Source organism: Sporolactobacillus sp. Y61 (assembly GCF_040529185.1).
Taxonomy (GTDB): Bacteria; Bacillota; Bacilli; order Bacillales; family Sporolactobacillaceae; genus Sporolactobacillus.
Window position 1 is genome coordinate 2306858 of record NZ_CP159510.1, and the last position, 115343, is coordinate 2422200.

Annotated in this window: 103 protein-coding genes, 7 pseudogenes and 2 riboswitches (2 of these 112 running past the window's edge); of the genes and pseudogenes, 40 read left to right on the top strand and 70 right to left on the bottom strand. The window is 45.1% G+C overall.

The features are described 5' to 3' along the window. A protein-coding gene (gene parE, locus ABNN70_RS10880; protein WP_353947792.1) for a DNA topoisomerase IV subunit B crosses the window boundary here: on the top strand, positions 1 to 1026 show its 3' portion. It extends 948 nt beyond the left edge of the window; only the last 1026 of its 1974 coding nucleotides appear in the window; the start codon falls outside the window, past its left edge; its stop codon occupies positions 1024 to 1026. Continuing rightward, on the top strand, positions 1026 to 3473 hold the full coding sequence (parC, locus tag ABNN70_RS10885) for a DNA topoisomerase IV subunit A (protein ID WP_353947793.1): 2448 nt from the start codon (positions 1026 to 1028) through the stop codon (positions 3471 to 3473). Before parE ends, parC begins: the two co-directional genes overlap by 1 nt. On the opposite strand, the gene ABNN70_RS10890 is transcribed toward parC, so the two are convergent. After that, on the bottom strand, positions 3424 to 3945 hold the full coding sequence (locus ABNN70_RS10890) for a hypothetical protein (protein WP_353947794.1): 522 nt from the start codon (positions 3943 to 3945) through the stop codon (positions 3424 to 3426). The two genes, parC and ABNN70_RS10890, sit on opposite strands and share 50 nt — an antisense overlap. A 736-nt stretch (positions 3946 to 4681) precedes the next feature. Between ABNN70_RS10890 and ABNN70_RS10895 the strand changes: the two genes are divergently transcribed. The 7 genes from ABNN70_RS10895 (at position 4682) to ABNN70_RS10925 (ending at position 11221) form a co-directional block, all read left to right on the top strand. Then, positions 4682 to 5692 carry an NAD(P)/FAD-dependent oxidoreductase gene (locus ABNN70_RS10895; RefSeq protein WP_353947795.1) on the top strand — a complete coding sequence of 337 codons (1011 nt, stop codon included), beginning with the start codon at positions 4682 to 4684 and terminating at the stop codon, positions 5690 to 5692. 190 nt (positions 5693 to 5882) lie between these two features. Continuing rightward, positions 5883 to 7112: a class I SAM-dependent methyltransferase gene (locus ABNN70_RS10900; RefSeq protein WP_353947796.1), complete on the top strand. Its 1230-nt coding sequence runs from the start codon at positions 5883 to 5885 to the stop codon at positions 7110 to 7112. Positions 7113 to 7390: 278 nt separating this feature from the next. After that, entirely contained in the window at positions 7391 to 7855 is a 465-nt protein-coding gene (locus ABNN70_RS10905; protein ID WP_353947797.1) for a MarR family transcriptional regulator, read from the top strand. Positions 7856 to 8449: 594 nt separating this feature from the next. Continuing rightward, entirely contained in the window at positions 8450 to 8812 is a 363-nt protein-coding gene (locus tag ABNN70_RS10910) for a helix-turn-helix domain-containing protein (protein WP_206184284.1), read from the top strand. 241 nt (positions 8813 to 9053) lie between these two features. Beyond that, positions 9054 to 9593 (top strand): EXLDI protein, encoded by a 540-nt coding sequence (locus tag ABNN70_RS10915; protein ID WP_129929061.1) that lies wholly within the window; start codon positions 9054 to 9056, stop codon positions 9591 to 9593. Positions 9594 to 9632: 39 nt separating this feature from the next. Further along, on the top strand, positions 9633 to 10583 hold the full coding sequence (corA, locus tag ABNN70_RS10920) for a magnesium/cobalt transporter CorA (RefSeq protein WP_129929060.1): 951 nt from the start codon (positions 9633 to 9635) through the stop codon (positions 10581 to 10583). A gap of 62 nt (positions 10584 to 10645) precedes the next feature. Continuing rightward, positions 10646 to 11221 carry a xanthine phosphoribosyltransferase gene (locus ABNN70_RS10925; protein WP_353947798.1) on the top strand — a complete coding sequence of 192 codons (576 nt, stop codon included), beginning with the start codon at positions 10646 to 10648 and terminating at the stop codon, positions 11219 to 11221. A gap of 47 nt (positions 11222 to 11268) precedes the next feature. On the opposite strand, the gene xerS is transcribed toward ABNN70_RS10925, so the two are convergent. Further along, a complete protein-coding gene (xerS, locus tag ABNN70_RS10930; RefSeq protein ID WP_129929058.1) occupies positions 11269 to 12357 on the bottom strand; it encodes a tyrosine recombinase XerS in 1089 nt (362 codons plus the stop codon). Between the two features lie 197 nt (positions 12358 to 12554). Then, positions 12555 to 12636: riboswitch (ZMP/ZTP riboswitch) on the top strand. A 63-nt stretch (positions 12637 to 12699) separates the two neighbouring features. Between xerS and ABNN70_RS10935 the strand changes: the two genes are divergently transcribed. Together ABNN70_RS10935 and ABNN70_RS10940 are read left to right on the top strand one after the other, a co-directional pair. Then, a complete protein-coding gene (locus tag ABNN70_RS10935; RefSeq protein ID WP_353947799.1) occupies positions 12700 to 13572 on the top strand; it encodes a bifunctional 5,10-methylenetetrahydrofolate dehydrogenase/5,10-methenyltetrahydrofolate cyclohydrolase in 873 nt (290 codons plus the stop codon). Further along, a complete protein-coding gene (locus tag ABNN70_RS10940) occupies positions 13559 to 14173 on the top strand; it encodes a cyclodeaminase/cyclohydrolase family protein (RefSeq protein ID WP_353947800.1) in 615 nt (204 codons plus the stop codon). The genes ABNN70_RS10935 and ABNN70_RS10940 overlap by 14 nt, the downstream gene beginning before the upstream one ends. An 879-nt stretch (positions 14174 to 15052) precedes the next feature. Here the strand turns inward: ABNN70_RS10940 and ABNN70_RS10945 are convergent. The 4 genes from ABNN70_RS10945 to ABNN70_RS10960 form a co-directional block, all read right to left on the bottom strand. Continuing rightward, the gene (locus ABNN70_RS10945) at positions 15053 to 16378 is read right to left on the bottom strand and encodes a TIGR00366 family protein (RefSeq protein WP_353947801.1); all 1326 of its coding nucleotides are present in this window, start codon (positions 16376 to 16378) and stop codon (positions 15053 to 15055) included. A gap of 82 nt (positions 16379 to 16460) precedes the next feature. Then, positions 16461 to 17114 (bottom strand): 3-oxoacid CoA-transferase subunit B, encoded by a 654-nt coding sequence (locus ABNN70_RS10950; protein WP_129929054.1) that lies wholly within the window; start codon positions 17112 to 17114, stop codon positions 16461 to 16463. Between the two features lie 14 nt (positions 17115 to 17128). Then, on the bottom strand, positions 17129 to 17824 hold the full coding sequence (locus ABNN70_RS10955) for a CoA transferase subunit A (protein WP_129929053.1): 696 nt from the start codon (positions 17822 to 17824) through the stop codon (positions 17129 to 17131). Positions 17825 to 17939: 115 nt separating this feature from the next. Then, positions 17940 to 18083: a hypothetical protein gene (locus ABNN70_RS10960; RefSeq protein ID WP_353947802.1), complete on the bottom strand. Its 144-nt coding sequence runs from the start codon at positions 18081 to 18083 to the stop codon at positions 17940 to 17942. A 762-nt stretch (positions 18084 to 18845) separates the two neighbouring features. Here ABNN70_RS10960 and ABNN70_RS10965 point away from each other — a divergent pair. Continuing rightward, complete coding sequence (locus ABNN70_RS10965; protein ID WP_353947803.1) at positions 18846 to 19928, top strand: stage II sporulation protein P; 1083 nt, start codon at positions 18846 to 18848, stop codon at positions 19926 to 19928. A 97-nt stretch (positions 19929 to 20025) separates the two neighbouring features. Further along, a pseudogene (locus ABNN70_RS10970) lies at positions 20026 to 21632 on the top strand (AMP-binding protein). A 76-nt stretch (positions 21633 to 21708) separates the two neighbouring features. Here the strand turns inward: ABNN70_RS10970 and ABNN70_RS10975 are convergent. Genes ABNN70_RS10975 through ABNN70_RS10985 form a run of 3 tightly spaced genes read right to left on the bottom strand, consistent with a single transcriptional unit; the run spans position 21709 to position 24542 of the window. Then, the gene (locus ABNN70_RS10975; protein WP_129929050.1) at positions 21709 to 22512 is read right to left on the bottom strand and encodes an energy-coupling factor transporter transmembrane component T; all 804 of its coding nucleotides are present in this window, start codon (positions 22510 to 22512) and stop codon (positions 21709 to 21711) included. Next, positions 22472 to 23962, bottom strand: coding sequence for an ABC transporter ATP-binding protein (locus tag ABNN70_RS10980; protein ID WP_353947804.1), 1491 nt, complete (start codon positions 23960 to 23962; stop codon positions 22472 to 22474). Before ABNN70_RS10980 ends, ABNN70_RS10975 begins: the two co-directional genes overlap by 41 nt. After that, complete coding sequence (locus ABNN70_RS10985; RefSeq protein WP_353947805.1) at positions 23946 to 24542, bottom strand: ECF transporter S component; 597 nt, start codon at positions 24540 to 24542, stop codon at positions 23946 to 23948. The genes ABNN70_RS10980 and ABNN70_RS10985 overlap by 17 nt, the downstream gene beginning before the upstream one ends. A gap of 88 nt (positions 24543 to 24630) precedes the next feature. Continuing rightward, a riboswitch (TPP riboswitch) is annotated at positions 24631 to 24728 on the bottom strand. Between the two features lie 109 nt (positions 24729 to 24837). Between ABNN70_RS10985 and ABNN70_RS10990 the strand changes: the two genes are divergently transcribed. Together ABNN70_RS10990 and ABNN70_RS10995 are read left to right on the top strand one after the other, a co-directional pair. Beyond that, complete coding sequence (locus ABNN70_RS10990) at positions 24838 to 25512, top strand: hypothetical protein (RefSeq protein WP_353947806.1); 675 nt, start codon at positions 24838 to 24840, stop codon at positions 25510 to 25512. Further along, positions 25484 to 25687, top strand: coding sequence for a hypothetical protein (locus ABNN70_RS10995; RefSeq protein WP_353947807.1), 204 nt, complete (start codon positions 25484 to 25486; stop codon positions 25685 to 25687). Before ABNN70_RS10990 ends, ABNN70_RS10995 begins: the two co-directional genes overlap by 29 nt. Positions 25688 to 25698: 11 nt before the next feature. On the opposite strand, the gene ABNN70_RS11000 is transcribed toward ABNN70_RS10995, so the two are convergent. Beyond that, positions 25699 to 26079 (bottom strand): YppE family protein, encoded by a 381-nt coding sequence (locus ABNN70_RS11000; protein ID WP_353947808.1) that lies wholly within the window; start codon positions 26077 to 26079, stop codon positions 25699 to 25701. Between the two features lie 44 nt (positions 26080 to 26123). Then, a complete protein-coding gene (locus ABNN70_RS11005) occupies positions 26124 to 26420 on the bottom strand; it encodes a hypothetical protein (protein WP_353947809.1) in 297 nt (98 codons plus the stop codon). Positions 26421 to 26660: 240 nt separating this feature from the next. On the opposite strand from ABNN70_RS11005, the gene recU reads away from it, so the two are divergent. Both recU and ABNN70_RS11015 read left to right on the top strand, forming a co-directional pair. Next, on the top strand, positions 26661 to 27269 hold the full coding sequence (gene recU, locus ABNN70_RS11010) for a Holliday junction resolvase RecU (RefSeq protein ID WP_353947810.1): 609 nt from the start codon (positions 26661 to 26663) through the stop codon (positions 27267 to 27269). A 77-nt stretch (positions 27270 to 27346) separates the two neighbouring features. Continuing rightward, positions 27347 to 29860: a PBP1A family penicillin-binding protein gene (locus ABNN70_RS11015; RefSeq protein ID WP_353947811.1), complete on the top strand. Its 2514-nt coding sequence runs from the start codon at positions 27347 to 27349 to the stop codon at positions 29858 to 29860. A gap of 82 nt (positions 29861 to 29942) precedes the next feature. On the opposite strand, the gene ABNN70_RS11020 is transcribed toward ABNN70_RS11015, so the two are convergent. The 12 genes and pseudogenes from ABNN70_RS11020 to ABNN70_RS11075 form a co-directional block, all read right to left on the bottom strand. Further along, positions 29943 to 30392: a YpoC family protein gene (locus ABNN70_RS11020; protein ID WP_353947812.1), complete on the bottom strand. Its 450-nt coding sequence runs from the start codon at positions 30390 to 30392 to the stop codon at positions 29943 to 29945. A gap of 123 nt (positions 30393 to 30515) precedes the next feature. Then, positions 30516 to 31150 (bottom strand): annotated as a pseudogene (nth, locus tag ABNN70_RS11025) (endonuclease III). Positions 31151 to 31165: 15 nt separating this feature from the next. Further along, complete coding sequence (locus ABNN70_RS11030) at positions 31166 to 31864, bottom strand: DnaD domain-containing protein (RefSeq protein WP_129929039.1); 699 nt, start codon at positions 31862 to 31864, stop codon at positions 31166 to 31168. Positions 31865 to 31989: 125 nt separating this feature from the next. Further along, positions 31990 to 33281: pseudogene (gene asnS, locus ABNN70_RS11035) on the bottom strand (asparagine--tRNA ligase). A 172-nt stretch (positions 33282 to 33453) separates the two neighbouring features. Next, complete coding sequence (locus ABNN70_RS11040) at positions 33454 to 34638, bottom strand: pyridoxal phosphate-dependent aminotransferase (protein ID WP_353947813.1); 1185 nt, start codon at positions 34636 to 34638, stop codon at positions 33454 to 33456. A 42-nt stretch (positions 34639 to 34680) separates the two neighbouring features. Next, positions 34681 to 35163 (bottom strand): DUF5590 domain-containing protein, encoded by a 483-nt coding sequence (locus ABNN70_RS11045; RefSeq protein ID WP_353947814.1) that lies wholly within the window; start codon positions 35161 to 35163, stop codon positions 34681 to 34683. Positions 35164 to 35339: 176 nt separating this feature from the next. Continuing rightward, entirely contained in the window at positions 35340 to 36227 is an 888-nt protein-coding gene (gene panC / locus ABNN70_RS11050; RefSeq protein WP_353947815.1) for a pantoate--beta-alanine ligase, read from the bottom strand. A gap of 250 nt (positions 36228 to 36477) precedes the next feature. Continuing rightward, positions 36478 to 37473: a biotin--[acetyl-CoA-carboxylase] ligase gene (locus tag ABNN70_RS11055; protein WP_353947816.1), complete on the bottom strand. Its 996-nt coding sequence runs from the start codon at positions 37471 to 37473 to the stop codon at positions 36478 to 36480. Beyond that, a complete protein-coding gene (locus ABNN70_RS11060; RefSeq protein ID WP_353947817.1) occupies positions 37431 to 38648 on the bottom strand; it encodes a CCA tRNA nucleotidyltransferase in 1218 nt (405 codons plus the stop codon). Before ABNN70_RS11060 ends, ABNN70_RS11055 begins: the two co-directional genes overlap by 43 nt. Before the next feature lie 42 nt (positions 38649 to 38690). After that, positions 38691 to 39110 (bottom strand): methylglyoxal synthase, encoded by a 420-nt coding sequence (locus tag ABNN70_RS11065; protein ID WP_129929032.1) that lies wholly within the window; start codon positions 39108 to 39110, stop codon positions 38691 to 38693. A gap of 40 nt (positions 39111 to 39150) precedes the next feature. After that, on the bottom strand, positions 39151 to 39960 hold the full coding sequence (dapB, locus tag ABNN70_RS11070; RefSeq protein ID WP_353947818.1) for a 4-hydroxy-tetrahydrodipicolinate reductase: 810 nt from the start codon (positions 39958 to 39960) through the stop codon (positions 39151 to 39153). 3 nt (positions 39961 to 39963) lie between these two features. Further along, positions 39964 to 40290, bottom strand: coding sequence for a nucleotide pyrophosphohydrolase (locus ABNN70_RS11075; protein WP_353949422.1), 327 nt, complete (start codon positions 40288 to 40290; stop codon positions 39964 to 39966). A gap of 209 nt (positions 40291 to 40499) precedes the next feature. Here ABNN70_RS11075 and ABNN70_RS11080 point away from each other — a divergent pair, with 209 nt between their 5' ends. Then, entirely contained in the window at positions 40500 to 41396 is an 897-nt protein-coding gene (locus ABNN70_RS11080) for a YitT family protein (protein WP_353947819.1), read from the top strand. Positions 41397 to 41414: 18 nt separating this feature from the next. Here the strand turns inward: ABNN70_RS11080 and coaW are convergent, their stop codons facing one another. The 4 genes from coaW to ABNN70_RS11100 all read right to left on the bottom strand — a co-directional run bounded on the left by coaW (position 41415) and on the right by ABNN70_RS11100 (position 45394). Beyond that, on the bottom strand, positions 41415 to 42260 hold the full coding sequence (gene coaW, locus ABNN70_RS11085) for a type II pantothenate kinase (protein WP_353947820.1): 846 nt from the start codon (positions 42258 to 42260) through the stop codon (positions 41415 to 41417). Positions 42261 to 42932: 672 nt separating this feature from the next. Then, positions 42933 to 43181 (bottom strand): ferritin-like domain-containing protein, encoded by a 249-nt coding sequence (locus ABNN70_RS11090; RefSeq protein ID WP_353947821.1) that lies wholly within the window; start codon positions 43179 to 43181, stop codon positions 42933 to 42935. A 104-nt stretch (positions 43182 to 43285) separates the two neighbouring features. After that, a complete protein-coding gene (locus ABNN70_RS11095; protein WP_353947822.1) occupies positions 43286 to 44833 on the bottom strand; it encodes an amidase family protein in 1548 nt (515 codons plus the stop codon). A gap of 186 nt (positions 44834 to 45019) precedes the next feature. After that, positions 45020 to 45394: a hypothetical protein gene (locus ABNN70_RS11100; protein ID WP_353947823.1), complete on the bottom strand. Its 375-nt coding sequence runs from the start codon at positions 45392 to 45394 to the stop codon at positions 45020 to 45022. A gap of 206 nt (positions 45395 to 45600) precedes the next feature. Here ABNN70_RS11100 and ABNN70_RS11105 point away from each other — a divergent pair, with 206 nt between their 5' ends. Beyond that, entirely contained in the window at positions 45601 to 45879 is a 279-nt protein-coding gene (locus ABNN70_RS11105; protein ID WP_353947824.1) for a GNAT family N-acetyltransferase, read from the top strand. A gap of 81 nt (positions 45880 to 45960) precedes the next feature. Here ABNN70_RS11105 and ABNN70_RS11110 read toward each other — a convergent pair whose 3' ends face one another. Both ABNN70_RS11110 and ABNN70_RS11115 read right to left on the bottom strand, forming a co-directional pair. Then, a complete protein-coding gene (locus tag ABNN70_RS11110; protein ID WP_353947825.1) occupies positions 45961 to 47232 on the bottom strand; it encodes an Nramp family divalent metal transporter in 1272 nt (423 codons plus the stop codon). 118 nt (positions 47233 to 47350) lie between these two features. Next, positions 47351 to 47911 carry a hypothetical protein gene (locus ABNN70_RS11115; protein WP_353947826.1) on the bottom strand — a complete coding sequence of 187 codons (561 nt, stop codon included), beginning with the start codon at positions 47909 to 47911 and terminating at the stop codon, positions 47351 to 47353. Positions 47912 to 48282: 371 nt separating this feature from the next. Between ABNN70_RS11115 and ABNN70_RS11120 the strand changes: the two genes are divergently transcribed. Beyond that, positions 48283 to 49119, top strand: a complete 837-nt coding sequence (locus tag ABNN70_RS11120) for an aldo/keto reductase (RefSeq protein ID WP_353947827.1) — start codon at positions 48283 to 48285, stop codon at positions 49117 to 49119. A gap of 342 nt (positions 49120 to 49461) precedes the next feature. Next, the gene (locus ABNN70_RS11125; protein ID WP_129929023.1) at positions 49462 to 49995 is read left to right on the top strand and encodes a phosphatase PAP2 family protein; all 534 of its coding nucleotides are present in this window, start codon (positions 49462 to 49464) and stop codon (positions 49993 to 49995) included. Positions 49996 to 50134: 139 nt separating this feature from the next. Here ABNN70_RS11125 and ABNN70_RS11130 read toward each other — a convergent pair whose 3' ends face one another. Beyond that, positions 50135 to 51220 carry an alpha/beta hydrolase gene (locus ABNN70_RS11130; RefSeq protein ID WP_240697265.1) on the bottom strand — a complete coding sequence of 362 codons (1086 nt, stop codon included), beginning with the start codon at positions 51218 to 51220 and terminating at the stop codon, positions 50135 to 50137. A 310-nt stretch (positions 51221 to 51530) separates the two neighbouring features. On the opposite strand from ABNN70_RS11130, the gene ABNN70_RS11135 reads away from it, so the two are divergent. After that, positions 51531 to 52373, top strand: coding sequence for an aldo/keto reductase (locus ABNN70_RS11135; protein WP_129929022.1), 843 nt, complete (start codon positions 51531 to 51533; stop codon positions 52371 to 52373). Positions 52374 to 52595: 222 nt separating this feature from the next. Here ABNN70_RS11135 and ABNN70_RS11140 read toward each other — a convergent pair whose 3' ends face one another. The 5 genes from ABNN70_RS11140 to ABNN70_RS11160 all read right to left on the bottom strand — a co-directional run bounded on the left by ABNN70_RS11140 (position 52596) and on the right by ABNN70_RS11160 (position 58466). After that, positions 52596 to 53513, bottom strand: coding sequence for an NlpC/P60 family protein (locus ABNN70_RS11140; RefSeq protein ID WP_353947828.1), 918 nt, complete (start codon positions 53511 to 53513; stop codon positions 52596 to 52598). Between the two features lie 143 nt (positions 53514 to 53656). Further along, positions 53657 to 54667, bottom strand: coding sequence for a zinc-dependent alcohol dehydrogenase family protein (locus ABNN70_RS11145; protein WP_129929020.1), 1011 nt, complete (start codon positions 54665 to 54667; stop codon positions 53657 to 53659). 29 nt (positions 54668 to 54696) lie between these two features. Continuing rightward, the gene (locus tag ABNN70_RS11150) at positions 54697 to 55617 is read right to left on the bottom strand and encodes a membrane protein (protein WP_353947829.1); all 921 of its coding nucleotides are present in this window, start codon (positions 55615 to 55617) and stop codon (positions 54697 to 54699) included. A gap of 390 nt (positions 55618 to 56007) precedes the next feature. Beyond that, entirely contained in the window at positions 56008 to 56565 is a 558-nt protein-coding gene (locus tag ABNN70_RS11155) for a hypothetical protein (RefSeq protein ID WP_129929018.1), read from the bottom strand. A 473-nt stretch (positions 56566 to 57038) separates the two neighbouring features. Then, positions 57039 to 58466 carry a sugar porter family MFS transporter gene (locus ABNN70_RS11160; protein ID WP_129929017.1) on the bottom strand — a complete coding sequence of 476 codons (1428 nt, stop codon included), beginning with the start codon at positions 58464 to 58466 and terminating at the stop codon, positions 57039 to 57041. A 662-nt stretch (positions 58467 to 59128) separates the two neighbouring features. On the opposite strand from ABNN70_RS11160, the gene ABNN70_RS11165 reads away from it, so the two are divergent. Continuing rightward, the gene (locus tag ABNN70_RS11165) at positions 59129 to 59740 is read left to right on the top strand and encodes a methyltransferase domain-containing protein (protein ID WP_129929016.1); all 612 of its coding nucleotides are present in this window, start codon (positions 59129 to 59131) and stop codon (positions 59738 to 59740) included. A gap of 28 nt (positions 59741 to 59768) precedes the next feature. Continuing rightward, positions 59769 to 60467 carry an SOS response-associated peptidase gene (locus ABNN70_RS11170; RefSeq protein WP_129929015.1) on the top strand — a complete coding sequence of 233 codons (699 nt, stop codon included), beginning with the start codon at positions 59769 to 59771 and terminating at the stop codon, positions 60465 to 60467. Between the two features lie 21 nt (positions 60468 to 60488). Here ABNN70_RS11170 and ABNN70_RS11175 read toward each other — a convergent pair whose 3' ends face one another. After that, positions 60489 to 61277: an AraC family transcriptional regulator gene (locus tag ABNN70_RS11175; protein WP_353947830.1), complete on the bottom strand. Its 789-nt coding sequence runs from the start codon at positions 61275 to 61277 to the stop codon at positions 60489 to 60491. A gap of 147 nt (positions 61278 to 61424) precedes the next feature. Between ABNN70_RS11175 and ABNN70_RS11180 the strand changes: the two genes are divergently transcribed. From ABNN70_RS11180 to ABNN70_RS11200, 5 genes and pseudogenes are all read left to right on the top strand, one after another. Beyond that, a complete protein-coding gene (locus ABNN70_RS11180) occupies positions 61425 to 62663 on the top strand; it encodes an extracellular solute-binding protein (protein ID WP_353947831.1) in 1239 nt (412 codons plus the stop codon). A gap of 101 nt (positions 62664 to 62764) precedes the next feature. Continuing rightward, a complete protein-coding gene (locus ABNN70_RS11185) occupies positions 62765 to 63979 on the top strand; it encodes a sugar ABC transporter permease (RefSeq protein WP_353947832.1) in 1215 nt (404 codons plus the stop codon). Between the two features lie 78 nt (positions 63980 to 64057). After that, positions 64058 to 64825, top strand: coding sequence for a carbohydrate ABC transporter permease (locus tag ABNN70_RS11190; RefSeq protein WP_206184294.1), 768 nt, complete (start codon positions 64058 to 64060; stop codon positions 64823 to 64825). 22 nt (positions 64826 to 64847) lie between these two features. Continuing rightward, a complete protein-coding gene (locus tag ABNN70_RS11195; protein ID WP_353947833.1) occupies positions 64848 to 67133 on the top strand; it encodes a glycosyl hydrolase family 65 protein in 2286 nt (761 codons plus the stop codon). 155 nt (positions 67134 to 67288) lie between these two features. Continuing rightward, a pseudogene (locus ABNN70_RS11200) lies at positions 67289 to 68063 on the top strand (IS3 family transposase); the annotation flags it as partial. A 73-nt stretch (positions 68064 to 68136) separates the two neighbouring features. On the opposite strand, the gene ABNN70_RS11205 reads toward ABNN70_RS11200, so the two are convergent. From ABNN70_RS11205 to ABNN70_RS11215, 3 genes are all read right to left on the bottom strand, one after another. Next, entirely contained in the window at positions 68137 to 68451 is a 315-nt protein-coding gene (locus ABNN70_RS11205; RefSeq protein ID WP_353947834.1) for a transposase, read from the bottom strand. Positions 68452 to 68831: 380 nt separating this feature from the next. Continuing rightward, positions 68832 to 69191: a hypothetical protein gene (locus tag ABNN70_RS11210; protein ID WP_240697264.1), complete on the bottom strand. Its 360-nt coding sequence runs from the start codon at positions 69189 to 69191 to the stop codon at positions 68832 to 68834. Positions 69192 to 69217: 26 nt separating this feature from the next. Continuing rightward, the gene (locus ABNN70_RS11215; protein WP_353947835.1) at positions 69218 to 70183 is read right to left on the bottom strand and encodes an EndoU domain-containing protein; all 966 of its coding nucleotides are present in this window, start codon (positions 70181 to 70183) and stop codon (positions 69218 to 69220) included. Positions 70184 to 70468: 285 nt separating this feature from the next. Between ABNN70_RS11215 and ABNN70_RS11220 the strand changes: the two genes are divergently transcribed. Continuing rightward, complete coding sequence (locus ABNN70_RS11220; protein WP_353947836.1) at positions 70469 to 70558, top strand: putative holin-like toxin; 90 nt, start codon at positions 70469 to 70471, stop codon at positions 70556 to 70558. A gap of 629 nt (positions 70559 to 71187) precedes the next feature. Here ABNN70_RS11220 and ABNN70_RS11225 read toward each other — a convergent pair. The 4 genes from ABNN70_RS11225 to ABNN70_RS11240 all read right to left on the bottom strand — a co-directional run bounded on the left by ABNN70_RS11225 (position 71188) and on the right by ABNN70_RS11240 (position 73188). Beyond that, a complete protein-coding gene (locus ABNN70_RS11225; RefSeq protein WP_353947837.1) occupies positions 71188 to 71865 on the bottom strand; it encodes an LXG domain-containing protein in 678 nt (225 codons plus the stop codon). Further along, a complete protein-coding gene (locus ABNN70_RS11230) occupies positions 71862 to 72116 on the bottom strand; it encodes a DUF5344 family protein (protein WP_353947838.1) in 255 nt (84 codons plus the stop codon). The genes ABNN70_RS11225 and ABNN70_RS11230 overlap by 4 nt, the downstream gene beginning before the upstream one ends. Further along, positions 72116 to 72544 carry a DUF5082 family protein gene (locus tag ABNN70_RS11235; RefSeq protein WP_353947839.1) on the bottom strand — a complete coding sequence of 143 codons (429 nt, stop codon included), beginning with the start codon at positions 72542 to 72544 and terminating at the stop codon, positions 72116 to 72118. Before ABNN70_RS11235 ends, ABNN70_RS11230 begins: the two co-directional genes overlap by 1 nt. 350 nt (positions 72545 to 72894) lie before the next feature. Then, a complete protein-coding gene (locus tag ABNN70_RS11240; protein ID WP_353947840.1) occupies positions 72895 to 73188 on the bottom strand; it encodes a hypothetical protein in 294 nt (97 codons plus the stop codon). 800 nt (positions 73189 to 73988) lie between these two features. Here ABNN70_RS11240 and ABNN70_RS11245 point away from each other — a divergent pair. Further along, positions 73989 to 76190, top strand: coding sequence for a bifunctional alpha,alpha-trehalose-phosphate synthase (UDP-forming)/trehalose-phosphatase (locus ABNN70_RS11245; RefSeq protein ID WP_353947841.1), 2202 nt, complete (start codon positions 73989 to 73991; stop codon positions 76188 to 76190). Positions 76191 to 76359: 169 nt separating this feature from the next. Here ABNN70_RS11245 and ABNN70_RS11250 read toward each other — a convergent pair whose 3' ends face one another. Next, positions 76360 to 76845, bottom strand: a complete 486-nt coding sequence (locus ABNN70_RS11250; RefSeq protein ID WP_353947842.1) for a hypothetical protein — start codon at positions 76843 to 76845, stop codon at positions 76360 to 76362. A 15-nt stretch (positions 76846 to 76860) separates the two neighbouring features. Further along, positions 76861 to 76995, bottom strand: a complete 135-nt coding sequence (locus tag ABNN70_RS11255) for a hypothetical protein (protein WP_353949469.1) — start codon at positions 76993 to 76995, stop codon at positions 76861 to 76863. Here ABNN70_RS11255 and ABNN70_RS11260 point away from each other — a divergent pair. Beyond that, complete coding sequence (locus ABNN70_RS11260) at positions 76976 to 77158, top strand: glycosyl hydrolase family 65 protein (protein ID WP_129928999.1); 183 nt, start codon at positions 76976 to 76978, stop codon at positions 77156 to 77158. The genes ABNN70_RS11255 and ABNN70_RS11260 overlap by 20 nt on opposite strands. A 104-nt stretch (positions 77159 to 77262) precedes the next feature. Here ABNN70_RS11260 and htpG read toward each other — a convergent pair whose 3' ends face one another. From htpG to ABNN70_RS11290, 6 genes and pseudogenes are all read right to left on the bottom strand, one after another. Continuing rightward, positions 77263 to 79146 carry a molecular chaperone HtpG gene (htpG, locus tag ABNN70_RS11265; protein ID WP_353947843.1) on the bottom strand — a complete coding sequence of 628 codons (1884 nt, stop codon included), beginning with the start codon at positions 79144 to 79146 and terminating at the stop codon, positions 77263 to 77265. A gap of 330 nt (positions 79147 to 79476) precedes the next feature. Then, a complete protein-coding gene (dhaM, locus tag ABNN70_RS11270) occupies positions 79477 to 79848 on the bottom strand; it encodes a dihydroxyacetone kinase phosphoryl donor subunit DhaM (RefSeq protein ID WP_165364247.1) in 372 nt (123 codons plus the stop codon). Further along, positions 79845 to 80428: pseudogene (gene dhaL / locus ABNN70_RS11275) on the bottom strand (dihydroxyacetone kinase subunit DhaL). Before dhaL ends, dhaM begins: the two are co-directional and overlap by 4 nt. A gap of 14 nt (positions 80429 to 80442) precedes the next feature. Beyond that, entirely contained in the window at positions 80443 to 81432 is a 990-nt protein-coding gene (gene dhaK / locus ABNN70_RS11280) for a dihydroxyacetone kinase subunit DhaK (protein WP_353947844.1), read from the bottom strand. A gap of 231 nt (positions 81433 to 81663) precedes the next feature. Continuing rightward, a complete protein-coding gene (locus tag ABNN70_RS11285) occupies positions 81664 to 82833 on the bottom strand; it encodes an aminotransferase (RefSeq protein ID WP_353947845.1) in 1170 nt (389 codons plus the stop codon). Further along, the gene (locus ABNN70_RS11290; RefSeq protein ID WP_129929084.1) at positions 82833 to 83333 is read right to left on the bottom strand and encodes an Lrp/AsnC family transcriptional regulator; all 501 of its coding nucleotides are present in this window, start codon (positions 83331 to 83333) and stop codon (positions 82833 to 82835) included. Before ABNN70_RS11290 ends, ABNN70_RS11285 begins: the two co-directional genes overlap by 1 nt. 201 nt (positions 83334 to 83534) lie before the next feature. Between ABNN70_RS11290 and ABNN70_RS11295 the strand changes: the two genes are divergently transcribed. Continuing rightward, positions 83535 to 84470, top strand: coding sequence for a glycosyltransferase family 4 protein (locus ABNN70_RS11295; protein ID WP_353947846.1), 936 nt, complete (start codon positions 83535 to 83537; stop codon positions 84468 to 84470). Beyond that, positions 84470 to 84709: a glycosyltransferase gene (locus ABNN70_RS11300; RefSeq protein ID WP_353947847.1), complete on the top strand. Its 240-nt coding sequence runs from the start codon at positions 84470 to 84472 to the stop codon at positions 84707 to 84709. The genes ABNN70_RS11295 and ABNN70_RS11300 overlap by 1 nt, the downstream gene beginning before the upstream one ends. Positions 84710 to 84929: 220 nt before the next feature. Here the strand turns inward: ABNN70_RS11300 and ABNN70_RS11305 are convergent, their stop codons facing one another. The 3 genes from ABNN70_RS11305 to ABNN70_RS11315 are packed head-to-tail and all read right to left on the bottom strand — an operon-like array spanning position 84930 to position 87606. Further along, positions 84930 to 85373 carry a hypothetical protein gene (locus ABNN70_RS11305; RefSeq protein WP_353947848.1) on the bottom strand — a complete coding sequence of 148 codons (444 nt, stop codon included), beginning with the start codon at positions 85371 to 85373 and terminating at the stop codon, positions 84930 to 84932. Continuing rightward, positions 85373 to 86443, bottom strand: a complete 1071-nt coding sequence (locus ABNN70_RS11310) for a CotS family spore coat protein (RefSeq protein WP_353947849.1) — start codon at positions 86441 to 86443, stop codon at positions 85373 to 85375. The genes ABNN70_RS11305 and ABNN70_RS11310 overlap by 1 nt, the downstream gene beginning before the upstream one ends. A gap of 32 nt (positions 86444 to 86475) precedes the next feature. Continuing rightward, positions 86476 to 87606, bottom strand: coding sequence for a glycosyltransferase family 4 protein (locus tag ABNN70_RS11315; protein ID WP_353947850.1), 1131 nt, complete (start codon positions 87604 to 87606; stop codon positions 86476 to 86478). Between the two features lie 395 nt (positions 87607 to 88001). Here ABNN70_RS11315 and ABNN70_RS11320 point away from each other — a divergent pair, with 395 nt between their 5' ends. From ABNN70_RS11320 to ABNN70_RS11330, 3 genes are all read left to right on the top strand, one after another. After that, complete coding sequence (locus ABNN70_RS11320; protein WP_353949423.1) at positions 88002 to 89000, top strand: CotS family spore coat protein; 999 nt, start codon at positions 88002 to 88004, stop codon at positions 88998 to 89000. A gap of 164 nt (positions 89001 to 89164) precedes the next feature. Further along, a complete protein-coding gene (gene gpmA / locus ABNN70_RS11325; protein ID WP_129928989.1) occupies positions 89165 to 89872 on the top strand; it encodes a 2,3-diphosphoglycerate-dependent phosphoglycerate mutase in 708 nt (235 codons plus the stop codon). A gap of 160 nt (positions 89873 to 90032) precedes the next feature. Further along, positions 90033 to 90332 carry a hypothetical protein gene (locus ABNN70_RS11330; protein WP_129928988.1) on the top strand — a complete coding sequence of 100 codons (300 nt, stop codon included), beginning with the start codon at positions 90033 to 90035 and terminating at the stop codon, positions 90330 to 90332. Positions 90333 to 90367: 35 nt separating this feature from the next. Here the strand turns inward: ABNN70_RS11330 and ABNN70_RS11335 are convergent, their stop codons facing one another. The 6 genes and pseudogenes from ABNN70_RS11335 to ABNN70_RS11360 form a co-directional block, all read right to left on the bottom strand. Further along, the gene (locus ABNN70_RS11335) at positions 90368 to 91645 is read right to left on the bottom strand and encodes a condensation domain-containing protein (RefSeq protein ID WP_353947851.1); all 1278 of its coding nucleotides are present in this window, start codon (positions 91643 to 91645) and stop codon (positions 90368 to 90370) included. Between the two features lie 372 nt (positions 91646 to 92017). After that, positions 92018 to 92743, bottom strand: a complete 726-nt coding sequence (locus ABNN70_RS11340; RefSeq protein WP_353947852.1) for an ABC transporter ATP-binding protein — start codon at positions 92741 to 92743, stop codon at positions 92018 to 92020. Next, complete coding sequence (locus tag ABNN70_RS11345; protein WP_353947853.1) at positions 92736 to 93512, bottom strand: ABC transporter ATP-binding protein; 777 nt, start codon at positions 93510 to 93512, stop codon at positions 92736 to 92738. Before ABNN70_RS11345 ends, ABNN70_RS11340 begins: the two co-directional genes overlap by 8 nt. Then, positions 93509 to 94825 carry a branched-chain amino acid ABC transporter permease gene (locus tag ABNN70_RS11350; protein ID WP_129928984.1) on the bottom strand — a complete coding sequence of 439 codons (1317 nt, stop codon included), beginning with the start codon at positions 94823 to 94825 and terminating at the stop codon, positions 93509 to 93511. Before ABNN70_RS11350 ends, ABNN70_RS11345 begins: the two co-directional genes overlap by 4 nt. A gap of 9 nt (positions 94826 to 94834) precedes the next feature. Then, positions 94835 to 95827 carry a branched-chain amino acid ABC transporter permease gene (locus tag ABNN70_RS11355; RefSeq protein WP_353947854.1) on the bottom strand — a complete coding sequence of 331 codons (993 nt, stop codon included), beginning with the start codon at positions 95825 to 95827 and terminating at the stop codon, positions 94835 to 94837. A gap of 146 nt (positions 95828 to 95973) precedes the next feature. After that, positions 95974 to 97154 (bottom strand): annotated as a pseudogene (locus ABNN70_RS11360) (branched-chain amino acid ABC transporter substrate-binding protein). 747 nt (positions 97155 to 97901) lie between these two features. Between ABNN70_RS11360 and metA the strand changes: the two are divergent. After that, positions 97902 to 98810 (top strand): homoserine O-succinyltransferase, encoded by a 909-nt coding sequence (gene metA / locus ABNN70_RS11365; protein WP_353947855.1) that lies wholly within the window; start codon positions 97902 to 97904, stop codon positions 98808 to 98810. Positions 98811 to 98870: 60 nt separating this feature from the next. Here metA and plsX read toward each other — a convergent pair whose 3' ends face one another. The 3 genes and pseudogenes from plsX to ABNN70_RS11380 all read right to left on the bottom strand — a co-directional run bounded on the left by plsX (position 98871) and on the right by ABNN70_RS11380 (position 102351). Continuing rightward, entirely contained in the window at positions 98871 to 99884 is a 1014-nt protein-coding gene (gene plsX / locus ABNN70_RS11370; protein WP_353947856.1) for a phosphate acyltransferase PlsX, read from the bottom strand. 332 nt (positions 99885 to 100216) lie between these two features. Then, positions 100217 to 101461 carry an ABC transporter permease gene (locus ABNN70_RS11375; protein ID WP_353947857.1) on the bottom strand — a complete coding sequence of 415 codons (1245 nt, stop codon included), beginning with the start codon at positions 101459 to 101461 and terminating at the stop codon, positions 100217 to 100219. Continuing rightward, positions 101454 to 102351: pseudogene (locus ABNN70_RS11380) on the bottom strand (ABC transporter ATP-binding protein). Before ABNN70_RS11380 ends, ABNN70_RS11375 begins: the two are co-directional and overlap by 8 nt. A gap of 201 nt (positions 102352 to 102552) precedes the next feature. Between ABNN70_RS11380 and ABNN70_RS11385 the strand changes: the two are divergent. Beyond that, entirely contained in the window at positions 102553 to 102960 is a 408-nt protein-coding gene (locus ABNN70_RS11385) for a DUF2871 domain-containing protein (protein ID WP_353947858.1), read from the top strand. Between the two features lie 160 nt (positions 102961 to 103120). On the opposite strand, the gene ABNN70_RS11390 is transcribed toward ABNN70_RS11385, so the two are convergent. The 7 genes from ABNN70_RS11390 to glgB all read right to left on the bottom strand — a co-directional run bounded on the left by ABNN70_RS11390 (position 103121) and on the right by glgB (position 114973). After that, positions 103121 to 104110, bottom strand: a complete 990-nt coding sequence (locus ABNN70_RS11390) for a branched-chain amino acid transaminase (RefSeq protein ID WP_353949424.1) — start codon at positions 104108 to 104110, stop codon at positions 103121 to 103123. A gap of 196 nt (positions 104111 to 104306) precedes the next feature. Beyond that, on the bottom strand, positions 104307 to 106181 hold the full coding sequence (locus ABNN70_RS11395; protein WP_353947859.1) for a glycoside hydrolase family 13 protein: 1875 nt from the start codon (positions 106179 to 106181) through the stop codon (positions 104307 to 104309). Positions 106182 to 106253: 72 nt separating this feature from the next. Next, on the bottom strand, positions 106254 to 108644 hold the full coding sequence (locus ABNN70_RS11400) for a glycogen/starch/alpha-glucan phosphorylase (RefSeq protein ID WP_353947860.1): 2391 nt from the start codon (positions 108642 to 108644) through the stop codon (positions 106254 to 106256). A 227-nt stretch (positions 108645 to 108871) separates the two neighbouring features. Next, entirely contained in the window at positions 108872 to 110089 is a 1218-nt protein-coding gene (gene glgD, locus ABNN70_RS11405) for a glucose-1-phosphate adenylyltransferase subunit GlgD (protein WP_353947861.1), read from the bottom strand. Then, positions 110076 to 111209, bottom strand: a complete 1134-nt coding sequence (locus ABNN70_RS11410; RefSeq protein ID WP_353947862.1) for a glucose-1-phosphate adenylyltransferase — start codon at positions 111207 to 111209, stop codon at positions 110076 to 110078. The genes glgD and ABNN70_RS11410 overlap by 14 nt, the downstream gene beginning before the upstream one ends. Positions 111210 to 111553: 344 nt before the next feature. Further along, a complete protein-coding gene (glgA, locus tag ABNN70_RS11415; RefSeq protein ID WP_353947863.1) occupies positions 111554 to 112987 on the bottom strand; it encodes a glycogen synthase GlgA in 1434 nt (477 codons plus the stop codon). A 39-nt stretch (positions 112988 to 113026) separates the two neighbouring features. Beyond that, entirely contained in the window at positions 113027 to 114973 is a 1947-nt protein-coding gene (gene glgB / locus ABNN70_RS11420; protein WP_353947864.1) for a 1,4-alpha-glucan branching protein GlgB, read from the bottom strand. 196 nt (positions 114974 to 115169) lie between these two features. Between glgB and ABNN70_RS11425 the strand changes: the two genes are divergently transcribed. Continuing rightward, positions 115170 to 115343: the 5' end (the start) of an IS1380 family transposase gene (locus ABNN70_RS11425; protein WP_353947865.1), read on the top strand. Its footprint extends 1155 nt past the window's final position; the window shows 174 of its 1329 coding nt (coding positions 1–174); the start codon lies at positions 115170 to 115172; its stop codon lies beyond the right edge, outside the window.

A 115343-nucleotide genomic window follows, 5' to 3' on the forward strand; every position in this document is an offset into this window, starting at 1 on the left:
CGTGAAGGATTTATGGGCATTGTTTCTGTACGGATCCCTGAGTATCTGCTGCAGTTTGAAGGACAGACCAAGGAAAAACTGGGCACTGCCGAGGCACGTTCGGCCGTTGACACCGTTGTCTCGGAACAACTTTCCTATTTTCTCGAAGAAAACCCACAGATTAGTGACAAGCTGATACGCAAAGCCGCGCGTGCACGTAAGGCAAGAGTTGCGGCGAGAAAAGCCCGTGAGGATGCTCGAAACGGAAAGAAGTCGCGTCGCAGGGAAACTGTTCTGAGCGGGAAGCTGACTCCTGCCGCTTCAAAAAATGCGGATCGCAATGAATTATATCTGGTCGAAGGGGATTCTGCCGGTGGCTCGGCAAAACAGGGGCGTGACCGTAAATTTCAGGCGGTGCTTCCTCTGCGCGGGAAAGTCATTAATACCCAAAAAGCGCGCCTCGAAGATATCCTGAAAAATGAGGAAATTAATACAATCATTTATACCGTCGGTGCAGGTGTTGGTGCAGATTTTTCATTGAAAGACAGTAATTATGACAAAATTGTTATTATGACGGATGCAGATAATGATGGAGCACATATTCAGGTTCTGCTGCTGACTTTCTTTTATCGTTACATGCGGCCGCTTATTGATGCCGGAAAGGTGTTTATCGCGCTTCCCCCGCTATATAAAGTCAGCAGGGGCACCGGTAAAAAAGAAGTGGTCGAATATGCCTGGGATGATAAAGATCTTAAGGATGCGATAAAACGGGTCGGTAAGGGCTACACCATTCAGCGCTACAAAGGTCTTGGTGAAATGAATCCCGATCAGCTCTGGGAAACGACCATGAATCCGGCTTCCCGTACGCTGATTCGAGTGAAAATTGATGATCAGGCCTATGCAGAAAGACGTGTCACCACCCTGATGGGAGATAAGGTCGAACCCAGGCGGAAATGGATCGAATCACATGTGGCTTTTGGTCTGGATGAGGAGACGAATATTCTTGAGAATGAGAACCTGACAGTTGTGAAAGGTGATGATCAATGATGCCGGAACGGGAAAAACTGCTTGATCTGCCGCTTGAAGAGATCATCGGCGATCGATTCGGTATATACAGCAAATATATTATTCAGGAACGGGCCCTTCCGGATGTGCGCGACGGTTTAAAACCTGTTCAGAGACGTATTTTATATGCTATGTTCCGTGAAGGTAACACCAGTGACAAACCCTTCCGTAAATCGGCGAAAACAGTCGGTAATGTGATCGGTAATTACCATCCGCACGGAGATTCTTCAGTTTACGAAGCCATGGTACGGATGAGTCAGGACTGGAAAGTCAGGATGCCGCTCATTGAGATGCATGGAAATAACGGAAGCGTTGACGGTGACCCTCCAGCAGCCATGCGTTATACTGAAGCACGCCTGTCAAAAATTTCAGCTGAACTGACTCGTGATCTTGATGCTAAGACTGTAGACTTTGTTCCAAACTTTGATGATTCACTCGAAGAGCCTATCGTTTTTCCAGCCAAATTTCCTAACCTGCTTGTCAACGGATCGACAGGTATTTCGGCAGGTTATGCGACGGAAATCCCGCCACATGCACTGGATGAAATTATTGATGCAACAATTATGCTGATGGAAAAACCATCCAGCACTGTCGAGGATCTGATGACGGTGGTGAAAGGACCAGATTTTCCTTCAGGAGGTATTGTACAGGGGATCGACGGTATCAAAAAAGCGTACCGCACCGGAAAAGGGAAAATCATGATTCGTGCCCGCACCCGGATAGAGACCCTCCGTACGGGGAGAAAGCAGATTATCATCACCGAACTGCCCTATGAAGTCAACAAAGCGTTACTAATTAAAAGAATGGATGAGCTTCGTCTGGATCATAAAGTGGAAGGTGTCGCAGAAGTCCGTGATGAGACCGATCGAACCGGCATGCGGATGGTTATTGAGCTGAAGAAGGAAGCCGACGCCCAAGGTGTTCTGAATTACTATTATAAAAACACGGATCTGCAGATCTCATATAATTTCAATATGGTGGCCATCGATCACAAGACCCCGCGTCTGCTTGGCCTCAAGGAAATTCTTGAAGCTTATATCGAACATCAAAAAGAAGTGATCACCAGACGAAGTCAGTATGAACTTCAGAAGAGCAGAAACCGCCAGCATATTGTTCAGGGGCTGATCAAGGCGGTTTCCATCCTCGACGAAGTGATTCGTGTGATCCGGGCGTCAAAGGACAAGAAAAACGCCAAAGAAAATCTGATTGAATCATTCGGATTTACGGAGCCTCAGTCAGAGGCCATCGTCAATCTGCAGCTCTACCGGCTGACCAACACAGATGTTCTGACACTCAGAAAAGAAGAAGAGGAACTGATGCGGACCATTAAGCGCCTGGAAGGGATCCTTTCATCAGAGAAGAAACTGATTGGTGTTATTCGCAGAGAATTAACAGAAATCAGGAAAAAATATTCGGATCACAGGCGAACCACTATTGAGGATAAAATTGAAGAAATTAAAATTGATCTGGAAGTCATGGTGGCATCAGAAGATGTGATGGTCTCATTAACCAAACATGGCTACATAAAGCGTTCAAGCCTCAGGTCGTACAACGCGAGCAGTGGCGATGATGTTGCAATGAAAGAAACAGATCATGTTTTATTTCAGCAGCGAATGAATACAACCGATACCTTACTGGTTTTCACTGATAAGGGGAGGTATTTGTATCTACCCGTTCATGAGATTCAGGATAAACGGTGGAAGGATCTGGGGCAGCACGTAGCCAGTCTTGTTCCGATTGATCCTGATGAAGAACTCATTGGCGCTGTCCCCGTTCATGATTTCGATCAGGAAGCACGTTTCCTCACCTTTATTACCCGGAAGGGCATGGTGAAAAGAACAGAACTTGCTGAATATCAGGCGCAGCGTCGATCCAAACCATTAAGTGCGCTCCGTTTAAAAAAGGAAGATGTCTGTCTGAAGGTCTTTCTCACAGGGGGAAAGACGGATATTCTGGTGGCGACCCGGGCCGGATACGGTCTCCGTTTCGCAGCAGAAGAGGCTGGATCAGTTGGTTTAAGAGCAACTGGTGTGAAAGCGATACAGCTGAAACCAGATGATGAGGTTGTTGGAGCAATCGCTGTGGATACCGATCGTTCACCGGATCTTTTCATCGCAACAGACAGAGGATCAGTGAAAAAAATGCGGATTGAACAGCAACTTGAACAAAGCACCCGTGCCAGACGTGGTCTTGTGATGCTTCGTGAGCTGAAGACAAAGCCGCATCGGATTGCCGGTATTGAGCAGGTCACAGACCAGGATATCATCTGGCTGTCTACAGATAAGGGAAAGGTCGTCTCTGTAAAGTCATCAGATATTCGTGAATCGGATCGGTACAATAATGGTTCCTTTATATTTGATCAGGATGAAGATGGGACAGTTACCGAAATCTGGAAGGATCTTGCAGCCCGGCAGGAGGACCAGGATTAACCTCGTCTGCTCTGCTTTGGATGAAGCAGTAATGATACAGCATCGTCAGACTGAGCACAAAAAGATAGACGACCAGTGAGTAATACATTTGATAACCGTTCCGGTAGTGATACACTTTTGCGTGCCAGGACAGGGCTTCAGCAAACAATGAGAAAACAGCCCATACCAGAATATAGATCATCGCGGTCCACCGTCTTTTTTTAATCAGTGAATAACCATAATTAAAGAAATAAGCAAAGGGTGCGTACATCACATGTGAGAGAAAATCCCAAGGTTCATGCTGGCCTGAATCATTAACGTCGTAGTAATTGAACGGCTCAATACAAAGCGTGTAATCAAACAGGGACACGAAATAAACACTAATAAGGAGCATCACCAGTGTCTGAGGTCGCGTAAAGCGTTTGGGCAGAAGAAAGAAAATGAGATAAGCGGTTATACCGGTGATTAATATAAACCACTCGTTCGAAGCCAACAGGTGTCCCTTCATTTTACTGACTTCTTCCCGGTATTTGTATGGGCTCCGGTCTCAGAGTCAGACAGAACTCTGAAACTTTTCAGTAAGAAATAAAGCAGCAATAAATATGCTGAGAAAAAAAGGACCAGAATGACGACAGGAACATCGCGAATGACCGTATGCTCTTTTTCCATGAGTGTATACACAGTGAAACCAGCGACAGAGACGGCGTACCAGATAATCCGTGAGCGGAAACGAATCAGCAATTGGCTGATATTCAATATTAAAAGTGTTGACAGTGGATAAATCATATTTCGATTCAAAAAAAACGGGAAAAATTCCTGAAGTGAAAATGGCTTTTGGCGGATATCAAGGTATCTGTCATTGGCCATGGGTATTATGATCGTCATCAGCAAAAGAGAGCTTGTCAGAAATATAAAAAGTATCTCCTCTCTGGTCATTTTTTTGGGGATAAAAATGAATACATTGATGAGAAGCCATAAGAAACACAGGTTTGTCGCCAGAATCATGGTTGGATCATTCCTTATCACTAGATATAGCCTTTTTTATCATGGTCTATTTTTGTGAAATTAATCATCGTACAGACGGGTATCTGGTTCACCGATATGTGATTGTTGTTGTTGCCTCTTTTGAATATAAGGCAGTACAGTGGTATCCACCTGTAAACTTGTTTAAAATGTAAATGAGATAAATTAAACGAAATGAAGGTTTCATTTCCAGTGGAGGGGTCATATTGTCAGAACGTGATGATCTTTTTGATATAACAATAATCGGAGGAGGACCAACCGGCCTGTTTGCCGCTTTTTATGCCGGGCTCAGACAGATGAAAGTCAAAATTATCGAAAGCCTCCCTCAGCTTGGCGGACAATTGGGCACACTCTATCCTGAAAAAGATATATTTGATGTTGCCGGCTTTCCAAAAATAAAAGCAAAGGAACTCGTGAAAAAGCTTGAAGTTCAGGCACGCCATTTTCATCCGGAAATTGTTCTGGATGAACGGGTAACTGATCTGAAACGTCAGGGTGACGGGACACTTGTTCTCGAAACAGAGTCGGGAACCCCTCATTTATCGCGTACGGTGCTGATAACGGCAGGTGTCGGCGCCTTTGAACCCAGACCGCTCAAAGTGAATGGGGTAGATAAATATGTTGATAAAAATCTCCATTATTATGTGAATAATATACAGATCTTTAAGGATAAGCGTGTGGTCATCCTTGGTGGTGGAGATTCAGCTGTAGATTGGGCGAATACACTCGAACCGGTTGCAAAGGAAATCACCATAGTTCACCGGAGAAACCAGTTTCGTGCGCATGAAACCAGTGTAAAGCAGCTGAAACAGTCTTCTGTTCAAATTGTGACTCCTTTTACTGCAAAGTCACTGGTTGGCAACGAGCATGCCATTGAAAAGCTGGTTGTTCAGGAAGTCAGAGGGGATCGTGAACTCGAATTGCCTCTGGATGACTTGATTGTCAATTATGGTTTTATTTCTAATATTGGCCCCATTAAAAACTGGGGAATGGAGTTGGAAAAGAATTCGATTGTGGTCAATACGAAGATGGAGACAAGCATTCCCGGTGTTTATGCTGCAGGTGATATCAGCTCTTATCCTGGAAAAATTAAATTAATTGCAACGGGATTTGGTGAAGCGCCAACAGCAGTAAATAATGCGAAACACTTCATTGACCCGGATGCCCGAACTCAGCCAATGCACAGTTCGAGTTCCGGAGAACTGTTTTCAAAATAACCGGTCATTGATTTTTGACCCGATATGGCCCGACATTTGTTAACAAAAAATGATGCCGGGCCATTTTTATTGAGAATATACATCATGCCGGGGGCTGGCATTGCTCTAATCATGGCACTTAAACATGAGCGGGGGTGATATGCCCTTGCTATCGGTCATCGGCTTATTTGAATGAGAAGGAGACTCACTAATGTGTAACCGGGAACAATTATATTCACAGACATGGGACAATGCGCTGCTGACCGTTGTTCATCTCATCGAACAAGAGAAAGTGGCTTATACTCTGATTGGTGAAAGTGCACTGGTTGTTCAGGGGATCTGTCCCGATCCGCCCTGTGGTAAGATTGAAGTTTCAGTACAGTGGGATGCTTTTGCAAGAATTCGTGAAGTTTTTACGGCTTATATGCCTGAAGCGACGGTAAAGCGAAAAAGAACAGCTTCTTTTACGTTCACAATCGACGCTGTTCAAATAGAGATCATCTGTCATTTTGGTACTGTGATCCGTACTGATCCTGACCGTATATGCGTATTACTGGGGGATCAGAAGATTTTTGTGAAATCACCGGATGTCTATCTTCGCAGGTTCAGCCCGGCACATCGTTTTTACAAGGCAACAAAAAAATATTTATGTAAACTTCAAAATTCTGATTCGGGATTAAATCGTCAGGCGTGGAACGAGGAAGCCTACCAGGCATGGATAGGCCGTTTTGGAACACCGGAAGAAGCAGCTGCCAGGATTCGCAGGGATCCGGAAGGACGTCTGCTGCGTCTTATCCCATATTTTGATGCAAAAAGGATCAAAGGTAAAAAGGTGATGAACCTGCTGGGTTCGCATGGAGAAAAGGCGCTGGCACTGACGCTTCTTGGAGCTGAAGTGACTGTGGCAGACATTTCTCAGGAAAACGCCACATATGCCAGACGGACTGCTGAAGCACTCGGCGTTACCATTCAGTATGTGGTTTCTGATGTATTACGTCTTCCGGAACAAATCAGACGTCCTGTATACGACATCGTACTTATGGAATTTGGGGTTCTTCATTATTTTGTTGATCTTGCCCCGCTTGCACAGCTCGTTTATGACCTGCTAAAGCCGGGAGGACGTCTGATTCTGCAGGAGTTCCATCCGATATCAACAAAACTTGTAACCACCAGGGGAAAGCGTCAGATTGTATTTGGTAATTATTTTGACAAGTCCTTCAGGGAGAGAGAAGTTGCCTATGGGAAACACCTGCCCTCGGACGATCAGGTGACCTTACGAAACAAAGTGACCCTGAGAGAATGGACACTGGGGGAAACAGTCACAGCATTTGCCTCGACCGGACTGCGTGTGGAGCGTCTGGATGAAGCACCAAATACGAAGATCAGTGATATTGGCCTCCCCAAAACATTTACTCTGCTTTGTTCAAAAAATGTTGAATAAAAAGTTCAGCTCACGGAACTATGAAAGTGCGTGATGCCTGCAGCAACAGCCGGTACATGGATACGAGAAAGTACAATCCTCAAAAACTTTGGTATGCTTAAGTCTTATAATTCTTGGTAAGCGCTGTCACCGCCTTAACTGGGCGGATTTGAATATAGAAAGCAAACGGTGAGAAACGTGTATCGGGTGCTCCTGGGATACGGCTATTTCAGAAAATTCATCATATCATTGATTAACTGACATTTTTACACGAAATGGATCATGAAGAAGGTGAAACTGTGAAGGAAAAGTCAGCGGATCATTATTCTGAAAAACGGAAAAAGACCGGACTGGAACTGTGGATGACGTTATCACAGGTCTACCATATTCAGGCAAATGCCTATAGCAGATTTCTTCAGAAATGGGAAATATCACTCCCTCAATACGAACTTCTGGTTCAGATTGAGAGGAAACGGCGCCTGTCCCAGAAAGAACTTGCCGCACAACTGTCTGTATCAAAAGGGAATATTACACAGCTACTTGGCCGACTGGAGAAATTGGGTTATGTTACGCGTGAAAAGGAATGGAAAACAAAATATGTTTCACTGACTGAAAAAGGCCATGCACTGTATGCATCAATTATTCCCGAACAACGGGTTTTCCTTGCTTCTCAATTTCATACCCTGTCAAGAAAAGATCAAAAAGCACTGATAAAATTATTGAAAAATATTAAAGGGGCCAGCGATGAGGATACAATAAAATAAGGGGAATATATGTATTAAATAAACGTATGTTTAATGTATAAGTTCTCCTTTTTTAACGGGATTCCTCTATGTTGCTGAAAATGGACTGGATTTATTTACAGATTTCCAAATGATGAACCAGGTTTTGTACCTGGTTTTTTGTGCTGTCCGGACTGGAATGGAGATGAATCTTTCTGGCTGGCAGTGGCAGGAAAGGTCAAATTTGTCTGTCAAATGATCACGGAATGAGATCTTATTTTGAGACAATGACTCATTTGACTGCTTTACGTTGCCCCCTTTTTCTGTTGATATTTTTCAGGCAGGCACCCACCAATGTAAGGGAATCATCGATTTAAAAAGTTTGTTCTACCGATTTTTTCAGTGATTCAGACAACTCGAACCCCGTTCATAAACTTCCCTTCAGGGTGGAGTGTGTTCACTCTATTACAGAAATCTGATCAGGTGACCGGCTTTTCCCCCGATCTATAAATCTCTTAAATATCCCCGGATTTAAAATCTAAGTGCAACACATCAAGATTACACAAATAGGCCATGGAGACCTAAACTTAAAGTGCCAAAACTCTAAAGACAGGAAATCTCCATGAGAAAATCTCCATGACCCAATCTAAGAATAGCACTGCCGAGCATTACCAACAACTCACACCAGAAGAAAGAGGCGTAATTGAAGCGTATTTGAACGCTGGTCAGTCAAAAGCCGAAATCAGCCGTCTGCTTCATCGCAGTCGCAGTAGCATCTCTCGCGAAATCAGACGGGGCAGGGTTCAACAGCGTAATTATGACTACCTCTTTGTTTATCGATACTACGCTGACACCAGCCAGCTCTTTCATGAACGGGCCCGTCAAAAGTGCCATTCTAAGGGCTTAGAAGAACGCTGCTGGTTGTTCTTCAAGATGTTCACAAAGGCGCTCGGCTATGCTAGCGCCGCCGAGCTTATTGTGACCGCGCTGGCGAGCTAGCTCACGGCCTGACTCCATGGTTGTTGCGTTTGATTTGGCATTCCGGGTCTCTTAAATCTCAATCATGATACGCATTTAAAGCTTAAGCCATATTATATATTCATAAAATGCTTATATATAATGAATAAATATATGTAGAACATACATGTATATTATTTTATTTATACGTAGAAATCGTGTATATTTATATGTATAAGTTGAATATAACATTCTCGTGATGATAGGGGAGGGGCGATTCTTTTTGCCAAATAAAACCATTTATGTACCCGATGTGGATTTACCTGTTTTTGATCAGGCACAGAATGTTTCTGGAAAGAATTTATCAGCAACAATTGTTCAGGCCCTTCGTTATTTTGTAAAAATTGAAGAGGGAAAAGGTTTTGTACAAGTAGAAGTGTCAGAAGGAGAAAATGGATTTTACACCCGAAAGCGTTTTATTGGCAGAGAGCTGGCATCATCCTGTGTCAGTGATCAGAATGCATTAATCACGACGAATTATGTCGTTTATGAAACGGTTCACGGTCGGTATGCCGTACTGATCACTACTGAAAAGAAACTGCCGCTTGAACAATCCATTGAAAGAGAACTGGAAAGAAGAATCATGGAGCGTCTTACAGGAAGAAATAAAGGAAATTTGCAGCTTTTGGCTGAAGAGGAGGATGTACCGACTACGAAAAGGCTTGAAATCTATGATTCAATTGACAGACTTTCCGGCCATATTCCCGGGGATCTGTTCCGTGCACTTCATGAAGTGCGTGACAGTGAATTTCTGGATATTTAATGTCCGGATCTGGTTTTGAAAAATGGAAGAAGGTATTTTATGATACGTATTTTAGCCAAAAAGAAGGACAGCATCACTGATCAGGTCACCCTGCCTGAATTAAGAAAAGAAGCAGCGTGGTATTGGCTGGATATCTGCGAACCGGATGATAAAGAACGTGAAACCATCAGCAGATATTATCCGTTTATGCATCAGCAATTAAAAGATGAACATCGTTATAGAAAACGTCCGCATATAAAAATCTATCAGGATTACTTTATTCTGTCGATGCAGGCTGTGAACCCCAGTACCCTAAAACCTCATGAACTGCACTTGTTTTGCGGGAAAAGTTTTCTGATTACCCGTCATTCAGATAATCTGAAATCGATTAATGATGTCTGGCATGACTGCCGGAAAGATGGAAATCTATCATCGTCGGATTCGCAAAGAGTTATTCTGCGTCGTCTGATCGAGCGGCTGATTGAACAATATTATATGGTTGGTAATCTGCTGGAGGATCAGGTTGACGCATTAAACGTAAAATCGAAACGGGTTTCTGTAAATAAATTAAACAGCCGCGTGTATCAGATTCGCAGTGAATTGCTTGGTTTCCGCCGTGCTGTCATGCCTCTTCAGGACATTTTCGAACGGATAATTAGTTCGACTTATATCAGGACAGACGATGAAGAAGAGATTTACCTGCATAATATCAATGAAAGCCTGGACAGATTGACACATATGATTGAATCTAATATGGAAATGACATCAGACATTCGTGACAGTTATCTTGCACTGACGACATATCGAACAAACAGCATTATGCAGACTCTGACCGTTATCACCACTATTTTTATGCCACTTAGCTTTATAGCAGGCATTTACGGAATGAATTTTCAGTATATGCCTGAACTGAAATGGCGGGGTGGCTATTTTCTTGTTCTCGGTTTAATGCTCGGTATTGCCATCATTATGACTTTCTGGTTCAGAAAAAAAGGGTGGTTTGAAAAATAAAAGTGTGGCAAGATGTTATTATAAACATGCTAAGCTGCTGACCAGGGAGTGGAGAAAAAGAAATGGAAGAGTTGAAAAACAGGATTCGAAAGGAAGGGAAGGTGATTGACGAAGAAATTCTAAAAGTCGATCACTTTCTTAATCACCAGATTGATCCCATATTGATGTGTAAGATAGGGGAACAATTTGCCCGTATTTTCAAAGAAACAGAGGTAACAAAAGTCATTACACTCGAATCTTCCGGAATTGCACCTGCCCTGATGACAGGATTCATTATGAAACTTCCGGTTATTTTTGCAAGAAAGAAAAAGCCGGTGACCGCAAATGAGGATATGCTGAGCACGGAGGTCTATTCTTTTACAAAAAAAGTAACGAATACGATCAGCCTTGAAAAAAGCCTGCTCAGTCCAGAAGATCAGGTGCTAATTATTGATGATTTTCTGGCCAATGGGGCTGCCTCGCTCGGCTTGACGAAACTGATAAAAACAGCTGGGGCTAAGGTAGCAGGTATTGGCATTGTTATTGAAAAGTCGTTCCAGGAAGGGCGCAGACGACTGGAAGAAGCCGGCTATTCTGTCTGCTCACTTGCACGTATCGCGTCACTGAAAGAAAATCATGTCTCATTTCTGGATGAATGAGAATAAAGTGTACATAACAAATATTATGTAAACATACATGTCATGCCTTATTCTTTGTTCTTTTCAAAATGATCATCCATATGGTCAACCGCCCGTTTTAATTCATCATTGGATAGATGGGTATAAATCATGGTTGTCTGAATAGAAGAATGACCAAGCTGTCGTCTCAGTTTAGGAATATCATTATTTTCCGCCTGATAACGGGTCGCAAATGAGTGCCTGAGTTTATGGACGGAGAGAGAGGGTTTTCCGAAGGCGACAGCATATTTTTTTACGAGATTCTCGACAGCCCGTGGACTCAGTCTTCTTGTCGTTCCTTTGGGTCCCATCGGTGCAGATACAAACAGGGCTTTAACAGAGGGCTCCAGACCATATCTCTTTACCCGAACATGGATATAATCTTCAAGATCCAGTCCTGCCTGTTCACTGAAAAAGACATATTGTTCTTTGTTGCCTTTACGAATGACACGAACCATTCGTTTTTTAAAATCAATATCACTCAGATCCAGCCCGACGACTTCGGAAAGACGCAGTCCGGAACCGAGAATCAGTGAAACAATTGCCGTATCCCGTTCAGCGTTCTGTTTATGGAAATTAAGCAGTTTCTTGTTATCTTTAACGGTCTGACAATAATCTTTGGCAACGAACTGTCGGAACTGTTCATATTCATCATTCCAGAGAATCTTACCTGACATTTTCTGAGCAATAGTCTCCTGATCCTCTTTGATCTTATTTAATGCAATTTTTGCCATCACATTGCGGATAAGATATGGTTTTAATTCATCGGTTTCAGCGACATTCGTCAAATAATGAAATAACGATTTCAGAGAAGAAAGCTTCCGGTTAATCGTGAATTTGTCATTACGCAGTCTGACCTGGAGATACGAAAGAAAATTTTCAATGGTCTGTGGTTTCAGGGATTCCAGACAGCTGAGGGGGACATCCTGAGCTTTTCCGTTAAAAAGACCTTCTGCTGTCAGCCAGTTGAAGAAGATCAGGTAGTCATGACAATAATTCAGGAGCGAACGGGGCGACATGGTTCGCATTTTTTTATCAACAAATTCCCGGACATACCAGGGCAGCTGTTCAGTTTTATCATCAATTCGGTCGTAAAGATGCTGTCTGCGTTCATCCATAGCAGGGAAGCCTCCATTTAGCTATCTAGTGGGATGGATAATTTTTACATTTATAAGTATATACCCGCACGGGGAGGATGTCAAATATTTTACGAAGTATTCATGACCCGGATTTAAAATGAATAAAGTTTGTCGTATGTGATGTGTGATTTATGTTATACTAAGAAAGGAATGTGACATGTTCGTGAAAAATTAACTTTATCATGTGTAACTGGCGTAACATGGGAAACCATGGGGGAGCACATGAATGATAAACAGCCGTACGCCTGGGCAAAGTATTTGGGAGATGACATCAACCAAGTACTTTTTTATTTACGACAACCCGATACGGAGGCGGTTTTGTTGGGTAAATTATTGAAAACAAAAGAACTGGCCGGTCAGATTGAAGCCGAGATTAAGGGTGATGTGAGACATTTAAAGGAGAGGGGGATCTATCCGGCCATTTCCGTCCTCCTTGTGCAGGGAGATCCTGCTTCAGCATACTATGCGAAGGCAAAGGAGAAATTAGCTCGAAAACTGGGTATTCGCTTTCTCTTAACTTCATTTCACCAATCAGTGACTGAAAGGGAACTCTTAGAAAAAATAAACGGGCTGAATCATTGCCCCTCAGTTCACGGAATCATGCTTGAATTGCCCCTTCCAAAACATCTTGATGCGAATAAATTATCTTCTGCAGTATCTCCGGAAAAAGATGTTGACGGACTGACCCCATCAAATCAATTTTCCTGTATGAACGGCACCCGGGGTCTGTATCCGGCAACGCCTCAATCATGTATTCGTATACTGAAATATTTTGGCTATTCTCTGAAAGGAAAACGGGTTGTTCTGATCGGTCATGGAAAAACAGTCGGCAGGCCCCTTGTGCACATGTTACTGCGTGAAAATGCAACACTGACAGTCTGCGATGAGTTTACGACTAAATTGAAACCACATATCGATCAGGCGGATATTTTGATTTCCGCAGTTGGTAAAGCAAATCTGATCATGCCGGAGATGGTGCACCCGGAACTGGTGATTATTGATGCCGGGATCAATGATACACCTGATGGTATTACCGGAGATGTGAATGCAGAGGTAGCAGAAAGCATCCGGGCCATGACGCCTGTTCCAGGCGGTGTAGGGAAAATCACAACAATGGTTTTGTTTCAGAACCTGATACGAGCAGTATCACTTCAAACCAATGAAAGTGTGGTCGGTTATTATGAAAGTCTTTGATCAGACTTTAAGACAGTTTATTGAGGCTTCAGGATCAAAATCACCTGTTCCAGGCGGTGGAAGTGTTGCAGCGGTCAGTGCCGCATTAGGTGCATCGATGGGGGCGATGGTTGCCCGTTTGACGTCTGGTCTGAAGTATCATTCAGTTTCAGAGCGAATGAATGAGATCATCCGGCAGATGGAGGCAGCCATTCATACTTTTGAGCATTTCGCAGCCGAGGATATGGATTCTTTTAAGGCGTTCATGGATGCTCTGCATCTGCCAAAGGTAACAGCTGAACAACGTGCCGATCGAACTTCAGCATTGCAAAAGGCCGCCATTCATGCGGCTGAAATCCCGATCAGCCTGATGACAGAGTGTCGGGATACGGCGCAGATACTTGCAGCATCAGCAGAACTGTTCAATAAAAATGTGAAATCAGATCTTGGAGTTGCAGTGATTCTATTGGAAGCTTCGGCACAATCTGCCTGGCTGACGGCTCAAATTAACTTTAAATATATAAAAGATCTGTCTTTACGAAATAAATTACAGGAACAGGGAAACGGAACATTAAAACACATTCAGAAAACGAAAGAGCAGATTCTGAATATCATCAGCTAAAAAAGAGAGGCTGATAAGCTTTAAAAATAAATTTTAGACATTACTTCGTCAAAATTATATTTTACGCAGTAATCTACAGATCCATAACAGCCCTTCTCTTTTTCATTTTATCCTTAAAATGACGGTCAATTCTCTTATTAAAAATACTTGTTGTTCAGTCTTAAGGTCGACTCCCTGTCTTTGCGTCACAAAATTGAAGTAAATGAAACGACACATGCGGGAACCTTCCTTATTGTAAAACAAGCATTCTTCTTGTCCCTGTGTTTGTGCCGTCAGACAATATAACAGCTGCGTGTTCCTTGATTCCATATGCAACTTTACAGGGATAAGTCAGGATGCACAGACTGTTGATCGGGTGCTTTTTTTTCTGTAGTACCGGATTTCGTCTGATGAAACCACCACGAATGATCGGAACGTTTTTTTATTTTTTCCCGTTTCCATTCCGAAAGTTTCTCCAGTTCATATGGGTTGATCATATCTTATCCCCTCTCCTTCTTGTTTACAGTTACAGCTTACTCTATAAACAATGGAAACGAATCCACAGGGAGAATGATCTTTTACTCATACCCTGGTCTGATTTGTTGTCAGACACACTTCAGTACAACCCTGATATTCGATGGATCTCTGACCAGAAAGGATTGTCCGAATTTAACAGCAGAATAACCCATGACCCCAATTCGGGTTATTGTTTCAGTACGTGCACTTCCATTTGGAAACTTCAGAACAAAGTTTTTTTCATGCCAACTACAGTGTTATCCGGGGGCGGCTTCCCTTTACCTGTCCATTATGTAAAAAATATATAAGCTGTACATGAGAATGTCCAATAGTTATTCCTGTAAACAAATATAAAATACCGGATTCATCCGGTATTCTGAGGATTTAGAACCAATAACCCCACATCAGGACGACACCGGCATAAACCAGGCCGACCCACAGCATGGGAATAACGAGATAGCCCATAATGTCCTTGAGCCTTAATTTAGACAGGGCAAGCGCCGGGAGAATCCAAAAGGGCTGAATCAGGTCATTCCAGGCGCATCCGAGCATCACGCTCATGGACGTCTGACTCAGTGAAGCGTTTAACGCTTTGGCAGCATCAATCATAAATGGGCCCTGAACTACCCAGTGTCCTCCTCCGGAAGGCACGAAAAAATTTATTACAAACGAGCTGATCAGCCCCCAGAAAGGTAAAGATTCGACTGAAGACAGGTTTACAAACACCATGGCGATTGTGGTCACGAGCCCGGATCCGATCATGATTGCCATGATACCGGCATAAAACGGGAACTGAAGAAGGATTCCGGATATTGTTTTAATACCCTGAGAAAGGCTTGAGACGTAACGGGTCGGGGTACCAAGCAGCAGAATACCGAGAAAAAGAATAATAAAGTTAACGATGTTAAGATTCAATGCGTTGCCATGGAAAAAGTAGAGGAATATATAGACGAGTCCGGCAATCCCAATAGTATAAGAAAGCAGATGGCTGTTATTCAGCCGGCTGGCCGGAGTATGTTCTTCCCCACCTGCCTCTACCTGTTTTTTCTCATGCATTGATCGATCAATTTCAATAATATCTGCTTTCTTTTTTGGATGCAGAACCGCATTTAATAGAGGCAAAGTGATCAATAAAATGCCGGTTGTAATAAGGATTGGCGGTGCAAAGATGGTGTCATTGAGTGAAACCAGTCCCATTGCTTTTTCAAGTGGATGACCGGGGGTAGAAATTAACAGTGGGATACTTGCAGAAAGTCCGAGTCCGTAAAACGTGAAACCGCTGTAAGCGGCAGCAATAATCAGTGGATAATGAATCCCCTTCACATGCAGTGCCAGCTTCTTTGCAATCACCCCGCCAATAACAAGACCAAACCCCCAGTTCAGATAACAGCCGATACTCCCGGCCACTGTTGCGATGATCACCGCGGTTTTGGGTGTTTTGATCCGCATCACGATTTTATCCAGAAGCCTGTCGACTGCAGGAGCTGACGCCAGAACGTAGCCCATGGCCAGAATAAAAGCCATCTGAGTTGTAAACTCCAGCAGGCTCCAGAATCCACTTCCCCAGTGATTAATCATGGAAACCGGGCTCTGCTTTTCAACAACGACAGCCAGCAACATGGTCAGAAGTGTCAGGCCGATTGCAAAGACAAACGGATCCGGCAGGTAACGCTTCATCAGTTTTGTAAAAAAACGTGTGGCGTGATCCACTTTACATCCACCTCTCATAATCAGGTCAGGCGATCACGTCCAATCAACCCGTTGCCAGTGATCGCCTGATAAATGGTTGAAATCAGCTGTTAGAAAGAAGCCCGGGATCTATCTGAAAGTGTGCCTCGGTCTTCTCTGTGATTTCTTCTACTGTAGATCCAGGTTGAAGCTCAACCAGTCGCAATCCCTGATCGCTCAAATGAAAGACGGCTAAATCGGTTATCAGGCAGTCAACGACACCTTTTCCGGTCAGTGGAAGGGTGCATGTTCTTTTCACTTTTGATTCACCATGTTTATTGACATGATCCATAATCACAACTATTCGTTTCGCTCCCTGGACCAGATCCATCGCCCCGCCCATCCCCTTAACCATTTTTCCGGGGATCATCCAGTTGGCAAGATCACCCTCTTCTGACACTTCCATACCGCCCAATATAGCCAGGTCGATGTGACCGCCACGAATCATGGCAAATGACTCGGAACTGTCGAAATAAGCAGCCCCCTGGATTGCCGTAACGGTTTCTTTTCCGGCATTTATCAAATCGGGATCCACCTTTTCCGGTGCAGGGTAGGCACCGATACCCAGGAGCCCGTTTTCCGACTGCAGCATCACATGGATATCATCCGGAATCCTGTCGGCAATCAGGGTCGGCATTCCGATCCCGAGGTTGACATACATCCCGTCCCGCATCTCCTTCAGAGCGCGATCAAGAATGAACTGTCTGTTTACTCGCATATGGCCCCCTCCTATCAGTTTTTAGCAATAATCAGTCGCTCGATCCGTTTTTCATAATTCGTTCCCTGATAAACAGACTGGACATAGAGACTCGGCGTGTGGACCAGATCCGGATCAAGTGCACCGGTCGGCACTAGTTCTTCAACTTCAGCAAATGTGATTTTTCCAGCCTGAGCGGCGATCGGGTTAAAATTGCGGGCTGTTTTTCTGTAAATCAGATTACCGTAAGGATCCGCTTTCCACGCTTTGATCAGGGCAAAGTCACCGGTAATGGCTTCTTCCATGATATAGGTCTTTCCGTTGAAGACCTTCTCTTCTTTGCCTTCGGCGATAACCGTGCCAACGCCTGTAGCTGTATAGAATGCCGGAATACCCGCCCCTCCCGCTCTCAGGCGCTCAGCAAGTGTCCCCTGAGGAACCAGCTCAACTTCGAGTTCGCCGTTGAGAAATTGCTGTTCAAACCGCTTATTCTCCCCTACATAAGAGGCAATCATTTTCCTGATTTGTTTGTTTTCCAGAAGAAGCCCCAGTCCCCAGTCATCTATGCCGCAATTATTACTGACAACTGTCAGATCTTTCACCCCGCTCTCACGCAAGGCATAGATCATTTTTTCTGGTATGCCGCAAAGACCAAAACCACCAACAATCAGCGTTGCACCGTCGTGAATTTGATCAGTCATTGCTTCAACAGACGATAGAACCTTGTTCATGACCTCATACCTCCTGTTCAGATAATGAATATTTGCCGCCGACCGACAGGCTACAGGCACCGCCAGAGGAAAGCAGCAAACGTTTACGTTATATTTCTGAAATCATTCTCCACGATCATCGAAGCCCCCTGCCGATGCAGAACGAGGCCAGGCAATGAACCTGGTTCACTTTAATCCATACAGCATGCATCCCGTACAGGACTCCGGCAAATAAACTAATCAGCGTCCAGGCTGTTCCAACAATCATGGCTTCAATCATCGCGTTCTCTCCCTTTACCACCAGTCTGTATGCGTAGGAATGTTCTTCCTGCCTACCGGCCTGCGGGCAGATGACGGGATGTACAGGATGATACATTGTATTTCCCCGCAAAGACGATTATGTAACTATTTTTTGTACTAATTCTATTTTCTTTCTCTATACATTTAGTAAGCCCATTCCGCTTTGAGCGTGAATGGGTGACAGCATTTCTGTAAATGCATGCTGACACTGAAAGGAAACACAGGTGACTCTGTCAGGCAGGGACAGAACAGCCATCTGACAAGCCTCAGGCAGCCTCTTTCTGGCAAGTGATGCGGCGCGTGGTGTTACAGGACAGGGCCATTCTGAACGAAGGGTATACTGCTCGATAGTCAAACAGGAATCTGCGGAGGCGCAGCCTTCTATCCCCTCAGGATATTTTAAGCTGAATGTCTTCACCCATTTTGATCGTGTACGGATCATCCATTTGCTGAAAAAGACTGTCAGTTTTATCTGAATGATTTTTCTGCTGAGCGTCACCTGTCCCCCGCTCGTGCGGCCCGGTCACTTTTTCACATCCATTGCCTCAAAACCTTCTAAGGAAATGACCTGGCAGCCAGTTAATTTTTTGTAAATAGTGTAACCTCCCTGTTATTCTTCCTTCACGCTCATAAGCTGTAACTTTTTCTATGAAAGAAAAGCAGGAAAAAATGTCTAACTTCTCTCCCCTCATTCATAGATTAATAGAGTAGCAGGATATTTCGATAACCAGGAGGGACAAGTTTGATAAAATTTCCTACCCCGCAGCCCATTCAACCTTCATCCCAGATTCTTTCACGCTATATCTTCCTGATGGTTCTCACCTACGGACTTGCCATCCTGATTGTTCTGGGGCATGTAAAAGCAGGATTTATTGAACAAGTGATGCAGAAATCGAACCTTCCGGCAGAAATGCTTCTTCCGGAGACATTAGGTAATGAAAATGTGATCTATAATCATGCCATAAAAGCAAAAGATCGACCGAAGAATGCGTATCATTTTCTCTTTGAAATGCTGACGGATCTGCGATTCGATGATATGCGAAGCCTTTTCGGCTCAGAACTTCCTGGATTTACGATTTACAATACGAAAATCTTTGTTGCCGGTGAAGGGATGGATTATACCAGCCTGCCGCAGGACAATCCCCCTCCCCCGGAAATCATTCTTGAGACGCCTGAACCTCTTCCGCCCGCGAAACCATCTGAGAAAAATGAAAAATTGAAAAAGACTGTCCTGATTTATCATACACATTATTGGGAAGCCTATAAACCTGCAAATAAAGGGAAAGACGCCACTATGGATCCGGGAGTGAGTGTACTTAAGGGCGGTGAGAAAATCAGCCGGATTCTGGAAGACAATGGCATAGGCTCCGTTCATGACCGGCAAAGAGACTGGAACGCCGGAGATGACGCGTATCAAAAATCACGTATCGCTGTAAAAAATGCCTTAAAAAAAGAGCCTTCACTTGATTACCTGATCGATATTCACCGTGATTCCCTTGGTCGATCAAAGACAACCCTGGAGCGGGACGGCGTCTCCTACGCCCGGATCAGCTTCATCATTGGTGAAGAAAATCCCAATTATTCAGCAAACCTCTATCTGGCGAAACAATTAAAGAACCGGATAGATAGAAAGCAGCATGGTCTCGTCAGAGGTATTGTTGGAAAAACGAAATTTGTCGGTAACGGTGTTTATAATCAGGACTTATCAGAGAAGGCGATACTGATCGAACTCGGCGGCGTGGATAATACCCTTGATGAGGTCGAACGAAGCGCAACAATCTTAGCTGAAGCACTCAGTGATTATATTGATCAGCAGAAAAAATAAGTTGCATAATTTAGGACCTGATATTAATATGTAGTTATAAATCGGTCTGAGGTTCTGCCCTTCGAATCCGAAATGATTTTAAAGGAGACGTGATCGTTTGAATTTAAAAGATCTGATTGCACCGGAGCGATACAATCTGACGAGCGAAATTGACCAGTACGATTCTGATAAAACAGCCTTGCTCTGGGAGAATGATTCAGGTGAAAAAGAATCGATCAGCTACCACGATCTGATTGAACGATCAAAACAATTTGCCCATGCCCTTTCGAAACTTGGCATTGGCAAGGGCGACAAGATCATGGCTGTGGTGCCGAGAATCATTGATGCCTATGTTATCTATCTTGGTGCCCTGAGGTCCGGAGTTGCCGTTATACCCGGATCGGAAATGCTCCGTTCCGCAGACATCAGTTATCGAATCAACCAGGGTGAAGCGAAGGCCATTATTGCCTATTTTGAATACAGCGGGCAGATTGACCAGATTCAGGAGGAAATGCCTACTCTGAAATATAAAATTTCTGCTGGAGGACAGACAAAAGGATGGCTGTCCATGGATGAACTGATCTGTCACGCCTCATCGGATTTTACGACTGTTCCTACACACCGTGACGACATGGCCTTTCTGACCTACACATCAGGGACAACGGGGACACCAAAAGGAGTGGTGCATACTCATGCATGGGCATATGCTCATCTGAGAATTGCTCCGTCCCGCTGGCTTGATGTGCATGCAGGGGACACAGTCTGGGCAACAGCCGGACCAGGCTGGCAGAAATGGGTTTGGAGTCCTTTTCTCTCTGTGCTTGGTAAAGGGGTAACCGGATTTATTTATTTCGGACGTTTTCACCCGGAGAAGCAGCTGCAGTTACTGCAGGATTATCAGATTAATGTGCTTTGCTGTACACCAACCGAGTACAGACTGATGGCTAAAGTCGACCATCTCGGGGATTATGATCTTTCTCACCTGCGTGCTGCATGTTCAGCCGGCGAAGCCTTGAATCGCGGTGTTATGGATACCTTCAAACAAACGTTTCATATCCAGCTGAGAGACGGCTACGGACAGACGGAAAGTACATTACTGATCGGAACCATGGTTGACACCGAGATCCGTCCGGGATCTATGGGGCAGCCTGTAATCAATGATTTTATTACAGTTGTTGATGAAGACGGCGATCCGGTTCCCAAAGGCGTTATTGGTAATATTGCCGTTCGACGTGACTTTCCAGCCCTTTCCAAAGGTTATTATAAACAGCCGGATCTTTATAAATCATCAGTTGTCGGCAATTATTTTCTTACCGGGACCGCGCGGCAAGAGACAAGGATAATTACTTCTGGTTTCACGGACGGCGCGATGATGTGATTATCAGCTCCGGGTACACCATCGGACCCGTTGAAGTTGAGGATGCCCTGCTGAAGCATCCAGCTGTCAAAGACTGCGCGGTCGTCGCAAGCCCCCATCCGGTTCGCGGTAATATTGTAAAAGCTTTTATTATCCTGAAAGAGGGCTTCACGGGTAATCGGGAAAGAGTAAAAGAACTTCAGGACTTCGTTAAAAATGAAACGGCGCCCTATAAATATCCGCGGGAAATTGAATTTGTAAAAGACCTGCCGAAGACCGTTTCCGGAAAAATCAAACGCTCAGCATTGCGTGATCTGGAAATAGAGCGTGCAAAAGAAAAAGGACTGGTTGTTAACGAAACAAGATGAAAAAACGCTTCTCCGGCTGGAGAGGCGTTTTTTCATATGAACCAGGCCTTGTGCGTCCCTTCAATGATCAGGCTGCTCAATACCCTTCCATCACATCCGTATACGGCGTCAGGGGCAGCCACTGAGAAAAAAAGAAGCCGGAACCCACTGCGACGACCAAAATGATAGCGAAGATTACATCATACCGGCTCCAGCCGATCTCGTAATAAAACGTTCGTTTTCCTTTCAGCGAAAATCTCTTTGCTTCCATCGCCACTGCGGTACGTTGCGCTCTTCGAATAGACTGGACCAGCATAGTCAGTGCATATCTCTTCATTCTTTCGTAGACTGCCCTGACTCCCTTCTGATTCGTCATTCCCCGGACCTTCATTGCCTGACGGATATGGATAAATTCCTCACCCATCATCGGCAGCATACGAAAGGCTGCCAGGCAGCCATATGCGTATCGGACAGGCATGCGCAGCTGCTGCATTAACGAATAGAAAAAGCGGACGGGTTCAGTGGTTGAAGCAAAGATCAGACCAATCATGCTGAATGTAAAAGAACGGAGTCCAAGTAAAACGCCTTTTGTCAGGCTCTCTACACTGATCGATACAAGTCCCCAGCGGAAAAGCACCTGATTCCCTTCACTGAAAAAGATGATCGCAGAGGCACTGAAGAAGGATACGATAAAAGTAAAAAGAATAAACCAGAAGGAAAATCTGGCTGAAAACCCGCCGACACACAGATAAATCACGGTAAAAATCAGGGTGGCCCAGATCATGGTGTTCAGGTTTTGTACAAAAAGATATACAATAAATAGTGAGGCAATACCCGTAAATTTAAGTGCAGGATTAATCTTAAAAAACCATTTGTCCGTGTCCGTCCAGATATGGTCCATCCGCTTCACCTTCCCTCCCCCGTGGTTTATCGGTCTGCAGCCGGTCGCTGACCAGCCGGCCCTCGTGAATCTCCAGCACACGCGTCGCAAAATGGCGGACGATTTCCATCTCATGGGTGACCATGATAATCGTTGTACCTGATTCCCTGAGTTTCTGAAAGACATCAAGCAGGGCAAATGTATTTCTGGCATCCTGTCCGAATGTCGGTTCATCCAAAATGACCACTTTTGGACGCGTGATCAGAGCTGAAGCAACGCTCAGCCGCTTTTTCTGCCCCACAGAGAGCTGAAAGGGATTCTGCCTGCGCTGGTCTGTCAGAGAAAACCGGTCCAGGGAGTCGTTGACGGATTCTTCTACGACTTCCGGAGGAGTTCCCCTCAGGACCAGACTGAATCCCATCTCATCATCCGTCCGGTCAGTGACAAACTGATATTCCGGATTCTGAAAGACGAAGGCAATCTCGTCTTCCGGATGATCCAAATGCCAGCGAACATGGCCGCTGCAGGGTATCAGACCCATTATGCCTTCGACCATAGTACTCTTTCCGGCCCCGTTCTCACCAATTATGGCAATCCATTCCCCTTGCCGGATCTTCAATTCTGCAAGAGAAAAAGTCACCGCTTTATTCCGATAGACACAAAACTGATCAAGATCGAGAAGCGGATCATGAAACTTGCTTCTGGCGGCATGACCTGACCGTTCTTTTTCATATGACGGCCAGGCTCCCGGGTACCAGATACCATCGTCATCCAGTTCTTTTTCATGATTCCGAATCATTTCGGATTTCGGTCCATCGGCAATAATTTCTCCGGAAGTATTGAATAAAACGACACGGTCAATAAAATCCAGGACGTGATTAATTTTGTGTTCCACAATGATCAGTGTCCTCTTATGACTGACTTCTCTTACCGTTTCCCAGAGCGCTCTTGTTCCATCCGGATCAAGCAGAGCAGTTGGCTCATCAAGAAACAGGACTTCAGGCTCAAGTGCCAGCACACTTGCGATCGCAAGCCTTTGTTTCATACCCCCTGACAGGGTTCGGATCAGGCGATGTGAATCGGGAAAAAAGAGTCCGACCATTCTGAGATAATGGTTGATCAGATCCGGCATTTTGCTGCGTTTAATCTGCTGATTCTCCAGGACGAAAGCGATCTCTTCATCTACATAGGGCATGCAGAACTGTGTCTCCGGGTCCTGGAAGATGAATCCCCAGTTATCCGGAAGGCTTATTCTGTCGGTACGCATAGGGAGTTCGACGCTGCCTGGAATCAGACCTGAAAGCACCTGCAGAAGAGTGGATTTCCCACATCCGGAAGGACCAAGGAACAGAATTTTTTCACCTTCCTGATAATGAAAAGTAAGATCTTTGAAAGACATTGATTCTTTTTTCGGGAAAGCAAGCCTCAGATTGGTAACTCCCCAGATCCTTTGCTCATTTTTTGAGGACATCATAGTCTTCCTTCGAAACAGGACGCAGAATTTGTGTAACACCCGTCTTCTCAAGCGCTTTAACAAGAACGTAAGCAAATCCACCGGCAATCAATGCGGAACTGATTAAACGGAATATCACATATAGTGTCAGATTCCATCCGGCAAGACCGGTCATATAGCCATAGGCATAATCCAGAATAAATGATCCGATGGCAGCAGAAAATCCGGACAGCATAGCAACAGAAAAAGTAAAGCGCCGGTAGAGCCAGAGGGCAAAGATCAGTTCAGAAAAACCTCCCTGTATCAATCCATAATAAAGATTCTGTATGCCGCCGCTTCCTGCGAAAAGCACTTCGGCAAGCGCTGCTGCTGTTTCAGCCAGTAGAGCAACACCCGGTTTCCGTATCAAGAGTGCTGCAAAAGGCCCGGCGATATACCAGATACCGTAAATCAGTTGCTCCAGATGCATACCGAATGGCTGAAGTAAATCATAAACCGGTCCCATGAGTCTGAAGACAAGTCCGAAGGCGAGTGCAACAACAATGGTCACGAGAATATCCGTAAGATTGAGTGCATATTTCTTTTTTTCTGTTTCCATTCTGATTTCCCCCTAAAATCATTTGTTGACCAGGGTGTAAATAAAAAAACCGCTTTCCCAGGGAACGGAGAAGCGGTATGGCATCCTTCAGCAACATCAGCCACTTCCCTACGCTGGTATTATCCAGATCAGGTCCGAGGGTCAGAGTCAAAGCTCTTCTCAGCAAAAGCACCCCTAGTGTTCAAATGATTATTTTATTTTCATAATAAACATACTACAGCTGGGGTAAATGTTCAACAATTTTTAACATAAATCGCTTTCAATAATGACAGATCCGCCAGAATGGAGTGTTTATATGTTTTCTGCACCTCAATCACTGATTGTTCTTCTCCTGTTTATTTTGGGACCTTTTTCAGAAACGGATCAGGCGTTCCTCCGGCAAGACTCTCCCGACCAGATTATTCGATCACAACGGCCGGAGAACACCGCCGCACTTATCCAGTCTTCAGATCTTGTCATACAGGTTCATATTGATGGCCGAATCAGGCGATGGGAAACCGGCTGGAAGCTGTCGTCCGGACGCAGATTGGTCAATGCTTCACAGAAACTCTACCCGGTCAGTGTGCTGAAGGGAACCTTCTCAGCCCCTCCCCTGCTCCTGACAACGGGTATCGAACCCTTGCCGGTGCCCGATGATCCCCTGAACCGGATATATACCGGGCCGCTGGCAGATGGTGAGTATCTTCTTTTCCTCCGAAGTTCTGCTGTTCCCCCTTTCTTCATATTAAATGGCGGGTTCAGCGGCGTGTATCCGATCTATTCGGGAAGTACGATTGCTCTTGATACAGACGGGTTCCCGGACCTTGGAAGGAAAACGATGGATCAGATTGCAGCCATGATCCGGCGCATGGAATCCCGCACGCAGCGTTTTTTTAGCATAAGTGTTGTGGACAGGCCATATATTTTATTAAAGAAACGAGAAAAAATCGGAGGCAGAAATTATGGGAAAATTCATTACAGCCACAAATAAAAGACCCACTGCGCTAAATGATCGATTTCAGAATGGCATCCGCCGAATTGAAAGGCTGTCTGTCGAAGACTGCTTTGAAGCCATGACCCGGATCATGTACCGGATCATTATTTTTTGCGGCATCCCCTATTTTTTATTCGTCCTTTGGTCCCTTATCAGGATGCAGGGAGAATAATGAGAAACAAGTTAACCCTGATCTACTTGCAGGTCTTCAAGTATATTATCCAGAACGTAATCGATGGATTTGATCATCTCCAGAAAACGTCGCCGGCGCGTGTCCTTTTGAAAAGCGGTAACGCATATAATCGAAAGGTTATCATACGTATCTTTAATTTGAATGGGATAAACATATTCCGGATGGTCTTCACGCACCCATGTTTCTGCAAGCGGGCGCCAGCTGTCAATCAGGTGCTGGACGTGATCCGCAAAGGGTTTGACTTCACCGAAGAAATCAACGGAATAGTCAGGCCGGCGGGTCCGGTCTGTAAATTGCGCTTTTGCCTTTCTATTATATAATTTCAGTTCGCAGGTCATCTCTTTCAACCTTGCTTTTTCATTCTCTGGCATGATACACACCTCTAAAGTCCTATTCATATCCAGTTTAACATGAATCATGAAGGGAGCGCATGAAAACGATGTTTGAGCATGTGCTCCCCTGCCGCCTCCTCTTGTTGCGTGCTGGCCGGACCGTTCGGGTGGATCACAGATTCATTGATCATGATCATCTCTTTTTCTTCGTACAGCAGTTTTTCCCGACACTCAGATAATTGATGATCAATGAGGTCAGACGTTCGGCACATCACTTTATTTTCCAGCTGTTCCATCATTAGAAAAAGCCTGTCCATTTTATTTTCAAGAGACTGGAGCGACAGACCATTTTTTTTAGTATCCGCGGCCAGTGTGTGCAAAATATCCCTTCTTCCCTTTTCATGTTTACTCTTAAACTTCTATAGAGCAGCTGCTTTCCCCTCTGCAGGCGACAAAACTGGTACCCGTGCGACAAAACTCGTATTGCCTTTAAATAGCTTCATAAATGCTGTTCTTTTGTGAAACAGTCACAAAGGATGCGCCATTTTATTTCCGAGCATGGCTCATTTTGGTATACTGTGGTATGTTAATAGCAATCTGTCAAAGAGAGGCTACGAGATATGACCATCTATTATCCAAACGGGCAGCCTTACAGGAAAAAAGGAGAAGAAACACCTCACGAGGATCAGCGGCAGGTGACATATGGTCATCGGGGGATGACGCTGGAGGAAGATCTTAATGTCAGCAATCAGTATTACCTCCATTCCGACCAGGCAGTGATTTATAAAAAGCCGACGCCGGTTCAGATTGTCCATGTTGATTATCCGCGACGAAGTGCTGCAAAAATTACTGAAGCCTATTTCCGTAAAGCTTCCACGACAGATTATAATGGTGTATTCAAGGGGAAATATGTTGATTTTGAGGCAAAGGAGACGACACATGCCAATTATATTCCTTTGAAGAACTTCCATGAACATCAGGTGACGCACATGGACCGGATCAGAAGGCACGGTGGCATCGGATTTATCATTGTTAAATTTAAAAAAAGCAATGAGGTCTTTTTGCTTGACGCATCTGTTCTTTCTGAATGCTGGCGAGCCTCTCTGAAACATGGCGGAAGAAAATCCATGCCCCGGACTTTATTTCTGAAAAAGGGACATTTGATTCCGCAGCATTTTATGCCGCGGCTGGATTATCTTCGCGTGGTCCGGGATGTTTACTTTAATTAGTCATAATCCGCAGAGAAAAGCGAATAGTATTAGGAAGTAAACCATGGGCAGGCTGTTGAGAAAGGTAGGATAGAATCATGGTTGAATATCATACGAGAATGGAGAGGCGCCGTGCCGCAGAACTTGCGCGGAAACGTGCGAACGACTCCCCTTCTCATAAACACAGAAAACCTTCCGGAGGTGGCGGTAAAAAAAGAGGCTGGTTTAAACGGGTACTGATCATTCTTTCTCTGATTATCCTCTTCATGATACTCGCAGGTGCGGTAACCGTATTTGCAATAATAAAAAATGCTCCGGCTTTGAATGAACAAGAACTGAAGAACCCGGCATCCTCTGTTATATATGATCAGAACGATAAAGAAGCGATGATAATAGATGCCGGAGAGAATCGTGAATATATGCCGATCAAATCGATTCCGGCAGTTGTTCAGGATGCGTATATTTCAACCGAGGATGTTCGATTTTACCGGCATTTCGGAGTTGATCCAATACGTATTATGGGTGCAGGGGTTGCCCAGTTCACGAAGGGTTTTAAATCCGAAGGTGCAAGTACCATTACGCAGCAGGTGGTCCGCAATGCTATGCTGAGTCAGAATAAGACGTTTACCCGAAAAATACAGGAAGCGTATCTGGCGATTCAGCTTGAGAAGCAGTACACAAAAAAACAGATACTTGAAATGTACCTGAATCAGATTTACCTGGGTTCAGGTCCGACTTATGGTGTTGCCGCAGCTTCGCAGCACTATTTTGGTACGGAGCTGAAAAATATTACACTTCCTCAGGCGGCGATGCTGGCTGCGATGACGCGAAATCCGGGTTACTACAATCCGATTACTCATCCGGATCGGGCAAAGCAGCGTCGCGACCTGGTACTGGATCTCATGGTGAGCAATAAAGCGATTACCCCTGAGCAGGCAGCCCGTGCCAAGAACGTTTCGATGAAGGAAATGACTGCTAAGCATAAAGAGAATAAACCCGTTAATCGAAAATATGGTGCGTTTCTTGATTACATTCGCCGCGTCCTGGTGGATCAGGAAAAAGTCATCAGCGAACAGGAATTCACTTCAGGCGGACTGAAAATATATACAACTCTTGATCCGAAGATACAGAAACGTACTGAAGATATTCTCAACAATGAAAAGAATTATCCTAATGTACAAAAGAACTTCAACGGTGCTGTGTCGGTCATTGATACCCAGACCGGTGCGATTCGTGCGCTGGGAGGCGGGAGAAATTATCAGTACTCGAATACAAACAGAGCCTTCATGGATGGACGAAGCATTGGATCCACTTCCAAACCGTTAATGGATTACGGCCCGGCGATTGAATACTTGAAATGGCCGACGGATTATATGGTTGATGACAAGCAAGGAACGACCTATTCCGGTTCGAATCAAGAGGTCGGCAACTGGGACGGCAAGTTTATGGGTCCCATGACGATTCGTAAAGCTCTGTATCTGTCACGAAATGTTCCTGCTTTACGGACGATGCAGGAATTCATTCAAACTAAAGGATCATCGAAACCCATTCGGACATTTGCCCGTAATCTGGGCATTCGTGGCGAAGTTGTGGATCCGACACAGCCCTTCCAGGAATCTTACGCTATTGGCTCCTTCTCATCTACACCGCTGCAAATGGCCGGTGCATATGCGGCATTTGGCAACAATGGTGTATATAATGAGCCCTATGGTGTGCGAAAGATTGTCAAACCGGACGGAGAAATTATTCAACTTGATCACCAGAGACGTGTCGCCATGCATGACTATACGGCATATATGATTACCGATATACTGAAGGATGTCATGACTAAGGGAACGGGTACCCGGGCCAATATTCCGGGTACAGCTCTGGCAGGAAAAACGGGCACCCAAAATATTGATGATGATTTTGCAGCACAGCATCACATTTCTAAATATGATCAGGATCACGGTGCTACCGCAGCGTGGTTTGTCGGGTATACCAGCCGTCTGACAACAGCAGTATGGACGGGCTATTCAGGCGTTAAGAGTGATTCAGTCAGTTCAAAGGATTTCGGAACTTTTCTTGGCACCGGTGAACAGCGCTACTCCATGACGATCTTTAAAAATATCATGACACCGTTCATGCCGGGAGCACCCGATTTTGTTCAGCCCGATTCAGTGATCCATATTGGCGGAGGAGAACTGGCGGTAAAAAATGCAGATGTAAAGAATCATTCTAATCAGGAGAAGGATGAAGGAAATCAGCAGGGCGATAACTCCAGTTCGAGCATGCCGTCTTCTTCAAGCTCGTCCGCTCCTGCCAGCAGTTCGCAGCCACCGGCGACAGGCAGTTCAGTTTCTTCCTCTTCGTCACAAAGTTCTTCCTCTTCTTCAGCATCAACAGGAGGAGGACAGGGAAACGGTAGCGGTAATGGTAATAATGGTAACGGTAATAACGATAACGGTAATAATGGCCCACCGGATAATAACCCACCGGATAATGATGCAACGGATAATGAACCATCGGATAATGATGCAACGGATAATGATGCAATGGATAATGAACCATCGAATAATGATGCAACGGATAATGAACCAACGGATAATAATCCAACGGCTCCAGCTCCATAATACAGACGTACAAAAAGAAAACGGGCAAATGCCCGTTTTCTTTTTGTGATCTAATGAAGACTAAATAAATGTTTCAGAATAACTAAGCTTCTGGTGGTGTCAAAGGCTTGCCGGCCGGCAGGCTTTTTTTCATCCGATGGTACACGGCAAGTTTTTTTGTCAGTTCTTCCTGAAGGTTGTCCAGTTGAATAAATGATATATAGCGGTCGGGCTGCCGGAAAATATACTTGAGTCTCTCCTGAAGATTAAGCGGCGCAAAGGGCAGCGCCTGAAGTTCTGAAGTTAACTCTACCGGAGACAGTGTTCGTACAGGACGATTCGCTGTCCAGACCATGTGATCAATAAATGCAGATACAGCATGTAACATCAGCCCTTTTGCCTGTTCAGATTGCCTGCGATGAAAAGCTGTTCTGATCTGCTGGCGCTCTTCCCATAAGTATGGAAGAACGGGATCCTCTTCCTGCCATGGCCAGGTCGCCAGTAACGAAGAATCACCCTTAAATAACATGTCGTAGAAGAAAGGAATGCGCATCCTTTCTTCCCTATTTTTCGGTATGGATAGTTCAGATCTGTGCTGATAAAAAGGAGCTTGTCGGAATTCTTCCGGAATTCTAAGCATGACCGATCACATCGTTCTTTGCCTGATTTGTCCTTTTCATCCGTTTTCTGCCTTCCGGCACAGGTCGAGAAGCGGGCATTCGGGACAGTTCGGGTGTTGTGCTTTACAGTGATAACGTCCGAAAAAAATCAACCGGTGATGCGTTTCTGACCATTTCTCTTTCGGAACCCGCTTCATCAGAGTTTTCTCTACCTCAAAGACACTGTCCTTCCATCTGCAGATGCCAAGTCTCTTAGTCACCCGTTCGACATGCGTATCGACAGCGATTGCAGGTACACCGAATGCCACGGAGAGAATCACATTTGCGGTTTTTCTCCCGATCCCCGGAAGTTTGATCAGCTCTTCCATTGAATCCGGATCCTGCCGTCATATTCCTCAATCAGTCGGGTACACATCTGACGGATATGTCGGGCTTTATTCCGATAAAGGCCGATTGAGCGGATGTCATGCTGCAGTTCTTCCAGTGGAACAGCCAGATAGTCTTCCGGCTCATGATACTTATGAAATAATGACGGAGTAACCCGATTTACAAGAGCATCTGTACACTGTGCCGAAAGCATGACGGCAATGGTCAGTTCAAAAGGATTACGGTGATTGAGTTCACAATGTGCGTTGGGAAACATCTGACCGATTGTCTCCAGAACATAATTAATCTGTTTCTGGTTTAATATGACCGCCAGCTCCTTTCATTCATGATCCAGCCAGTCATATGCCGGCTTCTGCGGTGCCTTGCCCCTTACGCTTCCCTTATTGGCATGATGGGACTGCTGAAGATGCCGGATCTGATCTCCATGTTCTTTTGCCTGATCCAAAGTCTTTATACCGTTCTTCTTCCACTCAAATAAAATTCGGTCTATATAACGGAAGTTCAGCTTTCCTGAAACAACAGCTTCACGCAAAGCGGCTTTGATCATCGCCGGAGACTGGTGATCTTCGTCAATCCACATCGCGAGTGTTTCACATTCAATCGGAGACAACGGTCTGCTGAATTCATTCTCAAAGAGTGTATACAGCGCTTCTTCATTTCCCTGAAGTGCCGCCTTACTTTCCTGACGAACAGCATATTGCAGCAACTTTTCCCATAAGGGTGTAAGTGAGTAAGCTTCAGAATAGACATCGTTCTCCGTCTTCTGAACAATGGACAGAAATCCACGCTGAACCAGCGTTCGCAGCATATCGGCACACGCCGTCTCATCGAGCGTCATTCTCCGGGACAGATCAGTAAACGTCGGAAAGTCATCCCCTTTTATGATAAACGAATGAACCTGAATCAAGAGCATACATTCCTGTTCATTCAGACCAATGTCATGATAATGTTTGATCAGTAAAGAGGGAATACTGACACTGCTATCTGTCATCAGATGCAACATAAATTTTGTATCCATATTTTTGACACCTCATGAGTTATTATAACATTGCCTGTCTGGACGAACGGTCCTGAATCAATAATAAAAAGGACAGGCATCCTGAGAAATGCCCGTCCGGCTGCTTCTATCATCTGATTTGACCGTTACGGATAAATCCTGTTCAGGAGTCTTGGGAACGGGATTGTCTCCCGGATATGGTCAAGTCCGCAGATCCATGCCACTGCGCGCTCCAGACCGAGACCAAAACCGGAATGCGGAACGGATCCGTATTGACGAAGTTCCAGATACCATTTATAGGATGGGTCTGTCAGATGATACTGCTGATATCGTTTCTTCATCAATTCGAGATCATCAATTCGCTGACTCCCGCCTATAATTTCTCCATACCCTTCGGGGGCAAGCAGATCAGCACACAGAACAACTTCCTCTCTGCCCGGGACAGGTTTCATATAGAAAGCCTTTGCTTTTGTCGGATATTCCGTAACAAAAACAGGTACATCAAAATGTTCAGCGATGGCTGTTTCATGCGGTGAACCGAAATCATCACCCCATTCTATATCATCAAATCCCTGCTGTTTTAAAAAGTCAACGGCCTGATCATAAGTTATTCTCGGAAACGGGGGTTTAATTTTTTCCAGTTTTGAAGTATCCCTTCCAATGGTCTTCAACTCATTCTGACAGTTTTTCAGTACCCGCGGACAAGGAAGGTTATGTAGTCTTCCTGAATCTTCAGGTTTTGCTCATGATCACAGAATGCCATTTCGGGTTCAATCATCCAAAATTCAATCAGATGACGTCTGGTCTTTGATTTTTCTGCCCGAAAGGCCGGACCAAAAGAGAATACATTTCTGAATGCCATGGCCGCCGCTTCCATGTACAGCTGACCGCTCTGGGATAGATAGGCGTCCTGATTAAAATATTTTGTGTGGAACAGATCTGTTGTTCCTTCTGCTGAACTCCCTGTCAGTATCGGCGGATCCACTTTAATAAAACCATTATTGTTAAAGAAATCATATGTTGCCTTAATTAACTCGTTACGGATTCTGAGGATGGCATGCTGACGGCTGGAACGCAGCCATAAATGACGATGATCCATAAGAAATTCCACACCGTGTTCTTTATTTGTGATGGGGTAGTCCTGAGCAATCTGAATGATTTCAATTGAAGAAACCGTCAGTTCGAAACCGGATGGCGCGCGTTTGTCCTCTCTTACGGTGCCGGAAACATACAGTGAACTTTCCTGAGTGAGTTCTTTAGCTTCCTCCCAGCTTTTATCGTCGACCGCATTTTTCAGAACGACCCCCTGAATATAACCGGTACCATCTCTTAATTCAAGGAATTGTATCTTGCCGCTTGATCGTTTATTTGCCAGCCACGCTCCAATGGTGACTTCTTCTCCGACATGTTGATTAATTTCTGAAACGGTTGCTTTCATGTTTCAAAGACCCCCAATAATAAAGTGAAACGTCAATCAGTGGGAGTTTGCCTCGCCCCCACTGACTGTTCGCTGAACCCATCGGGCTGATATCCCCCACCCGGGTCTGTTCGTTTACCCTCATGCCCCTTGAGGTAGTACAGTCCGTTCATGTGGGATAAACCTCATCTGATCATTTTGTGTGTTTACGAATAAAGTGCTCTATTCTGTCCAGAGCAGTTTCAAATTTTTCGAGCGAAGTCGCATAAGAAAGCCGGATATGTTCCGGGGCACCGAATCCTGCACCGGGAACAACGGCTACTTTTTCTTCATCAAGTAATGCGGCAACCCAATCTGAAACTGAGCTGAATCCGCAGGAAACAGCTGCTTTACTGATATCAGGAAATAAGTAAAATGCCCCCTGAGGCTTCAGACAGTCAATACCCGGCAGTGCGATCAGCCGGTCATAAACGGTATTAAGCCGTTTCTCGAATGCCTGGCGCATCTGTTCCACGCTTTCCTGTGGACCATTATAGGCAGCAATTGCTGCATACTGAGAAGCAGAAGCAGGGTTAGAGGTACTGTGACTCGCTACATTAGTCATCGCTTTAATCAATTTCGCGTCACCTGCTGCGTAGCCGATACGCCAGCCGGTCATCGCATGCGATTTAGAAACTCCGTTGATGACGATCGTGTTTGCTTTCACCTCATCTGAGATCTGAGCGATAGAAAAAAAGGTATTCCCGTTATAGATCAGCTTCTCATAGATCTCATCTGATACGATCAGTATGCCATGTTTAAGACAATATTCGGCAACAGGTTCCAGCTCCTCCCGACGATAAATCATGCCGGTCGGGTTACTTGGCGAATTGAGAATCAAAGCTTTCGTTTTATTAGTCGCTGTTTTTTTCAGGTCATCGACCGATATTTTAAAAGCCTGGTCCTGCGTTGTCTTTATGGGTACCGGTACCCCTCCGGCAAGTTTAACCTGTTCCGGATAGCTGACCCAGTAAGGTGCGGGAATAAGGACCTCATCTCCAGGATTAAGAAGTGCCTGAAACAGCAGGTACAGAACGTGCTTCGCTCCGTTACCGACAATAATCTGTGAGGGATCATACAGGAATCCCTGATCACGCTTCAGTTTTCCGATAATCGCCTGCTTCAGTTCAGGAAGCCCGGCTGTCGGTGTATATTTTGTATGTCCGGCTTTCAGCGCTTTTGTAGCCGCATCAATAATAAAATCCGGTGTATTGAAATCAGGCTGTCCGGCGCCGAGGCCAATAACGTCGTAGCCCTGAGCCGCCAGTTCACCGGCTTTCGCAGTGATTGCCAAAGTACTTGAAGGTGTAATTGTTGCAACACGATCTGCTAATTGCATGATATTTCCTCCCTGTAATCGAAAAGGATATGTGACCGGAATTCAGACATTCAGAATCCTCTGGGCTTCCTTGCCGTTATCAAAGTATATGGCAACATAATTATAATTGTTTCTGCTGTTCAGAAAAGTGATCATCCAGACCGGCTGGTTATGAATGGCACCCAGCCGGACAGACTGAATCTTCTTTACATCAAGTTTCATGTCTGAAAGCGTATGGAGAGCCTGTTTTTCTGTAATTCCCTTATTGGCACCTCTGACGATAAAGTCAGCCTGCTTAGGCTGGTCCGGGACCCAGACGTAAATCCTTCGACCGTTTCTTGTCCCGTTGACAACCTGATAGGCATCGCTTCCGTGATAGTAGGTGACGGATAAAACGTTTTGAATCCCGTACTGCTGTTTTGCTTTTTCAGCTGCGGTACCGGCAGCATGATCCAAGTCATTCATATTATGACTGTAAATCTGATAGAAGCCCAGGACGGGCAGAACGAGAATGCACAGGATGCCCGCTATAATCCAGTTTTTCAAAGGATCACCTTTTGCTTTATTATGTAGGGGCGACAAAATCCGGGAACGGACTTGTCGCATGATTACCATTTACCGGCAGATTAAGCGTAATCATTCTCTGACCGTCATGCAAGATTTCTTCACAGACAGGGGCAGCAGGACGACAGCCTTCAGCACCATGCCTGACCCGGGTTGGTTTATGACAGATCCGCGGTATTCGCCGTGATATTATCAATCAGGCGGGCCTGGCGATAGTTAATGGCACACGCAAGAATGAACGGGCCGGAAATGGGATCCTTCCTTCTGGTCAGTTCCGGATAACTCAGGAGATCAACATAGTCCACAGCACCCAGAACGAGATGACTCGAGTAATAGGACATCACCGCGTCGATAATCTGATCCCTCCGGCGTTCTCCATTCTTCATGGATAAAAGTCCGGCCTGAAGTCCGCGATACACTTCCGGAGCTTCCTGACGTTCATCGGGCGTCAGGCGAAGGTTCCTGGAACTGCGGGCGAGCCCGTCAGACTCTCTATTGATCGGACACAAATGCATCTGAATTGAATAATGAAATGAATGGATCAGACTGGAAATGATCGCTGCCTGCTGGGCATCTTTCATACCAAAATAGACATGATCCGGCTGAATGATATTAAATAATTTTGTCAGCACGGTGGCGACGCCTTCAAAATGACCAGGCCGACTGACACCGCAGAGTACATCCGTTTTTGTATGGACACGGACAGTGAAATCCATCCCACTCGGATAGATCGATTGTTCATCAGGCGTAAAAAGTGCATGAACACCTGCTTTCTCCGCTATCATGAAGTCTTGATCCAGATGATGAGGGTAATGCTCGAAATCCTCACGATCACCAAACTGCGCCGGGTTCACAAAAATACTGGCAATCACACAATCACTGGTTTCGACTGCTTTTCTGAACAGAGACGCGTGACCTTCATGAAGTGAGCCCATGGTTGGAACGAATCCAACTGTTTTCCCTACGGCCTTCTGTTCCCGTACATAACGGGATATAGAGGCAGGATCGGCAAAAATCTTCAGAATTCCTTTTTTTACCCTTACCATTCTTTTACTTCCTCCTATTGTCCATAGGAAGATTGAGCCACCGGCCGGTTGATAAGAAACCTCACCGGAGGCTTTCCTCCGTCCATGTCCGGTGCGGATCATGGCAGACTGTTTGTGATAAAAGGTTGCGGGTACTGTTTTCCCTTTAAAAAATACGGCCCGTCATCGCAACCTGTATGCACTATTTATTATAGCAAAATCAACCGGCCTTTTCGCCTTGAAAGACTAAAAGTTTTCTGAGTTATCCTGCTCAGTTCCATTCAATATCAGCGGAGTAAACCGGTACAATCTGCTGATTGTCCTGCTGAAGGAGTAAAATTCCTTCAGCATTAATACCAAGCGCCTTACCACGGAGTACCACTCCGCCCGGGCGGCGGATCCGAATGGGTTTTCCAAGACTGATTGCCCTTTTTTCCCACAAGGGTTTGATGGCAATGAATCCCTTACTGAGAAATAACTGGTATAGAGATTCAAAGATCTCCCAGAATGTTCTGGTGAACCGGGACAGATCATATTTTCTGCCTGTGATCGAAAACAGGGAACCTGCCTGTCCACGCAAGTCTTCCGGAAAGGCATCAGCTTCAGTATTGACATTGATCCCTATACCCATCACAACCGCTTTGACGAAACTTGCCTCAGCCTGAAGTTCTGTCAGAATCCCGACCAGTTTCTGTCCTCGCCAGAGTATATCGTTCGGCCATTTAATGCCGCAGGAGAAACCCGCCTCTTTCTCGATTGTCTCTGCCGCGGCAACGGCTGCAACAAGGGTCAGCTGCGGCGTTTTTTCAATAGAGAGACCAGGTCTGAGTATCAGGCTCATGGCGATATTTTTACCACGCTGTGACTGCCAGTTGTGACCCAGACGTCCTCTCCCAGCAGTCTGTTCATTAGTGATCACAACAGTACCGTCTTCTGCCCCTTCATCTGCCAGACGGAGTGCCTCTTTTTGCGTGGATCCGATTGAATCATAAAATCGAATATGACGGCCGATTTTCCGGGTATGGAGATCGACAGACAGGGCCGCCTCATTCAGGCCTTCAGGAGCTCCGGCCAGTTTGTATCCTCTTTTCTGAACAGCTTCAATGGTATATCCCTCATGGATCAGTTCGCGAATATGTTTCCATATTGCTGTACGTGAACAGCCAATCTCTTCTGATATACGCTGACCGGACAGAAAACGGTTACGGTTTTCATACAGCATCATTAGAATCGCTTTTTTTGTTTGGCCTGCCATGTTCTGAACCATGATTCGATCGCCTCCCGATCATTCGCTATTCTACCGGTCACGACATTTTGCTCAATTTGATTGAGCGCTTCTTTCATCCAGGGCCCCTGCCGGGCATCCGACCAGGTGAGCAGGTCCCTGCCATTTACAGCGAGTTCACTCCTGCTGTGAATCCGGCAGGAAGCCCAGATCCTGTTGATACGGTCCAGGCTTTCACTGAGCCTGTCTCTCCTGATTTGCCCGAAAGCACACAGTAAGCGTTCAACCGACTGGGCATTCCTGAGACCGGCAACGTAAATGGATAACTGGCTCCAGGGCTCCCTTTTTCGCTGCTCAAAATAGTACTGCAGTCGGGCTACCGCTTTCCGTCGTGCTCCAGGCCATTTCCACTCCCGGGCAAATTTTGCAGTATCCCTGAATCCAAGCACAAGAAGGAAAGCGGTCCATCGCTCATCATTTGTCGCAAGTACTGAGAAATCAACCTGATCCGGCTCCACGGCAGCAGGTTTGTTTTTTATGAGTGGTAAGGCATACAGGCACCCGGTCGTAAACAGAAGTTTTATCGCCTTTGCCCTTGCCGGTCCGTCAAGCAGTCTGGTCATTTCCTGTTCAATTCGTTCGACAGAGATCTTCCGGAGAAGCGTGGCCTTTTCGGAAAAGGCGGCTTGTTCATCTGAGCCCAAATTGAAATTGAGTTCAGAGACAAAACGGATGCCACGCATGATACGCAGCGGGTCTTCTGTGATACGTTCGGCAGGACTGCCGACCATCCGAATTCTTTTTAAAGACATATCTTCTGTCCCGCCAAAAAGATCAATGATGCGTCCTGTCCGTTCCATAGCCAGCGCATTGATCGTGAAATCACGGCGCATCAGATCCTTGTCCAGAGAAGTTTCAAATGTTACCTTGCCTGGATGACGAAAATCGTAATAATCAGCTTCTGACCGAAACGTCGTGACTTCATAACTGCGCTTTTTGTAAATCACAGTGATGGTTCCGTGCCTGATTCCTGTCGGTACCGTCCTTTTAAACAGTGAGATGACATCATCCGGATGAGCTGAGGTGGCTATATCAACATCATGAACCGGCCGGCCAAGCAGGTAATCACGAACCGCTCCTCCGACCACGTATGCTTCATATCCATGTGAAGTCAGTGTATCCAGAAGGAAGGCGGCGTCAGTAAATGGAAATTCCAAGTCAACACCTCATTCAATTGCCATGGGTTAATCTAAGATCAGTTACGCACCCTGTCCGTTATTTTTTGCATGAACCAGTTCACGCCAGTGAAATTCGCCGCGTCTGAGTGCATGCATCATAATCTCAGCGGATGCCATATTTGTTGCAAGAGGAATTCTGTAGACATCACTGAGTCTCAGCAGTGCGTTGACATCGGGTTCATGCGGTTGTGCTGTCAGGGGATCGCGCAAAAAAATTACTAAATCCATCTCGTTGGAAGCGATCATTGCGCCAATCTGCTGATCACCTCCGAGGGGACCGGACTGAAAGCGATGTACCTGCAGCCCGGTTGCTTCCATGACTTTCGTACCGGTTGTACCTGTTGCAAACAGCTTATGCTGTTCAAGCACCGGTTTGTAAGCCATAGTGAATTGAATCATTTCCGGCTTTTTTTTGTCATGGGCAATTAAAGCAATATTCATCATGTCACCTTCTCTCTTAAGCCCTTCTGTGCAGAGCCTGTTAATCCAGCAGATTTTCCAGACCGTAAACCAGTGTGTTGAGTGACATGACGGTACGGACAGCGTAGGTGACACCGGTCATGAATGAAGCCCGGTCCATGGAGTCATGACGCAGCGTGAGCAATTCGCCTTTGCTGCCGAAGAGCACTTCCTGATGGGCTACAAGACCAGGCAGGCGAACACTGTGAATGCGCATGCCATCAAAATCGGCTCCCCTCGCCCCTTTTAACGTTTCACGTTCATCAGGTGCACCCTGTTTCTTCGGTTTCCTGCTTTTTTCAATCAGCTCGGCTGTTTTAACCGCAGTTCCCGACGGTGCATCTTTCTTTTCGTCATGATGCAGTTCAATAATTTCTACATCAGGAAAATACTTAGCCGCCATCTGACTGAATTTCATAACCAGGACGGCACCAATGGCGAAATTGGGAGCAATGATCCCGCCAAGCTTTTTTTCATCCATTTGTCTTCTGTAACCGGAGACTTCTTCATTGGAAAAACCGGATGTCCCGATTACTGGCCGTACGCCAAAATCAATCGCCGCCTGAAGATTTCTTTTTCCCGCCTCCGGATTGGTAAAATCAATCAGGACATCGGGTTGCTCTGCAGACAGACACTTTTCTATATCATCATACACCCGTGCATGCAGGTCCGGAATACCAAGAAGATGTCCCGCATCTTCTCCGTCATGCCCGTCATCCGCCCCTGCAATCAGTTCGAATTCAGGCGTGTTGGAGATCATCCGTACGGTTTCTGAACCCATTCTGCCTCTCAGTCCTGCAACAACAATTCGAATTTTTTTTTCTTCCACCATGATTTATCGTTTCCTTTCATCACTGATTCGTGTCCAGCGATTTTTATCACGTGTGTTGAATTTAGCCAGCACACGTTCTAAAGCTGTATCCAGATCAATATGTAAACGGTTAGCCATACAAATGACAACAAACATCAGATCGCCAAGTTCTTCTTCGACCGTTTTCTCCGGCTCTGATGGCTTTTTCTTCTTCTCGCCGTAATAATGGTTCACTTCCCGTGCCAGTTCGCCAAGCTCTTCCGTCAGCCGTGCCAGGAGAGCAAGCGGCGAGAAATAACCTTCTTTAAACTGTCTGATGTATCCGTCCACGTCCTGCTGTAATTCTTTCATCGATTTATCCGGCAATCCGCATCCCCACTCTCTATAATCTCACTATATTCTATCGAATTGTTCGTCCGGAATCAAAGAACTTTACGGGAAAAGCAGAAAAAAGGTACAATATTCTGACCTGATCGTTCAGCTTTCAAAGATGATGTTGAACGTAAACGCTCTTACGATTATGATTATAGAGGTTATATGTACGGAAAGGTGTGACCTCATTGAATCTACAGTTAAAAACAAAAAATATCCTTTTCATCCTGGCAGGTGCAGCGATTTATGCTTTCGGACTCGTGAACTTTAACATGAAAAACCAGCTGGCCGAAGGTGGCGTCACTGGTGTGACGCTCATTTTGTATAATTTATTTTCCATTGACCCCGGCATCAGTAACATTGTTCTTAACCTGCCTCTGTTTCTTGCAGGATGGAAGTTTTTCAGACGGGATGAATTTATCTATACATTGATTGGAACATTTTCACTGTCTTTTTTTCTATTTATATTTCAGTACTGGATCACATTTGATTTCTCACTGAAACACGATCTGTTTCTCGCTGCACTTTTTGCCGGAGCATTCATCGGCGGTGGACTGGGCATCATTTTCCGATATGGAGGCACAACAGGCGGTTCAGATATTGTCGCCCGGGTCACCCACAAGAAATTTGGCTGGACCATGAGTAAAACGATGCTGGTCATTGATGTTTCCGTCATCATTCTCTCACTTATTTATCTCGATTACCGGCAAATGATGTATACACTCGTCGGTGTTTTTGTTGGTGCACGGATGATTGATGTGATTCAGCGCGGTGCGTACGCAGGAAAAGCCATGTTGATTTTTTCGCGGAAGAGTGATGATATTGCCGGAAAAATCATTTCTCAGCTGAACCGCAGTGTGACGCTGCTTTATGGGAAAGGAGGGTATACCAGGCAACACATCAGGGTCCTCTATTGTGTCGTCAGCCGCAACGAAGTGTTTCGTTTAAAAAATCTGATTTTGGAAGTGGACCCGGACGCCTTTGTTACAATAAATGATGTTCACGAGGTCTTCGGTGAAGGATTTACGCTTGATAAATCAAATCTTGATCAGTTTCTCGGGAAAAATGAAGTAAACAAAGACTAATTCAGACCTGCAGACAGTCTAACTTTCTGTCTGATTCAATGACCGCTGCATCAGAAGAGCGCCAACCGCCCCGCTGAACTGTCCGTTTTCCGGGATCATCGGTTCTGTATGACAAAATCTGCTATAGTTCCTGACCAACCTGTGGAGAAGCGGGTTCCCGCTGAACGCCCCGCCGATATAGACAATCCGGTGTACCTGCTCTTTTTCAGCCGCCAGCACGCTCAGTGTTGTGATCGTTTCGGCTACAAGCCCGATTACAGAAGCGATAAGATCTGCGTTTGCGGTTGCAGCTTTTTCCACTTTTTCACTGACGTTTCCAAAATTACTGGCTGTCAGATCCCCTGGAATCGGAGGCGTGTGCCCTCTGTAAACAGCCGCCACAGTCAGGTCAATATGTGCCCGCTTCCCCTGAAGTGACAGCTCCATCAGCCTGGAAAAGTCATGTATCCCTGTCAAAAGTGCAGACAGGCCGAGAATGGTGCCTCCGCCAACACCGGTTCCAGTCAGCCGTTGATTTTTCTCACCTTTAACTAGATGCAGTGAAGTCCCGGTCCCCACGTTAGTAAGGATAAGCGGATCTGCACTGTCTCGCTCCTGGTGCAGCAGATATTGCACGCCGGTACAGGATGCCTGAAATTCCGGGACGATCTGTATCTGTCGTTCCGGCAGCTGAGCCGAAAGGCAGGACGCGCCGCCTCCCGTCATGCTGATAAATCCTTCAGGGTAATTTCTGTGCAGCCACTCAAGAAAGTGATCTTCTCCCCTCTCAGGGAAAGCTTTCAGGGTCAACTTTTTCCCATCGCTGATCGCAATTTTAATCATTGTCCCGCCAGCATCTATTCCGGCAATTTGTCGAACTGTCACATAAATCCCTTCACTTTCTGCTATCATTCTATCCGGTGCCGGATTTACATTAAAAAATACTTTCGTTCAGAAGCCACAATACCTTGTGTTCACTGCACTTACATTCACTGCGTAAAGATGAAACCTTCAACATGGGCGCCCGTTGCCCTTGTCTATCTTATGTATATTCAGGCTGACGAAACGGCCGCTTGAACAATTGGAATCGCCCGCATCTGCCCTGCTTCTGGCCGAAAACGGTATTTTAACTGCCGTTTCCCTGCCGTTCTTGTACAGGGGCACAGTGTAATGATCATGACCGACTTTATTCAGTATATCACACCGCCCTGATCACGTATCATCGGAATACGGCCTGCAGTGAACCGTTTACATCTGCTCCGTTCATTGCCTTTCATTTCGTCTGGCCTGCCCTTCTTTTCTTCACGCGCTTCGGCACATCACGATCCGTCTGCATGACAGGTGAACAACAGAAAGTATTGAAAAAAGCGCTGTTAGGCGCTTCTTCAATACCTCCTGTTAAGATTCAGAAAATAGAGGAACCAGACCGCATGCTGCTGTTCATCTCTGGAAAAACGGTAAAAGGCCGATCTGATCCGGGGGTCAGTTGACAAATCCCCCGACTCCAGATAAAAATCTACAGTTTTCTGCTCATCCTCTATACCATGACGAAGACCCTCAAGAAACGTATTCGGACAGGTTTGGCGTCAATTGCGGCCGAAAAGTTTCGCCTGTCAGCTGACTGTACAGTGATGAAAATACCTGAAAATGATGCATTTCATCTCTTCTGATTTCAGCAATCTGCTGCCGTTCCCGTTCGTTCATCGTCTGATTCATCAGAATTTCATAGCAGGCCATTGCATTCCATTCACCAGTGATCGCAGACCGGAGCCGATCAGGCGACTGTTCATCACTTTCGGCCGACATGTCCGGCATCTCCCTGAAGCTGTTCACGATGATCACTCTCTTTCTTCATGTTCTCATGCTACTTTATGCGGAACATCAGAAGAGGTGCCCAAAAAAAATCGTGTTTACAGCCCAGGAGCCATGCGATGCTTTGTTGCCTGTTCAAATGCAAAGGCAAGTTCAATCAGTCTGGGTTCACTGAATGCGAGTCCGGTAAAAGTGATGCCGACCGGTTCGCCATCGTGTGTATAACCGGCGGGAACCGTAATCGAAGGATAGCCGGCTTTGGCAGCAATATCACATCCCTGAGCATTAGCAAAAACCAGGGCGTCCAGATGCTGTGCTTTGATGACCGCGTCTAACCCTTCCTTTCGGGAAAGACGTAAATCGTCCGCGCGATCAATCAGATATTCGCGTTCACCAAGATCGCCGCTTGTCTGTTCGGACTTCTCAAGAACAGCCTGCCCGTACTTTAAGGCTTTATCCGCATGCTCCCTGTTAAAAGTGATCAAATCAGCCAGACTGTGGACAGGAATCTGCTGATCAAGTTTTCCAAAATAACGGTTGATATCCCATTTAAATTCGTGATACAGAACAGAGGATTGTCTGTTTTCGAGAGTCTCTGATGACGGGATGATGACGGGATCAATGACATGAGCCCCTTTTTCTTTCATTACTTTAAGGGCCTTGTTAATCAGTTCGACCTTCTCTCTACTCAGGTCTTTCAGATAATGCCGGTCAATGCCAATACGGGCATTTTTAAGTCCATTACGCTTCAGGTAAACCCTATAATCTTTTTGCACGTCTCCCCTGCCCCAGACGGTTTCTTCATCATCTTCATCTACGCCGGTCATGGCATTCAGCAGCAGGACGGCATCACGGACAGTCCGGGCCATCGGGCCGGCTGTATCCTGGCTGTGAGCAAGAGGGATTATGCCACTGCGACTGAGAACACCAATTGTCGGTTTAATCCCGACCAGGGCATTCGACGATGCCGGACTGAGAATGGAACCGGATGTTTCCGTACCGATGCCTGCAGCAGCAAGGTTAGCCGCAACTGCGGAGGCTGTTCCTGAACTGGAACCGCCGACATCAAATGCAGCACCATATGGATTGAGTACCTGTCCGCCCAGAGAGCTGTATCCGTTCGGCATTTTATCCGAAATAAAATTGGCAAATTCAGTCAGATTTGCCTTGCCGATAATGATGGCGCCGGCCGCTTTCAACTTTTTGATGATAAACGCATCCTGACTGGCCTGATGGTTCTTCAGCGCAATAGAACCTGCAGTCGTATGCATGTTCCCTGCTGTTTCGATATTATCTTTAACAATAATCGGTATGCCAAAGAGCGGGCCGACATCCGGCTGAACGGTTCTTTTCACATCACAGGCTTCCGCTTCATGTATTGCTTCAGGGTTGATTTCGCGCACAGCGTTCAAAAACGGCCCCTGCTGATTCAACTTTTGAATACGGTCCAGGTACTGACGGACAAGCTCTTTAGAAGTTGTCTGTCCCAGCCTGATCGCTTTCTGTATCTCATCGATGGTTGCTTCTTCTATTGAAAACGGTTTTCGTTTTGCTACTTCCTGGCGGATAAAAAGTCCGGCCGTGACTGCGGCAGCTGCTGCTCCGGTGAAGGCAGCAGCAAGAGCAAATTTTTTCTTTCTGGACATCATAGCTCACCTCAATAATAGACAACCTGAAATTATCATTATCTTACAGGTATCAGTGAAAACTTGCAAATAAAAAAATGTGGCTGACAAATCGCAGGCGGCTGAGCCATAAATGCGTTTAAACGATAATCTGTAAATAGAAAAAAACTCAAGAGAAATAACCTCTTGAGCCTGACCTGTTTTCGATCAGTCAAAACATTTATAATCGTGATCATGGTCATGATCATGATCGTTTCGCGGATCGAAGGCATCTCCGAATGATTTAATGGCAACAACATCATCAAGACAAATATCAATGGTTGATACTCTGCGTTTTTCGCAATCAAAGAGAGTTAAAATATTTTTGGATACGCCTGCAAAAAAGCCTTCAACAGGACGCGAATTTTTCAGAAAGACTTTGATAAAGTCATTCTTGGAAATCCCTTTCAGCAGGTCGCGGCCATCACAGCCTCTGCGGTCAAAAGCCGGGCTGATCTTTCGGTCATAACCATTATCATAGGCCGGGCTGATTCCCCGACCATTATAACAGTTCTGTCCATACATCAGGTTATCCCATCCCATGAGGGAACACCTCCTTCATCTGTTTCTTGGTCTTACATTGATAGAATATGGTTTTCATTCATTACTGACAGGGACAAAGCATCTGCATCAATCGTCTTTTTTTCTGACAACCCCAACGCACGAAAAAAAAGGGAAACTGCCACTTTATCTCGAAATGATAAATAGGGCTATTCCAGTAAAAAATTAATCAACCAGAGGTGTAAAGCATGAAAATTGAAGAGGGTCAGGACAGATATTTTGTTAAAAATGACTCAGGTCAGGAAATAGGTGAAATCACCTATTCCCATCCTTATAAAGATGTCCTCAGTATTGATCACACCTATGTTGACCCGGCATTCCGCGGCCATCATCTGGCCGGGAAACTGCTTCAGGCAGTTGTTGATAAAGCGGTTAAAGAGCATAAAAAGATCATTCCTGCCTGTTCTTACGCAAAAATTCAGTTTGAAAGAAAAAAGGAATATCAGGATATTCAATACTTTGAGTGATTAAATACAGAAGGAGCCTGAACGGCCCCTTCTTTTTTTCAGTTTTAAAGGCGTCTGCAACTTGCCAGCCGCCGGTTTTCTTTAAAACAGATCCAATAATTCGGTTAATCCCAGTAATCCGAACATCATGATACATCCAATCAGTATCGCATTGGTCAGCCATCTGTTCCGTGCATCCCGATCTACTTTCTTCGAGTTAAGAAGGATGGTCAATGTGATCGCGAGAAAGGGCATAAAGAGTGAACCGAGGACACCATAAAGGATAATCAGCTCAACCGGTTTACCAAAGAAATACATAATCATTGGAGGAAAGGTCAGCCAGAACAGATACAGGCGGTACATGGGATCCTTTTCCGTAACCGGTTTGTCAGCCAGTTCTTTATTCTTCTTCATACGCATAGTGCGTACAAAATCAGCAAATAAATAAGGGACACCGTTCCAGACGCCAAGAAGCGAACTGAAAACAGCTGACCAGAAAGCAAGCAGAAGTGTCCATCTCATGGGTTCGCCAAACTGGTCGGCCAGCATGTTCGACATCGTAACGAATCCCTGATCGCCACGAATTTCAACATTCGTACCATAGAGGAATTGTGCACCGATAATCAGGGCAGAGACGCAGAACACCCCTGTGATAAAATAGCCGACTTTCGCGTCAGTTTTCATCATTGGAATCCATGACTTCCCGGTCCAGTTTTTTTCTTTAATCCAATAACCGTAGGAAGCCATGGTAATGGTGCCGCCAACGCCGCCAATCAGTCCGAGTACAAGGTATAACGACCCGTCCGGAACGGTCGGAACAAGTCCCCAGGATAATTCTTTTAATCCCGGAAGAAAAAAACAGGCCAGACCGACGATGGTCAGGAACATCAGGCCAACGAGGAATGTCATCACTTGTTCAAACAGCTTATATTTTCCTGTGTAAACAAGCAGGAAACCGGCAACAGCGTGGATAATCGCCCAACCCCAGATCGGCAGGACGGGCCACATTGCGTTCATGGCCATACCTGATGCCATTGCTGCCGTTGCTCCATAGACGAAGCCCCAGATGACAGCATATACACCGAAGTAACCTGTTGCCCATCTGCCAAGAGATCGCCAACCTTCCAGAATGGTTGTTCCGGTAGCCAGATGCCATCGCCCGACCCCTTCATTTAAATAGTATTTAATAATTGTTCCAATAATAATTGCCCATAAAAAAGTCATACCGTAAGACTGACCGACAACAATGGAGGCAAGTAAATCCGGCGCACCAATACTGGTTGCGGCAACGACAAATCCAGGGCCGACCTTGATCATGCGTTCTTTCAGTGTCTGCGGCGGGAGTGAGGGGACAGATGTTTCTAACTTGGCCATTTTAATCCTCCTTCTTGAGTGAAATCGCTTTCATTATACATTATGCTGAAACATAAGCAAATATCCTGCCTCAGCACGAACCAACCCTGTGATGTAATTACATATTTTTACAGATCAGTTACGGTTTCTCAGCCAGCTTCTTACGTCCGATAAAACGTGAGAAAAAATTGTTCTTTTTTACACCTGCTTCGCTGGCTTCTCTCAGCCGATTGACCAGTTCTCTGTCTCTTCGCTCGATCCTGCGCTCCATTTCCTTGTCGTACCGCTCAATAACGTTCTCAGCTGTTTTTTCAGCTGCTGTGGCAGCAACTTGTTCAATCATCAGGCGAAACTGTTCGGCAGAGAAAGAAATCTCCGTCTCAGGAAGTTTCAAAGTACCGGATCCAGAAGAACGGAGTGCTGTCTTTGTAAGCTCTGCCTGAGGTAAACCGGCAGGCCCTCCACATAACTCTGCTGCAGCATAGTCAATGGTCTTCCCCTTCTTCATTTCCAGCATCAATTGTGAAATCATCTGTACATTCTGCTCAAAATAAATCCTCTGATTGGATTTCTTTCGGGGGAAGTGATATCCATGTTTCTCCAACGCCAAAGTCAGTCTTCTCAATTTACTCCGTGTGACTTTCAGTTTCTCGACAACTTGCCTGGTAGAGTATCCATAATTGCCCTTTCCCGTACTCATCCGATCACACTCCGTTAATTATATAGGTAGATGCTACTTATATAATTTGACAGCGTGGCCCCGGATTCCTTTAAAAAAATAACAGTAGAGCGTCCGGATATCTTCTGTTGCAATATTCTTAGAGCCAACAAGGACCGGGGAAGAGAAAAAACGACATATTATCTATTTATATTCTATGTATCTGCAAGACCAGACATAAGTTAACATAAAAAATTTTACGTTATATTAGTGATCCCGGTTTCACATTTTATTCAGGTATATCAGAGGAAAAAACGCCCTGGCAGACCGTCTATCTGTTCACTCTTTTCTTTTGTGAAAAATGGTTTATAGTAATCTTAGATTTATGAAAATACCTGGAAAGGAGATCACTTATGGCCCTGTCCATGCAGGATACCCTGACATTGAATAATGGCGTTAAAATGCCTTGTGAAGGCTTTGGCCTTTTTTCGATGACTGATGAAGATATCTTTATAAGTTCGCTCGAAGCAGCCGTAGACGCCGGATACCGTCTGTTTGATACGGCTGCACAGTATGGAAATGAACATCTTCTCGGAGACTTTCTGAAGGATTCAGGACTGGAGCGCAGCGAGTATTTTATTACTTCTAAAGTGCAGAACCGCGATCAGGGTTACGAAAAAACATTAAAGGCATTCGATACTTCCTTAAAAGCATTACAGCTGGATTATCTTGACCTCTATCTTGTTCACTGGCCTTTGAAGGATCCTTTCTTTGAAACATGGAAGGCCATGGAACACCTGTACAGTGAAGGATTTGTCCGGGCGATCGGTGTCAGTAATTTTGAGAGCCATCACCTGGATCGTTTACTGTCACGCGCAAATTTTGTTCCAGCTGTGGAACAGCTGGAGACGCATCCTCACTTCTCCAACCACGTCATGCGTGACTATCTGAAATCACTTGGTATGGTACATCAGGCATGGGGCCCACTAGGTCGAGGAGCGGATCTTGATGATCCTGTGATCTGTGACATAGCAGAAAAACATGGAAAATCACCTGCTCAGATCATCTTGAGGTGGCACCGGCAGCATGGCGTCGCGATTATTCCAAAATCGCAGACCCTCTCACGGATCAGGGATAACGCAGATATCTACGACTTTATGCTGACACCTGTCGAGATGAAAAAAATCGATCTTCAGAATAAAGGAGAACGTTTTGGCCAGGCCCCGGATGCCGTTTATGTAAAGGACTGATACTGATCGCAAGGCAGGATGCGTCCCCCATTTATTTTTGGCGCCCCAATGGATTTCGGTAAGGTCACAAACATGGCCATGTATTCTGAAAAAGGAGGAACATCTGGGAAATCATGCCGCCGTCCCTGAATAAGATGCTCATAAAATCGGATTATGTTATTCTTTTATCAGGAGGTGCGGCGTACATTCATGAAATGACTTCGTCCATAGACGACTGGCCCGTATCGTTATCCCGACACATTTTTCCCGCTCTTTACCATTCTACAGATCCATTTTCATGCATTTTTATGACAATAATAGGCTGTGCAGGAAATATGAATGTTTAATGGGAGGTGATTTCAGATGGCAGCGAAATCAATTGACAATCTCTATGAAGTAGAATGTCAGATCTTCAAAAGAATTAATTGCTACTTTGAACATAGAGGCTTGTATATCTACTTTCGTCTGGTTACGAGTGTCGGTGGCGCTGTGACAGAAATACTGGCAGTCCTGCTGATACTGTTTTTTGCAGAGGGGACTTTGCACCGGACAGCGGTCGCTTGTGCCATATCTCTGACAGGAAGTCATATTATCGTACAGGTTCTGAAGAGACTTTTTCCAAGAAATCGTCCCTATCTGGCTCTTGCCGGGGCAAAGGTCATGAAGAATCCACTCACCGATCATTCCTTTCCATCCGGGCATGCAACAGCCGTTTTTTCAGTGATTATTCCGTTAATTCTGTATCAGCCGATGCTCGTTTTTCTTCTGCTGCCTCTTGCTCTGAGTGTGGCAACGTCGCGCATTTTCCTTGGGCTGCACTATCCGAGCGACGTGCTTGCCGGAATCAGTCTCGGAACCCTTACCGGACTTATCACATATTTTCAGATGATGTCCTGAAGTAATTAGTCATTTCCCAACCCAGGTCTTCCGGTATCGCCCCGTTCATCTGATATAAAACAACGCCGGATCAGACCCCGATAAAAAGGTCTGATCCGGCTCTTATTCATATATGAACAGCTGATCGGTCTGATGAACTTCAGCCTGATACAGACTTTTTTAGCTGACTCTGAACAGGCCGTTTTTGATCCATATGTCTGTCAATAAAGTTAAATATTTTCATAAAGTATTCTTCTGGTGCAACAATGGCTGATGAGGCATGTGGTGCTTTATCCACAATCAGAAGTTCCTTTTCAACCGGAGCGGCATCATAGACTTTATGAACCATCTCTGTGGGAACATAGGTGTCATCAGACCCGTGAATAAACAGGATGGGCACTCTTGCCTTCTTTAGTTGTTCGACTGAAGACGCTTCATAAATGCTGAATCCTGCCTGCGATCTGACTGCCCGGTCAGCCAGCTGCATAACAGGGAAGCTGGGAAGATTAAACAGGTTTTTCAGTTCGTAGGCGAATTCATCTGCAACAGAAGTGTAACCACAGTCCTCGATAATCGCAGTGACGTTGTCCGGAAGATTTTCTCCGGCGGTCATCATCGCCGTTGCTCCGCCCATGGATACACCATGAATAACAATTTTCGCAGCCGGATCACGCTGAATCAGTTTATTGATCCATCTCAGGATGTCTTTACGATCCACCCAGCCCATGCCAACGTAATCCCCTTCACTCTTTCCGGAACCACGCAGATCCGGGCTGAGAATATTAAACCCGTGCTGAGAAAAATCCGGTGCATAATAAAACATACCGCTGCCTTCATTCATGTAGCCGTGAACCAGGATGGCCCATCGATGACTGTCCGGATGCGGCAGGAACAAATAGCCATGCAACTTCAGGTTATCTTCCGATTGGATAAAGACATCCTGAGGCGGATAAGTTTCAACAAACTTATCTTTCGAGGCTTTTATCACCTCCAGCCTTTCTTTGATCAACTGAGGCAGTTCATCTACGGGAATCTTCTGACTTAAATGATCGAGGAGCTCCGTTTTATCATTCCGTTCGATAGCAAGTTTATAGAAATGTTTGCCTACTGCGTCCCCCGCTACTTTCAGAAAAGCAGCTGTGCTGGATAGAATCACCGATGAAAGAATGATCCCCTTTTTCATAAACCATTTTCTTTTTTCGGGTTTCCGCAATTTATCCTGATCCTCCGTAAACCTCAATCCCAATTTGCTCACCTCTCTTACATTCAGGTCACCATCAATATCATCATTTTTAAATGATTACCCTTTACTATATGATCAATTCGCCCAGATGTAAATGCGTCACTCCAACCATTCTGTAAAATGTTTTCGTCAGCTCTAAAGCTCCAATGTCCGTATCTCCAGAACATCCCTGTCTGCGATTCATGTTCCTGCCGGAATAAAGTGTGGAAACATTCCAAATACTTTCATATTATATCACATTCTTCCATCAGATCATTAGACTCTTTTTCCTCCCGATGCTACACTGAAGGTAAAAATGCAAGGAGAGATGCACATGAGTTCTGATATTCCGACTATCACGTTAAACGATGGATTGACACTGCCGGCGATAGGATTTGGTACATATAAACTGAATGGCGCAGATGGCGTACAAAAGATTCTAAGTGCAATTGATACAGGATACCGATTGCTTGATTCGGCTTTTAACTACGAGAATGAGGGCACGGTTGGCGAAGCAGTACGTCGCAGCTCAGTTCCCCGGGAAGAACTGCGTATTACATCAAAGTTACCTGGAAGGCATCATAAATATCAGGAGGCCCTTCAGACCATTCAGGAGTCGCTGTTCCGTGCCGGCCTCGATTATTACGATCTGTATCTGATCCACTGGCCGAATCCGAGTAAAGATCAGTATGTGGAAGCCTGGCAGGCACTTATTGATGCGAAAAAATGGGGACTGATCCGTTCGATTGGCGTCTCCAATTTCCTGCCGGAACATCTGCAGCGGCTTATCAGTGAGACGGGGGTGACCCCGAGTGTGAACCAGGTAGAACTTCACCCTTATTTTAATCAGGAAAAACAAAGGGCATGGGATAAGGAAAACGGTATTGTTACTGAGTCATGGAGCCCGCTGGGGCGTGCAAATCATCTTCTGCAGGATAAGACATTAAAAAAGATTGCTGCCGATCACGACATCTCGATTGCGCAGGTGATTCTTCGCTGGCATGTGCAGCTGGGTGCTCTACCGCTTCCAAAGTCTTCTTCCCCTGCTCGACAGCTGGAGAATCTGTCACTCTTCAATTTTTCATTAACTGATGATGAAATGAAGATCATTTCATCACTGAGCCGTCCTGACGGGCGTACGTTTGGTCAGGATCCGGCGAAATATGAAGAGTTCTAAATCGTAACAACCAGGCAGGCCGACCGAAAATAGGTCAGCCTGCTTTTTTTGTACGCGATAAAAAGTAAATATTTACTATAAATTTCAAACCCTCTGGAATGTCTGCGATACGCCAGCCGGCAAGTCTTTCTTTAATTCTCTGGTCTTCACATGCTGTCATAAATCCGCTTTTTCAAAAATAAAATAGATGAAGATAAACAAGCCTGGTCTGAAAGCAGGTGATCATTGTACCCTTAATTTCAGATCAGGAAGCAGGCTCACTGAATCATCACGTTTTAACCTCCGGAACTTCATCCCGGACAGACCCTGTTTCTCCAGAATGGTCCAGAGTAAATGGTTCTCTTCACCAGAGTCCATCTTCTTCCCTCCTGCTTCCAGCTGTCCCCTCGCAGATATCTGTTTATCAGATACATCAAACAGCCAGACGAGCTTTGCCAGCTTTTGCTCGTAACTTCGCTCATGCTCCCTCTTAAGGTGAAGAATCTGCCCTGAATGAATGAGATCCGATTGGAGCTGGTTAATTCTTCTGATCTGAGCAACCGTAACACCCGTGCGAAGTGAAATTTCTGAAAGCGTGTCACCTTTCTGTACAAGATAAGTTGATTTTTTCTTGCTTTCTGGGTGTGCGGACTTCACCCCTTCATTATGGAATTCCTTGCCGGGTATCTGTTTTTGTGAACGGGCGTTCCGGCCATGAGAGCTTATTTGCAGACGCCGGCCGGTAACGAATCTGGGTTCCCAGTATTTTGCCGCCCCGTCTCCGAAAATCTGTGTTTCCTGAACACCTGTGCGTTCGTTTTCCGAACTGATCATTCGACCGCCATCGATATAAATGCCAACGTGTGAGATGCCGTGACCAGAAGTATTAAAGAAGACCAGATCACCGGAGCGCAGATTTTTCTTTGCGACTGGTACTCCATAGCGGGCCTGGAGCGCGGAATGATGTGGTAAGCGAATGCCGAAACGAGCAAAAACTTTTTTGGTAAACCCGGAACAATCATTCTCTCCCCACTGGTAAGATGTATTCAGGTGCTTGCGCGCTATAGTGACAGGATGATCAGCCAGCGCCCGATGAGCCGGCAACGATCCGGCAACAATGACACCGCCTGCCAGTGCAATTGGCAGGATTGATTTTTTCATGCAGCCTGCGCCTCCTGTGTAAATGATACCGATGATGAGAACCGAACACTTATATAAAATAAATGACGGCATCCGCCGTCTTATCACTCAATGGATGATTTGTTTTCTGATTGTAACATAATGAAAAGAAACAGAACCGTAATTCAGGCGTTACGATCCATCAAAATGATCGCCTTAGTGATCTTTTCATTAATGTTTCCGGCCAGTACATCTGGTACATCATCAAGCTTCAGCCTGTGAGTAATCAGCCGCTCGGCATCAACCGTCTTATCCGAGAGAATCCGGATCGCGTCACGCATCGCATAGGGGTTGATAAAAGCTCCCTTAATGGTCAGCTCGTTGAAATAAACATCATAGGCATTGAGTGAAATGGTGTCATTCGGGCCTGCAACGCCGAACATCAGAATCTGACCGCCGCGTCGTGCAGACTGAATCGCCTGCTCCTGAGTAACAGGAAGGCCAACGCATTCGATGATTACATCATATTTCTCATCGTGCCTGGTTTCCTCAGGATTGAAAACCACATCCGCCCCAAGTGTTTTCAGGAGGTTAACTTTCTTCGGATTGTGCCCGCTGACGTCCACTTTCTTCAACCCGCGCTTTGCCAGAAGTTCAAGAAAAACCTGTCCCATAAATCCGTCACCAATGACCAGTACTGACTGACTGGGTCGAATATCAAGTGAACGAAGGCCATGTACCGCGCAGCTCACCGGCTCCGCCATGGCAGCAGCCCCAAAACTGAGATTATCCGGAATTTTATAAACATTTGTTTCCGGTACATAAACATATTCTGCCATTCCGCCATTTCTTGTGACACCAATCGCTTCATTATTTTCACATAGCTGTGGCTTATCTTCATGACAAAAGTCGCAGTACCCGCAGGGAATATTGGGGTCGATGGTTACCCGGTCACCGGGTTTGAAATCACTCTTTACTTCCGGTCCGATTGCCGTCACAATGCCGGAATTTTCGTGTCCGAGGACAATCGGAGGATCAGCCTGAGCAGATCCAGGCAATCCCTGGAACAGGTGCTTGTCTGTTCCGCATATACCGCATGCCATAACTTTTACTTTGACTTCATTGCTTGTTACAGGCTTATCAGAGATCTCCTGTTTTTTCATTTGTCTCGTTCCAGTTAAAACAAGGGCTTTCATATAAAACTAACTCCTTTCAGTATCACTTATTAGTCACCGTCTGAGTTATCGTCCTTCGCGCGTCTTTCCTCTTCTCTTTTAAGCATCCCATACATTTTTCGGGAATTGATGACCAGTTTCCTGGCATCTTCGAAATCCTGTCGTGCCTGTTCCTGCTTCAGCTGCAATTGGAGATCCGTATACTGGGACAGTTTTTCCTGAATCTCAAGCGTCTGATTATAACTTTTTTTGACAATACCATACGTGAATCTCCCTGCCCCGGTGACCCCGTGACCAATGGACTTGCCAGATGGCTGTTTACTGAATTCGACTAGTCCTGATATCAGACGATCGCTGAGAGATTTATCCCAGAAAGTGATCAGCGGACCGGCAAAGAATGAAATAATAATCGTGGCAAGACCAATCGGGCCTCCGAAAAACAGTGCTGCCACCATAAATCCGATATCCTGAGCAACACGGCAGAAACGATACTTGATATGAAGACGGGTTGAAGCAATTGGGGCGAGAGCGTCATAAGGGGCAACTCCGAGATTCGTGCTCATATACAGGGACGTACCCAGAGTGAATAAAAGCAGACCGAGAATTCCGTTCACAACACTTGTCAGCATGGAAGGCTCAAAATGAAAGATGGAACTGTATAATCCGGAAAACCAGTCGATCATGAATCCCGCTCCCACCATGTTAATTACCGTACCGATACCAATCTTCTTACGATCCAGTAAAATCACGAAGATCATGATAAAGGCGTTTGCAATCAGCTGATACAATCCCAAACTCATGTTCAGTTTATGTGAAATACCTATATTTACAGCAGTAAAAGGGTCAAGGCCGATATTGCCCACTTTGCATAGAGTTGCGCCAAGTGCCAGGATAGCAACTCCGACGAATGAAAAAATCGATTTTAAAAAAATTTCCAACCAGTGATGCTTGTTCTCCAAGCTCTCCGACATACAGTCAACCTCCGTAATAAAATAATTTTACATAAAAAGTATCTGAAATAAAAAAATGTTTCTCTTACTATTGTAACAGAACTTAGCCTATTATGTTTTTTGAATTTTGAATAAAAAAGAACAAACTGCTCTGCATTTATCAATTACCTGCAGAATAGCTTGTTCACGTTATCACTTTTTCATTCAGTTAAGAACCTCTTTTCATAAGACAGCAGCTTTGTGAGTTTGATGATTGATTTCTGATTTCTGCTCCTTATAGGGTCCGCTTTCCGTAAGCCTCCCCGCTCACGTCTTTACTGAGAGGTCGATTCTGACCCGGCTTCCCGCAGGAGCAGCGTATTTCTTGCTCCGGTCAGCATGAAGGATGAAGCTCGTTCATTTTTTTCATCATTAATTCTGCAGTTTCCTCATATCAACGATAATGGACAGCACTTTCTGTCTTCTGTTCATGATGGCGTATTGAACCAGGCAGACACTGATCAAAATAATGAGTACCGTTAATATGGCTGTCTCAAAGGCGTCAGGGAGCGAATCAGGACTTCTTAATGAGGCAATGACGACAGCTATCGCAGACAGGACAACTGCAGCAAATGGAAAGATTGTTCTTTTTGCCTGATTCAGCTGTCTTCTTAGCCTGTCCTCCAGATAATCTATTCGTGTATAATCCTTATGCTCATTGACGGGAAGAAAAAGAAAATCAGCTTTATCCATTTCTCGCCGGATGATTCGCATTCTGAGATTCACATCCGTTTTCGCGTTTGCAAAAAGATAAATGGAATAAAGATAAAGGTGCGCTGCTTTGATCGAAAAGGACCCTCTCAGTGATCTGATATAGCGTTTTCTATGATGTTTGAACCGATAGACGATCCACAACTGATTCAGTTTACTTATCAGAAAGCACAGTCCCGCAAGACAGACTATGCTTGTGGCAATGATCAATTGATCCATAATCACGAATCATCCTTTTCCCGATGAGTACTGAAGCGCTTTATTGACTCATCTCATATAACAATAAGGTGCTGCAAAACCGGCTCAGAACCAGGTCCTTGTAAATAGCGATAACCTTCTGACAGCTTGTCTAAAGGGTCAGCCGGATTCCCGGAAGTCCGGTACTTCATTGCCGATATCGTTTACGTATGTATCGTATCATATTTCTACTCCAGTTCGTGGAAATAACTCATATTTTTTAACGAGCACGGATGGAAAGTATAAAAATCCTATGGATTATTGTGTAACGGCAACCAGGACCCATCCTGCGCCTGAAGTCCTGGCTCCGGAGAGTTTTCTCATACCTTTTTCCGTCCAATTTTTTACTTTCTTAAAACACAAAAAAAGCAGGGCATCTGATCCCCCGCGAAATGCTTATGGATGATGTTCTGTTTTTTCAGTATCCGGCACAATCAGGCTAATGCTAAATTCTGTTACACATCATGGGATATACCCGACGATGCTGCTTTTTTCGACTCAGGATGATGATGTCGAAACTGGAATTCAAGTTGTTCAAGTGAATGTCCGCTCGTTTCCGGAAGACATATTTTGACAAACGTGATAGCGCAAACTCCAAAGATGACAAAGACAAAGAAAGTGAGAGACAAGCCAATGGCATGAAGCAAAATTGGGAAACTGAATCCAACAAAAAAGTTAGTGATCCAGCTGCAGAACACGCTGATACCCATTGCAGCTCCCCGGAGCCGGAGCGGAAAGATCTCCGACAGCATCAGCCAGGTAACCGGTGACACAGCGCCCTGCTGGAAAGCCAGAAAGGTTACAGTGAGTGTCAACACTATATAAGGCAATACGGATGTGCCCTGAAGTAAAAACACAAAGATGCCGATCAGGAAAAGAACAGACGTTGTCCCGATCACCCCGGTCAGAAGCATGGGCCGGCGTCCGACCCGGCCGAGCAGCCAGATACCGACAAAAGTGGCGAGAACCGAAATCACTCCATTTGCTATATTGCCGATTAACGCCGCTTCTGTACCGAAACCCGCGTCTTTAAGAATTTCCGTTCCATAATACATAATTGAATTGACTCCTGTGATTTGCTGAACAACTCCGATTCCGATTCCGATCAGAAGCAGACGGCGGATCCAGGGAACCAGGAAGTCTTTTGAGGTGACTTTTTTATCTTCTGAGGCCGCATGCAGTGAAGCACGAATTTCATTCAGTTCGGACCTGGCATACTGTTTTTCACGGATTTGATGCAATACGCGCAGCGCATCTGCAACCTTTCCCTTTGACGTAAGCCAACGCGGGCTTTCCGGAACGATCAGCATGCCGAACCAGAGAATCACAGCAGGAAGTGTCGCGACCACAAGCATATAACGCCAGATGTGTGCATGCTCTCCGCCCACATTCCCAAGAATGGCGTTAACTGTAAAAGCGAGCAGCTGTCCGGTCACGATCATTAATTCATTCTGAGTGACTATTCTTCCCCGCCGGTTTGCAGGAGACATTTCCGCAAGATATGCAGGTACAGTTACAGACGCTCCTCCGACAGCGAGTCCAAGCAGGACGCGGAATATGATCATCCATGTGGCATCCGGTGAAAAGGTACATCCCAGTGTTGTGATAAAAAAAAGAACGGCAAGACCCATTATCGTTTTACGTCGGCCAAACCGGTCAGCCAGCCTGCCGCCGGACAGTGCGCCGAATGCTGCTCCAAGAAGAAGTGAACTTGTAACAAGACCGGTCAGCAGCGGGCTGAGATTCAGCTGGTCCTTTTGTGACATATATGGCAGTGCACCATTTATCACACCGGTGTCATAACCAAACAGCAGCCCGCCAAATGTGGAGACAATGGTAATAAAACGGAGAAAAGCATTTGAGGATCGTGATTTATCCTTCATGGAGAAGCCTCCTTCCCTCTGTTCTGAGATCGGCTGCTTCTCCACTGACAGATCTGTAACCTGGTTTAAATAAAAATGGTGGATCGATAACGGAAATAAAATGGCGACGCTTCACATGTGACTGAATTGCAGGTGTCTTAATCATTACGGGTGTTCGGCAGATTAATGAGCGGATGGAAAACGAAGGCTCAGTTGGGCTTTCGACGACAAGAACACAACTTAAAGCAATTTCCTCTTTGGGTAAAATAACATCACCACTCCTTTATGATGAGTTGCAGTAAGCGCAATCAATATATTTATTATAATTTTTACTGTTAATTCTGTCAACTTTGATATCTTTTTCAAGAATATACTAATATTCAGACAAGACAATAATTTGCCTGAATGTCGCTGACTATTTTTAATACGAGTTTTACATGTTATAACGAATATAATAAGTAATAAAAACGATTGGAGCAGGCGATACAATGAACGTCATGACATACCTGAACAATGCGCCAGAATGCTCCGAGATTCTTTTTCAGGAGAAAACAGGCTGATGCTGTTTGCCCTGCCCATCTTCGCTCCGGGATCATACTACTCCTGCAAGTGAAAACCATACTATAATGTTCTGACTGTTCATTCTGCTGTGCTATAATGATAAAATTGGAAGTGAGTATCGTATGCAAAACAGGAATCAAGTCATTGCAAAAAGATACAACCGTGTATCGGGAATCTATAATTTGATGGATCATATGATCAAAACGGACTGGCGTCGAGAGCTGGTCAGCCACGTCCACGGCTGTGTCCTTGAAGCAGGTGCAGGGACTGGCCTGAACCTCCCCTTCTATCCGAAGGACGCCCAGGTCACGGGTATTGATTTCAGTTGTGGCATGCTGAAGCAGGCAGAAAAGAAGCTGAACACTTTGGACAACAGGGAACGCTTTCAATTGAAAAAAATGGATATTCAGCAGATGGACTTCCCTGATAACAGTTTTGATTATGTTGTATCAACCTGTGTTTTCTGTTCGGTACCGGATCCGGTCCGTGGCCTGCGCGAGATTGGCCGGGTTTTGAAACCCGGCGGCAGGCTGCTGATGCTGGAACATATGCGCAGTGAAAAACCAGGTGTCGGTAAGCTCATGGATCTCCTGAACCCGCTTACCGTTCGACTCTGGGGGGCGAACATCAATCGCCGGACACTGCTCAATATCCGGCGGGCAGGGCTGACGATTGAAGAAAATGTCAATCTTTGGGGAACTATTATGCGAAAAATCATTGTTCGACATGAATAAACGAATCCATTTCGGGAGGTTTTAAACCATGTGCGGGCGCTATACGCTTATTGCTCCTTTTGTTATGATTATCACACGTTTCAATGCAGTAAAGCATATACAGAAGACAGAGTATGCACCGAATTATAATGTGGCACCGGGCCAGCAGGTTCTTGCTGTTATCAATGACGGGAAAGACAACCGGCTCGGCTATCTTCGTTGGGGGCTGATTCCACCCTGGGCAAAAGATGAAAAAATGGGCTACCGGTTAATTAATGCCCGTGCTGAAACAGTTGCCGGGAAACCGAGCTTTCGCCGTGCCTTTCAGCAGAAACGGTGTCTGATTGTCGCTGACAGTTTCTATGAATGGAAACATCTTGAGAACCATGAAAAGACAAAAACGCCGGTGCGGATCCGGATGAAATCCGGAGAACTGTTTGCCATGGCCGGTCTCTGGGAAACCTGGCTTTCTCATGAAGGAAACAAGATACATTCCTGTACCATTATTACAACAAAGGCGAACGAACTGATGGCACCTATCCACGACAGAATGCCGGTGATTCTCAGAAAAGAAGAAGAACAGTCATGGATCGATCCGTCGAACCGGGATACACAGGCACTGAGTCACCTGCTCCGTCCTTTTCAGTCGGAACAGCTTGAAGCTTATGAAGTATCGAAAGACATGAACTCAACAAAAAATAACGGGCCGGAGCTGATCGAGCCAATCTCACGACCGGGATTCAGTTGAATCTCGTTTCCAGACATCGCTTCAAATCAATGAAAAATCATCCAGATCTGTTTTCTGCCGCCCCTCTTCGCCCCGCTGCTTGCGAAATTGCGAAGGCGTCATCCCGAAGTATTTCTTGAAGACGGTCGTGTAATAACTCTGGTTACAGAAATGAAACAACAGAGCAACTTCAGATATACTGTTGTTCGTGTGCAGGAGAAAATAGACGGATTCCCGTGTTTTCACACGGTTTATAAAATCGGTTATTGAGGTCCCAACTTCTTTTTTAAACAAATGTGACAGGTAAGCAGGATTAAGGTAAACATGGCTGGCCAGATTCTCCAGTGAGAAGTCCTGGAGACTATTTTCCTGAATATATTCAATAGCAAGGTGTACCGCATGACTGTAATGGCGGGACGATCTCCGAGCTTCTTTTAACTTTCTGATAAAGCCTTCGAGCATGGTATATTCAAGGAGAGAGAGATCAGTCATTTTTTCTTTCCGTTCAATCTCCTGAATATAAGCATCGCTCAAATTAAAGGCGACTTCCGGCGGCATACCGCCTTCAATAGCCGCACGAGTCATCAGTGTACAGGAACAGATCAGTGAGTTTTTCAGTGAGCGGACAGGTTCCTCGGCAAGGACAGCACGCTCAAGCGTGTTAATTTTATCAAGACAGGTGACAGCGCTTTCACAATTAGCAGCAATTATTGAATTGAAAAGCCGCTTCTCTATAACATAAGGCGGATGCATGAAATATTCACGTTGATGGTGAATTTTTCGAGACAGGAACCGTTGTACGATCTCCGGATCAATGGATGATTGCTTCATAATCGATCCCCCCCTTCACCTCTAATTATTTTATAAAATGTCTAAAGGATCTAATATCATTCTACTACCCCTAACAGTAAAATCAAAGTGTGATATATAACAAGTTATCTTGTATAGTAACAATTATGAAACAGGGAGGAATTTTACATGCTGAAAAAGGTCATCACTATTATGACAGCGCTTACACTATTGACCGGAATTTTGGCTGCCTGCGGAAATGAGGGTTCCGGGTCAAGTGATTCACAGCCCTCTAAGAAAATCACACTTACATTTGCAGCGCAAAGTGATAATACTCCGGCAACAAAGGAAGTCATTAAGGCTTTTAATAAACAATCTGATAAATACAAAGTGAAATGGGTGCAGATGACCAATGATTCGGCTCAGATGCATGATCAGTTGCTCACTTCGCTCTCCAGTGGTTCTGATGAGTATGACATGATCTCCATGGATGTTGTCTGGGCAGGAGAATTCGCAGGTGCCGGCTATCTGGAACCTATTGATAAATTAATGGTCAAAGCCGGTCTGAACAAGGATGATTTTAATGCCGGTTCGATGACTTCAGGCAATTATGAAGGGAAACAGTACACACTTCCCTTCTTCCCCGATGTCGGGCTCCTCTATTTCAGAAAAGACATTGTCAGTAAAGAAGATGCAGCAAAGCTTGAAAACGGTGACTATACCTACGGGGATCTCGGAAAACTTGCTGACAAATACGCGGGTAAAGGCGGAACGAAGAACGGGTTCGTTTATCAATCAAAACAATACGAAGGCCTGACCGTAAACCTGACCGAATTTTCCAATTCCTATAAAGATATTAAGGGCGGGCTTCAGACCATGTATGGCTTCACAAAGGCTGCTTCGGCACCAGGAGATCTGTTGAATTACATGGAAGCCGAGACGGCGACAAGTTTCGTTCAGGGCAATACTGTTTTTGCCCGCAACTGGCCATTTCAGTATGGTACCGTAAAAGCACAGGATGAAGGTGTCAATATCCAGCTGGATCAGGTTGGTATTGCCCCTCTTCCGAACGGAGGGACTGTCGGCGGATGGCTGCTGGGCTTGAACAAGAAGTCAGAACATCTTGATGGCGCGTGGGAATTTGTTCAATTCGTTGCCGGTGAGGAAGGCCAGAAGATCATGACAACTGAGGGCGGATACCTGCCGGGTTATAATGCTTTGCTGAAAGACGACACCGTTCTGAAAAGTAACGAACTGCTGGCTATGCCTGGATTCCGGAAAGCCCTGTCCAATACCATTGCCCGCCCAGTTACAGCTGATTATAATAAACTGTCTGATGCCATACAGATCGCTGCCCATAAATATCTGAGCAGCGGTAAGGATATTGACGGAGCAGTGCAGACGATTCAGGATGCGCTTGATCAGTAAATCTTCACACTGAAACATTTCCTGCGAGGCTCTAATCGTAATTAGAGCCTCTTATTTTTAGAGAGTCCGGCCATAAATTTCTTGACATGGAGGTGTTTAAAATGAAAAAAACAGGAGTGCAGACCTTCCTGTTTATTTTCCCGACCGTTCTCCTGATCGCCATCTTCTCACTCTGGCCGATTCTTCAATCCTTTGTCTATACTTTTTTCGATTATCGGCTCAATGACCAGCAGAAGTCAGGACTGTATCTCAGCGACAGATACAACTTCGAGTTATTTGATGAGACGCAGACCTATGTTAAGCTGTTTCTTTCTGAAGACATGGATCAGATTACTGACCCTCGTGATCAATCCAAAGCTGATCAGCTGCTTAAAGAAGTAGATCAGGCCGCCTTGACATTTAAAGGTAGAGACGGTGTTCAGAAAATCAGCGGTGAGGAGAAGAGCCAGCTGAAAGGACTTTCCCGGAACGCCGCTACAACCGTACAGGCATTAAATGAAGAGTATCATACAAAAAACGGGAAGAACCTGATCAAGATCGTCAGAGATTATGATCGCAGTTTTATTGAATCCAATTTCATTGGCTTCAAAGGTTACGCGAAGGCATTCACCGACCGGCGACTCAGCATGACACTGTGGAATACCACTATTTTCACGTTCATTTCGGTGCTTTTTGAATTTGTTCTCGGTCTTGCCCTTGCGATGATTATGAATAAAGCGATACGCGGTCAGGGATTTATTCGAACCACTTCACTGATCCCCTGGGCCATCCCGACCGCGGTTGCTGCTCTGATGTGGAGCTATCTTTATGACGGGAGCAGCGGAATTGTGGCCCATGTTTTTGAATCGATTGGACTGATTTCTGATGCAAGTGATCTTCTGCTTTCAGGAACCGGAGCCATGATTGCAACAATCATCGCCGATATCTGGAAAACGACACCCTACATGGCGATCCTGCTGCTCGCCGGGTTGCAGACCATTCCAAAGGACGTTTACGAAGCTTCTGAAATCGAAGGAGCTAACAAAGTCCAGACATTCTTCAGGATTACCCTGCCGATGTTGAAACCGGCCATTCTTGTTGCCCTGCTCTTTCGCACATTGGATGCATTCCGGGTATTCGACCTGGTTTATGTTCTGACAAACGGTGGACCGGGCGGCGCGACGGAGACACTGTCTCTTTACTCCTATAAAACGATGTTCGGCCAGACCAATTTCGGGTATGGTTCCGTCATTGTTATGGTGATGTTTATCTGTGTCGCCATCATTGCCATCCTTTTTGTCAAAATTCTCGGTACTAATCTCATGGATAAAAATTAGGGGGTGATTATCGTGGCAAAAACAAAGCATAAATGGAACTTTCTCGGTGCTGCAGTGATCCTTGTTTTTCTGTTCGGCATGATCTTTCCTTTCTTCTGGATTCTGATCACGTCGTTCAAACCCAACGGGGAAATATTCGGTGCCGGTGCATACAGCCTCATTGCAGATCATCCAACCTGGGACGCCTATAGAGAAGTCCTGTTCAATAAAGGCATCCTCAATTCTGTAAAGAACAGTTTAATTGTCGCAACAACGACTACTGTATATATCATCGTCATCGCCACACTGGCTGCTTATGCTATTTCTCGCTTCCATTTCTGGGGGAAAAACGTACTTCTTGGTCTGATTCTCGCTGTTTCCATGTTTCCGCAGATGATTATGGCAGGACCGATGTATAACCTGTTTATGAATCTTCACTTGACAAACAGCTATGCCGTTGTACTCCCCTACTCTACGATTACGTTGCCGATTGCCGTCTGGATTCTCGTTACCCATTTTAACCAGATTCCGATTGCACTGGAGGAATCAGCGAAAGTAGATGGTGCAACGCCATTTCAGATCTTGTATAAAATTGTCTTTCCACTTGCTGCTCCCGGGGTTTTTACAACGGCCATTATTGTTTTTATCGCTGCCTGGAATGAATTTTTACTGACGATTACATTGAACTCTAATGCCAGCTATCAGACCGTTCCGGTAGCCGTCTCTTTTCTTCGTACACAGTTTCAGATCCTCTGGAGTGAAGTGTCTGCTGCGACGGTGATTGTTACCCTGCCGACACTCATTATCGTTCTCCTTTTTCAGAAGAGAATTGTATCCGGACTGACGAGTGGCGGAGTGAAAGAATAATCAAAAAGTGAGATGAGATAAATTGAGCTGGATCTACAGCAATAATGACCTGTCCAGGGAACAGTTACCGGTCAATGAATCTCTGTTTTCTCTTGCAAACGGCTATCTCGGGGTCAGAGGAAATTTTGAAGAAGCCTGTCCGGATGAGATTCGGTCGATCCGTGGAACATATATCAACGCCTTTTATGATATCGTCCCGATCCATTACGGGGAAAGGGCTTACGGTTACCCGCAGACCAAGCAAAAAATGATGAATGTCATTGATTCCCAGAGCATGCAGCTATATTTGGGTGAAGACTCTGAACCGTTCTCCCTGTTCACAGGAAAGATTATTCGATTTGAACGTACCCTTCATATGGATGCGGGATATTCTGAACGCCTGATCCACTGGCGTTCGCCACATGGAAGGGAGCTTATCCTCACTTTTCGCCGGCTTGTCTCATTTTCGCACCGTGAGCTGTTCGCTGTCGAACTGCAAATTGAGCCGGTCAATTTTCATGGAAAAGTCACGCTTATGTCATCCGTTAATGGCAAAGTAGCAAATTTTTCGGATCATCATGATGCGCGTGTCAGTTCGGCTGATGAGGCGAAACTCTCAGTGATGGACTGCCGGACTTTGGATGATCTGAGTATCGTTTCGGATCGCACTTCTATGTCGCATCTGGATGTATCCTGTGTCAGTTCTATCCGATTATCTGTCCCCTGCACGCGGAACATCTGGATCAGGAAAAGCAGCGTGGAGACCTCCATCACTTTTCTGTTAAATAAGCCGGTGACTGCTGTAAAAAAAAATATTTATACCGATTCCCTGAGGCACGGGTCTCAACCTGAACGGACGGGGGTCAATCTTCATCAGAAGATTGACGTTCTGTCTTTCTCCGAACTTCTGAAGGAGCAGAAGCGTTTTCTTGATGCCTTCTGGTCGATCTCTGATGTGATGATCGACGGGGATTCCGCCATTCAGGAAGGCATTCGTTTCAATCTGTTCCATTTACTGCAATCTGCCGGTCGTGATCCATTCAGCAGTATCGCCGCGAAGGGACTGTCTGGAGAAGGTTACGAAGGTCATTATTTCTGGGATACGGAAATTTTCACTGTTCCTTTTTTTACGCTTACCAGACCGGACATTGCCCGACATCTGCTTCAATACAGGTATACCATACTGGATCAGGCGCGAAAGCATGCCCGTGAGATGGGACATCATCAAGGTACTTTATTTCCCTGGCGGACCATATCCGGAACGGAATGTTCGGCATTCTTCCCGGCAGGTACGGCGCAATACCACATCAATGCAGATATCGCCTACAGTTATGCACAGTATATGAGAGCAACCGGCGATCTTGATTTTCTGGAAAAATACGGTTTTGAATTGATTGTTGAGACGGCAAGGATCTGGATTGATATCGGCCATTTTCAGAACGGTCACTTTTGTATCGACGATGTCACCGGTCCTGACGAATATACGGCGATTGTGAACAACAATTATTATACAAATGCTATGGCTCAATTCAATTTAAATGTTGCCGTAAAATATTATCATATATTGCAAAAGAAAGCGCCGGAAACCTTGAACACTTTGTCGGAACAGCTACATCTGTCACCTGAAGAAATCAGGAGTTGGGACAGAGCGGCTCAAGCCATGTATCTCCCGTATGATGAAGACTTGAAGATAAATCCACAGGATGACACGTTTCTGAATAAAGCCGTGTGGGACTTTGCTGGCACGCCAGATGATCACTACCCCCTGCTGCTTCACTACCATCCGCTGACACTTTACCGTCATCAGGTATGCAAACAGGCGGATACGCTACTTGCGCATTTTTTGCTTGAGGGAGCTGCCGACATTGAAACGATTCGAAATTCGTTCCATTATTACGAAAAAATCACAACACACGATTCTTCTCTGTCAACCTGTATTTTCAGTATTATGGCAGCGAGGATCGGCGAATACCGGAAAGCGTATGACTATTTTCTAAAATCGGCACGGATTGATCTGGATAACATTCAGGGTAACACACGTGATGGATTGCATCTTGCAAATCTTGGCGGATCGTGGATGGCTATTCTGTTTGGTTTTGCCGGAATCAGGATCACAGAAAAAGGTCTTTCGCTCAGACCATCCATCCCCTTAAAATGGAATAACTATTCCTTTCATGTTGTGTTTCAGGGTAAAACGCTGCGATTTAAGATTGCACAAGGTCTGGGACAATGTCAACTTGAGCGTTCAGGTTCTCTGGAACTGACCATAAACAATCAAAAAAGAACGATCTCCTCTGGAGAGACGGTCACTTTTCAGGTCAATATGTAAAAAAATCTGTGACATATCAGTCATGTCGTCATTCAAAAAGTACGACAACCCTATTTGACTTTTGTCCTTGAAAATCATATCCGGATATTGAGACTTTCTACCATCTGGAAAACTGGAAAATTTATTTATATTTATTTGATAATCGTAGTGCCTGTGAGTCCAGCCTGGCCCGTGAGAAATGGGAGTTGATGCAGCGCATTCAGGCCCATTATACAGAAAGTAAACATACAGAAAGTAAACGAATATACGGAGCTCCCAAGATTCAGAAACGCTTGAGAAAAGAAAGCTTCAGGGTCAGCCTTAAACGCGTGCAGCGACTTATGAGACGAGCTAATCTGCGTTCCATCATTGTGAAAAAATATCGTCCGCAATCGAGCCAGGGACCGGTTGAGAACAGAAAAAATGTACTGGCTCAAGATTTTACAGCCACAAAAATCAACCAAAAATGGGTAGCTGATATCACTTATATTCACACAATCAAAGAGGGCTGGTGTTACCTGGCGTCAGTCATGGACTTGTGTACACGAAAAATTGTTGGTTATTTCTTTTTCACGGAGCATGACCACGGAGCCCGCACTGCGGGCTTTAGAAAACGTTTGTGTCAATCAAAATCCTGAACCGGGTCTAATCCTGCATACGGATCTTGGCTCCCAGTATACAAGTCATGAATTTGAGAAAGCGATTCAAGAGAAACAAATCGTCCATTCCTTCAGTAAAAAAGGTTGCCCGTACGATAACGCTTGCATCGAATCTTTTCATGCGACCTTGAAGAAAGAGGAAGTTCATCAGACGACCTATAAAGATTTCGATGAAGCAAAACGTGCTCTCTTTCAATACATTGAAGGCTGGTACAACAGGGGTAGAATACATAGCTCTCTCGATTATCTGACGCCTCAGGAAGCAGAGGACAAGTTTTTGAAGACAGCCTGATCAATATGCCGCACGAGCACCGCTTGACATAGAGAAGCGAGCAATGTAGGTTATCTCGCCAGGCGAAAGAGATTTACCCTTTCGCCCTTCGCGAGACATCATCGAAGCCAGATTTTTTTTTAAGCCACGAGAGTTCCGTGGTCAGGCGGCCAACTTCGCCATAGAGCCTTTCGATTTTTTCTTCGTATGCCGCCTGCATCCGGCTCTGTTCGTTCTGCCGGCGGTCGAAGAGTTGTGGCAACTGTTCCAGGGCTGTCTTCTTCCATTTTCGCAACAGATTGACATGGACACCGTACCTGGAGGACAATTCGTTTAGCGTCATCTCCTCCCGCAGAATTTCGAGCACGATTTTGGCTTTGAAGTCTTTTGAGTATGATTTACGCTTCATAAATCTACCTTAACACATCCTCATTTCGTGTCCGAATTCTTGGGTCCATTATAGTTTGTCTTCTTAACATATCCATCAATCTCTGAAATTATCTCAATACTTACCGGTCTTGAATTATCTCCATCGTAATTAATTTAAACATCAACAGAAACCTTTTTCCTACTCTCAATTGCTTTAGCCCATTGATTCTCTAACTTTTTATATTTACCAAGTTATCGTAGCTGGATTGAGAGACAGGGTTATCCAACACAGGAGACCCCCAATTTTGTCGGCCGCTACGTCTAACAATGGTCACCAGGAAGTTTCCCGGGTGTGTCAGGATTATTTGACGCCCTCTATTTCAACAACCCTAAAATGGCTATCTCGCCTGATGTATGAACTTAATTTGGATTTTTTTCTCTGTATTTTTTAATTCTGGCAGCCCAAATAACAATTAGATCTCTCAAATCTTTAGTATTAACTTCACACCAATCCCCTTTGCCATCATCAGCCAGATTATCGTATATTTGTGTTTTATCTTTATGAATTTCAACACCACACACATTACCATTTAATTCTGCATAATCCAATCTTCCATCTAATACAGCTTCGAATTTATCCAAAGCATAAGAAGGATCCCCACCTTGGATGTCAGACATAAGAAAAGTTGCAACTAAATATTTTTCTCTATTTTTTGTTTTAATAATCAACGTTTTACTCCCGCTGTCAAATGTAATTTCATCGAATTCATATTGAATCAAAGATATCCCTCCATTTATATATAGATTCAATAAATTGGAAATGATGAGATTATTTTACCGCTCTTCATGTCTATATACATTTGAATCTGCATACCATTTGACAACTCACCTATAAAAGTGTTTCTTGTTCCTTCGATAAATTGCCTGTTTTCGAATGCCTCGTTAATTGATTCTACTATTTTTTGCGCATCCCAATTCTCCGGGAAAAAGGTTGATTCTCCTCCATTTGCCGTCTTTGGAACATTGTTAACTTCTATCTTAGCTTTATAGACACCATACTTATTTGGTGCAGATTCTGTCCCTGGAATAATCCTCCCAGGTGTGTCTGAAATTGATTCAGAATGGTAGCCTACCGCTTTTCCACGTGCATTAAGTTGTCCTTCAAGAATATGTTCCAAGGCTCCTCTTCTAAATTTATCAGTGTTTTTTAGTTTGTCAATCGATGTAATTGGTTCACTCGTATTATTACTCTTAGGATTATCAGAGGTTCCAGGCGTGTTAACACCTTTCCCAACAGTACTGTCATCAGACTTATAAACGATCCCTTCCAACCTATCCCGGAAATACTCCGGGTTCAGCACATTAACCGGAATTCGTCCATTGGCATCGGCGAATGACAGCGGCGGGGTTTCCTGTTGGTCTCTCAGGATTTTATTGAACGCCTCCAGGGCGATCCGCTGTTTTTCAAGCATGTAATCCTCGCTGCCCGGTTTTAACTCCGTGGCTTCGTTCCTGATTTTCTCGTTTATTCTTTCTGAAAGCTGCTTCAGGAACGCCACTTCATCGACTTTGCCTGCTTTTGCGAATTTGCCAGCTTTGGCGGCTTTATCTGCGTTTCTCGTGAATAGTGAAGAGCCAATCGACAGAGATGCGTAGGTATACCACCGGGATTTCGTAAACTCATTCCCGTTAACGACATCTTCTTCATAGGACATTTTTATTTGATATGCGAGTAGTTGATTGGTTTCCTTCCAGCGGGCGATGGCCATCATGTCTCCGGCTTCTTTTTCAGTTTAAATCCTATTTTTTGGAGTGCTCGATTGCTGCTTTGGCCAACCGGTTAACTTCCTTTTGACTCAATTTAACGTTCATTTTGACACGCTCCTTTTATCTTAGCCTTTTAGAAGCAGTATCGGACAAAAAAGAAGAATATACCTAGTGAAGCCAGTTTGCTATAATGATAGAGACAACAAAATGAACGGGGTGGGAGCGCTGCTCTGCTGTTCCTGTTGGTGTTCGGTGAACCCGACACTTCGGGAGAAAGGGGGGTGGCGCCCATGACGGTTTATCAGGCCATCAGCTTGATGATTTCCTTTGCAACGCTGATAATCATGATGCTGTCATTTAAAGATAAAACAAAAAAGTAATCCACCCGGTTCCCTACCTGTGATGGATTACTTTTTGTGATCTCTTGCAGCGTAATGATCGCTTAGCGATTTTTGTTGTCATCCGTTAGTGTGGCTGCACTAACGGATTTTATTTTCCGTTCCATGCACCTTCATTATACACAAGTATTTTATTTCTGAAAACCAAAGGATTCATTGTTACCCAAGTATTCCTGAATTTTAATTGTCAATGTTTTTTATCATACAAATGGATAGGTGGCTTTTCAACATGGCTATTGCTTCTTGTTCTGACACCCTCTTGCCATAAGGACGGAAACCAGCACGATAAAACATTTTCATCTCCTTTTCCTTGTGCACCTGATTAACAAAAGGCTGAACGCCAACCTCTTTTTCTAAAAATGGAACGCCTTTTTTAAACGACGGGTTCCAGTCCAACACGGCATTGACAATAACATCATGCCCTTCAATCGTTTGATATGCACGATTCGGAGCATAGACCAGCTGACATACAGCCCGTGGTTATCGATCATTTTAGATTGAAGCGAGATGCCCCCGGATGTTAGCCGACGTTGTTTGTCGGCTTACAACCGGGGAGCAGACCTTAGATGGCCCCAAATGAAACTAATAGAAAAAAAACGTAGCAGCCGAATTTATGTCCAAAAATCAGGATTATGAGTTCCAATTCCGTACGATCGAACGCGCGTCGCGTTCATCAGCTCGCTGTAAAGAGCGGCGACGTACTGGAAGTCCATGTCCAACTGCCGGTATTCGCTTGTCAGCTCCTGATCCAGGCTGCGGACATCATGCACCATCTTCTGCCGCCGGTCATCGGCTTCATCCAGCTTGTTTTCTACAGATTTCGTGGAAAAAACGTCGATCGTCACCAGGTCAGAGATGCGGTTCAGAATCTTCCGGATGCCATCCTGCTGCTGCTCGATCAGCTGAGAGGAACGGAGTCTGCCGAACACAAGGTCATCCTCGAGAAACGGGACGTTGACATACGTGTCGCCGCCGAGATTTTTATTGTCAATCATTCCGGGGATTCCTTTAAAAAAAGCAATCCGCTTGTCGATCAGGCGCAGCCAGGCATCCACAACGTGGCTCTGGGCTTCATAAAACGAACGGATCGCATCGGCACCCCGCCCCTGAAAATCGCTGCCGCCAAGCTGCGTCACGCCCTGAAAAGTTGCTCTAAGCGTTTCAAACTGGCCTCTCAGCGTTTGATAATCATGGGCACGCACTGTGGCGGCTTCGACCAGTGTATCGGCTTCAAAGACTTTCGTATCCGACGCCCCGCCGCCACCGGACCCCATCATGTTAATTCTCATCGGATCACCTCATCCTGGCGCTTGAGCAGATCGACGTTGGCTTTCGTGTCAGCGATGTTATTCTGGAGACCTTCTATGTAAATGGTGAGGAGTTGCTGCACCATCGCTTCCTTGCTTTCCCAGTCGGTCGTTATTGCCAGACGATTCGATCCCCGACCGGACGGATCTTTAAGAGAAAGCTGGTTTGCTGCAGCCTTTGCCTCATCCAGACGACCGCTGACCTGTCCGTGGTTGAGTGCAATCTGTCCCATCAGAACAGCCTCCCTTTGATTTTGTCGACCTGCGCCCAGAAATCGCTCGCAGCTTCTTCCCCCTGGCGCATCAGGTATTCCGCGCCGTAGGCCATGCTTCGCGTTGCATCCAGAAAACCGGCCTGAGTGCGCAAATTCGAGATTTCCGTATCAATCCGTTGTTGATAGTCATCGATGCGACCAGTCAGTTTCGACTTCATCCCGTCACGAGCATCCTCCCGCCTGTTCTGAAAGGAACGGGCACGGGAGCCTTTCCAGTTTCCGTCCAGTTCTGGCTTGACCAGATTCCTGATCTCATCCAGAGACGCCTGCTGTTCATTTTCCAGCGCCCGTTTTGCCTGCTTCAGCCGTGCAATTTTATCATCAACCTCGCCCGCCTGCTGAGACAGACTTCGATAGATCCAGCTCATCGTTCCTGAAGCACTCATGACGTTGATCCCCTCTCATCTCGAAATCAATTTGGCAAGTCTTTAAGGTATTGGTTCCGCAGCGATACCTCGCCGGTTGTGTTTCAGTTACCGGTTATGTTGATCCGCATAAATATCCGTCTATTCGATAAAAGTTGAGTGCGCTTACACATTCAGTTACTTAAATTCTATCGAAATGATTTCACTCTGTGAATGCGGAAAACGTCCTGTTTATCCGGCAAAAATGAGCCCGTTTGACTCATTTCGAAGCTTTCCGTCAAGAATTAAGGGGACTATTTTACTACGCGCATCAAGAACTTTAAGTAGACGATTCTTTGATTGCTGAAGGCGGTCATCAAAATAAGCCACGTTTACCAAAAAATAGGCTGCGCTCTGCCAAAAATGAGCCACCTTTTTCCAGAATACAGGCCAGAGTGACAAACCCTTAATCGGGCCCTTCCTGGTACTTGTTTATACGTTGATTCGTCGATCAGCTTGATACCTGTTTCAGCAGCGAAGCGATCCGTATCGTTTTCTGCATACATAACACGCTGTTTCCGCGTCGAAGGCGTGATAGAGGCGAGTGACGCTTTCCCGTTCGCTTCCCAGCCTTCCGCGCGCTTCTGCCGGTCGAGCGCTTGATCCATGAGGCGTAAAACGTGCACCACCTGATTCTCATCGCTCGATCCATATCGTCCATCGCCTTTTCTTCAAAAGTCAGCAGATCAGTGTCCGCTTTCCAAATCGCCAATAAATCGTCCAAAGAGGAGGCCTCGATTCTCTGATGTATTTACCTGCCTGGAGGTATACATTCAGGATAAGAAAGAAGTCCTCTTTTTTTCGTCCAGTAAAAGAACATCTTTACGCCTGCCTAACGGAATCAAAAATGGCCAGATTCCCCCGTAATCATGCCCATTCTCCTCCGAGTAATATTTTACACATAGCCATTGTTTGCCGTTCGACTGTCTGCGGTAGTTAACCGGACAAAACATATGGATGCCGATTCCAGGCGCCTGTCACATGGCCTTTTTTGACACGGGATTGCGGATATTTTTCACGAGACAATCGACCTTCAAGTGGCATGAAACTCCGTTAAGAACGTATATTCGTTCTAATTGAGTTATACTATATAATAGGTGGCTATTGGGTAAATCAGATAAAAATCGGATGTCTTCATCTACAGTTCCTTTTTGCCTGCGAACCAAGTGCGGGATGGCTACCTGCACTTTGGGGGAATTCGCAGGCTTTCGATCAAACGTCAAACGATTGGTTGGAGATAAAGGCAGGCAGAACATTGAAAGAGAAAAACTAATAACTGATTTGCTGCTCTGACACTGTCAAAGTCGTCGTTTCCTTTATACCGGGCGGCGGGCAAAAATGCTCTGCCATTAGTATAACGGCATGATCCGTGTGCATTCGATTCATCCCGATGTGCTTTCTCATCTTCCAAAGGAGGAGATAACAGATGAGTAAAACCATTCTCATTTCGAACCGATTACCGGTAACCGTACGCAAAAAAGACGATCAAATCACCTTTCATGAAAGCATCGGTGGACTTGCCACAGGCTTGAAGGGCTATCAGCAGAAATCGGGCAGTCCGTGGATCGGTTGGGCGGGCATTGCTGATGAAGTGTTGTCGGACGATGATAAACAGCTGATTGACGATAAATTAAACGAAAAATGGTCTTGCGTACCCGTTTCATTGACAAAAGACGATCTGGATAAATACTATTACGGGTTTTCGAATAACACGATCTGGCCGTTATTTCATTATTTCCTGAATAAAACGCATTATGATTTTCGAACGTGGGAAGCGTACAAGCGAGTGAACAACAAATTTTTTGAAGCAGTTGATCGCATAATGGAAGCGGATGATACTGTCTGGATTCACGATTATCAGTTGATGCTGCTTCCGCAGATGATCCGGAATAAATATCCGAACGCCAAAATCGGCTTCTTTCTTCACATTCCATTCCCGTCTTATGAGCTGTTCCGCACGCTGATCTGGCGGGAAGAAATACTCCGCGGCCTGCTCGGCGCCGATCTGATCGGTTTTCATACGTACGATTACGTGCGTCATTTCTTCAGTACGTGTACCCGACTGCTCGGGCTAAACCGCAAGATTCACACGATCATCTATGAAGATCGGGAGGTTCATGTCGACGCTTTTCCAATGGGGATTGATTATGATTTCTTCGCCGGCCATACGACCGATGAGTCGCAAGCAGCGTCATTTAAAAAGATGTCGTCAATGAAAACAATCCTTTCCATCGACCGCCTCGACTATACAAAAGGGATTCCAGAGAAAATCCGGTCGTTCAGACGGCTGCTCGTCAGATATCCACAGTATCGGGAAAAAGTGCGATTCAATCTGATCGTTGCCCCTTCGCGAGTGAAAGTCGATTCGTACAAGCGATTGCGCCGGCAAATTACTGAATTGGTCAGTTCGGTGAACGGGACGTACGGAACGGTTGACTGGATGCCAATCTGGTTCTACTTCCAGTCTTTTCCGCAAGAACAGCTGATCTCCTTTTACCGCCATTCGGACGTCCTCCTTGTCACACCGCTGCGTGATGGCATGAATCTTGTTGCCAAAGAATATACAGCTTCACGGACGGATCTGCAGGGCATGCTCGTCATCAGTGAAACCGCTGGAGCAGCCAGAGAGCTGGGAGAGGCTGTGATTGTCAATCCGTATGATTACAACGCAGTCGCAGCGGGCATCAAAACAGCACTGGAGATGCCGACAGAGGAAAAAGCCGCACGAAATAAAATCATGCAGGAACGATTGAAACGCTATAATATTCATTTCTGGGTGCGCACGTTTCTCGAAACGCTTAAACAGGTGACTTCACAACCTGATATCATTGCCGCGAAAAATCTTGATCAGGATCACTCTTTGGTTGTCAATGCTTATCGCCGGGCGAAGAAGAGAGTTTTATTTCTGGATTATGACGGGACATTGGTTGGGTTTGCCCAGACGCCTGAGCTGGCCAAGCCGGATGCCGAGCTCAGGGAACTGCTGCGCACGCTTGCCGAAGATCCGAAAAATACGATCGTGATTAACTCGGGAAGAGACAAAAGTTCGCTGGAACAATGGTTCCCGGAGTCGAATCTTCATCTCGTGTCGGCGCATGGCCTCTGGGTCCGACACCCGAACCAAAAGTGGAAAATGACTGTGCCGCTGAACAACGAATGGAAAAAAGCGATTCGCCCGATTCTCCAGATGAATGCTGATCGGATGCCCGGATCCTTTATCGAAGAAAAAGAATACTCGCTGGCATGGCACTACCGTCTTTGTGAACCAGATGCCATCGATCTTTGGCTGCCAACGATCAAGGCGAATTTAATGAACCTGACCAGTTCATTGAATCTCCGAATCTTGCAGGGGAAAAAGGTGCTTGAGATCAAAGATAATCGGGTCAGCAAGGGATCGGTGACGCCGCTTTTTCTGCGGGGTAAACATTACGACTTTGTCTTTGGTATCGGCGACGACCAGACCGACGAGGATTTATTTGCCTCATTGCCCAAAAATGCGTTTTCCGTTAAAGTCGGTATCGACGAGACCCGGGCTGCTTACCGGCTGAAATCGTGGCATGCGGTACGCGCGCTTCTCCGGAAATTCGCGGAAACAGGGAAGGAACTGGAAGCTGCCAATCGCCTGTGACGTTTTGGTTGAACGGCATCTGAACCGATGTATGCAATCCGTAATTTTAACGACCATCTGTACAGAGACATCGACAAATCTTGGATTCCCCATCGATCATGAGTAAACGATTCTGTTTCTGAAACATCTCCATCGTTCTTTTTTTTTGCCGGACTGTCTTTCTCTAACATTATCCCGGCATTTTTGTTTTGAGGTCATGTTCGATTCCATTCAGAATGCGTTCCAGCCCGAAGTCAAAATCGTCCCTGATATCTCCGGACTCTTCTGCCTGTTCATCCGTATAGGCGCCTGAGGCGACAACGTCGTGAAGATATGGAAATTTCTCGACGGTGACCAGATTTTTAAGAACATCGGCGTAGTCTCCGCCGCTGAATGTCTCCGGCACCTCTCTGGATTGAGCAGTAAGTATGAAGTCACACTGGAGAATGCCGCAGGGGCGTGCATAACTGCTCAGCAACAACAAAATAGACATTTTTCCGTACGCTTGAGTTATCGGTTCAGATCGCACTTCTACGTCAAATCTGGATGTATCCTGTGTCAGTTCTATCCGATTATCTGTTCCCTGCACGCGGATCATCCGGATCAGGGAAAGCAGCGTGGAGACTTCCATCACCCTTCTGTTAAATGAGCCGGTGATTGCTGTGAAAAGAACCATTTATACCGTCTCAACCTAAACGGACAGAACGTCAATCTCCATTAGAAGATTGACGTTCTGTCTTTCTCCGAACTTCTGAAGGAGAGAAAGCGTTTTCTTAATGCCTTCTGGTCGATCTCTGATGTGATGATTGACCGGAATCAGGATCACAGAAAAAGGTCTCTCGCTCAGACCATCTATCCCCTTAAAATGGAATAACTATTCCTTTCATATTGTGTTTCAGGGTAAAACGCTGCGATTTAAGCTTGCACAAGACCTGGGGCAATGTCAACTTAAGCGTTCAGGTTATTTGGAACTGATCCTGAATAATTAAAAAAAAGGGTCTCCTCTGGAGAGACGGTCACTTTTCAGGTCAATATGTAAAAAAAATCTGCGGTTCCAAAAGGGATCGCAGATTTGTTCACGTTGATGAGAAGATCAATCCATCAGTTTACAAATATCGTTAGCAAAGGTCACCGGATCCTGAACATGCAATCCTTCGATGATCATCGCCTGATTGTACAGAAGATTGGTGTACAGATTTACTTTCTTATCGTCATTAAGATCAAAAGCTGCCTTAAGCGCTTTGAATACATCGTGATGGGTATTTATTTCAAGAATCTTATCCGCCTTAATGTGCTCATTGTTTGGCATCTGATTAAGCACTTTTTCCATTTCGATGGAAACGTCACCTTCAGTAGCAAAGCAGACAGGGTGGGTTTTCAGACGTTTCGACGCCCGAACCCCCTTGACTTTATCAGACAGGATATCCTTCATCTTATCAAAAAGTTCTTTATTTGCCTTGTCTTCAGCCTTACTTTCCTGCTTTTCCTCGTCGCTTTCAAGTCCGAGGTCGTTGCTCGATACGGATTTAAATTCTTTCTCTTTATAAGTTCTAAGCATTTTTATCGTGAACTCATCAACATCATCTGTGAAGTAAAGGATTTCATATCCCTTATCAGTGACGAGTTCAGTCTGAGGCAGCTTGTCAATCTTTTCATTTGATTCCCCGACCGCATAATAAATATACTTCTGATCATCAGGCATTCGGGTCACGTATTCATCCAGTGTGACCATTTTCTTTTCCTTCGACGAGTAGAACAGAAGCAGATCCTGCAGCTCATCTTTATGTGAGCCATAATCCATATAAGCTCCGTACTTCAGCTGACGTCCGAATGATTTAAAGAATTTCTCATAAGTCTCCCGGTCGTCCCTGAGCATTTTTTCAAGCTCTTTCTGAATTTTGTGCTTAATATTCTTTGCAATGACCTGCAACTGGCGGTCCTGCTGTAGCATTTCCCTCGAAATATTAAGAGAGATATCCTCAGAGTCTACGACACCCTTGACGAAGCTATAATAATCGGGCAAAAGATCGGCACATTTCTCCATGATCAGTACGCCATTAGAGTACAACTCCAGCCCTTTCTCATATTCCTTTGAATAATAATTAAATGGAATGTTCTCTGGTATATAGAGAATAGCATGATAGCGAATCGTACCATCTACCTGGATATTGATATATTTCAGTGGTTTATCATAACCATAGTGTCTTTCCTGATAGAAGTTTTCGTAATCTTCCTTTTTCAGATCCTTCTTCGGTTTACGCCAGATCGGTACCATACTGTTAATCGTCTGGTCCTCTTTGACTTCTTCAAATTCTTTGTCATTATCTTTCTTCGGCTTGCTTTCTGTAACGATCATCCTGATCGGATAACGGATATAATCTGAATACTTCTTAATGATAGACTTCAGCCGATATTCATCCAGAAAATCATCGTACTTGTCGTCTTCGGTATTATCCTTCAGTTTCAGAATAACATCGGTACCTACTGAATCTCTTTCAGCCGGATCAATTGTATAGCCGTCTGCCCCTTCTGACTCCCATTTGTACGCCTGATCGCTGCCGAGCGCTTTGGAAATAACTGTCACCTTGGCAGCAACCATGAAAGCCGAATAGAAACCGACACCAAACTGGCCAATGATGTCATGACCGTCTTTTGATTCATTTTCATGTTTGAAATGAAACGAACCACTCTGAGCAATTGTCCCCAGATTATTTTCCAGTTCTTCTTCGGTCATCCCGATGCCCGTATCGGAAATGGTCAGCGTCCGATTATCCTTGTCTGGTGTGACACGGATATAATAGTCATCTTTATCAAAGCTGAGTGAATCATCGGTCAGTGCTTTGTAATAAATCTTGTCAATGGCATCACTGCTGTTGGACAGGATTTCTCTCAGAAAAATTTCTTTCTGTGAGTAGATTGAATGAATCATCATATCCAGAAGCTTTTTCGATTCCGCCTTAAATTCTTTCGTCGGCATGACGTTCTCTCCTTTTTACAACAATATCTATGTAAAAACACAGATGTCCGTTCAGTTAAATTAGCACTCATTACGATGGAGTGCTAATACCTATTTTTATATATCATTCTTCAGTTTTTGTCAAATCAGAATCCTGTTCCAGCGCAGTGTAATCGTTTACGCTGGTAAAATTTCACCTGTCAATGACAGATAAAGGCAGGCGCCAGGCTGAACAGGAAGTTTTATCCGGAAGAAATCGGTCAAACCAGGGAGCTCATCTCATTTGCGCATAAAAAAGGAAAGGTACGTGAACTCTTGGCTTCATATACCCTTCTCTGCCGCATCCGGCACTTATTTTATCTTCAAAGGGGCCAGCTGTTTCCTGATTTCTTCAATCGGTACCCCGGCTTGCAGCAGTGCCGTAGCGGTATAAGCACTTTCGATGAATGCGGTATCGAACATCTCGATTGATTTATCTGATGTTTCTTTAACCATTTCCAAATTCATTTTGGAACTGCCCATATCATAAAAAGCGAGGACTTTATCGGCTTTATTCGCTTCAACGGCAGCCTGAATTTTGTCAAAACTGCTTCCGATTCCACCATCCTCTGTTCCGCCGGCTGAAGTAACGGATACATCAGAGGCAACTTCTTTCAACAGAGTTGTCAGTCCCAACGCAATTTTATCCACATGCGAACAAAGCAGCACGCCGTATTCATTCATAATAAGCCGCCTTCAAGCATTGTCTCAAACAAATAGCCACTGGACACGGATCCAGGATCCAGGTGGCCGATGGAACGATCACCGAGATAGGAAGCTCTTCCTTTTTTCGCTTTCATTGGTTTTGTCGACTGCACTGCCTGATTAATGGTGTCAACCGTTAACGTACCGCTTTTCAGTGCTTCAGCTACCGGAAGCCAGACATCAACCATGGTTTTATCGCCGGGTTTGGCTTTCCCGCGATGCTGAATACTCGATGCACCGGCACGAACCAGTTCTGTCGGATCTGTTTCATCGCCTGCAGCGATTTTCGCCATACCGATAAACGCGGAACCGTAAAGTGGCCCGGATGCGCCGCCAATTTTACTGAGCAGGCTCATCGCAGCGGTTTTCAGGACCTCCTGAACGGTTTTGAATGTTTTACCGTTCAGTGCTTCTTTCATCGCGGCTGCTCCCGGGCCATGTTTGTCCCATGGTCTCCATCACCAATTGCCTGATCCAGTTCGCTTAAATAATCCTTGTGATCTGCAATCCGGTCACTGAATAGATTTAACCACTTTATTGTATTTTCAACTGTAATCATACCCATTGCTCCTTTTACCAGGCTGTTGTCTCAACCGGTGCCTTAAGCCAATCGAGCCACTTTGAATCCTGCAGATGAAATAATGTCAGAGAAAGCCCCGCCATCTCCAGCGACGTCATATAGTTGCCGATCTTGCGAAACGGCAGCTCAAGCTGATCCGCCTGCAGCAACTTTGCTACATCATTTGCAAACACATATTGCTCCATCAGCGGAGTTGCGCCCAGTCCGTTTACCAAAATGCCGTACGGGTCGCCGGCCTTCCACTGGAATGCTTTATGAAGATGATCGATCAGTTCTCTGGCAATGGCTGCCGACGGTTTGATTTTCTCCCTGTGGTAACCCGGTTCGCCGTGTATGCCGACACCGTATTCCATCTCATCCTCAGCGAGTATGAAGCCGGGTTTGCCTGATTCCGGAACTGTTCCGGCCGATAAAGCGACACCGATCGTTTTGATCGAATCAACTACCTTTTCACCAAGTTCTTTCAATGCCTCAAGCGAAAGACCGGATTCTGCTGCTGCCCCCAGCAGTTTGTGCACAAGAACTGTACCTGCCACACCGCGCTTTCCAGCCGTATAGGTGCTGTCCTCAACGGCAATATCGTCGTCAACCACAAGATGATCAACTTCGATTCCATCCATCGCCGCAAGCTCTTCAGCCATTTCAAAATTCATCACATCGCCGGAGTAATTTTTGATAATCAACAGGACACCTGCTCCCTGGTTCGACTGTTTAATTGCTTCGACGATCTGATCCGGCGCCGGTGACGTGAAGACAGGCCCGCACACGGCTGCGGCCAGCATGCCGGAGCCGACATATCCGGCATGGGTCGGTTCATGGCCGCTGCCGCCACCACTGACCAATGCCACTTTGCCGGGAGATTTCTTTTTCCGGATCACAATATTTGTTTCAGGGATCCGCCGAATCAGATCCGTGCTGCCGAAGACCAGTCCGTCAATCATCTCGTCAACGATATTTTCCGGTTTATTCATGATCTTTTTCATCACCTGTACGCTCCCTTCGGACAATTCCTTCTTACGTTTTCATCATAATTCGTAAGCGTTTACTTGTCCATCCTGTTGTAAAGAAACAAGAGGAGACAGCTTGTCAGATCAGACCTCTTCTCGTTTCTTCGATCGTCGCATGATACCCGACTCAAGAGTGAAAGATCCAGATTTATTATGATCAGGTTCGTCATAATGTATACATACATTAATCATCTGCAATCGGAGGCGTTACCAGACACTCTCTACAAAACGTTTCATTCGGGTCATCGCTTCCTGAAGCTGTGCCATTGAGGTTGCGTAGCTGCAGCGCACATAGCCTTCGCCGCAGTCTCCGAAGGCATTACCGGGTACAACAACAACTTTTTCTGTTTGCAGGAGACGCTTCGCAAATACCTCTGAGCTAAGTCCGGTCGACGCTACTGACGGGAAGGTATAAAAAGCCCCTTCCGGCTTTGGACAGTCAAGTCCTATTTCGTTCAGCGACTCTACGATATAATTGCGGCGCTGCCGGTAACTTTTCCGCATCTCGTTAACTTCCTTACGTCCACTCTTCAGACCTTCCAGAGCGGCATACTGAGCCATAGTCGATGCGCACATGATGGTATACTGGTGGATCTTCAGCATGCCTTCCGCAATCTCTTTCGGAGCACAGACAAACCCAATTCGCCATCCGGTCATGGCCAGATCTTTGGAGAAACCACTGACCAGAATGGTTCGTTCCCGCATATCATCCAGAGCAGCAAAGCTTGTGTAAAGCTCATCATAGACCAGTTCCGCATATATTTCATCAGACAGAATCAGCAGGTCGTGCTTCCTGGCCACCGCTGCAATTCGTTCCATCTCATCCTTGTTCAGCATGGCCCCTGTCGGGTTGTTTGGCGAACAGATCATGATCGCTTTTGTCCGCTCCGTACAGGCAGCCTCGAGCTGCGCGGCCGTCACTTTGAACTGGTTTTCTTTTTTTGCCTCGACAGTGACAGGCACGCCGCCCGCCAGTGTGACAAGCGGCGCATAAGAAACAAAACAGGGTTCGACAACGAGAACCTCATCGCCCGGGTCGAGAATTGCCCGCAGTGAGATGTCAATAGCTTCACTCGCGCCGACTGTCACGATGATCTCCGAATCCGGATGATAGGTCACGCAGAAATAATTTTCAATATAACGGGCAATTTCTTCGCGCAGCGCAGGCAATCCTGCATTGGCTGTATAAGAAGTATAACCGTCTTCAAGTGATAAAATTGCCGCTTCCCGTACATTCCAGGGTGTGACAAAATCCGGCTCACCGACCCCGAGAGAGATCACCCCGGTCATTCCCGCCGTTGCATCAAAAAACTTGCGGATCCCCGACGGCTTGAGCGTTTGGACATGATGGGCCAGATAGTTCGTCTTCAGTTCCATCACGGCGACACCACAATTCGATTATCTTTCTGATCCTGATCATACACGGTGCCGTCATGTTTGAATTTTTTCAGCACGAAATGGGTGGTGGTTGAGATGACGCCCTCTATAGTTGATAATTTCTGTGTGACAAAATGAGCCACCTCATTAACGGAATGCCCTTCTACGACCACGGACAGGTCATAGGTGCCGGACATCAGATAAACTGATTTGACTTCACTGTGACGGTAGATGCGCTCAGCCACTTTATTAAACCCGACATCGCGTTTTGGTGTGACCTTGACATCAATCATTGCCGTTACGCCCTGATGGCCGTCAATTTTCCCCCAGTCGACAAGCGTAACGTACCTGACAATGACTTTCTGCTCTTCCAGTTTTTTTATTATTTCACGTGTTTGTTCCAGACTGAGATCAGTCATTTTAGCCACTTCTTCATTGGACAAGCGGGCATCTTTCTCTAATATTTCAGCAATTTCAATTTCTGTTGCAGTTAGTTTCATCATATCGCTCCCTTCTGTTTCCTCTTCATTATTCGTATACTCATTATATTACTTCAGGCCCCTTATGAAAACGTCATTTTTTTCTGGGATCCACTTCAGACAACTTTCTCGACAGACCGGCAGGCATATGATATTTCAGGCAATGACCCAGGAGGCATTTGTCCTGGGTCATCATTCCGGTTCATTTCGAGGTGAAAAGTGATGAGACTGGCATACATTTGTACGGAAAAACTTCCGTTACCTGCAATCAGAGGCGGTGCGATACAGATGATGATCGATGGAGTGGCGCCTGATCTGGCGGCTGAACATCAGCTGACAATCTTCTCCGTCACAGATCCCGCCTTATCGGACCGTGAAGTAAAAAATCATATTTGTTACATCCGCCTGCCTCAAGAAGCTTATTCGGATCACGTGGCAAAAGAAATCACACAACACACATTTGATGTGATTCATGTATTCAATCGTCCGAAAGATGTGATTAAGTATAAAAAAGCCTGCCCGCAATCCCGTTTCGTCCTGAGTCTGCATAACGAAATGTTTCATCCTGATAAAATATCGGATTTCGAAGGTCGGCAGGCGATTGATTCAGTGAACCGCTTAATGACAGTCAGTCGTTACATTAAGGACTCTGTCATTCGCCGTTTTCCGCAGGCCGGCAAAAAAACGGATGTTGTTTATTCCGGAGCTGATTTAAATCGCTACTACCCTGTCTGGACGATCAAGGGAAGAACGGTTCGTTCAAACACGCGTGCCAGACTGGGCATAAAAGATAAGAAAGTCATCCTTTTTGTCGGCAGACTGAGTCCGTCTAAAGGCCCGCATATGCTGATCCAGGCCATGAAATATCTTCTTGACGACCATCCAGATGCTGTGCTCGTCATTGCGGGAGGGAAATGGTTCAGCGATAACGGGAGCAACCCTTATGTGAATTTTCTCTATCAGCTGGCTGAACCGATTCGTACACATGTGATATTTACAAAATATGTCCCCTCTGACCAAATCCCCGACCTCTTTCCTGCTGCGGATCTCTTCGTCTGCAGTTCCCAGTGGCAGGAACCCCTGGCCAGGGTTCATTATGAGGCGATGGCAGCCGGAGTACCGGTAGTGACTACCGATCGCGGGGGAATACTGAGGTAGTGAAGCAACATGTAAACGGCCTGGTTCTGGAAAAATATGATCGGGTGGGATCTTTCGTTCAGGCCATCGACTATCTGTTATCTAATCCCTTTACTGCTTCCCGTCTGGGTCGAAATGGTCGCTTATTTGTTGAGGCTAATCATGATTTCAGCCATGTTGCGGACCGCCTCCTGCGTCTGTACAACGGCGTGATCCGCAGGGATCCGGTCTCTCTGTCTGCCTCTGATTTTCGCTATTAGGGAGGGCAAACCCGGTTTAGTAAAGCCACTAAGTTTCACTTAATTATCCGTCTCTCTCTGAAGTATAAAAAAGCGGATGCTCTCCGCTTTTCTTTACTTTAAGGGGGTATGAAAAGGGGGTATGAAATTTTTGTGGAAAAAAGGTTCAGAAAAGCTAAGCCTCCGGTCCCGGGCAAAGCGAGCATATAGAGCGAAAAGCAACATCTTACAGAACAAAGCGTTAAGAATAAAAAGTGGTAAGCTGATCGGCCATCCACGGTTTAGCGGGTGGATTCCCAGTCAGAATAAGATCTTGATAGATTGACTCTTTCTCAGACGTGTCGTGACCATCAGACTCCCTTACCGGTTCCTGCTTCGGTTGTCCTTTCGTTTTCTTCTGTTTAACGTCTACAGGTTTGATGTCTTCCCGGTGTACTTCAGAGGGCGTATTTTCTATGTCTCGGACCACCGGCAGTTCTATTTGATATTCAACGGACGAAGCCAGTTCCGTCAGTGCATCCTGAGGAATGAGCGGAGGTAAAAATGGATCGGAAACGTCGGGTCCATCCGGATGATTAAGTAATTTCTCATAGTTCTGAGCACTCCAGCCCATGGAGCCAGGTGGAGAAAATCGATACGTTTCCAGATCAACTTTTGGAATTTTAAAAGGATCCTGTTCAGCCATTACGATACACCACCTTTAACCCTGCTGATCAGCTGATCAAAATCTGCCAGAAATGCTTGTTTGGATTGTTCAACCGCGATAATATTGCGCAGATACATCAGATATTTTTCATCGCCCCAGGATTTCTTTTGTTCAAGATAGTATTTATGGGCAAGCCCGCAAAACAAATGTGGAAATTTCAGATCTGTAAGCAGGACCTGATAATACTCTTTTTTTAATGGAAAGACCTGATCATAGGCCTGCAGCATATCGTAAGCCAGATCCCGATCCCACACAGAAAGTTTTTTCATCACTTTATTCATCAGAATTCGCAGATCACGGGCAGGAAGATCGATCGTGATTGAATGAAGATCTTTCATAAAAACCTGATTGTCTTTCATAATCATGCGTGCCATGGTAAAATCTTGCTGACAAAACATCCCTGATTCCATGGTCTCACGGGTCCAATCTGAGAAAGCCGGCTGATCAAGCTCTTTCAGTGCTTCTTTACCCCTTTTTAACATTTGATCCGCATGTTCAATAAAGAGTTGGGAGAAAGTGTCATTGGCATCAGCAGCCATTGCCAGTTTCATATTGCTTTCAAGTTCCTGAATTTTCCATTGATAAAGCTTTTTCCATTTACCGATCCGGGTTCGCTTCTTACTCCCTTTTACCGGGCTGTATCCGACAGATGCTTTGTGGAAAGCCCCGATAAAACCCATCGTTTTCATGATCTCTTCGCGTTCGTAATACTGAACGCCTTTCCCCTCATTTGCTTCTGTCATGAGATAAATATGGTTGCCTCCGGACAGACAAAGCCCTCCGTTCCGGGTCGGAATCAATTTGGCAATGGGGAAACCTTTTTGCTGCAGATACCAGTGAGCACCGGCAATAAACAGCATTCTTTTCGGATTGATCGTCTCAAGTCTTAGAAACATATTGCCTTTATCGGTTTCAATCAGCCATTTTGACCGGCCACCTCTTGAGGGCAGCAGAGTTATTTTCCCGGGTTCTACCGGATAATGCTGAAGCACACCTAATAAGTCTTTATGATTTTGTTCTATACGTTTTTTATATTGTTCATCAATCACATCAGCACCTCATTTTCAGGTCATTTTTTCAACTAAACCCCTTCGTAAACACGAACCAGATTCCCGGCGACGGTTTCCCAGCCAAATCTTTCTTCGGCTATCCTTCTGCCCTGCTCCCCGATACTTTTACGCCTCTCATCTTCATCGAGTAACTCATTGATCCGCGTTGCGTATTGCAGAGGGTCTGAAAAATGAGTAATTACCCGTCCGTTCTCACCGTCACGGATCACTTCAGCATTACCGCCTCGATCTGTAGTAATAATCGGGAGGCCGGCTGCCATGGCTTCATAATGCACTCGTGCAAGTGGTTCCTGCCACTGTGAGCAGCAGACAAAAATATCAGACATCGTGTAAAAGCCGGGTATATCCCGCGGTTTGACAAATTTGATAAAGGTCACATGATCGATATGCATCGCACCCAGGGTATAGAGATGCCTGACGTAATTGTTCACCTGATCATCACCAAACCATTTGGAACCGACGAAGACCAGCATTGCATCCGGATGTCTTTTTGTGATTTCCGGGATGGCCTGAAGAAGGATATGTGGTCCCTTGACCTTGCTCAGTCTTCCGACAAACAGGATGATCTTTCTCCCCTCAAGTCCCGCCCGCTTCCTCATGTTCTCACGAATTTTCCTGCCTTCTTCGGTCCAGGCCGGATGATACGCGTCAAGATCCACTCCGGAATATACAGTTATTGCTTTTTTCTCAGCTTCCGGGAATCGATCGGTTATCGACTTCCGAATAAAATCACTGACAGTCACGACGGCCGACACATCGCTGATACACTGTTCCCCCTGTTCCTGAGCCAGTTTTCCTTTAGAAAACATTTCATTATGGACACTAAGTACGATCTTGCTCACAGGAGCCGCCTGTTTCACCTGTGCAACCCAGGACGGCCGGTTGCACAGGTGAATGATATCAAATGAGCTTTCCTTCACCAGATCAACCAGCGTGTTCAGATAATTTGATGCGGGAAAACGAACATAATGGATACCGTTGATTGTTTCCTCATCAGGGAGGTCGGGATCCTGTATGGAAATCATTGTGACCTCATGATTTTTCGCTATAATCTCGGCAGAAGACTGCAGATAGATTTGTATGGCTCCGCCCCGAATTGCAGGAACAGGTAATTTTTCCGTGGCAATCATGGCAATTTTCATCAAACTCCCCCTTGCTCCGGTCTTTGGGTTTTATCCTCACAAGTCATGATACGGAAAGGCGTCTGTTCTTGTGCGACTTCCCCGGGTTCATGGGGAAAAAGGGCTGTTTCACCAGTCTATTCACCCATTTATCTATATGACAGACCAATGAATGGCAGATGTGGCGTAGTCACCATAAGCTGAAAGTATATGGAAGCGGAAATGGAGGACGTCCGATGAACGAACCACGGCTTACTTTTAAACACATCGAACTGAAAAGCATGGATCTTACTGTAATGTCCGAAGGTAACACAAAGGAAAAAGCAACTGCAGTCAGAAAGCAAACAGAACCTGCAGGCGTTGAAAAAAAAGGAGAAACAGCGGAAGAAAAGAAAGAAGAAAATCTCGATCCGGTTATGGTTGAGAAACTGATCAGACTGGCTTCTTCCATCCTGAAATACTGGGATATATCAGTCAGTCAGATCGAACTGATTCAGGGCGGACAGATGGCACTCGTCTGGAAAATCATGACCGATCGCGGCCCACTCTGTCTGAAACGAATTCATCGGCCGGAAAAAAAGGCTCTATTCTCCATTTATGCACAGGATTATCTGGCCAAAAAAGGCTCACGAGTTCCCGGCATTATTCCAAATAAGCGCGGGCACCTATATACCAGACAGGGACCTTTTTTATTTGTGGTGTACAACTGGATTGTCGGACGGCCATTTGATTTAACGGTATCTGAAGATCTTGACTGGATCATGAGGGGACTTGCACAATATCACATCGACTCAGAAGGATATATTCCACCGGAAGGTATTCCGGTGTTTTCCAAACTCGGACAGTGGCCGAACCATTACATTAAGCGATGCCAGCAGATGGAATCCTGGAAGAAGATTGCTGCTGAACTGCCGGATGATCCTTTCTCTCAATTGTACTTATCAGAGATCGACCATCATATTGCTTTCGGGCGTCAAACGCTAAATAAGCTTCTGGATTCAGGTTATACAGAATGGGTTACCGAGAGCCTGGAAAACCCGCACCTGTGCCATCAGGACTATGGAACAGGAAACACGCTTTTATCAGACCAGGAGACATGGATCATTGATCTGGATACGACAACCTTTGATCTGCCCATCCGTGATTTACGAAAGATGATTATTCCGCTGATGGGAGATCAGGGTGAATGGAATGATGACCTGTTCAACAGGATGATTGAATCTTATGAGAAGGTAACAAAGCTTACTGAAGCGCAAAAAAAGATTATGTTCACCGATATGCTTTTCCCTTATGAACTTTACGAAACAGCAAATGAAAAATTCGGCAGAAAAAATGATCTTCCGGCAGATGAACTGGAGAAGGCATTAACTTATGAAGAACGAAAAGGGAAAGAAATAGTTAAACGGATGAATTAAGAAGTCAGGGAAGCCGCAGGGGCTTCTTTTTTATACTCCGGAGAGTAATTTTATTTCATCATGACCTCAATCATTGGAAATTATCTTTCAATGCAGTATACTGGAATGCATGAAATAACGTACAGTATGAAACGCATGATATGAGAAATACTGGGGGTCATACAATGAAGCTCGTGATTGTCAGACATGGTGAAAGTAAATATAATAAATTAAACCTTTTTTCCGGATGGGAAGATGTTCCGCTTACTGACCATGGCATTGATGAAGCCAAAACCGCAGGCAGGCTGATCAGTGAAACAGATATCCCTTTCGATGTTGTTTTTACCTCCGTCCTTAAACGCGCGATCCAATCGATGAACTATATCTTAAATGAAATGGACCAGAACTGGCTGCCCGTTTATAAAACGTGGCGGTTAAACGAACGCAGCTATGGCGCTCTGCAACGGTTGAATAAAGCGGAAACGGCAGATCGTATGGGTAAGGAAAAGGTCAGTCACTGGAGAAAGGGCTATGATGCTTTGCCGCCGCTTCTCAGCATGGATGATCCACGTCATCCGGTACATGACAGAAGATATGCCGAAGTTGATCCGCGTTTTCTGCCCGCCGGAGAAAGTTTAAAGACGACTCTTTATCGGGTACTCCCCTTCTGGACAGATCATATCGCACCACATCTGATCGCCGGAGAAAATGTGCTGATTGTCTCTCATCGAAATACACTGCGCGCGCTGGTTAAATACATTGAAAAGATATCAGATAAAGACATCGTCCATGTTGATGTCCCCACCGGCGTTCCCGTCATGTATGATTTTGACCGTAATCTGAATATTATTGTGAAAAAAGAACTCAGTGGAGCACCATCAGTCAGTGAATAACCAGATCAGGTTGATTCACTTTGTATGCAATAGGCCGTTAGTCCTGGCTGATTGATACGTAATGGCTATATTCTGATGAAAAATTCATGCTGTTTTCCTCTTTTCCGGATGTTCCAGAGTATTATAATAGGGATAACAAACAGATAAGAGGCTGAATAACATGCAACTTCCACTTGTCCATTCAGTAATAACAACCGGATACACCCTGAAAAACACCTACAGTCAACTTCATGCTTTGCGTCAGGAGAAGCTCGCACTGCTCAGCAGTCTGGATCAGCTGACCACCTCAGATCATTTATCTCTCTCAGAACGTGACACCATTTTTCGAACTCATATGCGCCTTAAAATGATTAGCAGCCAGATTGCTGAACTTCAGGATGAATCAGGTTCAAATACGGCACCCGGAGATCAGATAACAATCAGCAAACAGGCTCTGGAAACCTATTATAAGAGTAAATAAGTGAGGCCTGATTTTTTCGACCTTACTTATTGATGCTATTCAGGTAAATAACTGATGATGCGATGAACGAAGTGATCCAGCCACATGTAATCTTCGCTGGTTCCATGGAAATTTGTACTGAACGTCATCTCTTTCCGGAATGTCGTGATAGCAACCTGAAAATAAGGTGCATATTTGATTGATCCTGATATACTGGCATCCACTGATCTCACACCATCAAAAACCAGTTTCGAATCATCCAGAACGCCTATATTGGTCAATCCATTTTTAGGTATACTGTAAATTTCAGGGAATTGTTGTTTTGCCTGATGCAGAGGCAGTGTCTGATAGACGTTCTCAAGCTCCCAGTATACCCTCAGGGGTTCAAGGTTTCCCTTTTGAATGGACATCACCTGCTTAACCTCAGACAGTGCCTTCTCAAATGATTCACCGGCGTGGGAAGGTACGGCACAGACGATATTAGATGTTAGATTACAGAGGCCGGGCTGATAATCCTTTGGCAGAAAAGTACGGAGATTAACCGGACAGTCCACCGCGATCATATCTGTTCTCAGATTCCGGGAAAGTGCACAGATATATGCGGCAAAAAGCGCGTCATTAATAGTGGCCCCTTCTGACTTTGCAAAACTTTTTATTTTATCGAAACGGTCTGCGGAGACCTTGTGCGTCATAATGAAGGGTGTTCTCTCATCCCCCTGAAGTGGCAAATAATCCTTTTTGGTTTGAGGATAATTTTGAAGTTCTGCATGCTTTATCTGATTCATCTGTGATGCACTCATCTGATCAAATACCTGCCTGATACTCCGCCTTGCCGGATCAGGAAGGTTTTTTATTTCTTCATCCGGTTTTTCGGCAAGTCTGTTGTAACAATCACAGAGTAAATATAGATAATCCCGAATGCCTCCACCATCACAAATCATGTGATTCAAAACAATCGCCAATGCATCTGTTGCCTCTCCTCTGACAATCGTCAGTCTCATCTGTGGTCCTTTTTTTTCATCCGGTTTGATGATCAGATGTTGATAAACTTTTGCTTTTACATGATCTGTCCGGACAAGTTGAACCATATCACTGGCAGTCCATCCTGCCGGGATCCAATAAGCCTTTTCGGGGGTTTCGACAAAACGGCAGCCAAGCAGAGGAACAGCATCCATTGTCACATCAACTGCTTTTTTCAGAAGGTCCTCATCAATGTGCGCGTCAAGATGAATGACGGCATGGAGATAATGATCATTTCTTTTTTTCTGTCCTGAAATATAGTGTTTGATATCCGCACTTTCAGCAGGATAGATTTGTCGGCTTAATGTGGTCATGTCATCCACTCCTTCAATTCGTCAGGACCATTTTTACGACCCTTTGGAAATTACAGTTTTCTGAAAGCCCGCCTTTCTGCATATTCACTGCAGGAGGGGCAGATATAAATCGTCTCGCCCTGATCGTTCATGTACTTTCTCATTCCCGGAACTGTTCGATGGCAAAGTGCACATTTTTTTCGAAAAGGGAAAAAGCGTCCACCTGTTAATCTGCTCAGCCATCCCATTTTTCAATCAGATCCTTTAAAAGTAAGATATCCATATTATACGTGGCACGCCTTTGGTCGACAAATAAAACGTGTTATGAATAAGAGGAAAGCCTGTTATTTCAGGCTTTCCTCTGTCTGTAAATCATTTTCTGCCTGAGTAAAATCAGGCCAGATAGGCTTCTCTGATCATATCATTCACCATCAGTTCTTTACCTCTGCCTTCCATGACGATCTGTCCGGTCTGGATTACGTATCCGCGATCAGCGATCTGCAGCGCCTGATAAGCATTCTGTTCGACCAGCAGGATGGTCATCCCTACTTCCTTCATATCGAGAATGATATTGAAAATCTGCTCAACGAAATTTGGTGACAGGCCCATTGACGGCTCATCAAGCATCAGAAGTTTTGGCTTCATCATCAGTGCACGTCCCATCGCCAGCATTTGCTGCTCGCCGCCGCTCATTGTTCCGCTCACCTGAGAAAGTCGTTCTTTCAGACGGGGGAAATAGCCAAAAACGGTTTCCATACGCTGAGCCACGATTTTTTTATCTTTGACTGAAAAAGCACCGATTTGCAGATTTTCTCTGACTGTAAGTCTTGGGAAAATTCTGCGCCCTTCCGGCACCTGGGCGATCCCCAGTAATGCCGTTTTGTGTGGTTCATTTTTTGTAATGTCCTTCCCCTCGAAAAGGATTGATCCTTCCTTTGGTCTGACCTGCCCACTGATTGACTTCAATGTGGTTGATTTACCGGCACCGTTACTCCCGATCAGAGTGACAATTTCCCCCTGTTCAATATGCAGATCAATCCCGTTTAGCGCTTTGATTTTACCGTAATAACTCTCGATTCCTCTGACATCCAAATAATGTGAAACGTTCAATTCAGCCATTTTTCACCGCTCCCGTACCCAGATATGCCTCAATCACTCTGTCATTTTTCCGAATGTCATCTGGTTTTCCTTCAGCAATCAACTGACCGTGATCCAGAACGTAAATATAATCGGATATTTCCATAACCAGTTTCATGTCATGTTCAATAAGGATGATCGTTAAATCGAGACGTTTACTCATATCATGGATCAGTTGAGTCAGTCTCTTTGTTTCTTTGGGGTTCATTCCGGCGGCCGGCTCATCCAATAAAAGTAATTTCGGTCTTGATGCAATGGCACGGGCGATTTCCAGACGCCTTTGCTGTCCATAGGCTAGGTTACTCGCATTTTCGTTTAACTGATCAGAAAGTCCGACATATTCAAGAAGTTTATAGGCTTTTACCTTTGCCAGCATTTCTTCCTTTCTGATATTTGGAAGCTGGAGGAGCGTCCCCACCCAGTGGGCCTTCAGGCGCTGATGCATACCGACGAGAACATTTTCAAGCACGGTCATGTCGTCAAAAAGCCGGATATTCTGAAAAGTTCGTGCAATACCATAATGGGAAACTTTATGCGGTTTATACCCTACAATTGATTTTCCATCCAGCAGGATGTCACCACTTGTCGGTTTATACACGCCTGTGACCATATTGAAAAATGTTGTTTTTCCTGCACCATTTGGTCCGATGACGGCTGTAATAGAATTTTTTTCGATATTCATCGAAATATGATCTGTCGCGGTCAGCCCGCCAAACTGTTTGGTGAGATCTTTAACTTCCATGATATTCATGTTTCGGCACCTCCGGGTTCTGCTTCTTCAGTACCAATAGATTTATCAGCCGGATTGCGACTGAGTGAGGGTTCTTTTTCAGCAAGTTTCTGGATTTTTTTCTGATCCACAGGACGGTTTTTATGCGGGATCAATCCCTGTGGACGATATAAAGCAAAAATAATCAGCAATAATCCGAAAATCAGAAGCTGCATCTTCGCCGGAGACAGAGCTGGCGGAATATTGATGATTCCGGAAGTACCAAGCTGTGTCAGCCAGTTTGATATTTCCGTCAGGACCTGTGTCCTCAGTATGATCACAATCGCGGCTCCCAGAATTACGCCGGGTACACTGCCCATACCACCGAGTACGACCATAACAAGAACCATGGTAGATTCGAGGTAAGTGAAACTGGTAGCATCGACAAACATTTGCTTGGCCGAGAAGACAACGCCCATCATCCCGGAAAAAGAGGCACCTATAGCGAAAGCAGCGAGTTTCGTTTTGACCAGAGGTATTCCACTGGACTGAGCAGCAATTTCGTTATCTCTCACCGCTTTCCATGCCCTGCCAAGTTTAGAATTTTCAAGCTTACGTACGGTGTAAATGACCACAAGAAAGATTCCCAGCACAATATAGTAAAACTGACTTGAAGTGCCAATGGAGATACCGAAAAAATTCGGTGGCGTAATCGAAGCGATTCCCATTGATCCATTTGTTATGTTCACTGGTTTATCCATATTGTTCAGCAAAATCCGGATAATCTCCCCAAATCCCAGCGTCACAATCGCCAGATAATCCCCCCGGACTCTCAGTACAGGGACGCCAAGCAGGATACCGAAAATGGCTGCAACGCATGCGCCGATGATAATAAACACCCAGAATGAGCCACCGGGGAGGGGATAATTTCCGAACGGCATGAACTGAGACGCCTGATCTGTGGCAAAGATGGCGTATGTATAAGCACCAACTGCGAAGAAGGCAATGAAGCCCAGATCAAGCAGCCCGGCGAAACCAACAACAATGTTCAGGCCGAGTGCCATAGCGACATAAATACCGACAAGTGTACCGACTTCCATGAAAGACTGGTAGGAATCCCCCTGACTTGCTGAAAACGGTACAAGGAAACCGATAATAATCAGCCCAATGATCCACTTCGTTCTGATCCCCAGTTTAAGATAATACAGAATAAGAATGGAAAACAGAAGGAGAAGAAATGCAATGACCGAATCTCTCAGAAGAATGAGACCGCCACTTGTTGCCAGAACATAAATAGCAAACAGAATGATCTGGCCCTTTTTGTTCTGAGCTAATTTACCAAGAAGTGCATTCATTTTTACCACCTACACTTTCTCGACGACGGCTTTACCAAACAAGCCTTCGGGTTTAAATATAAGGACAAGTATCAGAATGATGAATGCGAAAACATCTTTATATTCAGCACCCATCGCACCATTAGTGATGATGGAAAGGTTCGCAGCCGCAAACATTTCAAGTAATCCCAGGACAATGCCTCCAAGCATGGCACCCCTGATATTTCCAATACCTCCGAGTACTGCTGCTGTAAAGGCTTTTATGCCAAGAATAAAACCGATATAGGGGTCAATCGTTCCATACTGAATCATAAACAGGACCCCTGTCGCTCCTCCTAGGGCTGAGCCGATAAAAAATGTAACAGATATCACACGATTCACATTGATAGACATCAGAGATGCTGTATCTCTGTCCTGTGCCACCGCACGCATGGCCATACCCCATTTGGTTTTGTTGACAAACAGATCAAGAGATATCAGCATAATAAGGGTACAGATGACAACCAGGAGAAATGAACTCTGGAACGTTGCATTATTTAGAAATGGGATCACATTTTGAACAGGAAGCGTAAATTTATGATCAAACATAGGAGGTGTAGTCACAATATAGTTCCCGGTATTCAGTTCTGCAATAAAGCGTACAACATCTTCAAGAACAAAGGAAATACCAATTGATGTGATAAGTGCAATCAGTTTCGGTGCATTCTTCCTCCTGAGTGGCCTGTATGCAACCCGCTCAATTCCTACTCCGAGCATTCCTGTTGCAATCGCCGATATGACTATTACAATAGCGAAAACAATCAGCGCGGGTACTGAAGTGACAAATCCGATTCCTGTAAGCAGGAAGAGGATCACTGCACCAATAAAGGCACCGGTCATAAATACATCACCATGAGCAAAGTTAATCAGCTCCAGAATACCATAAACCATGGTGTAGCCTATTGCGACAACTGCATACACAACACCAAGAGTTAATCCATCAATAAGCACCTGAGGTAAATTTGCAATAATATGTGCAAACATCTTCTCACCACTTTCCCAATACAGTTATAAAAAATGATTTGCCGGAGCTGAAAATAACTCCATAAAATCCTAAAAGGGTATAGTTTAAAAGTCCCATACCCTTTTGGAATAAAGTCTATTTACATTCGTGTGTGCAAGAGTTGTTTTTACTGACCGATTTCAGCCTTCTGAACCGGTGGATATTTCTGTTCTTCAAAGTTATAAATATACACTTTAGCGTACTTGTTATCACCCTTCTCATCAAATGTAACTTTCGTCGTTACGCCGTCATAATTTTTGACACCGCGAATGGCTTTAGTAACATCTGCACGGGTAGGGAGTTTACCGTCATTCGCTTTAATCGCGTCCATCAGGCCCTGAAGGATAACAGCAGCAGAATCGTAACCGTATGCTGAGTAGGATTCAATATCCTTTTTAAATTTGTCCTTGTATTTCTCAGCAAATTTCTGGCCCTCGTCTGTCTTTGTTACGTCTCCGGCAACAGAGGTCAGATAGACACCCTTAACGGCTTCACCGGCTATCTGAACGGTTGATGAAGAGTCCATACCGTCACCGCCCATAATCGGGATATCCAGTCCTTTTTCACGTGCCTGCTTGACAATCAGACCGCCTTCAGAATAGACACCACCGAAGTAAATCAGATCAGGTTTTTTGGATACAGCCTGCCCGATTACACCGTTAAAGTCCTTTTCACCAGGGGTAATACCTTCATAACCTACAATTTGGGCACCGAGCTTTTCAGCCTGTTTTCGGAATTCCTTTGCCAGTCCTGAACCATAAGCTGTCTTGTCCTGTATGACAAAGATCTTTTTAGCCTTCAGTGTATTTACCGCATAGTTTGCACCGGCAGGACCCTGAAAATCGTCACGGGCACAGATACGGTTTACAGTTTTCAGTTTACGGTCAGTAACGATCGTTGCTGTGGTTCCCGGGAGACCATGGCCAGATTATTTTTTTCATAAACCTCAGAAGAAGGAATAGCCACACCGGAGTTCAGATGTCCGACAACGGCAAGAATCGATTTGTCGGATGTAATCAGCTGGGCATTGGCAACGCCCTTCTTAGGGTCTGCCTGGTCATCATATTGCGCCAGCTGAAGATCAAACCCCTTATCGGCGAATGCCTTCTTCTGATCATCAATGGCCAGCTGTGCACCATTCTTAATCGCTTCACCGAGCGTTGCGCTCGGTCCTGAAAGAGGTGACTGTGATGCAATCTTAATAACTGTTTTTCCGGAGCTTCCGGAACCAGAACCGCCACAGGCAGAGAGCAGCCCGACAATTAGTGACAATACTGCCAAAAGTGGAATAATTCTCTTTAGTTTCATGTTGTCCCTCCTCTTTTTATAAAACATTAAGTAATATTAAATATCTGATATTTCTATGTACATTCACCCCCCTTAATAACCATCTGGTAAAGCCTCTTTTTATCTATGATTTCTAACAACTCTTAACATCCATAATAATTATTTATAGTCTCATAGTCATCATTTATGTTAGATAATCTGACATAGAATTTTCTGGATATTCTTTCTTTAATCTGAATAATCTCAGAAAATCAATAAAAATAAAACTGTGTAACTGGCTGAATTCCTGGCCCCGGCTGATATATGACGTAATCCGGCTGATATATCCGGGATTCCCGCTGAATTATCCTGGGAATCGGCTGATAACCCGTGGTAACTGGCTGAATTCCTGGCCCCGGCTGATATAAGGCGCATACCGGCTGAATTATCCGGGAGCCCCGCTGAATTATCCTGGGAATCGGCTGATAACTCGTGGCATTTGGCTGAATTCCACTCCCCGGCTGAAATAAAGTGCATACCGGCTGATTTATCCGAGATTCCCGCTGAATTATCCAGGGAGTCGGCTGATAACCAGTGGCATTTGGCTGAATTCCTGGCCACGGCTGAAATATGACGCAATCCAGCTGATATATCCGGGAGTCCTACTGAATTATTTGAGGATAAACTTTGTTATTTTTATGATAGATTATTGATTATTGCTGGATACCCGAAAGCAAAAATAATATAATAAACATAATACCAAGTTAACCATGAGGAGAACTGATTATTGTGCCTATTAAAATCCCGAAGATGCTGCCGGCAAGAACAATCCTTAAAAATGAAAATATCTTTATCATGGATGAAGATCGTGCGGTTACTCAGGACATCCGTCCTTTAAATATATTGATCCTGAATTTAATGCCTGAAAAACAGCGTGAAGAAGCACAATTACTCAGACTTCTCGGTAATACGCCATTACAGGTTAATATTACATTTATGCGGACGGCCACACACGAATCAAAACATACCAGCCATCTGCATCTTGATCAGTTTTACACGGTTTTCAGCAAAGTGAAGAACAGAAAATTTGATGGACTGATTATTACCGGAGCTCCCGTCGAAAAGCTGCCTTTTTCGGAGGTTGATTACTGGGATGAACTGAAAGAAATTATGGACTGGTCTGACACTCACGTCACATCTACCTTAAATATTTGCTGGGGTGCACAGGCCGCCCTTTATTATCATTATGGTATTCATAAGGTGCTTCTTCCCGAAAAACTGAGCGGTATTTACAGGCATACTGTAAATGACAGGTACGAAAAGCTGCTCCGCGGATTTGATCAGGTTTACAATGCCCCCCACTCCCGTTATACCGGTCTGAATCTGTCTGACCTGAAGGCACATCCTGAAGTCAGAGTGCTTTCATCCTCTGAAGAAGCCGGTGCTTTAATTCTGATGGGAGACGGTGGCAGACAAATCATGATTACAGGGCATCTGGAATATGAGACGGACACGCTTGCAATGGAATATAAACGAGACCGGAAGAGAGGGCTGAATCCGAAATTGCCGCAACACTATTTTCCAAATGATGATCCATCCCGTCAACCGTTAAATACCTGGCGTGCCCACGCCCATCTCTTTTTCTCAAACTGGTTGAATTATTATGTCTATCAGACAACCCCTTATTTATGGGAATGAATTTATCACGTGATGCAAACGGCTCTCCGATATTCCGGGGAGCCGTTTTACAGATAAATATTAAACCTTACTGTTCAGCCATGTGTGATCCTTATCATGGATCGTCTCTTCAATGATCCCTACAACATCTTCTTCAACAAGCAGTTTAGCCTGTTTAATTGCAGTAAATACCGCTTCACTTTTTGCTGCACCGTGGACTTTAATGACAGGAGCCGACAGTCCGAAGAGCAGCGCGCCACCATAAGCTGAGTAATCCATACGATTTTTGATTGACTTCAGTTTTCCATACATCAGTCCGGTTAATACCTTCGTGTAAAGTGATCCGCCAAGTGTTTCTTTCAGTAAGTTGATCAGAGACATTGCAGTGCCTTCAATGCTTTTCAGAACCAGATTGCCGGAAAAGCCATCGGCAACGATTACATCTGCGGGTCCTTGCAAAAGTTCCCGTGACTCCACGTTGCCAATAAAATTGACAGGTGCTTCGCTTAATAACTGATAAGCTTTTTTGGTCAGCTCATTGCCCTTTCCCGGTTCTTCACCGATGTTCAGAAGGCCAATTCGCGGATTCGAACGATGCATAATTTTTTCCGCATAAATCGACCCCATCAAGGCATATTGCAACATATTTTCCGGCTTTGTTTCCGCATTAGCCCCAACATCCAGAAAGAGAAATCCTTTGTTCTCGTGAATCGTTGGAAGAGTCGGTGCCAGTGCCGGACGGTCAATTCCTTTGATACGTCCTACACCGAACAGTCCTGAAGCCATAAGTGCGCCTGTATTCCCTGCTGAAATGGCGGCTGCGCAACGCTTTTCTCTGACCTCCTGCACGGCAAGAACCATTGATGCCTGCTTTTTGCTGCGTACAGCCCTTACCGGAGCATCCGTCCCTTCGATTTTTTCTGTTGTATGAAGAATGTCTATATGACGATGTTCGCTGAGAAGAGGTTCAATTCTGGTCCGGTCACCTACCAGTATAAATTCCAGATCCGGAAAAGCTTCTGCTGCCCGAACTGTCCCTTCAACAATCGCTCCGGGTGCGTTATCTCCGCCCATTGCGTCAATTGCCAGTTTCATTCATGTTCTCCCCTTCTGTCGATCCAAACTGTATCTGAAAGCGTCAAGGCTTCATGTCCTTGTGATCATATGTTATCGACCTAAGTCTATACTTCGTAACTTTAACACTTATTACGTTTTCTGTCCAAATATGGTTTCATTAGCCGGCAAACGAACACCCTTTATGTTTCCATTAAGAATAAGTAAAATGAAGAAAAACCTGCCGGCTGGCAAGTCGCAGGCGCCGCCGGCAGGTTTATTTTTTTTTGCAGCCTTTCCCCATAAAAATTTAATGCTTCCTAAAGTCTTGAAAGAGCGGGAGACCTCTCCGGTTTTCCACCCTGATTACAAAATTATTTGGAAAGTGAAAGTGCCTGTTTCATCTTTTTAAGAAACGAGCCTGAGGTGTAGGTCAGCACAGAACCCTTATAAAAGCGCAGGCTGAAGAGGAACAGCCAGATGATCGTTGCCGCCAGGAGGATCAATGAGACCGCTGCCTCCCAAAGCCCCATGTCCGTTGCGCCGATCCGCATCGGCATAATCATCGATGAAATAAACGGAATGTACGAACTGACTTTTATCAGGAGTGTATCCGGGTTGTTCATCCCGCTGATCGCGATAAAAAAACCAATCATTAATGCGAAAGTGACCGGCATGATGGCCTGACCTACATCCTGTACTTTATTGACAAGCGAGCCCAGTACGGCCCCAATGAGGGTGTAAAGGACGCAGGCAAGCACGAAGAACAGGATCGCATAAATGAAATAGGCAGCTGAAACATTAGAAAAAAAGGATTGCACACTGTTCCAGTATTCCCCGTGGTTCATCGTTTTTGCCATGATCAGGGCAGCACCGGCCAGCACGATGATCTGGGTAAATGCCAGGGAAAGAATTCCTGTAACTCTTGAGAGTAAATGTATGAGAGGGGATGAACTTGATATGATGATTTCCATAATCCTTGTGTCTTTTTCTGCCGCAATCTCAGAAGAAATCATTGAAAGATAGGACAGAACAAACAGATATATTAAGAATGCAATGCCATATGAGATCAGCGTAGCCTTCGTCTTGCTGTCTGCAGACTTTCCTTCCTGCTGCGTGTTCATCGTGTGCTGATCGAGTGTCAGGTGGGAGGAAAGAATGCGCTGGGCCTGCTCATTGGTCAGGTTCATCTGTTTGATGGTAAACAATTGATTGACATTTTGAACATAATGATCGAGTTGTTGCTGATCATTAAGCTCAAGGGCTGTATCCGCAGTACGTATTTGTGCTGTAAGCTGACCGGATGCATTCTGATCCAGCAGAAGCACCCCGTCCGCTTTTTTCTTTTTCACACTTTGATCTGCCTGATCCAGCGTACCCGTAAAGTTTTTGAATTTCAAATGATTATCACTTTTGAAAAATGCAGCCGTGTTCAAACGGGTCTGATCGACAATTACAATTTTGACAGCTTTGTTATTGGAAGATAACCAGCTGCTGATTGTTGGCCACATGAATGCGGCAAAAATGGCAAGCAGCATGATCAGTGTCGTGATTAGAAAAGATTTTGCCTTCAGTTTACTCAGGTAGGATTGTGAAAAAAGAACAAGGAATTTATTCATGGGGGTCACCCACCTTCCGTGTAAAAATTTCCTCAAGGGACAGATAATCAAGGCTGAACTTCTCAATAAAGCCATCTTTTGTCACCTGTCGAAAGATCTCCGGTGCGTTCTCTTCCCTGAAAGAAGCAGGCGGAACATGTCTTGCTCCCGGGATACAGACAGGACACCCGGTAATACGGATAGTTGCTCGGCGGTAAATGGCCCGCGCAGGGTCAGGTTTATTTTTCCAAACTGTGCCTTCAACTCTCGAAGCGGGCCGCTGAAAAGGGAAACACCGTGCTTCAGAAGACAGATATGGTCACACAGCTCTTCCACATGATCCATACGGTGGCTTGAAAAAATGATCGTTGCCCCTTCATTTTTCGCATCGATGATGGCCGACTTTAACAAACCTGCATTGACCGGATCAAGCCCGCTGAATGGCTCATCCAGTATGAGGAGAGACGGTTTATGAATCAGGCTTCCGATCAGCTGGACTTTTTGCTGATTTCCCTTGGACAATGTTTCAGTTGCGGCCTTTCGCTTATCTGTCAGGTCAAAACGATCCAGCCAATAGGCAATTTCATCTTTTAGTGTCGACTTATCCTTCCCACGTAACCTGCCAAAAAACATCAGCTGGTCTTCTACCGGCATTTTTGGATATAAGCCCCGTTCTTCAGGCAGATAACCTATGATATTCCTGTTCAGGGCATGAACAGACTGACCATTCCATTTGATTGTCCCGATGTCGGAGTCAGCAGGCCGAGGATCATCCGGAATGTCGTTGTTTTTCCTGCCCCGTTTTGTCCGATTAATCCAAAAATTTTACCACTTTCCGCTTCGAAGGTCAGTTTATTTACGGCGGTAAACGTCTGGAACTGTTTCGTCAGTTGATGAACCGTCAGTGTCATATTTTTCCTCGCTTTCCAATCCTGCATTTTGTCATTATTAGTGTATCATAAGACTCAATGCATAGAATAGCCTCTGTTCAGGGGCGCTTTAACTTTAACCCGGGGCATCATTACCTCCACCGGATACGTTTTCTTTTCCCATGCGAGAATTTCAGGCTATAATAAAACAGGTCGAAAATACATATCACCTGGAGGGATATGATGAAAAGGCTCTATTATACTGCACTTGGTTATATGATTGCGGGACTCATAGCCGGCATATATTATCGTGAAGTGACAAAAATAACCGGATTTACAGGTAAAACCATGCTGTCAGTCCTGCATACGCATCTTCTGGTTCTCGGGATGTTTTTCTTCCTGATCCTTATTTTGCTTGAGAAGCAATTTTGTTTATCAAAGAGTAAACTGTTCACTGCATTTTACTGGGTCTATAATATTGGCGTCATATGGACAGTGGCACTCCTTGCTGTTCATGGCACGATCACTGCCGCAGGAGGTCTATCCGGTCCGGCTATCGCCGGCATTGCCGGTATGGGGCATATTATTCTGTCAGGCGGCCTGATCCTGTTTTTCATCCTGTTGAAAGAACGGATTACCCAGGCAAAATAAAGATATCAGGAAAAGCTGGCTCAGTCAGTACCAGTTGAGCCAGAGTTACGTTTACACCATAATTTAAAATCTATATCATGATGAACTTTTGTGCGAAAAAAAAGCCGAAGCGATTGATCAGTCGCTTCGGCTCCATTAATGCTAAACAAATATAAACGAATTATTTATCGTAAACAGGTGTGCATGATTCAGCGTATTTTGGGTTATTTCCTGTTGTCAGGCCAAAGAATAACTCTTTAATCTTTTTGCAGACATCACCTTCATGGCCTGTTCCAATCGTTCGGTGATCGACTTCAACAATCGGTGTGACCTCCATGGCAGTACCGCTGAAGAAGACTTCATCTGCAACATACAGCTCAGATCTGGAGATACTCCGTTCATCAACTTCAAGCCCGAGTTCTTCCTTAGCCAGTTTCATAACAAGATCACGGGTGATTCCTTCAAGGATATTGTCTGCAGGTGGTGGTGTAACCAGTTTACCCTTCCGAAAGATGAAGATATTTTCACCGGATCCCTCACAGACATGGTCGCCATTCGTCAGGAAGATCGCTTCATCGAATCCGGCGCTTTTTGTTTCAAGTGCAGCCAGTGCAGAGTTCATATAAGCTGCGGTAGCTTTGGTACGCGGTGGGAGCTGGTTATTGGAGATCCTTTTCCATGAGGTAACGCCAACACTCAGCTCCGGCTTGCCGGCATACTTATTTAATGGCTGGGTATAGATCACAACCTTGACATCTTTACCGTCAAGAGTGGGTCCAATATCCTGTGCGTCATTGTATACAATCGGGCGGACATATGTAGTCGTGCGACAGTTATTTGCTTTCAGAAGTTCCACGGTTCCTTTGATCAGATCATCAACAGTCAGATCGAAATTCAGGTTAACCGTTTTGGCAGATTGTTTCAGTCTCTCATAATGTTCCCTGAGCTTAAATCCATAAAGCTGTTCGCTTTTGTCATCCCAGTATGCGCGGATGCCTTCAAAAACACCCAGTCCATAGTTAAATGCCTTACTGCGGACGCTGATTTTAACATCGTCTTCTTTGACAATCTTCCCTGATAATACACATAAGATTCTGACATGTAAACTCCTCCTGGATTTTGGTATATCACAGATACTGTTCCGGCTTTTTGCCGGTAAGAGAACCCCTATCCGGTCCTCCCCTGCACGGGTCTCTTGTACAGTACAGCTCTGTTTTTTTGTGTATCTTAATCATAGCACAAAAAAGAGTGCCAATTTCAATAAATATTGAAAAATTTTACACGAGATGAATACAGCAGCTTGTCTTTTCCCCCTGCGACAGGATCATGAAGCAATTATGAGCATACAGATTCAGAAATAGGAGCACTTACTTTTTTGACGGTTTAACGTTCTTTGCCTCTTTTTTGACAAATTGCAACGGGAGCAGATCAAACGGGCTCTTAAAAAGATACCCGATCATTTGTCTGATTCGATCACCGCCTGTCTCATCATGCACTTTATCCAGAGAAAACATCTGGACCTTTTCAGCAGGATTGAAAATCAAAACGGTATAGGTAAATCTACTCCTGGCTCTGATGAATCCAAACAGATTTCCGGCAGAAAAGGGAAAATAATCTCCGGTTTGCAAATTTTCATCTGTCCTGCGTGCCCGTATTGCAGCTCGAAAGAAAGTTTCTATTTCTTTGTTTTCACGTCCCCAGGGGAAGAAACGTCGATTGTCCGGATCTTTTCCACCCGTGAGTCCGGCTTCATCTCCATAGTAAATGCACGGCACTCCAGGAAGAGTCATAAGCATCCAGACTGCGATCTTCAATTTCTGTTTATTGCCACCAAGTACACTCAGGATCCGTTCCGTATCATGAGTACCGATATTGTTCATATTAGAGAAAAATGCAGCACGTGGATAGTTTGATTTTAAGGTAAAACTTGCTCTGACGGCATGACGGGCAGTGATCCTGCCAAGGAGAAGATCAATAATCAGCGTACGAAAAGGATAATTCATTACGCCATGCAGTGCACCACCTTCAAGATAATGCCGCCTTTTGCCATAGGCCAGTTTATTTGATGCATCCTCCCAGACTTCACCGATAAGTACCTTCTCTTCTCCGGGTCTGTTATATCGATCCAGTGCATGTCGTATCCCGGTTATAAAATCATCGGGCAATTCGTCTGCAACATCAAGCCGCCAGCCGCCTATACCGATTCTCGTCCAGCGATCAATGACACTTTCGTCAGACTTATAAATAAATTGACGGAAACTTTCGTTATTATGGTCAATGGATGGAAGATCATCGATATTCCACCAGCTTTCATAACGATCAGGATAGTGAAGAAATGTAAACCAGCCATAATAAGGGGAGCTGCGATCACGATAAGCTCCGCCTGTTCCATAATGACCAAATTTGTTGAAATACACACTGTCCGCACCGACATGGTTGAATACGCCATCCAGTATAATGTGTATCCCCATCCTGCCGGCTTTCGCAACGAGTTTTTCAAATATTTTCTCCGAACCGAACATCGGATCAATTTTCCGAAAATCCCCGGTATTGTATTTATGATTACTGCTTGCCTCAAAAACAGGACTTAAATAAAGGATGGTAATCCCGAGTGTGCGCAATGTATGAAGCTTTTCTATGATGCCCGACAGATTCCCGCCAAAAAAATCCCAGCGCACAATTTCCCCCTTGCTGTTTCGGATATAATAAGGCGAATCTTCTTCTGTTGCATAAATAAAGGAATTTTTCTTCGGATGATCAATTCTGTGATGGCGATTCCCGTTATTAAAGCGGTCGACGAAAATATGATAGATAACCCCGTGGGTATACCATTCCGGTGCAGGATCATAGCGGGAACAGGTCGTCAGCTGATACTGCTGAAGGGCAGATGGATCATCCAGTTCCCGTCCTTCGCCGCCGAAGTTGTCAGCAGATTTTGCGTAATACACAGTTTTACGGGTTCCCTTTTCATTCCTGTACTCTATTTGGAAATGGTAAAAATAGAGACCAGCTGGTGCGTCGGTAGAAAATGATATCTGAAATCGGAAGGGGTTTTCAGAATCCAGCTTCATTTCTACATGCTGAAAATCAAGCCCATCCTTCTTAATCACCAGAAAGACATGCTCTACTTCAGCCAGGGGCACATCAATGGCAAAATGAACAGACTGTCCGATTTGAACTGTTCCAAACGGTTTTCGGTATGTTTCCGACCAGGAATTAAAATAAATACGACGTGAATCCAACTGTCATCCCACTCCCCGTCATCATCCGGATCCTGCTTTCTTCCCATCATACTGTTTTGAAAAGTCAAACAGCTAAACATCCCAGATGTCGCTGGCATACTGACGAACCGTATAATCTGACGAAAAGACGCCGGCTCCGGCAATATTGATCAGAGCCATTCTCTGCCATGTAAGCGGGTCACGGTACAGGCGATCAATTTTTTTCTGAGCATGCACATAAGAATCAAAATCCCTTAAAACAAAAAATTCATCTCCATACTTCACCAGTGAATCAAATATGTCCTGTCCCTCCTGACGGATTCCAGGAATGGTACCATCTGTCAGTGCGTTCAGAATCCGTCGGATGGCTGGATTTTTTTCATAATAATGCGACGAATGATAGGATCCGTCCGCATAGTATTGAAAAACTTCCTGCTCGGTCAGGCCAAAAATAACAATGTTATCCGGACCTACACGATCCCGTATCTCCACATTTGCTCCATCCAGTGTGGCCAGAGTTACGGCCCCGTTAAGCATCAGTTTCATGTTGCTTGTTCCCGATGCTTCCTTTGAAGCAAGAGAGATCTGCTCGCTGACGTCAGACGCGGGGATGATCCGTTCGGCAAGCGACACACCATAGTTTTCTACAAAGACAATTTTTAGTTTTCCGTTGATTGCCGGGTCATTGTTGATCAGATCAGCTGCAGAATTAATTAGTTTGATAATTTCTTTTGCATAGGTGTAACTCGGTGCCGCTTTTGCTCCAAATATAAAGACCCTTGGATAGATATCGGCTTTCGGGTTATCTTTCAGCTGAAAGTACAAATAGAGGATGTGCATTAAATTCAGCAATTGCCTTTTATACGCATGCAACCTCTTAATTTGTACATCAAAAATGGCATCCGGGCTGATTTTGATCTTCATGGTTTCCAGGATATAATTGGCGAATCTCTTCTTATTGATCCGTTTAATATGCGCCAGCTCCTGGAGGGTCATCTCATCATTCCGGTAAGCCTTCAGCATTTTCAGCTCTGTGGGTATTTTCTCCCAGTCGCTGCCTATCTTTCTGCTGATCAGTTTACTGAGTGGTTCGTTTGCCAGCATCAGCCATCGCCGCTGCGTGATCCCATTCGTCTTATTGTTGAATCGTGAAGGATAGATGATAAAGAAATCATGCAGGACTTTTTCTTTAAGTATTGCTGTATGCATTTTAGCTACACCATTAATGCTATGGCTGCCGATGATCGCCAGATTGGCCATTTTCACATGATGACCCTCAATAATCCGCGTACGTTCGACGAGATCCCGGTCATAGAGGGTAAGCATCTTCTGAACATAGCGGCGATCGATTTCCTCTATAATCTGATAAACTCTCGGGATTAACGTTTTGATCATATCAACGGGCCACTTCTCAAGGGCTTCTGACATAATCGTGTGATTCGTATAGCTCATAACATGGATTGTGATGTTCCAGGCATGTTCCCAGTCCATCTTCTCATCATCGAGGAGAATCCGCATGAGTTCCGGAACACATAGTGCGGGGTGTGTATCGTTTATATGAATCCCTGCCTTCTCAGCAAGATGATTCATTGTTAACCCCATCTTCTGATAATGCCGGACAATACTCTGAACACCTGCGGAAACAAAGAAGTATTCCTGTTTCAGTCGTAATAAACGCCCTTCATAGTTGGAGTCATCGGGATAAAGAACTTCGGAAATACTTTCAATCCGTTCCTGCTGATTCAGGTAGGACCAGTAATCACTGCTCTCATCCTGAGGCGGCATCTCAGCTGACCAGAGTCTCAGCGTATTTACTGTGTCATTGTCGTACCCAATCACGGGTATATCATACGGAACCGCAAGGACACGCTGATCGTGTTCATAGTGCGGGATCAGATAGCCACTGCGGGTCTCTTCCATCCAGACGTGTCCATAGAAGCTGACCGTCACAGCCATATTCAGTCGACGTGTTTCCCAGACATTTCCATTCTGCAGCCAATTTTCCGGAAGTTCCACCTGGTAGCCATTGATAAATTTCTGCTTAAAGAGGCCATATTTGAAACGAATCCCATTTCCATGGCCCGGGATTCCGCATGTTGCAATCGAATCAATAAAACAGGCGGCAAGTCGGCCCAGTCCGCCATTTCCAAGACCGGGATCGGGTTCGGTCTGCGCAATCTTTTCCAGATTAAGACCGAGTTCTTCCAGGCCGGATCGAACGGTCTGGAGAATGCCTAGATTCAGAAGATTGCTTTTTAACATCCGTCCAAGTAAAAATTCCATTGAAAAATAGTAAATTTGCTTTTGTTCCTTATCGAGATATTTTTGATTTGTTTTATTCCAGTTTCTTGAACAATAGGCGCGGACGAGATTGCCGAGTGCAAAATACTGTTCGGTCACAGATGAATCATTTATATCCATTGAATAGAGATCCGTCAGCGTTCGCTTGAAATCTTCCTTGAATTTTCTTTTTGATAGGTCCATATTTATTTCCCGTCCTTGGAAGGTCAATGATCCAGCCGGGTCTGGTGCTGGCTGATACGATGCATTTTTTCCTTAAGATAGTTTACAGGTGTATCTTAACCCGTTCTGCGGGCATTTATAGTATGCTGTTCTGTCCTTTTTATATGTGAACGAAAGCCGGATGCCATTTTGAATGGTTTCCTGAGGGTACATCCATGCCATACCAATTTGTTAAGCCTGGCAGGTATTTAGGAAAAAAAAGAAGAATTATGGCTTTGAGCAGTAGACAGGTGACTCTGCATGTGTTCCTTTTCTTCCATGATGCGGCTGATTACAGAATTCTTTTCGATAACAACGGGTTCATCAGTTGTACCGATCAGTTTTGTATTGGGTTCAATTCGGACCTGTTTATCGAGAATCACATTTCGAAGTTCTGCACCAGGACCAATATAACTGCCCTGCATAATCACAGAGTTTTCAACTAAGGCGTTTTTTTCTATGGACACGTTACGGAATATGACAGAATGATTAATATCTCCTTTCACCATACATCCATTAGCGATTAATGAATCACTGGCTTCACAACTTGCTGCATAGTAAGTCGGTGCCTCATTCTTCACTTTCGTATGAATTGGCTGACTTCCCTTCAGCAGTGCTGTCAGATTAGCATCCCGAAGCATATCCATGTTTGCATCATAAAAGCTCTTAATAGAATTGATGATTTTCAGATAACCCGTATACTCAAACCCGTTGGTCGGCAATCTGATCATAGCCTGATGCAGTACATCGCTTAAATTACAATATTCATTTTCAGCAACAGCATTTCGAATCAGTCGCATGAGCAGGGAGCTTTTCAGCAGATAAATCTCCATATTAACCAGCAGCTTTTCTTCGCTGCCACGCAATGTGCAGGATTTCAGTTTCCTGACCAGACCGTCTTCACCAATCGTCAGACAGGACATATATTGATCAAGGTCAGTGTCCTGGTTTGCGGATTGATAAACGACGGTCATATCTGCTCCCTGTGCGATATGATTTCTCAGGATCGCCTGAACATCAATATTGCACAGCGTCCCTGTGCCCATAACTACAGCATATTCTGCACCTGATTTTTCAATGAATTCAATGTTTCTAAAGTAATTAAAGATGTCACCACCTGCACTTAGCGAAAGCCCGGAACCTTTTCGGGCTGAAATGGATGAAAAAAAGAACAACCCGCCGTGAATGCTGTCGAGCCCCCATTCTTTCCCGCTGCGTACATGGTCGTATACAGAACGCTGGCTGTCGTTCAGAAAAATTCCAACCGATTCTATTCCGGCCGTCGTCATATTGGACAGGGGAAAGTCAATCAGCCGGTATCTGCTGCAGAACGGAAGACTGGCGACCGGGCGTGTCCGGGTCAGCGGATACATCGTTTCTCTTGATTCAGTCAGATTGATAATGCCGCAGATTTTATTCTTCCTCATCAGAAAGGCCCCCCACAACTTCGTTATAACCGACAACCTCAATGCCATCATCACTGATTAACTGAGCGTTATCAGCAAATACAGCGTGCTCACCGACTATCGCATGGTCAATTGTTACATTTTTTCCAATCACCGAATTGGCCATAATGATTGAATCCCTGATGATACTGTTCGCTCCGATTTTCACATTCTGAGATATGATAGAATGCTGCACCTCACCGGCAACATAGCATCCATCAACGATCAGAGATTCCCGCACTTTGGAATCTCTGGTCAGATAGTGCGGCGGGGCAAGAGGATTCTTCGAATAGATGCGCCATGATTTATCACGGATATTCAGTTCATGTTCCGGATTAATGAAAGCCATATTTGCACCCCAGAGACTGTCAACTGTTCCAACATCTTTCCAGTAGCCTTCAAACGAGTAGGCAAAAACATTTTCCCCGTTTGCCAGGAAAGAAGGAATGACGTTTTTTGCAAAATCATTCATGTTTTGTCCTGTTGCGTGACTTTCCATCAGGTAGCGGCGCAGAACCTCCCAGTTGAAAATATAAATCCCCATCGATGCAAGATTACTTTTCGGCTTTTCCGGTTTCTCATCGAAATCAATAATTCTGTCCGTATTATCCGTATTCATAATACCAAAGCGCGTCGCGTCTTCCGCAGGAACCCTGATCACAGCCACGGTTGCCGTCGCTTTCTTGTTTTTATGAAAGTTCAGCATCAGTTCGTAATCCATCTTATAAATATGATCACCTGAAAGGATCAGAAGATAGGTGGGCTGGTGACTGTCGATATATGAAAGATTCTGGTAGATGGCATGTGCTGTCCCCTGAAACCATTTTTCTCCGTCCAGACTGGAATGAGGCTGCAGGATGGTCACACCACCATCTCTGCGGTCAAGCCCCCAGTGTGAACCATTGCCGATATGATCGTTTAACTCAAGTGGCTGATACTGGGTAACCACACCGACCGTGTGAATTCCTGAATTGGAACAGTTGCTGAGTGAAAAGTCAATAATCCGGTATTTTCCACCGAATGGTATTGCCGGCTTAGCAATCGTACGGGTTAGTTTCCCCAGCCTTGAACCCTGACCACCTGCCAGAATCATTGCAATCATTTCGTCTTTCATCGTCAATGGAAAAAGGTAATTTCCAGCCTTTTTCCTTCCACCTCCTTTGCCTGCTTTGTTGATCATTATTCATCATATGATCTAACTCATCCGGGTATCTTCATCTTTATTGCTGAAATTTATGTTGTCTCCCGTGATTGTGAAAACCAAAGCAGGCAACCGCTTACACTGATTTTTTTGCGGGAAGTGCTGAAAGCCCGGAATATGAACCGGATCGGATAAAATTTTCTACATTTTAATTATATTACAAAAATAGGGATGAAATATATATATTATAATAAATTTCTGAAATATTTTATAAGCGTGCCTAATTCAGAAATGCCCTGCTTCAGTCAATGATCAAATAAAGATTCATAAAGATTTTTATAGGATGCTGCTGAAGTTTCCCAGCCAAAATCAAGCCGCATGGCACGGTTTGTCAGACTCCTCCAGAGAGCCCTGTCCTTTTGATAAAAATTCACTGCGCGTTTGATGGTGAACAACATATCGTGCGCATTATAATTTGAAAAACTGAATCCGTAACCGGAATCATCGTATTCATTGTACGGCTGGACGGTATCTTTCAGTCCGCCTGTTTCCCTGACGAGCGGCAGACTTCCATATCTCAGGGCAAGCAGCTGACCAATGCCGCAGGGCTCGAATTTTGACGGCATGAGAAACAAATCGGAAGATGCATAGATCTGACACGCCAGTCCTTCATCAAAAAAGATATTTGCAGAAGCGTTTCCAGGGTATTGAGAACAGAGATAACGAAATGCGGCTTCGTATCGCGGATCTCCGGTACCAAGCAAAACAAACTGGACATTGAGCGCCATGATTTCGTGAAAAACGCGCAGGACGAGATCTGCCCCCTTCTGCTCTGTCAGCCGTGTGATCATGCCGATCATTGGAATGTTTGCGTGATCCATTAAATGCAGTTTTTTTTGAAGCACCTGTTTGTTGGCCTTTTTCCCTTCTGCATCCCTGTAATGTGCGAAAAGGTGAGGATCCGTCACTGGATTATACGATTCCAGATCGATACCGTTGCAGATCCCGTGCAGGGCATCACTTCTTGACCTCAGAAAGCCGTCCAGTTTCTCTCCATAATAGGGAGTTTGAATTTCCATGGCGTAAGTCCTGCTTACGGTTGTCAGACAATCTGCGTAAGCCAGCCCTGCTTTCATATAACTGACACATCCATAAAATTCCAGACCTTTTATTGTAAAGAACTGGTCATTTAACCCCAACAGATCATAGAGAACAGATCTTGGATAGATACCCTGATATTTGAGGTTGTGAATGGTAAATATCGTACGGATGTTCTCATAATACAAATCAGAACGAAAGCATTCACTTTTCAGCAGCGCACATATCGGTCCTGTCTGCCAGTCGTGGCAGTGGAGTACATCCGGCCGTTTGTCCAGATGCGGAAGAGCCTCCAGTACAGCCCGGGAGAAAAAGGCAAATCTTTCCCCGTCATCGTCATATCCATAACAGCCGTGCCGCTTAAAGTAATATTCATTATCAAGAAAATAGTACCGTATGCCATCCTTATTCAGGTATTCAATTCCGCAGTACTGCCGTCTCCAGCCAACAGGCACTTCAATATGCTGTAAAAAGGTCAGCTCTTTTTTGAATCTGACTGGCATATCTTCATATTTCGGCAGGATCACATCAACATGCAGATTCTTACGTTGCAGGGCTTTCGGCAGTGCAGCAACGACGTCACCCAATCCTCCGGTTTTGAAAAAAGGGGCACATTCAGAAGCTGCAAATAAAATATTCATCTCGCGTTTCCTTCCCATTCTGTAACAGGCCGAAATATTTTATTTTTCCAATTCTTTCAGCATCCTGTTTCTTTTTTTAGTCTGTTTCATGAAAATCGCCATGCCAAGTGGTGGTACCGTAATGCGCATGCTGTATGGACGATGATGAAACGGTACTTCCTCAACGGGTACCGGACCCTCATTGTATTGATCTGATCCTCCGAATACTTTTCTGTCACTGTTGAACATTTCAAGAAACGGTCCCTGTGACGGAACACCGATTCGAAAGTTCTGATACACCCTGGGCGTGAAATTGCAGATGATCAGGCAGTAATCTCCTTTACGCTTTCCTTTTCTGATAAAACTGATGATACTCTGTTCTGAATCATCCGGATCAATCCATTCAAAACCCTCTTCCTCAACATCAAGACGCCATAAGCAGGAATTTTCGCTGTAAAATGTATTCAGCGCTGTTGAATAATGGTTAAAAGCGCGATGGGTCGCATAATCAAAAAGGTTCCAGTCCAGCTGTTCGAGGTCTTTCCATTCATCAAACTGTGCGAATTCACTGCCCATAAATAACAGCTTCTTCCCAGGATGAGTCATAAACAAACCATAGAGGACGCGCAGACTGGCAAACTTCTGCCACATGTCCCCCGGCATTTTATTCAGAAGCGATTTTTTACCATAAACCAGTTCATCATGCGAAAAAGAAAGGATGAAATTTTCCGAGTAAGCATACAGCATGGAAAAAGTAATCAGCTGATGATGATTTTTTCTCTCATCGGGATCAAGCTGCATGTACTTGAGGATGTCATGTACCCAGCCCATATTCCACTTAAAATTAAAGCCCAGTCCACCTGAATCTACTGGTGAAGTGACAAGCGGATAATCTGTTGCTTCCTCTGCAGTCATCAGAGCATGTGGGAATCTGGCAAAAACTGACGTATTCAGTTTTTTAATAAAATCAATGGCTTCAAGATTCTCTTCACCGCCAAACCTGTTTTTTAATTCACAGGGAAGATCATGGTTATGATTCAGGTAAATCATGGAGGAGACGGCATCCATTCTGAATCCTTCCACATGATAAACATCCAGCCAGAAACGGGCATTTGAAATAAGGAAGCTCTCTACTTCTTTCTTGTTAAAGTCAAAGTTATAAGTTCCCCACTGCGGTCTGTCTGCAAGTAGCGGATCCGCCGGTTCGTACAGCGCTGTCCCGTCGAACTTACCGAGTCCATGGCTGTCCCGGCAAAAATGAGCGGGTGTCCAGTCGAGGATGACACCGATACCGTGGTTATGGCAGGTGTCTACAAAATACATAAAATCCTCCGGACGGCCAAAACGGCTGGTTGGTGCAAAATATCCAGTAATCTGGTATCCCCATGAACGGTCATATGGATGCTCCATGATCGGCATCAGTTCAATATGTGTAAAGCCATGTTCAGCCACATAATTAACCAGTTCATCCGCAAGTTCCCTGTATGTCAGGAAACTGCCGTCTGCTTTTTTCTTCCACGATCCGGGATGGCATTCATAAATGACCATCGGTTTGTGAAAGAGATCTGATTTTTCTCTTAATCTGATCCATTTTTGGTCTGTCCATTTATAATGGTCCAGTCTGGTCGTCACAGAAGCCGTGTTCGGCCGGGTTTCCGCAAAGAATGCATAAGGATCAGCTTTAAAAAAAGCAGGGCCGGATCCAGGCTTCAGGGCATATTTATATTTTTCTCCTTCTCCCATCCCCTCGACAAAACCTGTCCAGACTCCGGAACCGGCAACAGGTTTCAGTGGGGTTTTCTCCGCATTCCACTGGTTGAAATCACCAGCTACTGAAACCAATTTGGCGTTCGGTGCCCAGACGGTGAAACGAAATCCTTCCACATCTCCGTTTTTCTCATAGTGTGCGCCAAACACTTTATAGCCTTCATGCAGGGTGCCTTCATGAAACAAATAGAGATCAATATCGTTTGGATATGATGGCGGCTTATTTTCAACAGTTATCATTTGTCCACACCTCTGTATGAGATAAATTACCCTAGAATATTCATGGCCCGCGGTATGAACTTTGCTTGTCGTTGAGCCACCAAGGTTTACAGCGATTTTCACTTTTCACCTGAAAAGTGAAAAAAGGGAATGAAAAAGGAGCTCATTCCTTGTATGATTAAGTTAAGCGAAACCAAACATACAGGGGGCTCCTCATATGTCCAGTGTAAAGGAATCAACGTTCCACTTCAATAAAAAGATTAAAGCCAGTTTCTCAGGCGGCGCGCTTTCTTCCGATTCCGGCTTATTACTTTATCGAGAATTCGATGAAAAGACTGGCCTCAGTGAGTTGATCCAGGAAAAACTGTACGTGAACGATCCGGTCACTCAT

Excerpts from the sequence above, each read along its gene's own strand:
- parC (WP_353947793.1), top strand. The coding sequence starts at position 1,026 with ATGCCGGAACGGGAAAAACTGCTTGATCTGCCGCTTGAAGAGATCATC.
- ABNN70_RS10900 (WP_353947796.1), top strand. The coding sequence starts at position 5,883 with ATGTGTAACCGGGAACAATTATATTCACAGACATGGGACAATGCGCTG.
- ABNN70_RS10910 (WP_206184284.1), top strand. The coding sequence starts at position 8,450 with ATGACCCAATCTAAGAATAGCACTGCCGAGCATTACCAACAACTCACA.
- corA (WP_129929060.1), top strand. The coding sequence starts at position 9,633 with ATGATACGTATTTTAGCCAAAAAGAAGGACAGCATCACTGATCAGGTC.
- ABNN70_RS10925 (WP_353947798.1), top strand. The coding sequence starts at position 10,646 with ATGGAAGAGTTGAAAAACAGGATTCGAAAGGAAGGGAAGGTGATTGAC.
- xerS (WP_129929058.1), bottom strand. The coding sequence starts at position 12,357 with ATGGATGAACGCAGACAGCATCTTTACGACCGAATTGATGATAAAACT.
- ABNN70_RS10940 (WP_353947800.1), top strand. The coding sequence starts at position 13,559 with ATGAAAGTCTTTGATCAGACTTTAAGACAGTTTATTGAGGCTTCAGGA.
- ABNN70_RS10950 (WP_129929054.1), bottom strand. The coding sequence starts at position 17,114 with ATGCGAGTAAACAGACAGTTCATTCTTGATCGCGCTCTGAAGGAGATG.
- ABNN70_RS10955 (WP_129929053.1), bottom strand. The coding sequence starts at position 17,824 with ATGAACAAGGTTCTATCGTCTGTTGAAGCAATGACTGATCAAATTCAC.
- ABNN70_RS10960 (WP_353947802.1), bottom strand. The coding sequence starts at position 18,083 with ATGATTGAAGCCATGATTGTTGGAACAGCCTGGACGCTGATTAGTTTA.
- ABNN70_RS10975 (WP_129929050.1), bottom strand. The coding sequence starts at position 22,512 with ATGGACCATATCTGGACGGACACGGACAAATGGTTTTTTAAGATTAAT.
- ABNN70_RS10980 (WP_353947804.1), bottom strand. The coding sequence starts at position 23,962 with ATGTCCTCAAAAAATGAGCAAAGGATCTGGGGAGTTACCAATCTGAGG.
- ABNN70_RS10985 (WP_353947805.1), bottom strand. The coding sequence starts at position 24,542 with ATGGAAACAGAAAAAAAGAAATATGCACTCAATCTTACGGATATTCTC.
- ABNN70_RS10990 (WP_353947806.1), top strand. The coding sequence starts at position 24,838 with ATGTTTTCTGCACCTCAATCACTGATTGTTCTTCTCCTGTTTATTTTG.
- ABNN70_RS10995 (WP_353947807.1), top strand. The coding sequence starts at position 25,484 with ATGGGAAAATTCATTACAGCCACAAATAAAAGACCCACTGCGCTAAAT.
- ABNN70_RS11000 (WP_353947808.1), bottom strand. The coding sequence starts at position 26,079 with ATGCCAGAGAATGAAAAAGCAAGGTTGAAAGAGATGACCTGCGAACTG.
- recU (WP_353947810.1), top strand. The coding sequence starts at position 26,661 with ATGACCATCTATTATCCAAACGGGCAGCCTTACAGGAAAAAAGGAGAA.
- ABNN70_RS11015 (WP_353947811.1), top strand. The coding sequence starts at position 27,347 with ATGGTTGAATATCATACGAGAATGGAGAGGCGCCGTGCCGCAGAACTT.
- ABNN70_RS11020 (WP_353947812.1), bottom strand. The coding sequence starts at position 30,392 with ATGCGCATTCCTTTCTTCTACGACATGTTATTTAAGGGTGATTCTTCG.
- ABNN70_RS11030 (WP_129929039.1), bottom strand. The coding sequence starts at position 31,864 with ATGGATACAAAATTTATGTTGCATCTGATGACAGATAGCAGTGTCAGT.
- ABNN70_RS11040 (WP_353947813.1), bottom strand. The coding sequence starts at position 34,638 with ATGCAATTAGCAGATCGTGTTGCAACAATTACACCTTCAAGTACTTTG.
- panC (WP_353947815.1), bottom strand. The coding sequence starts at position 36,227 with ATGGTAAGGGTAAAAAAAGGAATTCTGAAGATTTTTGCCGATCCTGCC.
- ABNN70_RS11055 (WP_353947816.1), bottom strand. The coding sequence starts at position 37,473 with ATGGTTCAGAACATGGCAGGCCAAACAAAAAAAGCGATTCTAATGATG.
- ABNN70_RS11065 (WP_129929032.1), bottom strand. The coding sequence starts at position 39,110 with ATGAATATTGCTTTAATTGCCCATGACAAAAAAAAGCCGGAAATGATT.
- dapB (WP_353947818.1), bottom strand. The coding sequence starts at position 39,960 with ATGGTGGAAGAAAAAAAAATTCGAATTGTTGTTGCAGGACTGAGAGGC.
- ABNN70_RS11075 (WP_353949422.1), bottom strand. The coding sequence starts at position 40,290 with ATGAAAGAATTACAGCAGGACGTGGACGGATACATCAGACAGTTTAAA.
- ABNN70_RS11090 (WP_353947821.1), bottom strand. The coding sequence starts at position 43,181 with ATGTCGGCCGAAAGTGATGAACAGTCGCCTGATCGGCTCCGGTCTGCG.
- ABNN70_RS11095 (WP_353947822.1), bottom strand. The coding sequence starts at position 44,833 with ATGTCCAGAAAGAAAAAATTTGCTCTTGCTGCTGCCTTCACCGGAGCA.
- ABNN70_RS11100 (WP_353947823.1), bottom strand. The coding sequence starts at position 45,394 with ATGGGATGGGATAACCTGATGTATGGACAGAACTGTTATAATGGTCGG.
- ABNN70_RS11105 (WP_353947824.1), top strand. The coding sequence starts at position 45,601 with ATGAAAATTGAAGAGGGTCAGGACAGATATTTTGTTAAAAATGACTCA.
- ABNN70_RS11110 (WP_353947825.1), bottom strand. The coding sequence starts at position 47,232 with ATGGCCAAGTTAGAAACATCTGTCCCCTCACTCCCGCCGCAGACACTG.
- ABNN70_RS11115 (WP_353947826.1), bottom strand. The coding sequence starts at position 47,911 with ATGAGTACGGGAAAGGGCAATTATGGATACTCTACCAGGCAAGTTGTC.
- ABNN70_RS11120 (WP_353947827.1), top strand. The coding sequence starts at position 48,283 with ATGGCCCTGTCCATGCAGGATACCCTGACATTGAATAATGGCGTTAAA.
- ABNN70_RS11125 (WP_129929023.1), top strand. The coding sequence starts at position 49,462 with ATGGCAGCGAAATCAATTGACAATCTCTATGAAGTAGAATGTCAGATC.
- ABNN70_RS11135 (WP_129929022.1), top strand. The coding sequence starts at position 51,531 with ATGAGTTCTGATATTCCGACTATCACGTTAAACGATGGATTGACACTG.
- ABNN70_RS11140 (WP_353947828.1), bottom strand. The coding sequence starts at position 53,513 with ATGAAAAAATCAATCCTGCCAATTGCACTGGCAGGCGGTGTCATTGTT.
- ABNN70_RS11145 (WP_129929020.1), bottom strand. The coding sequence starts at position 54,667 with ATGAAAGCCCTTGTTTTAACTGGAACGAGACAAATGAAAAAACAGGAG.
- ABNN70_RS11150 (WP_353947829.1), bottom strand. The coding sequence starts at position 55,617 with ATGTCGGAGAGCTTGGAGAACAAGCATCACTGGTTGGAAATTTTTTTA.
- ABNN70_RS11155 (WP_129929018.1), bottom strand. The coding sequence starts at position 56,565 with ATGGATCAATTGATCATTGCCACAAGCATAGTCTGTCTTGCGGGACTG.
- ABNN70_RS11160 (WP_129929017.1), bottom strand. The coding sequence starts at position 58,466 with ATGAAGGATAAATCACGATCCTCAAATGCTTTTCTCCGTTTTATTACC.
- ABNN70_RS11165 (WP_129929016.1), top strand. The coding sequence starts at position 59,129 with ATGCAAAACAGGAATCAAGTCATTGCAAAAAGATACAACCGTGTATCG.
- ABNN70_RS11170 (WP_129929015.1), top strand. The coding sequence starts at position 59,769 with ATGTGCGGGCGCTATACGCTTATTGCTCCTTTTGTTATGATTATCACA.
- ABNN70_RS11175 (WP_353947830.1), bottom strand. The coding sequence starts at position 61,277 with ATGAAGCAATCATCCATTGATCCGGAGATCGTACAACGGTTCCTGTCT.
- ABNN70_RS11180 (WP_353947831.1), top strand. The coding sequence starts at position 61,425 with ATGCTGAAAAAGGTCATCACTATTATGACAGCGCTTACACTATTGACC.
- ABNN70_RS11185 (WP_353947832.1), top strand. The coding sequence starts at position 62,765 with ATGAAAAAAACAGGAGTGCAGACCTTCCTGTTTATTTTCCCGACCGTT.
- ABNN70_RS11190 (WP_206184294.1), top strand. The coding sequence starts at position 64,058 with ATGATCTTTCCTTTCTTCTGGATTCTGATCACGTCGTTCAAACCCAAC.
- ABNN70_RS11205 (WP_353947834.1), bottom strand. The coding sequence starts at position 68,451 with ATGAAGCGTAAATCATACTCAAAAGACTTCAAAGCCAAAATCGTGCTC.
- ABNN70_RS11215 (WP_353947835.1), bottom strand. The coding sequence starts at position 70,183 with ATGATGGCCATCGCCCGCTGGAAGGAAACCAATCAACTACTCGCATAT.
- ABNN70_RS11220 (WP_353947836.1), top strand. The coding sequence starts at position 70,469 with ATGACGGTTTATCAGGCCATCAGCTTGATGATTTCCTTTGCAACGCTG.
- ABNN70_RS11225 (WP_353947837.1), bottom strand. The coding sequence starts at position 71,865 with ATGAGAATTAACATGATGGGGTCCGGTGGCGGCGGGGCGTCGGATACG.
- ABNN70_RS11230 (WP_353947838.1), bottom strand. The coding sequence starts at position 72,116 with ATGGGACAGATTGCACTCAACCACGGACAGGTCAGCGGTCGTCTGGAT.
- ABNN70_RS11235 (WP_353947839.1), bottom strand. The coding sequence starts at position 72,544 with ATGAGTGCTTCAGGAACGATGAGCTGGATCTATCGAAGTCTGTCTCAG.
- ABNN70_RS11245 (WP_353947841.1), top strand. The coding sequence starts at position 73,989 with ATGAGTAAAACCATTCTCATTTCGAACCGATTACCGGTAACCGTACGC.
- ABNN70_RS11250 (WP_353947842.1), bottom strand. The coding sequence starts at position 76,845 with ATGGTTCTTTTCACAGCAATCACCGGCTCATTTAACAGAAGGGTGATG.
- htpG (WP_353947843.1), bottom strand. The coding sequence starts at position 79,146 with ATGCCGACGAAAGAATTTAAGGCGGAATCGAAAAAGCTTCTGGATATG.
- dhaM (WP_165364247.1), bottom strand. The coding sequence starts at position 79,848 with ATGAATGAATACGGCGTGCTGCTTTGTTCGCATGTGGATAAAATTGCG.
- dhaK (WP_353947844.1), bottom strand. The coding sequence starts at position 81,432 with ATGAAAAAGATCATGAATAAACCGGAAAATATCGTTGACGAGATGATT.
- ABNN70_RS11285 (WP_353947845.1), bottom strand. The coding sequence starts at position 82,833 with ATGGAACTGAAGACGAACTATCTGGCCCATCATGTCCAAACGCTCAAG.
- ABNN70_RS11290 (WP_129929084.1), bottom strand. The coding sequence starts at position 83,333 with ATGAAACTAACTGCAACAGAAATTGAAATTGCTGAAATATTAGAGAAA.
- ABNN70_RS11295 (WP_353947846.1), top strand. The coding sequence starts at position 83,535 with ATGAGACTGGCATACATTTGTACGGAAAAACTTCCGTTACCTGCAATC.
- ABNN70_RS11305 (WP_353947848.1), bottom strand. The coding sequence starts at position 85,373 with ATGGCTGAACAGGATCCTTTTAAAATTCCAAAAGTTGATCTGGAAACG.
- ABNN70_RS11315 (WP_353947850.1), bottom strand. The coding sequence starts at position 87,606 with ATGAAAATTGCCATGATTGCCACGGAAAAATTACCTGTTCCTGCAATT.
- ABNN70_RS11320 (WP_353949423.1), top strand. The coding sequence starts at position 88,002 with ATGGTTGAGAAACTGATCAGACTGGCTTCTTCCATCCTGAAATACTGG.
- gpmA (WP_129928989.1), top strand. The coding sequence starts at position 89,165 with ATGAAGCTCGTGATTGTCAGACATGGTGAAAGTAAATATAATAAATTA.
- ABNN70_RS11330 (WP_129928988.1), top strand. The coding sequence starts at position 90,033 with ATGCAACTTCCACTTGTCCATTCAGTAATAACAACCGGATACACCCTG.
- ABNN70_RS11335 (WP_353947851.1), bottom strand. The coding sequence starts at position 91,645 with ATGACCACATTAAGCCGACAAATCTATCCTGCTGAAAGTGCGGATATC.
- ABNN70_RS11340 (WP_353947852.1), bottom strand. The coding sequence starts at position 92,743 with ATGGCTGAATTGAACGTTTCACATTATTTGGATGTCAGAGGAATCGAG.
- ABNN70_RS11345 (WP_353947853.1), bottom strand. The coding sequence starts at position 93,512 with ATGAATATCATGGAAGTTAAAGATCTCACCAAACAGTTTGGCGGGCTG.
- ABNN70_RS11350 (WP_129928984.1), bottom strand. The coding sequence starts at position 94,825 with ATGAATGCACTTCTTGGTAAATTAGCTCAGAACAAAAAGGGCCAGATC.
- ABNN70_RS11355 (WP_353947854.1), bottom strand. The coding sequence starts at position 95,827 with ATGTTTGCACATATTATTGCAAATTTACCTCAGGTGCTTATTGATGGA.
- plsX (WP_353947856.1), bottom strand. The coding sequence starts at position 99,884 with ATGAAACTGGCAATTGACGCAATGGGCGGAGATAACGCACCCGGAGCG.
- ABNN70_RS11375 (WP_353947857.1), bottom strand. The coding sequence starts at position 101,461 with ATGAATAAATTCCTTGTTCTTTTTTCACAATCCTACCTGAGTAAACTG.
- ABNN70_RS11385 (WP_353947858.1), top strand. The coding sequence starts at position 102,553 with ATGAAAAGGCTCTATTATACTGCACTTGGTTATATGATTGCGGGACTC.
- ABNN70_RS11400 (WP_353947860.1), bottom strand. The coding sequence starts at position 108,644 with ATGGACCTATCAAAAAGAAAATTCAAGGAAGATTTCAAGCGAACGCTG.
- glgD (WP_353947861.1), bottom strand. The coding sequence starts at position 110,089 with ATGAGGAAGAATAAAATCTGCGGCATTATCAATCTGACTGAATCAAGA.
- ABNN70_RS11410 (WP_353947862.1), bottom strand. The coding sequence starts at position 111,209 with ATGATTGCAATGATTCTGGCAGGTGGTCAGGGTTCAAGGCTGGGGAAA.
- glgA (WP_353947863.1), bottom strand. The coding sequence starts at position 112,987 with ATGAATATTTTATTTGCAGCTTCTGAATGTGCCCCTTTTTTCAAAACC.
- glgB (WP_353947864.1), bottom strand. The coding sequence starts at position 114,973 with ATGATAACTGTTGAAAATAAGCCGCCATCATATCCAAACGATATTGAT.